The organism is Citrobacter sp. Ce129 (genome assembly GCF_030334545.1).
In the GTDB taxonomy this organism is placed as follows: Bacteria; Pseudomonadota; Gammaproteobacteria; order Enterobacterales; family Enterobacteriaceae; genus Citrobacter; species Citrobacter europaeus.
The window spans coordinates 112,219-227,561 of the sequence record NZ_JAOWDS010000073.1 but is presented as its reverse complement, the minus strand read 5'-3'; the positions used below and the strand labels follow the sequence as shown (position 1 = coordinate 227,561).

Sequence of the window (115,343 nt, the reverse complement as noted above, 5' to 3'; positions counted from 1 at the left end):
CCCAACCAACGCATTAATCCAGGTCGCCAGTTTACGGTGCTGTTTTTTGACGCCTTCAGCAAACCAGTTACTGATGCGTTCGCCTTCCTGCTGATAATGATTGACCGGCCAGGACTGTTGCCCGGTTTTATCTTTTATCCAGCCCTGGTTAAGCGGTGCGGTATAAATTGGATGCTCGGCAGAAAAAACTAACATGCCGCCTGGTGTTAATGACTGGTAAATCGTTACCAATAATCGTTCTATATCGCGCAAATAGTGCAGGGCAAGCGAGCTATAAACCAGATCAAAGGAATTTGGCGACAGGGTAAGCATTTCGAGATCTTCACGCTGATAAACGATGCCACTACCCTGAGTCATACTGTGCGCCTGGGTTAACATCTTTTGTGAAATATCCAGTCCCACTACGCTGGCAGCCTGATTATCGCGCGCGTAGCGACAAAACCAGCCATATCCACAGCCCAAATCGAGAATGTTTTTTCCCTGCAGAGAGGGGAGCATAGCTTGTATTGTCGGCCATTCTGGCGCGCCATCGAGTCCTTTCACCGAACGATCCAGCGTGGCGTATCCTGCAAAGAACTCAGGGTCGTCATAGATATTCTGTGACATAACGTCTCCATCTATTAATTATTAAAATTATTTAATCTATATTATTTGTCTGATGTATATTTTTCCGATTATATAATTTTATTGCCAAAGATGTATTGCCACGCGTAACTAAAAAAGCAGGAACGACTAGTCGTAATCTCTGCACATCTTTTCTTACCTGTATATCTCCATGAATCGTAATTCCGTTTTAGTCCCGGCGGCATTGTTGCCGCTTTTTATTCTGATGTCAGGCTGCGCGCCTATGCATGATGACCGCCAGTCTCTGTCGCAGCAGGCTCCTGCTGCGAATGTCGATACCACATTGCCCGCAGCGTTAAAAAATGGCTGGCCAGACAGCCAGTGGTGGAAGGCATACCATGACCCCCAGCTTAATGCGTTGATTGACAACACGTTGCGAAATTCTCCTGATATGCAGGTAGCGGAACAGCGCATTCAACTGGCGGAGGCACAGGCAAAGGCGGTGGAGGCGCAGGATGGCCCGGAGATCGACTTCTCCGCGGACGTTGAGCGTCAGAGAATGTCAGCCGAAGGGCTGATGGGACCGTTTGCCATTACCGATCCGGCCGCCGGGACGACAGGGCCGTGGTACACCAACGGCACCTTTGGTTTAACCGCAGGCTGGAATCTGGATCTGTGGGGTAAGAATCGGGCTGAAGTGACGGCGCGTATAGGGGCCGTTAAGGCGCGTGAAGCCGAACGTGAGCAAACCCGACAGTTGCTGGCGAGCGGTGTGTCTCGACTATACTGGGAATGGCAAACGCAGGCCGCGCTGAAAACCGTGCTGACGCAAATCGAAACTGAGCAGCAAAACGTGATTACCGTCGATCGTCAGCTGTATCAAAACGGTCTTACTTCTTCAGTGGAAGGCGTTGAAACCGACATCGATTCCAGCAAGACAGAGCAGCAGTTAAACGACGTCAGCGGTAAAATGAAGGTCATCGAGGCGCGACTGAGCGCGCTGACTAATGCCCAGTCCACTGCCCTGAAGCTCCATACGACCAAACTGCCTGCGGTCGAAAGTCAGCTCCCGTCCCAGTTAGGTTACTCGCTACTGGCCCGCCGACCGGATTTACAGGCGGCGCACTGGTACATCGAATCATCGCTGAGCAGCATTGATGCGGCGAAAGCGGCGTTTTATCCCGATGTGAATCTGATAGCGTTTTTACAACAGGATGCGTTACATCTGAGCGACCTGTTCCGCCATTCCGCACAGCAAATGGGTGTCACAGCCGGACTCACGCTGCCTGTCTTCGACAGCGGCAGACTAAATGCGAATCTCGACATAACCAAAGCCCAAAGCAACCTGACGGTGGCGAATTACAATAAAGCCGTGGTAGATGCAGTGAATGACGTGGCGCGAGCAGCTTCGCAGGTGGAAACACTGGCGCAGAAAAATCAGCATCAGCAGCAGATTGAGCATGATGCCCAGCGCGTCGTGGGTCTGGCGCAGGCGCGCTTTAATGCCGGTATTATTGCTGGCTCCCGGGTCAGCGAGGCAAAGATCCCGGCTTTACGCGAGCAGTGCAACGGTCTGCTTTTACAAGGCCAGTGGCTGGATGCCTCAATCCAGTTGACCAGCGCGCTGGGTGGTGGTTATCACGCGTCCTGACTGTTCGGCCCGCGGTGTTAAGCTGTCGGGCCATTTTCATTGCGCTTACGTGCGCTTCGCCGTTTCATCCACCAGCGGACGCCCGCGACTATCCCGATAACCAGCACCAGCCAGATGCCATGCTTGATATGCTGGTCAAGGCTGTGCAGCCACGGCGCAATCACTTCGCCACCGACATAGCCGAGAGTGGTAAATAGCGATGCCCAGACAAATGCGCCAAGAATATTCAACGGTAAAAAAATCTTCGGCGGCAGGTGACTGGCGCCAATCAGCAAAGGACCAATAACGCGAAAGCCATACATAAAGCGCGTACCGACCACAAACAGGTAAGGACGTCGCTGGATCATCTTTTGTGCATAATCAATTTTTGCCTGATGGCGCGAGAAACGCTGCAAAATTTTGCCGCCAAAACGGCGTCCGAGTAAATAGAGCAACTGATCGCCAATCATCCCACCCAGTGCGACCGAGAGTACCACCAGCGGAAATTTCAGAACGCCCTGATGTGCCGCCACACCGCCTAACAGGGTAATGGTTTCGCCTTCCGCCAGGCTGCCGATGATTAACGCAGCATAGCCGTATTGCGCAACATAATGATTTATATCCATACGATTGTATGACCTCCACTACTAATAGCATACACCCTATGAATATTTGATGCCGGAAAAGCACAACCTGGCGCTTCGGTATTTTTCCTGTGTACATAAAATAATCAAAAGCTGAATTATACTTGAAGTGTTGAGGTCCGGAGCTGACAAGAAGGGGGCGGTATGAACCATGTCTGGGGGCTGTTTTCCCATCCCGATCGTGAAATGCACGTGATCAACAGCGAAAACGAAAGTGTTTCGCATCACTATACCCACCATGTACTGCTGATGGCGGCAATCCCGGTTATTTGCGCGTTTATCGGCACCACGCAAATCGGCTGGAATTTTGGCGATGGCAATATCCTGAAATTATCCCTGTTAACCGGATTGGCGATGGCGATTCTGTTTTACGGGGTGATGCTGGCAGGCGTCGCCGTCATGGGCCGGGTTATCTGGTGGATGGCGCGAAATTACCCGCAGCGTCCGTCGCTGGCGCATTGTATGGTGTTTGCCGGATATGTCGCGACGCCGCTGTTTTTAAGCGGGCTCGTCGCACTTTATCCGCTGGTCTGGCTGTGCGCATTGGTGGGGACCATCGCGCTGTTTTACACCGGCTATTTACTTTACCTCGGTATACCGACTTTCCTGAATATCACTCGTGAGGAAGGGTTAAGTTTTTCCAGTTCGACGCTGGCGATCGGTGTGCTGGTACTGGAAGTTTTGCTGGCTATTACGGTAATCCTGTGGGGTTACGGCTATCGGTTATTCTGACGGATAAACCTGTCTGCGCTGCGTTGTTGACGTAAAAGTCAGCAACGCAGCATTTCGAGACGATTCTCCTGTGGCGGCAAACCTGCCGGATCGCTATGATGCCTGAGCTAGCTTGAGATAATACTTAGTCTCAGGCGGTGTGCGTTGTGACGTGCGTGAACCATTATCAGAAATCTCATCATGCTGAAATTCCGAGTTTCATTATTAAGCCTTGCCCTGGTGCTGGCCGTTCCTTTTGCACCCCAAGCCGTGGCTAAAACGGCAACTACCGCAGCGGCTTCTCAACCTGAGATAGCATCCGGTAGCGCGATGATTGTTGATCTGAATACCAACAAAGTTATCTATTCGAACCATCCGGACCTTGTGCGTCCGATTGCGTCGATTACCAAATTAATGACGGCGATGGTGGTGCTTGATGCGCGACTGCCGCTGAATGAAAAGCTGAAAGTTGATATTAGCCAGACGCCGGAAATGAAAGGCATTTACTCTCGCGTTCGACTTAACAGCGAAATTAGCCGTAAAGACATGCTGTTGCTGGCGCTGATGTCATCAGAAAACCGCGCGGCGGCGAGCCTGGCGCATCATTACCCGGGCGGATATAACGCGTTTATCAAAGCCATGAATGCCAAAGCGAAATCGCTCGGTATGACTCAGACACGCTTTGTGGAACCCACCGGCTTATCGATTCATAACGTTTCGACGGCCCGGGACTTAACCAAACTGCTGATTGCCAGCAAACAGTATCCGCTGATTGGCCAGCTAAGTACGACGCGCGAAGATATGGCGACGTTTGCCAATCCGGCGTATACGCTGCCGTTTCGTAACACCAACCATTTGGTATACCGCGATAACTGGAATATTCAGTTAACGAAAACCGGGTTTACCAATGCGGCGGGTCACTGTCTGGTGATGCGCACGGTGATTAATAACAAACCGGTGGCGCTGGTGGTGATGGATGCATTTGGTAAATATACCCACTTTGCCGATGCCAGCCGTTTACGTACCTGGATTGAAACGGGCAAGGTGATGCCGGTTCCGGCGGCGGCGCTGAGCTATAAAAAGCAAAAAGCCGCGCAGATGGCGGCGGCAGGTTCGGCGACGGGCGAGCAAACCGCACAGAACGATTAAACAAGACGTCTTATCCGGCCTGCACAAAACTAATGTGGCTGTAGGCCGGGCAAGCGAAGCGCCCCCGGCAACATGCCCGGTGGCGCTTATCTTTTTTTTGCTTTACGACTCTTTCCAGAACTTCTGCTTACTCGTTTTCCCAATACCCGGATTCATACTGTTGGTGGGATCGTTCTCACGGTAAAAACGGGTCAAGGTTTCCGGCGCCTGATACAGATGCCCGACGTTGTGCTCTGCCGGATACTGCGCCCCACGCTCGCGCAGGAGTTCCAGCATTTGCTCTTTCAGCGCATGCGCGTCCACGCCTTTTTTCACAATGTAATCCTGATGGAAGACGTAGCACATAAAGTGACCGTAATAGAGTTTGTGCACCAGTTGGCTGTCGATCTCTGGAGGCAGATGCTCGTACCATTCGGTATCGTTACGGCGTAGCGCGATATCCAGCGCCAGAATATCTTCCACTTCATCGGCATGCACGGCCTGATAACGTATAGCCGCGCCAGCCGCCGCAAAGCGGTGTAAAAACGCCTTGCTGCCTTCTTCCGCGGTACAGGCAAAGAAATCGCCTTCAGCGGTTTTGAAATATTCGCTAAGCCAGTTTTGCGCTTCAGCCACGCCGCCGCCGGCCATTTTTAACAGCAGGTGATGTTCGTACTTATCGCGCCAGCTTTTCATGCGCGCCGGTAAGTGGCTGGGGAACAAATGACCAAATTTCTGCATTGCGCGATCGGTGAAGTGCGGACGGAAAATTTTCACTTTTTCCAGCATCGCATCGGTGCGACCTTTCAGGGTGAAGAAGAACGGCATTTTGTCGGTGCCGAGCTTGTCGATCATCAGAAACGTATCTTTGCCGTATTGCTCAGCAATGTCGTAAATATCGCGGTGCATGTATTCACCGGCGACCGGCAGATGCTCAAATTTTGCCAGAATATGCCGGCGGATCTCTGTCAATACCTCTGGCTGGTTGGTGCCGATATAAAAGACCTGCTGGTTTTTTTCGGCTTCGAAGGTGTCCAGGCGCACGGCGAAAACCGCGAGCTTGCCGGCACAACCGGATGATTCAAACAATCTATCCGGGTCGGCGTTATAGCGTGCAGGCGTGTTCGCCTCGATATCTCTGACGCGGGTAACGTAGTCGTGATCGTGCGCATGACGCCCGTCATGGCGGACATCGTCATCTTTAATCCGCTCGTCATCAAGTTTGCTCAGGATCTGCTCCGGGGTCTGGCCCAGCTCGATACCCAGGTGGTTAACCAGCTGTAATTTGCCCTGTTCGTCAATACGCGCAAACAGCGACATCTCCGTGTATGCCGGACCGCGCTGTACCAGTGAGCCGCCGGAGTTGTTGCAAATGCCGCCGATAACCGAAGCGCCGATGCAAGACGAACCGATCACTGAATGCGGCTCACGGCCAAACGGTTTGAGCGCTTTTTCCAGCGAATAAAGCGTGGTTCCAGGGTAAGCCAAAACCTGTTCGCCTTTGCCAATGACGTGCAGCTTATCAAGACGCAGAGTGCTGATAATGACAATCTCGCGGTCATAATCATTACCGCTCGGCGTAGAACCTTCGGTCAGACCGGTGTTTGCGGCCTGCATCAGGATGATTTTATCTGCGGCGACGCAGGCGCTCAAAACGCGCCACAGTTCTAAAAGCGAGCCCGGGAACACGACGGCAAGCGCATCGCCCTGACCGGAGCGGAAGCCCTTGCGATAGCGGGCGGTTTTAGCAGGGTCTGTGAGCAGGTGTGAATGACCCACCAGACGGGTCAGTTCATTCAGAAAAGCTTTATTATCTGTTGTAATGGAAGACATTCTCCACTCCTTGTGGTGGGACTCAATATCAGGAACAAGCATAGCGCTTTGTATGACAATACGCTTTCTCATTCATAATGTCTCTGGTTCGTCTTCTACTGATTCGCGCTGGTTTTGAAAATTAGGAGAATAACCTTAGCTTTCTTTATCGCTCCCGTTTAGTCTTACGGCAAACTGCGGTTTTTGTTATATTTTCGCTGCCTCGTCGGGAAAAAATAAAGAGAGAATCAACATGAAATGGCTATGTTCTGTAGGTGTCGCGGTGAGTCTGGCGTTGCAACCCGCGTTGGCGGACACTCTGTTTGGTAACCATCCGCTGACGCCAGAAGCGCGGGATGCCTTCGTTACCGATTTACTCAAGCAGATGACCGTGGATGAGAAAATTGGGCAACTCCGTTTGATAAGCGTCGGGCCTGATAATCCGAAAGAAGCCATCCGCGAGATGATCAAAGACGGGCAGGTTGGGGCTATTTTTAACACCGTCACACGCCAGGATATTCGCAAAATGCAGGATCAGGTGATGGAACTCAGCCGCCTGAAAATCCCTCTCTTTTTTGCCTACGACGTATTACACGGTCAGCGTACCGTGTTCCCAATTAGCCTCGGTCTGGCGTCCTCCTTTAATCTCGATGCGGTCAGAACCGTTGGTCGGGTTTCTGCGTATGAAGCCGCCGATGATGGTCTGAATATGACCTGGGCGCCGATGGTCGACGTCTCGCGCGATCCGCGCTGGGGGCGTGCCTCAGAAGGATTTGGTGAAGATACGTATTTGACCGCCACAATGGGCAAAACCATGGTGGAAGCGATGCAGGGGAAAAGCCCGGCCGACAGGTATTCGGTGATGACCAGCGTTAAGCACTTCGCCGCCTATGGCGCGGTTGAGGGCGGCAAGGAATATAACACCGTCGATATGAGCCCGCAGCGTCTGTTCAACGACTACATGCCGCCGTACAAAGCCGGACTGGATGCTGGTAGCGGTGCGGTGATGGTAGGGCTTAATTCGCTGAACGGCACGCCAGCAACCTCGGATGCCTGGCTGTTAAAAGACGTGCTGCGCGATGAGTGGGGCTTTAAGGGCATCACCGTTTCCGATCACGGCGCGATTAAGGAACTGATTAAGCACGGCACCGCCTCCGATCCTGAAGATGCAGTGCGCGTGGCGATCAAGTCCGGCATCAACATGAGCATGAGCGATGAGTATTACAGCAAATACCTGCCGGGGTTGATTAAGTCAGGCAAAGTCACGATGGCGGAACTGGATGACGCCGCGCGCCACGTGCTGAACGTGAAATATGATATGGGCCTGTTTAACGATCCGTACAGCCATCTGGGGGCCAAAGAATCTGACCCGCAGGACACCAATGCTGAAAGCCGATTGCATCGCAAAGAAGCGCGTGAAGTGGCGCGTGAAAGTCTGGTACTGCTGAAGAACCGTCTGGAAACATTGCCGCTGAAAAAATCCGCCACCGTGGCGGTTGTCGGTCCGCTGGCTGACAGCAAGCGTGATGTCATGGGCAGTTGGTCTGCTGCCGGTGTGGCCGATCAGTCGGTAACGGTGCTGACGGGGATTAAAAACGCCATCGGTGAGCAGGGTAAAGTGGTGTACGCGAAAGGGGCGAACATCACCAACGACAAAGGCATTGTTGATTTCCTCAATCTGTATGAAGAGGCGGTGAAGGTTGACCCGCGTTCGCCGCAGGCGATGATCGATGAGGCCGTTAACGCCGCGAAGCAGTCTGACGTCGTGGTCGCGGTCGTCGGTGAGGCGCAGGGAATGGCGCATGAAGCTTCCAGCCGCACCGATATCACTATTCCACAGAGTCAGCGTGACCTGATTGCCGCGCTGAAAGCCACGGGTAAACCGTTGGTTCTGGTGCTGATGAATGGACGTCCGCTGGCGCTGGTGAAGGAAGACCAACAGGCCGATGCGATCCTTGAAACCTGGTTTGCCGGGACGGAAGGCGGTAACGCCATCGCCGATGTGCTGTTTGGCGATTACAACCCGTCAGGTAAGCTGCCGATGTCTTTCCCGCGCTCCGTTGGACAGATCCCGGTCTATTACAGCCATCTCAATACCGGCCGCCCATATAATGCCGATAAGCCGAATAAGTACACGTCGCGCTACTTTGATGAAGCGAATGGTCCGTTGTATCCCTTTGGCTATGGCCTGAGCTATACCACGTTCACGGTTTCTGATGTGAAACTCTCTTCCCCAACGATGAAGCGTGACGGGACAGTGACGGCCAGCGTGCAGGTGACCAACACCGGCAAGCGCGAAGGTGCGACGGTTATTCAGATGTATTTGCAGGATGTGACCGCGTCAATGAGTCGTCCGGTAAAACAGCTGAAAGGTTTTGAGAAAGTAAATCTTAAGCCGGGCGAAACCCAGACCGTAAGCTTCCCGATTGACGTTGAAGCGCTGAAGTTTTGGAACCAGCGCATGCAATACGATGCGGAACCGGGCAAGTTCAACGTCTTTATCGGCGATGATTCTGCCAGAGTGAAGCAGGGCGAATTTGAGCTGCTGTAATTGATGAATAAAGCCACGCATCATGCCTGATGGCGTTACGCTTACCAGGCTGACTAAATAGAATCATCCGGCAAATTCACTTTGGGTTTGCCGGATTTTTTTATTTTATTATCGCCTTACCGCTAATAACTCTCAGTGTTACTACCCAATTGCCAGGTTAAGGCTTGATTTTTCGACTATGCTTTTTCCTCAAGTCTCTGAAAAGGGCCGCAAAAGGATGAGGAGTACAGCATGATAATCTCAAAAGTATGGGTGGGCTCACTGGCGCTTTTAGCCGCGATAAGCTTACCCTTACAGGCCGCGTCACCCGTCACGGTCGGTTCAAAAATAGATACCGAAGGGGCGCTGCTAGGCAACATTATTTTGCAGGTGCTCGAAAGTCACGGCGTGAAAACCGTCAATAAAGTACAACTGGGTACCACTCCGGTAGTGCGTGGAGCCATCACCTCCGGTGAGCTGGATATTTATCCGGAATATACCGGCAATGGGGCATTCTTTTTTAAAGATGAGAATGATCCTGCGTGGAAGAATGCGCAGGCCGGTTTCGACAAAGTGAAAAAGCTGGACGCAGAGCAAAATAAGCTGGTCTGGCTAACGCCTGCGCCCGCCAACAATACCTGGACCATTGCTATACGCCAGGATATCGCACAAAAGAACAAGCTAGAGTCGCTTGCTGATTTAGGTCGTTACCTGAAAGACGGGGGAACGTTCAAGCTTGCCGCCTCTGCGGAATTCATCGAACGCGCTGACGCGTTGCCTGCGTTTGAAAAAGCCTATGATTTCAAACTGAAGCAAAATCAGTTGTTGTCACTGGCGGGGGGTGATACCGCGGTGACAATTAAAGCGGCGGCGCAGCAGACTTCTGGAGTCAATGCGGCGATGGCCTACGGCACCGACGGTCCGGTTGCGGCGCTCGGTCTGCAAACATTAAGCGATCCAAAAGGCGTCCAGCCCATTTATGCCCCTGCGCCCGTTGTGCGTGAATCGGTGCTGAAGGACTACCCGCAAATGGGAGAATGGCTACAACCGGTATTTGCCAGCCTGGATGAAAAAACGCTGCAACAACTGAATGCCAGTATTGCCGTGGAGGGGCTGGATGCGAAAAAAGTCGCAGCAGACTACCTGAAGCAAAAAGGATGGGTGAAGTAACGGAGTTTGCAGCGGGTGGGTGTTTTGTCGAAAATTTCAGTAAATCGGGTGTTGCTGCTGCTGGTGCTTCTTACCTTCGCGGCGGCAGCGCTTCCTTTCATTAGCTATGCTCCCAATCGCCTGGTTTCCGGCGAAGGTCGTCAACTCTGGGATATCCGGCCCGACATGGCGTGGGGATTGGCGGTGGCTTGCTTGCTGCTGTTTCTTCTGTGCTTTGTACCGGGAAAGTCCGGCAATATATTGACGCTTGTTATTAGCCAGCTGTTGGTGATTGCGGCGCTGGTAACCGCAGGAGCAACGGCAACGTATCTGGCCCAGACCGGTAGCCCGCTGGCCAGAACCAGCCTGGGCAGTGGGTTCTGGTTGGGACTGGGGCTGATGCTGCTGGCCGCCAGTGACGCCATTCGTCGCATCACCGAACAGGCGTCATGGCGATGGCTGTTGCATGCGCAAATGTTTATTTTGCCGCTGGTGCTTTTGTTCTCCGGCACGTTTAGCGATCTTTCTCTGCTTAAAGAATATGCCAACCGTCAGGATGTCTTTAATGACGCACTGGCGCAACATCTGACAATTCTGTTCGCTACCGTGGTGCCCGCGATGCTCATTGGCGTGCCGCTGGGCGTCTGGTGTGCTTTTTCTGTCGCTCGCCAGGGGCCGGTATTCGCGGCACTGAATATCATCCAGACCATTCCCTCCGTCGCGCTGTTTGGCCTGTTAATTGCGCCCCTCGCCGGGCTGGTGAAGCACTTTCCGGTGTTGGGTTCGCTTGGCGTCGCCGGAACCGGTCTGACGCCTGCGCTTATTGCGTTGGTACTGTATGCGCTCTTACCGCTGGTTCGCGGCGTAGTGGCTGGATTGAATCAGGTTCCACGCGATGTGCTGGAAAGCGCCCGGGCGATGGGGATGAGCGCGCGGCAGCGGTTTATCTCGGTGCAGTTTCCACTGGCGTTGCCGGTCTTCTTGCGCAGCTTGCGGGTGGTCATGATCCAGACAGTGGGGATGGCGGTGATTGCCGCGCTGATTGGCGCAGGGGGATTTGGCGCGCTGGTCTTTCAGGGACTGCTCAGTAGCGCCGTTGATTTAGTTCTGCTGGGCGTGATCCCGGTAGTTGTGCTGGCAGTGTTGATCGATGCGCTGTTTGATTTAGGTCTCGCGCTGCTAAAGGTATCGAATAATGATTGAATTTCGCCATGTCAGTAAAACCTATGGTCAGCACAGGGCCGTCGATGACCTTAATCTGCAGTTAGGGGAGGGCAGCTTTTCGGTATTAATTGGTACGTCGGGTTCGGGGAAGTCCACCACGCTGAAGATGATCAACCGTCTGGTGGAGCATGACAGCGGGCAGATCCGATTTGCCGGGGAGGAGATCCGCAGCCTACCGGTGCTGGAGTTACGACGACGTATGGGGTACGCGATTCAGTCGATTGGTTTGTTTCCACACTGGACCGTTGCGCAGAACATCGCCACCGTACCACAGCTGCAAAAGTGGTCGCGCTCACGTATTGATGACCGAACAGATGAACTGATGGCGCTGCTGGGTCTTGAGGCGAGTTTGCGTCACCGTTATCCGCATCAGCTTTCCGGCGGACAGCAGCAGCGGGTCGGGGTTGCGCGTGCGTTGGCGGCAGACCCGCAGGTGCTATTGATGGATGAGCCTTTTGGCGCGTTGGATCCGGTCACCCGCGGTGCGCTGCAACTGGAGATGACGCGCATTCACCGTCTGCTGGGGCGTACCATTGTGCTGGTGACACATGATATCGATGAGGCGCTGAGGCTGGCGGAGCATCTGGTTCTGATGGATGCAGGAAAGGTTGTGCAGCAAGGTGCGCCGATGTCGATGCTGACTGCGCCAGCGAATGATTTCGTGCAAACCTTTTTTGGCCGTAGTGAACTGGGCGTAAGGCTGTTGTCACTGCGCACGGTAGGTGATTTTATCCGTCGCGGCGAACGCTCAGATGGTGAACCGCTAGTGGATGAGATGACGCTTCGTGATGCGTTGTCGGTGTTTGTGGCGCGCGGTTGCGAGGTTTTACCGGTTGTGACGCCGCAGGGGTTGCCTTGCGGGACGCTTCATTTTCGCGATCTGCTTTCGGAGATGCCGACCCGTGAAACGTCTTGCTGATCCGCTGCTTTGGCTGGTTGTCCTGTTCCTGATCCTGTTGGTCGGGTTACCGCACAGTCAGGCCCTGTTTAGTTCGCTGTTCCCCGAGTTGCCGCGACCGGTGTATCAGCAGGAAAGTTTTACGACGCTGGCGTTAAGCCACTTTGCGCTGGTGGGGATTTCAAGTCTTATCGCCGTCATCATCGGCACGGGGGCGGGAGTTGTGGTAACCCGGTCCTGGGGCGTGGAATTCAGGCCGATGGTGGAAACGATTGCCGCCGTGGGGCAGACTTTTCCTCCGGTCGCCGTGCTGGCAATCGCCGTACCGGTGATGGGGTTTGGGCTTGAACCCGCGATTATCGCGCTGATCCTGTATGGCGTGTTACCGATCCTGCAGGCAACACTGGCGGGACTCGGCGGCATTTCTCCCAGCGTGATGGAGGTAGCCAGCGGAATGGGAATGAGTCAGAGCCAGCGGCTGCGCAAAGTGGAGTTGCCGCTGGCGGCACCGGTCATCCTGGCGGGGATTCGCACGTCGGTGATTATTAATATCGGCACCGCAACAATCGCCTCAACCGTCGGGGCGAACACGCTGGGCACGCCGATTATTATCGGGCTTAGCGGGTTCAATACCGCTTATGTGATTCAGGGCGCGCTGCTGGTCGCGCTGGCGGCAGTGATAGTTGATCGCGGGTTTGAGCGATTAGCGAGCCGCCTTACCCGGCACGTAAAATGAATGTGTAGCCTGCCAGCATGACGCCGCCGATACCGCCGATAGCCATTAGCAGAAAGAGGGTGATAACACCGATTTTAGCTGCGCTCATTATGCACTCCTTATGTGAATTCAAGGATTGTACACGTTTGTTAATAGAATATTAAGAGCCTGGATCAGTAGGCGTTATTGGCGCAGACAGTTTGAACACGGACAGCGCGGAAGAACCGGAGCGTACACGTACTACGTGAGGATTATTCGCTACGCTCACCCTCCGGGCCGCCCTAAAGGGCGTTCAAAACTCTCTGAGTGTTGTCTGAGCACTGCCCAGGTTCGAAATGGCAAGCAAAATAGCCCTAATGGGCCAGGCTCTAAATACCGAGTGGATAAATATCGTGACCCAACGCGCGCCATTCGTTCAACTGTTGCTGCTGTGCGGGCGTTTGGCTCTCGCCGCACCAGACGAGTAAGGTTCGACCTTCAAACAACTCAGGTCGCAATTGGTTCAGCGAGTGGGCGAGGACGTCAACGCGCCATCCCTGCTGGCTGGCTACCCAACCCTCCAGCCATAAACGGGTGGTATCGTGAATGTTCCAGCCGACAACCAGGGCGTCTTTACCCTGTTTCTTGCGCGCCGAAGCCAGACAAATTGCGATGTAGTTGATGAGGACGCCGTCGAGGATCCCCAGTAACGCCTGCAGGATCGGCTGTTGGCATTGCAGGCGTCGGCGTAACGGAATGAACAAATGGGTATTGAGCGTTTGTGCGGGATAATCCTGACCGCGCTCCTTGATCCACAGTCTGAGGCTATGCAAATTATTACTTTGCAAATAGCTCAACAGCGTCTCTTGTTGTTCGCGCCAGCCGTTATGGACATCAATGTTCTCATTGCTGAGCAGCATTTTTACCTTACTGACCTGAACGCCGTTGTTTATCCAGCGTTTTATCTCACGGATCCTGTCGATATCCGCGTCGTTAAACAGGCGATGCCCGCCGTCTGTCCGCTGCGGTTTGAGTAATCCGTAACGCCTCTGCCACGCGCGTAAAGTGACAGGGTTGATATCACAAAGCAAAGCCACTTCACCTATTGTGTAAAGCGCCATCGTCGTCTCACTTATGCTCGCGAGGTCCCAGTTTTACTTTAGACGCTCTTTTGCGAACCAGGTAGTTTTGTCTGTTTTTTGTTCAACGAATGGGCGAATTTGTAGTCATGCTCGCGCTTTCGAGTGATCGTTCTCACAAATTCCTTTTTTTTTGCAACACTTCAAAGAAAGTTACGCGCAGCCCATGTATGTTACGCGCTTTTAAGTGATATGTGGTTGGCGGGTATGTACGAGTTTAATCTGGTGTTGCTGCTGCTTCAGCAGATGTGTGTGTTTCTCGTTATCGCGTGGCTCATGAGCAAAACGCGTTTGTTTATCCCGCTGATGCAGGTCACGATCCGGCTCCCGCATAAGCTGCTTTGCTACGTCACCTTTTCCATTTTCTGCATTTTGGGCACCTATTTCGGGCTGCACATTGATGATTCTATTGCCAACACCCGTGCTATTGGCGCGGTGATGGGCGGGCTGCTTGGCGGCCCGGTGGTTGGCGGTTTAGTCGGCCTGACCGGCGGCTTACATCGTTATTCCATGGGCGGAATGACGGCGCTCAGTTGCATGATTTCAACCATTGTGGAAGGTTTACTCGGCGGGCTGGTGCACAGTGTACTCACCCGTCGCGGTCGCACCGATAAAGTCTTTAGCCCACTGACCGCGGGGGCTATTACCTTTGTTGCCGAACTGGTGCAGATGCTGATCATCTTGTTAATTGCTCGTCCGTTCGATGACGCGTTTCGACTGGTCAGCAATATCGCCGCGCCGATGATGGTGACTAATACCGTGGGCGCGGCCCTGTTTATGCGTATTTTGCTCGATAAACGGGCGATGTTTGAAAAATATACCTCCGCTTTTTCCGCCACAGCGCTCAAAGTTGCTGCTTCCACGGAAGGTATATTGCGCCAGGGATTCAACGAAGTTAACAGCATGAAGGTTGCCCAGGTGCTGTATGAGGAGCTGGATATCGGTGCCGTGGCGATTACCGATCGCGAGAAGCTGCTGGCATTTACCGGTATTGGCGACGACCATCATCTGCCCGGTAAACCGATTTCCTCCTCGTACACCCAACGGGCGATAGAAACCGGCGAGGTGGTGTATGCCGATGGGAATGAAGTCCCTTACCGCTGCTCTTTGCATCCGCAATGTAAATTAGGCTCAACGTTGGTCATCCCTTTGCGGGGCGAAAACCAGCGGGTGATGGGGACTATCAAGCTGTATGAAGCCAAAAACCGTCTCTTTAGCTCGATCAACCGCACGCTGGGGGAAGGGATCGCCCAACTGCTTTCGGCGCAGATTCTGGCCGGGCAGTATGAGCGGCAAAAAGCGATGCTGACGCAGTCGGAAATCAAACTCCTGCATGCACAGGTGAATCCCCATTTTCTGTTTAATGCGCTCAACACCATTAAAGCCGTAATCCGACGCGATAGCGAGCAGGCCAGTCAACTGGTGCAGTATTTGTCGACGTTCTTTCGCAAAAACTTAAAGCGCCCGTCGGAGATTGTGACGCTGGCCGATGAAATTGAGCATGTTAACGCCTATCTGCAAATTGAAAAGGCGCGCTTTCAGTCGCGCCTGCAGGTGACCTTAACGGTGCCAGATGCGCTTGCTCATCAGCAATTACCCGCTTTCACCTTACAACCGATCGTGGAGAATGCCATCAAGCATGGTACCTCTCAGCTACTGGATACCGGGGAAGTGTCGATTACCGCCCGCCGCGAAGGGCTGTATCTGATGCTGGATATTGAAGACAACGCCGGGTTGTATCAGCCAACGTCTGAGGCCAGCGGATTGGGTATGAATCTGGTCGATAAACGACTGCGCGAGCGGTTTGGCGACGATTTTGGCATCAGCGTAGCGTGTGAACCTGACCGTTTTACCCGAATCACTTTACGACTTCCTCTGGAGGAACTGGCATGATCAAAGTGCTGCTTGTCGATGACGAACCGTTAGCGCGGGAGAATCTGCGGATCCTGTTGCAGGAGCAAAGCGACATCGAGATTGTCGGGGAATGCTCGAATGCGGTGGAAGCCATCGGCGCGGTACATAAGCTGCGTCCGGATGTCCTGTTTCTTGATATTCAGATGCCGCGTATCAGCGGCCTGGAAATGGTCGGCATGCTTGATCCCGAGCATCGCCCGTACATTGTTTTCCTTACGGCCTTTGATGAGTATGCGGTGAAGGCCTTTGAAGAACACGCGTTTGATTATCTGCTCAAACCGATTGAAGAAGCGCGGCTGGAAAAAACGCTGATCCGTTTACGCCAGGAGCGCACCAAGCAGGATGTATCACTACTGCCCGAGAATCAGCAGGCGCTGAAGTTTATTCCGTGCAGCGGTCATAGCCGAATTTATCTGCTGCAAATGGATGATGTGGCGTTTATCAGCAGCCGTATGAGCGGCGTGTATGTGACCAGTAGTGATGGTAAAGAGGGGTTCACCGAACTGACGCTCAGAACGCTGGAAAGTCGTACTCCTCTGCTGCGCTGTCACCGGCAATATCTGGTGAATATGGCGCAATTGCAGGAGATCCGTCTGGAAGATAACGGTCAGGCGGAGCTGATTTTGCGTAACGGCCTGACCGTTCCAGTAAGCCGCCGTTATCTTAAAAGTCTAAAAGAGGCGATTGGACTGTAAAACTGGTACACTGCGCGCCATTGCATCACCGACAGTTGAAGGCTCTATGCTAAGTAACGATATTCTTCGTAGCCTGCGCTACACCCTGAAAGCGAACAATAACGACATGGTGCGTATTCTTGCGCTTGCTGACATGGAATCCACCTCCGCAGGTTTCGATACCTGGATGACAAAAGAAGATGAAGACGGGTTTGTGCGCTGCCCGGATATCATTCTCTCCGGTTTTTTAAACGGACTGATTTATCATCTGCGTGGTAAAGATGATTCTGCGCCGGAACTGGCGCTTGAGCGTCGTGTTAACAACAATACGGTACTGAAAAAGCTGCGTATCGCCTTTTCGCTGAAAACCGATGATATTCTGGCCATTATGACCGGGCAGAAGTTTCGTGTGTCGATGCCGGAAATCACCGCCATGATGCGCGCGCCGGACCATAAGAATTATCGCGAATGCGGCGATCAGTTTCTACGTTATTTCCTGCGAGGTTTGACCTTCCACGTGCATAACGCGAAGTCTTAAAGCGTAAAGCGGGCGACCACGATGAATATCGGGTCGCCGGTGGTTTACTTCACTTCTTTAAAACCCGCCGATTCCATTACCGTTTGCATTTGCTTCATGCTGATGTTTTTATCGGCATTCTCAGAAAGCTTCATCCCGGAAATTGCCTGCAATGCTTTTATATCAACTTTTTCCATATCGATAGTGACATTTTCCTGCGCGTAGGTATCTGTATAGCTGAGCTTTTCTTCTATACCCGCGATATTTTGATATTTAGCGCTTAACGCGTCGAATACTTTCGCGGCTTCTTCTTTATTGCTGGCGCCGATCGATGCATAGCTGATTTTACTTTCGGAGGTCTGTTTCAGAACCTTATCGCCTTTATAGGTGTAAGAGACGGTAATATCCGAACCGTTAAGGTTGGCATTAAATGTTTTTGTCTCTTCTTTATCACCACATCCCGTCAGAGAACAAACGACAACCGACGCTGCGACAAGTGAAACTAATTTTTGAAACGCTTTCATGTAAAACTCCATTTCATGAATGTTGGATGCTAAATAATAGCGCCAATGAATTTGATGGGTCCGAACGGCCTTAATAGCAGAGCAGTATAGAATAAATCTAATCGCGTTGGCTGAGCAGTCCGAAAATGGAGTGAGGCAGTGTGTTTAAGATTAGGGATAAAATCATTCAGCAAAAAAAGCGCTGCAGTTGCAGCGCTTGAGATGTCTGATTTACTTCACCTGTTGGCCAGGTTTTGCGCCTTCGTCCGGGCTTAACAGGAAGATATCTTTCCCGCCAGGACCTGCCGCCATTACCATCCCTTCAGAAATGCCGAAGCGCATCTTACGAGGAGCCAGGTTAGCAACCATAATGGTCTGGCGTCCAATCAGGGTTTGTGGATCCGGATAAGCAGAACGAATGCCGGAGAAGACGTTACGCTTCTCGCCGCCGAGATCCAGCGTCAGACGCAGCAGTTTGTCGGAACCTTCCACGAATTCAGCGTTTTCAATTAGCGCCACGCGCAGGTCAACTTTGGCGAAATCGTCAAAGGTGATGGTTTCCTGAATTGGATCATCCGCCAGCGGGCCGATTACCGGTGCGGCAGCGGCTTTCACTTCTTCTTTCGATGCTTCCACCAGCGCTTCAACTTGTTTCATGTCAATGCGATTGTAGAGCGCCTTGAAGGTGTTGACCTTGTGACCGAGCAGCGGCTGCTCAATGGCATCCCAGCTCAGTTCGCAGTTCAGGAACGCTTCTACACGTTCAGCAAGCGTTGGCAGAACCGGCTTCAGGTAAGTCATCAGCACACGGAACAGGTTGATACCCATGGAACAGATCGCCTGCAGGTCGACATCGCGGCCTTCCTGTTTAGCCACGACCCACGGAGCCTGTTCGTCAACGTAGCGGTTTGCCACGTCGGCCAGCGCCATGATTTCACGGATAGCTTTGCCGAATTCACGACTTTCCCACGCTTCGCCAATCACCGTTGCGGCGTCGGTGAAGGTTTTATACAACGCCGGATCGGCCAGCTCAGCCGCCAGAACGCCGTCAAAACGCTTAGCGATAAAGCCCGCGTTACGTGAAGCCAGGTTGACCACTTTGTTAACGATATCGGCGTTTACGCGCTGGACAAAGTCTTCCAGGTTCAGGTCGATGTCATCAATGCGTGAAGAAAGCTTCGCGGTGTAGTAGTAGCGCAGACTGTCGGCATCAAAGTGCTTCAGCCAGGTGCTGGCCTTAATAAAGGTGCCGCGAGATTTGGACATCTTCGCGCCGTTCACCGTCACATAACCGTGTACGAACAGATTGGTCGGCTTACGGAAATTGCTGCCTTCCAGCATGGCAGGCCAGAACAGACTGTGGAAATAGACGATGTCTTTGCCAATGAAGTGATAAAGTTCGGCGTCGGAATCTTTCTTCCAATACTCTTCAAAACTGGTGGTGTCACCACGCTTATCGCACAGGTTTTTGAATGAACCCATGTAGCCAATAGGCGCATCCAGCCAGACGTAGAAGTACTTGCCTGGCGCATCCGGGATTTCAAAACCGAAGTACGGGGCATCGCGGGAAATATCCCACTGCTGCAGGCCGGACTCGAACCATTCCTGCATTTTGTTGGCAACCTGCTCCTGTAACGCGCCGCTGCGCGTCCAGGCCTGCAGCATCTCGCTGAAGGACGGCAGGTCAAAGAAGAAGTGTTCGGAGTCGCGCATTACCGGCGTCGCGCCAGAAACGACGGATTTCGGCTCGATAAGTTCGGTCGGGCTGTAGGTTGCGCCACAGACTTCACAGTTATCGCCGTATTGATCCGGTGATTTACATTTCGGGCAGGTGCCTTTAACAAAACGGTCCGGCAGGAACATGCCTTTTTCCGGATCGTAAAGCTGGGAGATTGTACGGTTCTTAATAAAACCGTTCTCCTTCAGGCGCGTGTAAATCAGCTCAGACAGCTCACGGTTTTCTTCGCTGTGCGTAGAGTGGTAGTTGTCATAGCTGATGTCAAAACCTGCAAAATCAGTCTGATGCTCCTGACTCATTTCACCGATCATCTGCTCTGGCGTGATCCCAAGCTGCTGCGCTTTCAGCATGATTGGCGTGCCGTGTGCGTCGTCCGCGCAGATGAAGTTAACCTGGTGGCCGCGCATTCGCTGGTAACGGACCCAGACATCAGCCTGGATGTGCTCCAGCATATGGCCGAGGTGGATTGAGCCGTTGGCGTACGGCAGTGCGCACGTTACCAGAATTTTCTTCGCGACTTGAGTCATAGTGGGCAATTACTTCTTTTGTAGTGAAAAGGGCTTTGATAGTACCAAAATGGTAATTACTGCGCCAAGCGATAAGGGCATTTATCCGTAAATGAATAATTGTTGCGGTTGGAGTAAACTACCTGGTGACTATTGTATATTCAGAACAACAAAAAGGAGTCGGGATGAACGCACAATCCCAGGCCAAATCACCAGAGACCCTGCGCGCCATGGTCGCCGGGACGCTGGCGAATTTTCAGCATTCAACCCTGAAGCATAATCTGACGACGCTTAAAGCGTTGCACCACGTCGCCTGGATGGATGACACGTTGCACGTTGAGCTGGTCATGCCGTTTGTCTGGCATACCGCGTTTGAGGAATTAAAAGAGCAATGTAGCGCCGATCTGCTGCGTATTACCGGTGCGAAAGCGATCGACTGGAAGCTGTCGCATAACATTGCGACGCTGAAACGCGTGAAAAACCAGCCAGGCATTAATGGTGTAAAAAACATTATCGCCGTCAGTTCGGGTAAAGGCGGCGTGGGCAAATCTTCTACCGCCGTGAACCTGGCTTTGGCGCTGGCTGCGGAAGGCGCGAAGGTAGGGATTCTGGACGCCGATATTTATGGGCCGTCTATCCCAACGATGCTCGGCGCGGAAAACCAGCGGCCAACCTCGCCAGACGGTACCCACATGGCGCCGATCATGTCTCACGGTCTGGCGACAAACTCTATTGGTTATCTGGTCACTGACGATAACGCAATGGTGTGGCGTGGTCCGATGGCCAGCAAAGCACTGCTGCAGATGCTGCAGGAAACCCTATGGCCGGATCTTGATTACCTGGTACTGGATATGCCGCCGGGCACCGGTGACATCCAGTTGACGCTGGCGCAGAACATTCCGGTCACGGGGGCTGTTGTGGTGACCACTCCGCAGGACATTGCGCTTATCGATGCGAAAAAAGGCATCGTGATGTTCGAAAAAGTCGAAGTGCCGGTGCTGGGTATTGTTGAGAATATGAGCATGCATATTTGCAGCAACTGCGGTCATCATGAGCCAATCTTTGGCACCGGAGGCGCGCAGAAGCTGGCTGAGCAGTATCACACCCAACTGCTGGGACAGATGCCGCTGCATATCTCTCTGCGTGAAGACCTCGATCGTGGTACCCCGACGGTTATCAGTCGTCCTGACAGTGAATTTACCGCCATTTACCGTGACCTGGCTGGGCGTGTAGCTGCCCAGCTTTACTGGCAGGGTGAAGTTATTCCGGGCGAGATTGCCTTTCGCGCCGTGTAATTAACCGCGTGACAGATATTCACCGCATCATAATGAATTGATGCGGTGAATGCATGGGGTGAATAAACTTCGTTATATTGTTTATCCTGCCTGTATAATCCATGTCTTTTTCTGAATAAATCGCTTCAATGCATCATTTGAATTGATCAAATTCATCCTATTAATCTACAATCTCAATTAGTTCTGGTGAGAGAGTTAACCATTACTCACAGCCAGACGGTTTGCACGCTGTTTCCGCCCAATACAGGAATAATGAATGCTATGAAAATTAGTTTATTCTTGGGAGTTATTACTCTGATGTATGGAATGAGCGCTTCTGTTTTTGCCGCAGAGACTGCCACCGTGAATATAAGTGGTCGAGTAACCGAGCCTACCTGCAGCACTGATGTTGTCAATAACGAAGTGCAGCAACGCTGTGGCAATGCCGTTTCCTTTTCAAACGTCAGAGAGGGGGTCTCCAAACCAACAAAAGGTGCGGTAACGGAAATTGTTACCGTCCCCGGCGACGCTACACGGCAGATTGTGCTGACTCGTTATGATTAAAAAGTCTTTTATTAGCCATGTATTTTTGTGGTGAATAATGCATGGTTAATTATTTCCTCAAAGAATTTCACTCCGGCAGTTAATCTCCTAAATTTATTAATTTATAAACAATAAAGAACTTTATTTATTTGTTGCAATTATATTGCTCTTTGCAACTTGTTTTAAATCAATAAAACAACGTGTTTACATTGCCGTAACGTTTCTAGTGTGCGAATTTAATTTCAAGAGTTAAACCCTCTTAATAAATAGAATTCAATTCATTAAGGAAGATACTATGAAACGTTCAGTTATTTCTGCTGTTGTGCTGTCTGCTGTATTTATGAGCGCTGGGGCTTTTGCTGCTGATACCGATCAGGGTGAACTGATTATTACTGGTAAGGTGGTTGGAACAACCTGTAAATTTACGGGTGACACCACGGCGACCATTGGTATGAACCAAATTGGTGCTGACAGATTAAATACCTTAAGTGCGGGTGGTGTTTATGACGGATACTCAAATAAGACTACCGTGCCATTGACTGTTGAATGTACGGGGGATAAAGCACCGAAAATTACTTTCTCCAGTTCTCAATTTGACAGCACTAATAAATATATTACACGAAATACTGCCGCAAATAATGGTGCTGGCTTCTCCGTTTACTATGGTGATGACTTTACTAAACAGGTTAACCCAGATACAGGTATTGAGTTAACCAAAACCGCAGACAATAAATATACGCTGAACTTTAGTGCACGCTACGCGAAAATTGGTACTGCCGCTGTTTCCGCTGGTGACGTTGCCTCTTCGCTGACGATGACTGTTGTTACTGATTAAGATTGCTATCCTGTTTATCGGCGGCTCTGGTCGCCGATTATTTCCGTAGTAAGGATAATTATAATGAAAAAAATAATAGCATTATTATTAGCTGGCACAGTATTGCCTGCATGGGGTGGGGTATACATATACGGCACGCGTGTCATTTATCCGGCACAGAAAAAAGAAATTACCGTACAGTTAATGAATGAAGGTAGCCGTAGCTCCCTGGTTCAGTCCTGGATAGATGACGGAGATACCAGCCTGCCACCAGAAAAAATCCAGGTGCCATTCGTGATGAATCCTCCCGTGGCTAAGGTCAGCGGAGGTTCTGGTCAACAACTCAAAATCAAGCAACTGGCAAATACGCTGCCAAAAGATCGTGAAAGCCTTTTTTTTCTTAATGTGTTGGATATTCCTCCTAATTCTGCGGAATCAGCAGGGAAGAATATGATTAATTTTGCTATGCAGAATCGCATCAAATTTATATATCGTCCTCAGGGCATTGCCGGTGTAGATGAAAAAAGCTTTTCTCGCTTAAGCGTCAGATATGTCAGTGGTGGCATTAATATCAAAAACAATTCTGCCAACTGGATAACGATACCTGAGCTCGTAGGTAATTCAAAAATAAACAGCGAGACAGTATTGCTTGCTCCGTGGTCAGATAAAAAGGTTGTCACTGCTGCTGTCGTTAATCATTACAAGGTTACTCTTATTGACGATCACGGAAACTACTTAAGTGAAAAAATAAAAACGGAAAGATAGTCAAGGACTGATTATGTCAAAGATAAACTCCATTACACTGGCAATCTTGTCAGTGTTAGCCACTTCATCCGCATGGGCTGAAGAAGACACGTTTGATACAAATTTTATGATCGGCGGTTTGAACGGCGAGAAAATCTCTCGCTATCAAATTGATGGTGATAAGCCAATGCCCGGCATATATGAAATGGATGTTTATCTTAATAACCAGTGGCGTGGCCGGTACGAAATTAATATCAACGCTGATCCTGATGCGACATGTCTGTCCTGGGCACAATTGCAGCAAATTGGTATTCGCACAGAGAATATTAAAACGGATAAAAAAGAGGAGTGCGTGCCGCTACGTGAAGCAGTTCAGGGCGGCAGTGTTGGTTATGACATCGGGCAATTTATTTTGAATCTAAGCGTTCCGCAGGCGTATGTGCTGGAATATGAACCAGGATATATGCCGGCTGAAACCTGGGATCGCGGAGTTAACGCTTTTTATACCTCTTATTACGCCAGCCAGTATTACAGTAATTATAAACACGGTGGTGATGATAAAAGCAGCTATGTGAACCTGAATAGCGGGTTGAACCTGTCAGGGTGGCAGTTGCACTCAAATGCCAACTATACCAAAGGCAACGAGGGCAGCGGCAACTGGAAAAGTAATACGCTATATATGGAGCGAGGTATCCCACAAATACTTGGCACGCTACGTACCGGAGATATGTATACCGGCGCGGATATCTTTGATGCGGTACGTTTTCGTGGTGTGCGTATCTGGCGCGATATGCAAATGTTACCGAACTCAAAACAGAATTTTACCCCAGTAGTCCGCGGGATTGCCCAGAGCAACGCGCTGGTAACCATCGAACAAAACGGCTTTGTTATTTACCAGAAAGAAGTTCCACCTGGCCCATTTGCTATTGATGATCTCCAGCTCGCTGGCGGTGGTGCGGATTTAGATGTGAGCGTGAAAGAAGCGGATGGTTCGGTATCTCGTTATCTGGTGCCTTATTCATCTGTACCAAATATGCTGCAGTCGGGCGTATCGAAATATGATTTTGCTGCTGGGCGCAGTCATATAGAGGGGGCTGGCAATCAGTATGATTTCCTGCAAGGTAGCTATCAATATGGTCTGAACAATCTGCTTACGGTCTATGGCGGCACTATGCTGTCACAAAACTATACCTCATTTGTGCTCGGGACCGGTTGGAATACACCCATTGGCGCAGTATCGGTAGACGCCACGCGATCGCATAGTGAGCAGAACAATGGTGATGTTTTTGATGGTCAGAGTTATCAGGTTGCGTGGAATAAGTATGTCGCTCAGACCGGCACGCAGTTTGCGCTGGCAGCTTTTCGTTACTCCTCGCGAAATTATCGTACCTTTAATGACTACGTATGGGCGAATAACAAAAATCACTATGACCGCGATGAAAATGATGTTTATGACGTTGCGGACTACTATCAGAACGATTTTGGTCGTAAGAACAGCTTTTCGCTAAATATCAATCAAGCGTTACCCGAGAACTGGGGATCCCTGGCCGTCAGCGGCCTGTGGCGCGACTATTGGCAGCGCAGTGGAACCGGCAAAGATTATCAGCTGAGCTACTCGAACGCCTGGCAGCGAGTCAGTTACACCTTGTCTGTTAGCCAGACCTATGATGAGGACAACCACGAGGATAAACGTTTTAACCTGTATATCTCCATCCCATTCTCGTGGGGGGATGGGATTTCCTCGCCGCGACGCGATTTGTTCGTATCCAACTCGACGACGTTTGATAATGACGGCTTTCAGTCGAGTAACACCAGTCTCAGCGGTGTTGCCGGAAACCGCGATCAGTTTAGTTTAGGGGCAAATCTGAGCCATCAACGTCAGGAGAGTGAGACAACGGCAGGTGGTAACCTGGTCTGGCGCGCGCCGATGGCGACCTTTGGCAGCAGTTATAGTCAATCGAATAAATATCAGCAGGCCAGCGGCAATATTCAGGGTGGGTTAGTCGTGTGGTCAGATGGTGTCGCGTTAGCTCCTCGGCTTTCAGATACATTCGCCATAGTTAAAGCGCCTGGGTTACAGGGCGCGGCCGTGCAGGGACATCGTTATCTAACAACTAACAGCAAAGGTTACGCGGTTTACGACAGTCTGACGCCGTATCGTGAAAATATGCTGATGCTGGATCTTTCCGACAGTAATAGCGATGTGGCGTTGCTGGGCAATCGAAAAGGCACAGTACCTTATCGCGGCGCGGTCGTGATGACGGAGTTTGAAACCGATCGGCGTAAACCCTGGTATTTCATTGCCGCGCGTTCGGACGGCTCTCCGTTATCGTTTGGTTATGAAGTGGAAGATGAACTTGGTAATAATGTTGGCCTGGTGGGGCAGGGTAGCCGGTTATTTATTCGTACCAATGATATTCCCGCTTCGGTACGCGTTGCAGTTAATAAACAACAGGGGCAGTTCTGTACGATTACCTTCGATAAGGCGATTGATGAGAATAAAGTCTATACTTGCCGCTAAGGATGCAAGATATGAAAGGATACGTATTTTTGATGTTTCTGCTGCTGTCATCCTTTGGCGCCGATGCCGGATGTACATTTCAGACAAAAAATGGTGCATTAACGACGATTAATCTGGATATGACATCTGGAACAGCAACGAACAAAATCAATCTCAGCTCCGGTAGCGATATAGTGTGTACTGCCAATAGTGACAGCTTATATTATACAACACCTCTCAAGGATTACATTGTTGCAATTCAGGGTAGCGGTGGCAAAAAGGTTTTAATAAATATCAATCTAACCAGCGGTGATTTTCCAGTTAGCATAGGGAAGAAAACGGTTAGTGCCAGCGAAGTGTTGAATACCAAGATTTTCACTATTACAGCAAGTTATGTAAATTCAGGAACGGCTAAGCAAACGGTTTCCGGTGATGCATTTAGCCTGAGCGATCCGGCGGTAAGCATAACCTCTGATAACTCGTGTACTTCAAACTGGCTTGCTTATCTTTATTGTTGGATTACCGGGCGTTTATCGAGTAATTCTGCATTTACGCAGAATATTAACTTTACTGTTACGCATAAACCGACGACCTGCCAGTTCTCCTTACCGCGATACGAAATTAAAATGCCAGATACCACATTAAATGAAATGAACACGGCAAATAATACTAAATCAGGCTCCACAAATCTGATACTGAATTGTGAAAGTATATATAACGTTACCACCAACCCCGTGAATTTTAAGGTGGCTCGCGGTGACTGGGATGAAAGCGGGAAAATACTAAAAAATACGCTAACGAATGGCGCAAAAGGAGTGGGGTTCCAGATATATAACGGCACCGCGACGACTCCCCTAAAACTGGGGGATACTCTGATGAACAGAATAGCTAAACTGGATACAATCAACAATCAGTACACTTTCCCTATTACTGCGAAATATGTTCGTGTGACAGGAGAATCGTTACGGCCTGGTGAGGTTCAAAGTAAAGTCATATTTGCGGTATCTTATGACTAATTAGTGCGGTGCGATGTTTCTAAAAAATGTACCTTCGTGATGAAGGTACGTTTTTTTTATCGGTGATAAAAAATCTCGCCGTCGTAGGCTTTAATGATCTTAGCATCGGCATCATTGACCAGCACGTACGCGCCACCCATGTAGGTCCAGTGGGTGCCTGCGGTCGGTGCAGGCAGGTTGCGCAGATTCCACTGTTTAATGGTGTATTCTTCGGTGAGATACAGTGGTGGAACCTTGTCACCGGGTTTGAAATGGGTGAAGTCAGCAATAAAGCTGCTCAGCTCATACTTATCGATACCTGTGGGCGCAGCTGTTGCAGCCGGCGCGGCCCAGACGACACTGCTTGCAAGCAGGAGTGCACCCAGCAACATTTTATTCTTCATACCCATCCTCTCTACCTCTTCGGGTCATCAAAATCAGTCATGTATCATTCCTGGCTTACAGGGCATCTGACAAGGACTTTTTTGTTATCACACCAGTAATTTCGTAAAAAGTGTAAATGAATGTACAGCATTGCGACAATTTCAAGCGGCATTTTAGCGATGAAGTATCACGTTTTTGCATATCAACTCAGAGTGGAGCTGTTAAACGACATACAGGAGTTGCTCCGGTCTCTGTGACCCGGAACAGCTGTCTTCAAGAAGACCCATAACTGGAATAGCGTTAAAAATTGATGCTTGTTTAATCAATTTATTTACTTTACTGTAAAGTAAATAAATTCATGGGATTTTGCTATGATTAACTTGGGAAAATTATTATTTTTCATTATGTTAATGGCTTTTTCATGTCATCTTAACGCCTCTCTGCATGAGGGGGTATCTGTGGAACCAAAGACTGTTGAACACTGTCTGGTCACGCGGGACCGTGAGCTGGCTTGCTCTCAGTGCACTGATTTGAATTATCAGCATATGCAGCTACGACTCAGCTATTTACGTTTTTTACTACTACAAAATAGTTTCACTATCCAAACCTATGACTATCTCTGGCGTGAACATCAACGAACAATGTCTTGCCTTGAAATCAGCAGATACATTGTCGCAAAAGCAATCAATATTCTGCTATGCCCAGCAACGGTCACATTGCCCATACCTCAACCTGTTTTTAATTTGTGGCAAACATCGCATATGGCTTTTATTCAGCGTGCCAGGCCTCCGCACGTGTTTTCACTGCGCGACCCCATTGACTAAACGGAGGAAAACACGATGCTGGCTCACTTCTTTATTTTCCGTCCTGTATTCGCCGCGGTCATTGCTATTTGCATCGTTTCTGCCGGTATCCTGGCTCTTTTCACATTGCCTGTTGAGCAGTATCCGGATATTGCGCCTCCGGGGGTGAACGTTACGGCAAACTACCCAGGCGCTTCTGCGCAAAACGTTGAGGACAGCGTAACGCAGCTACTTGAACAGCAAATCAAAGGAATTGATGGTCTGCTTTATTTTTCTTCAACCAGCAGTTCAGCTGGTCAGTCTCGTATTAGTCTTAGCTTTGAACAAGGTATTAATCCCGATATAGCGCAGGTCCAGGTACAAAATGCTGTAAATCAGGCTATGACACGGCTACCGCAGGAGGTGCAACAACAGGGGCTTTCTGTGACTAAATCACAGGGAGATAGCCTGATGGTTATCGCCTTATATGACCAGAACGATCGTTTAACCAGTGTCGATATTAGCGACTTCCTTATCAATACGTTGCAGGAGCCCTTAAGTAGAATAAAGGGGGTGGGAGAAACAACTGTTTTTGGTGCGCAATATGCCATGCGGATTTGGCTCAACCCACATCAACTCAATAATTATGGTTTGATGCCATCAGATGTACAAACGGCTATCGAAGCACAAAACTCGCAAGTGACCAGCGGAGAGATTGGCTCTCTTCCTTCTCTCAATGATCAGTATCTGAATGCGACGGTGACCGCCCAGTCCCGCCTGGAAACATCAACGCAATTTGAAAGTATCATTCTTCGGACAAATAATGATGGTTCAGCTGTATATTTGCGAGATGTTGCTCGAATCGAACTTGGGGCTGAAAACTATCAGAATCTGACCACGCTTAATGGTCATCCTGCTGCTGGAATATCTATTCAACTCGCATCCGGAGCTAATGCACTGGAAACTGCTGAAAAGATTCGCGTTGAAGTTAACAGATTAAAAGATCGATTTCCGCAAGGCATTGTTGTTGCTTATCCTCGTGACAGTACACCGTTTGTGACGGTGTCCATCGGAAATGTTGTGCAGACGCTGATTGAAGCGATCGTTTTTGTTGTGGCGGTAATGTATCTATTTTTACAAAACTGGAGAGCCACATTAATCCCCTCATTGACGGTGCCCGTCGTATTGTTGGGCACATTCGGCATCCTCAGTCTGCTGGGTTATAGCATCAATACCTTAACACTCTTTGCCATGGTGCTTGCCATTGGGCTACTTGTCGACGACGCGATTGTCGTAGTTGAGAATGTCGAACGAGTGATGGAAGAAGAACATCTCGATCCGCTGCAGGCTACGCTCCACTCCATGCGGGAAATAACCGGTGCATTAATAGGTATCGCGCTGGTCTTATCCGCCGTTTTTATTCCAATTGCGTTTTTTGGTGGTTCAGTCGGCATTATTTACCGCCAGTTCACAGTGACCATTGTTTCTGCTATGTCGCTTTCCGTGCTGGTTGCACTGACTTTAACCCCTACGTTGTGCGCTCATTTGCTTAAAAGACGAAATGAGAAGAAAGGTAAATTCTTCACTCATTTCAACAGGTATGTCGAAAAAAGTCAGCATCGCTACATTAATATGCTTGCGCAAATATCAGCGCGTCCTGTGAGAATCATTATTCTCGCTTTTCTGATGTCGATGTTCATGGTTTGGCAATATCAAAAACTCGCGACCAGTTTTCTTCCGGAGGAGGACCAGGGGGCAATATCAATCCAGTTCACTCTTCCTCCAGGGGCGCCAATGTCAATGACTCAGAAGGTTGGAGATGAAATCACACGCTATTTTATGACACAGGAGAGTGCCAATCTTAACGCTATATTTACGGTCGCTGGCCGAAATAACGCAGGTAGCGGGCAAAATGTGGGAATGTCCGTTGCTGAGTTAAAGCACTGGGACGAGCGTCAGGGTGAAACGAACAGCGCTCAGGCTATTATCGCAAGGGCTAATCAATATTTTAATCAAACGTCTCAGAACGCAGCTATCAGCATTGTATCTCCACCCACAGTTCGTGGGCTGGGACAATCCAGTGGGTTCGAATTATGGCTTCAGGATATTTCAGACCGCGGTTATCACAGTCTTAATCAGGCGCAAACAATGTTACTTACGGCCGCCAGAGAAAACCAAAATCTGAACGCTGTGCGAGTGAACAGCCTTGCCGCAAAGGCGTTGCTGCAGGTAGATATTGACAGACAAAAAGCACAAGCTCACGGCCTTGAACAGGCGGATATCAACGAAACTCTTTCTGCTGCATGGGGAGGGATTTATGTTAATGACTTTATTGACCGTGGCCGAGTAAAACGGGTTTATATACAAGGTGATGCGCCATGGCGTTCAATACCTGAAAACTTATCCGCCTGGTTTGTACGTAACAGTAGCGATGATATGACCTCATTCGCCAGTTTTGCCTCCTTCCGCTGGACTACTGGTCCACAAATGCTTCAGCGATTCAATGGATTACCTGCTGTGCAATTTCAAGGAGATGCAGCTCCCGGCATAAGTTCTGGGGCAGCAATGGCTGAAATGGCCAGGCTGATAGCGCCAATCGAAGGATTTGATCTGCAGTGGAGCGGGATATCATGGCAGGAACAGGCTTCCTCGGCACAGACTCTGTGGGTATATCTTGCCTCCGTTGCGTTCGTATTTTTGTGTCTGGCTGCTTTATATGAAAGCTGGTCTGTGCCTATTGCTGTGCTTCTGATTATCCCACTTGGGGTTCTCGGCGCAGTGAGTGCAGCCTTAATCGCCGGGTTCGAAAATGATGTCTACTTCCAGGTAGGTATACTAACAACGATGGGGCTGTCAGCAAAAAATGCAATTCTCATTATTGAATTCGCTCTGGCGCAAATCCGCAGGGGTAAACCGTTGATTCAGGCCGCTTTTGAAGGCGCAAGATTACGCTTACGTCCTGTCATCATGACGTCTCTGGCATTTGTTGTTGGAGTTATCCCTCTGGTACTCTCTACGGGCGCAGGGGCCTCCAGCCAGAAAGAGATTGGAACTTCGGTAATCGGCGGTATGCTCACAGGCACGTTACTGACGCTGCTCTTTGTCCCACTGTTTTTTATTCTCATTCAGCAGGGAATCTCGAGACTAAAAAAAGGCAAACGTAAGGAATGCAATAATGGTTAATCAACGTGGGCGGCCAATGAAGTCCCGCCCTCGCATTTTACAAACGGCATGTGAGCTGTTTCTCAAGCATGGCATTGACGTGTCCCTTGATACTATCGCCAGTGAAGCAGGGACAACGCGGCCGACCCTTTACAGCCATTTTCCGGGGGGAAAGGATGCTCTCCTGCTGGCGACGTTTGAATTTCTGAATGACAAAATGCAGCCGCCTTTACGCCAGTTACTCCAGGAGCAACTGGATTTTCCCGATCTCCTGAGAGGTTTTGCCCGGGTTGTACAGAATCATTTCTATACCCCTGAGAATATCCATTTCCAGCGATTATTGATTCAAGTGCTGGTTCAAAAGCCCGATTTACACGTTATGCTGGAACAAAGAAACTCTGGACGCGTTTTGCAGGCGCTGACAGAAATTCTGGAACAGAAAAATAATGAAGGAATAGTCACGTTAGATAATCCGGAATTACAGGCTACTGCTTTCCTCGGGGCCATTATGGGATATCTGCTTCCTGGAGCAATAATCTCGCAAAAAGCAGTTGATCCCCATAAACTTGAGAAACTGGCTGAATGTTCAATTGCAACCTTTCTGTCTGCCTGGGAATTTAAGAGCGGATGATCGTGGTGTCTCAGCATTGAGACGCGCTACGAAATGCCTGAGTGGATGACGACGCCTGCGGCAATGAGCGCCCCTTCCAGAATAAACCGCTGCTGTTCACCTCCCTCGCTGGCTGGTAAAGTATGCGGTGTGGATACATTCCGCCATTCAGTAAATGGATAGCAGGGGCTTAAGTATGTAAGTTTCCCTTACTGTCCTTTTAATATTATTGAGTTTTATGTAACAACGACTCGGGGTGCCCTTCCTTGTGAAGGCTGAGAAATACCCGTACCACCTGATCTGGATAATGCCAGCGTAGGGAAGTCTGACACTGCTCGTGTCCCTTCTTCGCGCGGGCAGGAGCTGAACCATGCAGCCTGACCTGCACAGCCGCGCACTCGCGGCTCACACCTTGCACCAATTTAGAACGCTTTCACCACTCACACACTGTATGACCAACGAGGTCGTGCAAAGCTTTACGGCCAATACGCTACTGGCGCTGGGCGCATCCCCTGCGATGGTAATCGAGCCTGAGGAAGCCAGCCAGTTTGCGGCTATCGCCAGTGCGTTGCTGGTGAATGTCGGCACTTTAACTCAGACGCGGGCTACGGCGATGCGTGCCGCCGTTGAGCGGGCACATCTCGTTAAAACCCCGTGGACGCTCGATCCCGTTGCCGTGGGCGCGCTAGAGTTTCGCCGTCGCTTCTGTCTGGATTTACTGGTACTACAGCCTGCCGCTATCCGTGGCAACGCCTCGGAAATACTTGCTATGGCGGGTATGAACAGCGGGGGCCGCGGCGTCGACACGACAGATACGCCAGCCGCTGCGCTTTCCGCTGCGCAGGCGTTGGCTCGTCAGGTTGGGACCATTGTCGTGGTTACCGGCGAAGTGGACTACGTGACCGATGGTCAGCGTACCGTCTGCGTGAACGGCGGTGATCCGTTGATGACCCGCGTGGTGGGCACCGGATGCGCGCTGTCGGCGGTCGTTGCGGCCAGTTGCGCCCTGTACGGTGACCGGCTTGATAACATCGCCTCCGCCTGTAGCTGGATGAAACAGGCCGGGCAAATAGCCACACAACAATCAACCGGACCGGGCAGTTTTGTCCCGGCTTTTCTCGATGCCCTCTATAACCTGAACGCACAGGAGCAAGCATGAAACGGATTAACGCATTAACGATCGCCGGAACCGATCCAAGCGGCGGTGCGGGTATTCAGGCCGATTTAAAAACCTTCTCGGCGCTGGGCGCTTACGGCTGTTCGGTTATCACGGCGTTGGTGGCGCAAAATACGCGCGGGGTGCAGTCGGTTTATCGCATAGAACCTGATTTTGTTGCCGCACAACTGGACTCGGTGTTGAGTGATGTGCGTATCGACACCACCAAAATCGGTATGCTGGCGGAGACGGATATTGTTGAAGCGGTTGCCGAACGTTTGCGTCGCCATCGGGTGCAAAATGTCGTACTGGATACGGTGATGCTGGCGAAAAGCGGCGATCCGTTGCTGTCGCCCTCGGCGGTAGAAACACTGCGTACCCATTTGCTGCCGCAGGTTTCGATTATCACCCCTAATTTACCCGAAGCTGCGGCACTGCTCGGGGCTCCCCATGCGCAGACTGAGCAGGAGATGCTAGAGCAGGGAAGGGCACTGCGGGCGCTGGGCTGCGAGGCGGTATTGATGAAAGGCGGTCATCTGGAGGATGCGCAAAGCCCCGACTGGCTCTTTACCCGTGAAGGAGAGCAGCGTTTTACCGCGCCAAGGGTGATGACCAAAAATACCCATGGCACCGGCTGTACGCTATCCGCGGCGCTGGCGGCGCTGCGTCCGCGCCATGACAACTGGGCACAGACAGTGCAGGAAGCTAAGCTGTGGCTTTCTGCGGCGTTGGCGCAGGCCGACACCCTGGAGGTTGGTGAGGGAATTGGTCCGGTACATCATTTCCACGCGTGGTGGTAATGGGTATACTGGCTGCAGAGAAGGCTGCAGGAAAAAGATAAATGGAACAAGCGCATACCCAGCTTATCGCGCAACTGAATGAACGCATTGCAGCGGCAGATAACACGCCGCTGTATATGAAATTTGCGCAAACGGTGAAAAACGCTGTGCGTAGCGGGATTCTGGAGCATGGAAATATCCTGCCCGGCGAGCGCGATCTCAGCCAGTTAACCGGCGTTTCGCGAATTACGGTACGCAAGGCGATGCAGGCCCTGGAAGAAGAAGGCGTAGTGACGCGCGCCCGTGGTTACGGGACGCAGATCAACAACATCTTCGAGTATTCGCTAAAAGAAGCGCGTGGTTTTTCACAGCAGGTGGTTTTGCGCGGTAAAAAGCCAGATACGCTGTGGGTCAACAAGCGTATTGTGCCTTGCCCGGAAGAGGTGGCTCAGCAGTTGGCTGTTGCCGCGGGGAGTGACGTCTTCCTGCTCAAGCGCATTCGCTATGTAGATGAAGACGCGGTTTCTATTGAAGAGTCATGGGTTCCTGCCCATCTTATCCATGACGTGGATGCCATCGGCGTTTCACTGTATGACTATTTTCGCAGCCAGCATATTTTCCCGCAGCGCACGCGCTCCCGCGTCAGCGCCCGAATGCCTGATGCGGAGTTCCAGGCGCACATTCAAATGGACAGCAAAGTGCCGGTACTGGTGATCAAGCAAGTAGCGCTTGACCAGCAGCAACGGCCCATTGAATACAGCATCAGCTATTGTCGAAGCGATCTATACGTCTTTGTGTGCGAGGAGTAACGCCTCGCGAGAAGGGGCGCAATCGCCGCCGCGATGCCCTACCACCCAGGACGCAACTGCGTTACCCAGCAGTACGGCATCAGGCAGGGTCCAGCCAGACGCCAGTCCGGCCAGCATGCCGCCCGCGTGGCTGTCGCCTGCGCCGATAGTATCAACGACCGCTGTCGCAAATGCCGGTACGCAACCGGATGTCTGAGCGCTGAAATACCACGCGCCCTCTTTATCGTGGCGTACCACTACCGGCGCGGCGAAACGTTGTACCCATTCTGCGCCAAAACCCTCTACATCATGGCTCAATGCAAACCGCTCGGCGGCAATTTCCGCTTCCTGACGATTAAGTGATACCAGCGGACGGCAGGCCATAATTCTTGCCAGTAAGGGCTCGGGAATGTCGCCGATGCGTGGCCCAAAATCAATAAACGGCGTCACCTCCTCCAGACCTTCCAGCCACTGCACCAGCAGTTCGCCACACTCAGAGGCTAACTGATAGCCCGAGAGATACACCAGACTATGGCGTGGGATATCCAGCTGTGCCAGCCAGTCAGCGTTCCACTGATTTTCAACGCCGCTAAAGGACATAAAGGTACGTTCGCCATCCGGCTCGACCAGAGCCAGACACCAGCCGTTATCGCCCGCGGCATTGTCGATCAGGCTGTGCAATCCCTCTTTTGCCATCCGGTTGCGGATAATGTCGGCCCACACCCCTTGACCCAGCGGTAAAGCATTACTGGCGTCGATACCTAAACGTTTGAGCGCCACGGCAATATTGAGCGCGCAGCCGCCAACGTTCACCCCCTGCTGTTTGAGTTCAATGTCACATCCGCGCCAGGGAAGGGCATATGCATCGGCAATGACATCAATTACCGCCGCACCCACCACCGTAACGGGCCGCTGTGTACGCAACTGCGGGAGGAGGTGTTGCAGATGCGTGGCGATCATAGCGCCTCCCGCTGCTCGCGCAGTCGCATCAATCCACTGGCGTAACGGATAAAGTCGAGCTGATTTACCGCATCCAGCTCATGTTTCAATGTCGGGTTAATCGCGCTTACGCCATGGATAGCGCCACAAATGGCGGTTGCCATCGCCCCGATGGTGTCGGTATCACCCCCGAGGTTTGCGCACAGAATAGCGCAGCGGTTAGGATCGGTCTGCGCCAGTTCAACCATGGCAATGGCGCAAGGCACGGATTCAATGGTACTGGTTCCGGCGCCCACAACCTGATACAACTGCTCGCAGGCAGACTCAATGCCGGTAGCGTTACGGACGATTTTCAGTGCCAGCTCAAGTCGTGCAGAGAGTGATGCGCTAAAGGTCGTGATCCTTTTTTGCTGCGCATGTTGGGCAATGGCAGGTAGCGCATCGACAATCTCTGACCACTTGCCTCCGTCGATAGCGCGTGATACCGCCCACGCGACCACAACAGCCCCAGCGATAGCCAGATCCGATTTATGCGTCGGGCTGGAGGCCAATGCCACATCATCGATAAAAGCATCGACATCGCGGGCGGGTAGCAGGCATCCCAGTGGCGAAACGCGCATTGCCGCTCCGTTGGTCACGCCGTTGTTTTCCAGTTCGGCGACAGGTTTGCCGTCGCGAATGGCTTTTAGCGCGATTTTTGAAGTTGGGCCGAGCACGTTTTTATTAAAGGCGTCAAAACGTTCGGCCCAGGCCAGAATATTGCGGCCAATAACGTCTGGCACAATCTCTCCGTCGCACTCGAGCAGGGCATCTGCCAGACACAGCGCCATTGACGTGTCATCAGTGAACTCCGCCTGGTTAAAATAGCAGGCGGCATTATTCTCCGCAGGGCCGGGCAAAAAACGGTCGATCCAACCGAAATGAGCTTTTACCCGGGTTCGTGGCCACAGTTCCGACGGCATACCCATCGCATCCCCTAACGCCTGCCCATAAAGAGCACCGAGAATACGTTCTGCTTTCATTTCACTTCCCCTTGTTTCAACGCTACATCGCGATCGTCCACCTTAATGGCGGTGATTTCTTTATCTGATTCGCGAAAGAAAATCATAAACATCACGGCAATGACGGCGATCATGACCGCGCCAAATCCCCACATGCCAGCCCAGTTGAAGGTAAGACCATTAACCGGTTCCTGATAAGCAAACATTTTTTCCATCATGACGCCGCCCAGACGGTAACCGAGCAGGCTGCCGAATCCCTGACAGCAGAGGGTGATAAGCCCTTGCGCAGCGGTGCGCATATGTACCGGTGCTTTTTTATCGACATAAATGTAGGCCGTGACGTAGTAGAAGTCGTAACTAACGCCGTGCAGCAGAATGCCGAGAAACAGCAGAGCATAAGTGAAATATTCCTCCGCGCCGCCGTAAACGAAAAATCCGTAGCGGATAGCCGCAGTAATAAGACCAAGCAGCAATACCTTTTTAATGCCAAAGCGTTTGGTGAAAAACGGTAGCGCCAGCATAAAGAAGATTTCAGAGAACTGGCCCAGCGTCATCCAGCCGGTGGCGTTTTTCATTCCGACTTCTGTCAGGTAGCCGTTGGCGAAGATGTAATAGAACGCCAGCGGCATTGCGAACAGGAAAGAGCAAAAGAAAAAGACGAGGAAGTTCTTATCACGCAGCAGGATCAGCGCATCCAGACCCAGCATGACTTTAAAATCCATCTTGCCGGTACTTTTTGGCGGCGTATCCGGTAAGAAGAACGCAAAGACGCCCAACAGCGCGGAGCTTCCGGCAGTGATAAGCAGGGGGATATTGGTGGGTGAAATATCGCTATAGCCAAGCATTTGCGGTAAGAAACCGCAGGCCAAACCAGAAGCAATCCAGCCGATGGTCCCCATCACACGGATGCGTGGGAAATCACGTTCAACGTCCGGTACGTTGGCAAAAGCGATGCTGTTGGTCAGCGCAATCGTCGGCATATAGGTTAACGAATAGGCCAGTAACAGCGGGAAGAATCCACTGAAGGTGGTTTGCTGGGCGGCGAAATACATCAAAATAGCGCCAGCGAACATCAATACCGCCAGCACTTTCTGCGCGGAGAAAAAGCGGTCAGTGATTGAGCCGACCAGGATGGGCGACAGGATCGCGGCAATCGCGGTACAGGCGTAAGACCAGCCGATCTCCCCGGCGCTAAAGCCGCTTTTACTCAGCCACAGCCACAGCGGTACAAACCAGGCGCCCCAGATAAACCACTCTACAAACATCATGAACGACAGCTTAACTGTAGTTTTCATCTTTAAATCCTTCATGACAGGTAAGGTACGCCATGATAGTACCATTTGATAATACCTTTAAAGTACCTTTAAGGTCTAAATTTGACCGCCTTAACATTATTTCTTCCTGAATCGAGCCAGCAGAAGTTGCTGAAAAGTGCGCTAAAGATGGAAAAAAAACGCAGTCGGTACCAGGCTTATTGCTGCCCGCAACAAAACGGGCCAGGACAATCCACATTCCGTTTTCAAAGCGGAACTTACGGGAGCATAGCTATGACTGATATTGCGCAGTTGCTTGGCAAAGACGCCGACAACCTTTTACAGCATCGTTGTATGACCATTCCTTCTGATCAACTTTACCTGCCTGGACATGATTACGTCGACCGCGTGATGGTGGATAACAACCGTCCGCCAGCCGTGCTGCGTAATATGCAGACGCTGTATAACACGGGCCGACTGGCCGGGACAGGTTATCTGTCTATTCTACCGGTGGACCAGGGCGTGGAGCACTCCGCTGGAGCATCGTTTGCGGCTAACCCGCTGTACTTTGATCCGAAGAATATTGTGGAGCTGGCTATCGAAGCAGGGTGTAACTGCGTGGCATCGACCTATGGCGTGCTGGCTTCTGTTTCCCGTCGCTACGCGCACCGCATTCCGTTCCTGGTAAAAATTAACCACAACGAAACGCTGAGCTATCCCAATACGTTTGACCAGACGCTGTATGCCAGCGTAGAGCAGGCGTTCAATATGGGTGCGGTTGCGGTGGGGGCAACCATCTATTTCGGTTCAGAGGAGTCTCGCCGCCAGATTGAAGAGATTTCTGCCGCATTCGAGCGTGCTCATGAGCTGGGTATGGTCACGGTGCTGTGGGCGTATCTGCGTAACCCGGCGTTTAAAAAAGATGGCGTGGATTACCATGTTTCTGCCGATCTTACCGGGCAGGCTAACCATCTGGCGGCCACTATCGGGGCGGATATCGTGAAGCAAAAAATGGCGGAAAATAACGGCGGGTATAAAGCGGTCAATTTTGGCTACACCGACGATCGCGTCTATAGCAAGCTGACCAGCGACAACCCGATTGACCTGGTGCGGTATCAACTGGCGAACTGCTATATGGGACGCGCCGGGTTAATTAACTCTGGCGGTGCGGCTGGCGGCGAAACCGATCTGAGCGATGCGGTACGTACTGCGGTGATTAACAAACGTGCGGGCGGTATGGGGCTGATTCTTGGGCGCAAGGCATTCAAGAAAACCATGACCGACGGCGTTAAGCTGATTAACGCCGTGCAGGATGTTTATCTGGATAGCAAAGTCACCATCGCCTGATTTCAGGCGACTGCCATCGTGTTAGCGCAACAGCGGACAACCCGGCGGCAGTCGGCAACGTAACGCCGCGGGCAGGATTTCAATATGAAACTCTTGTCCGCTGAGCGGTTCGCCATCGAGATTAAAGGTAATTTCATGCGGGGCGCGGATATCAAACCACGATGATGCGCCCTCTATAATGTTAGGGTTGTCTTCGGATTGCGTTAACGCCGAAAGCAGCCCTGGCAACAGCTCTTCGCCGGTAAAAATACGCAGTTGCAGCAGACCATCGTTGATAAGCGCTGTCGGGCATAGCTGTTGCCCCCCACCGGCCTGGCGACCATTACCGATACCAATTACCAGCGCTTTACCCTGCCAGTGAAAGTCTTCCCCTCGAATATCGCAGATGTCGGGTTTGAGCGTATCCATGCGCATTAATCCGTGAATAAAGTACGATACGCCACCCAGCGCAGCCTTGAGTTTTTCTGGTGTCTCGGTCGTGATGCGTGTGCCGAAGCCACCGGTTGCCATGTTGATAAAACAGGTTTTATCATTGACCTGCACCATATCGATCGCCGTCGCATTTGCGGCGATAGCCAGCTTTAACGCCTTATCAAGGTCCTCGGGTATACCAACGCTGGTGGCAAAGTCATTCGCCGTTCCCAACGGTAAAATACCCAGCGCCGGAATATTGCCGCCCTGCGACTGGATAAGCGCCGTCGAGACTTCGTTTATTGTGCCGTCGCCGCCACCGGCAATCACCGTTTCAACGCCCAACTGACGAGCTTCATCAACGTATCGTTGGGCGTCGCCTTTTTCCCAGGTAACGCGAACATGAATTTCCACGCCCTCATCACGCAGATTCGCAATGGCGTCACGCAGGGGAAGGTTATCAGCACTTTTTCCATTGAGGATCAGTAAACTGGCAGGGAATGCTATCATCCTTTTGCCTCACTTTTTTTCGTTTTAACAAGTGTACGCCAGGAATGCGTTTCTGGCGTAAGAACTGACTGAAAGCGCAGGCGAAGAGATAAAAAAAGCCGCAGAGCGCGGCTTTTCAGACTGGGCAGACGTTACTGTGGGAACCACTGATCGCTGATTTTCTGGTACGTGCCGTCAGCTTTGATTGCCGCCAGCGCGCTGTTCAGTTTTTCCAGCAGGGCTTTGTTATCCGGGCGAACCGCGATGCCAAGGCCAGTACCGAAGTATTGTGGGTCGGTCACTTTATCAGTGGCTACGCCTAGCTGCGGGTTGGTTTTAAGCCACTCGTTAACCACAGCGGTATCGCCAAATACGCCATCAATACGACCATTTTTCAGGTCGATAATCGCATTCTGATAGCTGTCGTAGGCCACGGTTTTCACTTCAGGATGTTTGTCCTGCAAGTATTTCTGGTGCGTGGTGCCGTTTTCCATGCCGATGCGTTTTCCTTTCAGGTCGGCAAAGGTTTTATAGGTGTCTTTTTTCGCAATCACCAGCGCGGAGTTTGCATAGTACGGCTGAGTAAATGCCACCTGCTTGCTACGCTCAGGCGTGATATCCATTCCGGAAATTACCGCATCATACTTCTTAAATTTCAGCGCGGGGATCAGGCTGTCGAAAGCGTGATTGGTGAAAGTACAGTCAGCCTGCATTTGTTTGCACAGCGCCGTTGCCAGATCGATGTCAAATCCGACGATTTTATTGTTTGCGTCGAGCGACTCAAATGGCGGGTAAGTGGCTGATACACCGAAACTAATTTTATCAGCGGCTGAGGCGCCAGCGGCGAAAGTAGCAAGTAATGCAGCCAGTACTAACTTTTTCATGGTGGAACTCCCGTCTGTCAATCTTATGATTATTTACCGTATCTGCGGCGTGGATTAACAATGCCATTTAATGAATTTATATGCAATAAAAATGATTAAGTATTTTTTTGATATAAAAAAAGACGGACAATTTAGGTTCTTGTCCGTCTTTATTATTTTGCTTTATGCATATTTGCCGGATGGCGGTGCTAGCACCTTATCCGGCCTACAAAAGGTGCATGAACCGTAGGCCTGATAAGCGTAGCGCCATCAGGCATATGTTTAATTCCGCTGTTCAAACGCCAGCGCTTTACGTTCGATTAAGCGCATCATCAGCGTCAGCAAACCGTTGACGATCAGATAAATCACACCCGCCGCGCCGAAAACCATGACGTCATAAGTGCGACCGTACAGCAGTTGGCTATAGCCCATGACTTCCATCAGCGTGATGGTGTATGCCAGCGAAGTACTTTTAAACACCAGCACCACTTCGTTGGAATACGAGGAGAGGGCGCGTTTAAAGGCGTACGGCAACAGAATCGCCAGCGTATCCTTCTTGCTCATCCCCAACGCTCCGCAGGACTGCCATTGGCCTTCCGGGATTGCACGAATAGCGCCGTAGAACAGCTGAGTGGTATAGGCCGCACTGTTTAACGACAGCGCAATTAAAGCGCACAGCCACGGTTCTGACAGCAGATGCCACAGCACCGGATACTCTTGCAACGTCGGAAATTGTCCTGGCCCGTAGTAGATCAGGAAGATTTGCACCAGCAGCGGTGTACCGGTAAACAGCGTGATATAAGCGCGAACCAGCCAAACCAGAACCGGTGTTTTCAGCGTCAGGATGACGGTGAAAATCAATGCCAGCACCAGAGCAACCACGATGGAGGCGACCGTCAGCGTCAGGCTGGTATGCAGCCCTTTCAACAATTCAGGTAAATACTCAAGCATCAGCCTGGTCTCCGCTCAAAACGTGTCGCGCGCAGGTCAATGCGTTTGAGAATGTACTGGCTCACCAGCGTAATCACCAGGTAAATAGCCGCCGCCACAATGTACCAGGTAAACGGCTCCTGGGTACGGGTGGCGATGCTCTTGGTTTGCAGCATCAGATCGTTCACGCTGATAAGGCTGACCAGCGCAGTATCTTTCAGCAATACCAGCCACTGGTTACCCAGTCCCGGTAGTGCATGACGCCACATCTGCGGCATCACCAGACGGAAGAAGATCGCAGCTTTAGACAAACCTAATGCCTGACCTGACTCCCATTGTCCGAGTGGCACGGCCTTCAGGGCGCCACGCAACGTTTGCGACGCGTAAGCGGCATACAGCAATGACAGCGCAATCACACCGCACAGGAACGGACTGACGTCGAAGTTTTCGATCTGCATCTGAACCGGGATTTGTACAAACCCGAGATTGATCGTAAAGCCATCGGCCAGCGTCAGCAGCAGCTGCGAGGAGCCAAAATAGATAAACAGAACCACCAGAATTTCCGGCAGACCGCGCAGGATGGTGACCAGAGCCGAGCCAGCCCATGCCACTGGACGCCATTTAACTGACTCCCAGACGGCAAACAACATGGCAAGCGCGAGGCCAATGATCAGCGCACAAACGGCAAGGCCGACGGTCATCCCGGCGGCGCTTGCTAAAGGAAAAAATTCATTCATCAAATATTACTTCTGGAACCATTTGTTGTAGATGGTCTCGTAAGTCCCATCTTTCTTCACTTTTTCCAGCGCAGCGTTAAATTTCTGCTGCAGTTCGGTATTGCCCTGGCGCACAGCAATGCCCAGACCGGTACCGAAGTAATCTTTATCCGTCACTTTGTCGCCAACCGCGGCGAGCTTAGGATTATCTTTCAGCCACTCGGTCACCACAGCGGTATCGCCAAATACGCCGTCAATACGACCGTTTTGCAGATCGAGTTTGGCATTCTGGTAGCTGTCATACGGCACGGTAGTCACTTCCGGATGTTTATCCATGATGAATTTCTGGTGTGTAGTCCCGTTTTGTACGCCGACTTTTTTGCCTTTCAGCTGATCAATGCTGGTGTATTTACCCTGTTGGCCAACAAACAGCGCAGAGTTGTCGTAATACGGGGTGGTGAACAGCACCTGTTTTTCACGCTCTGGGGTGATGTCCATACCGGCCATTACCGCGTCAAAACGACGGAACTTCAGGCTCGGAATCAGGCTGTCGAAGGCCTGATTGGTGAAGGTACAGGTAGCGTCAATCTCTTTACACAGCGCATTCGCCAGATCAACGTCAAACCCGACGATCTTGTTATTAGCATCGATTGATTCAAACGGAGGATAAGACGCTTCGGTGGCGAAACGAATGGTTTGGGCTGCGGTAGCGGAAAGGCTAAAACCTGCGATTAGCGCGGCAATCAGAACTTTTTTCATTGTATTGTCCCGAATCTTAGTGAGAAAGATAGTTTTTAAACGCTTCGGTTTGCGGGTTGGCAAAGCAGCTCGCATCCCCAAACTCGACGATATGACCGTTTTCCATATACACCACACGGCTGGCCGTTTTACGGGCAACTTCCACTTCGTGAGTGACGATCACCTGAGTAATGTTGGTTTCCGCCAGTTCACGAATGATGCTGACGATTTGGGCGGTAATTTCCGGGTCAAGCGCGGCGGTCGGTTCATCAAACAGCAGCACCTGTGGCTCCATCATCAACGCGCGGGCAATGGCCACACGCTGTTGCTGGCCGCCTGAGAGATGCAGCGGATAGCGATCGCTGTATGGCTTCAGGCGCAGACGTTCCAGCAGTTTCTCGGCGCGCGCCATCGCTTGCTCTTTTGTCAGACCCAGTACGCGGCAGGGCGCTTCAATCAGATTCTGCACAACCGTGAGATGTGGCCAGAGGTTGTATTGTTGGAAGACCATGCCCACGTTTTGACGCAGATCCCGAATGGCTTTATCTGACGGGGTCTTAGTGAAGTCGAAACGGTTACCCGCAATAGAGAGCGTGCCCGAGCGCGGCATCTCAAGCAGGTTGAGTACGCGCAGCAGCGAGCTTTTCCCGGCGCCACTTGGGCCAAGTAACACCAGTGTTTCACCCTGAGGGCAATCCAGCGTGATATCGAACAGCGCCTGATGTGCGCCGTAGAAGCAGTTAATGCCGTTTAATTGAATACTCATTGACACTCGATACTGGCAGTCTGATAGCTATTGAAGCCGCAGATACTACCTTTGACAGAATAGTTATGCAATATTTATGCGTTAAAAGTTAAATGCAAACCGCATTCTTATCTAAACATAGCACAAAATAGCGGGGCCACCAGTGGGCAAGAATAATTGTCGGCATTCTATGCAGAATGCCAGACAATTTATGGGGATTATGATTTAAGCAGGTGAATGGGGCGGTTAGCGGTTTTCGACAGACTGGCGCAGCGTCCCGGCTGGCGCGTGTACGCTGCCGCCCAGATAGCGGACATCGTCAACGACCCAGCACTGGCCTTCACGGATCATCAGCACTTCATCACGCCAGCTTTGGTCACCTTGTTTCAGCTCTACACGCAGTGGAATGTTGCGTGCATCACTATTCGGAATAGTCGATGCGCTGGCGACGCTGGCGCTGTCCGGTAATGTGGCGCGACTGGAGAACGGATCGCTGTTAAACAGTTCGCGATGCGCGTTATCACGGCTGGCATCGTTCAGCAGCTTAGCCAGGTCGTCGCTGATGTATGGGCGAAGGGCGGTAATGTCATTGTTTCGATGCTGAATACGGTAATCATAGAATTGTTGAGCCACGCTGTCTGGCCCGCCTTCTACGCATGAACCGCTACGCGTGCCGTTATCTTTATAGACCGGTGTCACGGTAGTACAGGCGCTGAGAAGTAGTGCACAGGGAACCAGCAGTGAGAGTTTCGAGTAGCGCATAATGATTTCCTTATTAGCTTTCTACTATTAGTGTTCTACGTTGAACAATTCTGTCTCATTAAAGACTATGAGTCTTTTTAACTCATTGTTTTTTAGTGATTTATATTAGTTATCACTCCATCTAAAGCATGTTGGTGGAGATCACAACCAACTTCGGCTTCAGTATATCAATCTATGACAGGGCATTGTCGGTCATTCGTGCTCCTTATATTGTATAGACCATTTGAGCATTTGCAGGTTCCATTTACAGCGCTTTACGGCTGGGTAAACAAAAGCCATGCAGCATTAATGTCTTTAAAGGGTTCCAGATGGCTAAAATAAGAGTTGATTAATCTCAGTGCCCGTGCGTTAATGATCAGGTCGGTTTGAATAACAGACGATATACAAAGTAGTTTACTCAAGCAGTTCTCATTCTCAGGTGTTATCCATTTATCCCCTCTTTGAGTCTCTTCATTAAGCACTACGAAGTTTCTGTCATAAAAACCATGCTTGCCGAAAGGCTCAAATTAAGGAATAAAATTTATGTCTACTAAAATGACTGGTTTAGTTAAATGGTTCAATCCTGAAAAAGGGTTTGGCTTCATCACGCCTGCAGATGGCAGCAAAGATGTTTTTGTCCATTTTTCAGCGATTCAAAGTAATGATTTCAAAACGCTGAATGAAAATCAGAACGTCGAATTCGGTGTGGAGCAGGGGCCTAAAGGTCCATCCGCAATTAATGTTGTGGCGCTTTGAGGTAACTATTATTACTAATCATATTCACTTTCGCTGTCCATGTTGCCATGGTTCCCAATACAGAACATCAACCTTTGATGTTACTGAAGGAAATCCATTCGGGGCAAAATGTATTTTTTGTAAATCAAAAATGATTACATTTGATAACGTAGCAATGTACATTCAGTCCGGCCAGGCGCCATTAGATTTCAGAAAATAATAACTTCAGGCCCCCAAACATCAGGGGGCTTTTTTATTTCTGGCGGCTGCCAGTCAAATAAAAATAAAAACGCACCACCTGAAACCGCTACACATCAACAAGGATAGCAGTTTTATTTGGCGGGTTTTCCTTTGAGTGTCATAGTGTATTGGTTCGATAATGCTTTTGAGATCGTGCTCTTAGCGCAAAAAGGAGATTAATCATGCAGTTTTCGACAACCCCTACGCTGGAAGGACAGAGCATCGTGGAATACTGCGGTGTTGTTACTGGCGAAGCCATTTTAGGCGCGAATATCTTCCGCGATTTTTTCGCCGGCATTCGCGATATTGTCGGCGGTCGCTCCGGCGCGTATGAAAAAGAGCTGCGTAAAGCGCGTGAAATTGCTTTTCAGGAGCTTGGTGAACAGGCGAAAGCACTCGGTGCTGATGCGGTAGTCGGTATCGATATCGATTACGAAACGGTGGGCAAGGACGGTAGCATGCTGATGGTGAGCGTCAGCGGCACCGCGGTGAAAACTCGTCGATGAAACGTCTGTTGTATTTGCTGACATTAACGCTACTGCTGGTGGGGTGTACTGGCGAAAAAGGAATAGTCGACAAAGACGGGTATCAGTTAGATACCCGCCGTCAGGCGCAGGCTGCTTACCCGCGCATTAAAGTGCTGGTTATCCATTACACGGCGGATGATTTCGACGCTTCTCTGGCTACGCTGACCGATAAAAACGTCAGTTCACACTATCTGATCCCGGCAGTGCCGCCGCTCTACCACGGCAAGCCGCGTATCTGGCAACTGGTCCCGGAAAAAGATCTGGCCTGGCATGCAGGGATTAGCTTCTGGCGCGGCGCTACGCGTATCAACGATACTTCGATCGGCATTGAGCTGGAAAACCGCGGCTGGCAAAAATCAGCGGGCAGCAAGTATTTTGCGCCGTTTGAGCCCGCGCAAATTCAGGCGTTAATCCCATTGGCGAAAGATATTATCGCCCGCTACGACATAAAACCGCAGAACGTGGTGGCCCATGCGGACGTCGCTCCGCAGCGCAAGGACGATCCCGGCCCGCTATTTCCGTGGAAAGCACTGGCCGCTCAGGGCATCGGCGCGTGGCCCGATGCCCAGCGCGTGGCATTTTATCTTGCCGGACGAGCGCCCCATACGCCGGTAGAAACCGCATCATTACTCGATCTGCTGTCGCGCTATGGTTATGAAGTAAAACCTGATATGACGCCGCGTGAACAGCAGCGGGTGATTATGGCGTTTCAGATGCACTTCCGCCCGACGTTGTGGAACGGCGTGGCGGATGCAGAAACTCAGGCAATTGCCGAAGCGTTACTGGAGAAATACGGGCAGGGTTAACGCGGCAGCTTACCGTGGTCACGCAGCCAGGCCGCGGTACGCTCAATTCCTGCATCCAGCGTCACAACGGGCTGATAACCCAACTCTTCCTGAGCGCGGGTAGTATCCAGCGTAAAATCGAAATTCAGCTTCGAGACGCCGTAATGCGTAAGCTTTGGCTCTTTCGCCGATTTATTGCCTAAACGCTCCATGCTGCGGGCAATCATATCCAGCATCGGGTAGGGCACGGAGCGGATACGGCAATCAATATTCAGCTCGTCGATAAGTTTCTGCACAATGCTGCGCAGGGTGCGATGCTCGCCGTTGGTAATGTTGTACGCGCGTCCCGACGGCAGCTTATCGCAGGCTTGTTGACTGGCCAGCCACATCGCGTGCACTGCATTCTCGTAGTAGGTCATATCCACCAGCGCGCTTCCGCCGTGCGGCAGCAGGATGCTGCCGTAGTGATACATCATATGGGCCAGGCGTGGAATAAAGACTTTATCGTGAGGTCCGAACAGACTTTGTGGGCGCAATACCGTGAAGCGGGTCTGCGGGTTAGCCTGCGCGAGCAGCGCAATTACCTCTTCGCCTGCCGCTTTGCTGCGGGCGAATTCATTGGCGAAGCGATGTGGACGGAAATCTTCTTTGATATCGCGATGGTGGTGATAATCAAAATAGAGCGATGGAGAGGAGATATGAATGAAGTTACGTACGCCCCAGGCCACGGCCCACTCGCCCAGACGTCGGGTCGCTCGAACGTTGGCCAGATCGAAGGCTTCCTGAGTTCCCCACGGTGAGGTAAAACTGGAGCAGTGCCACAGCGTGTCGATGCCGGCAAGCATCACTTTTGCCTGTGAAGACACCAGCTCGGTCAAATCGGCATGTACAAACTCTGCGCCCATTTTCTCCAGCAGCTTGCCCATCGCTTCATTGCGACCGGTAGCTCTGACGCTGACGCCTTTGCTGCATAGAAACTCAACCGCGTTTCGGCCCAAGCCGCTGGTGGCTCCGGTAACCAGTACCTTCATATCAATCCACTGTGTTTAAAAAACATCGTGCGCATTCTTCCGTGAAATACGCCTGTATGCAATGGGAAACATGAAAGAATACAGGCTCTTTTTATCATTAGTCTGTGATTTGTTCTGCAAGTTTAGCAATACGCTTCGCCATCCCTCTGAAAATGAACAGATGAGCTGGGATCATCAACAGCCAGTAGAAGAGTCCTGGCATGCCGTGCGGATGCCACCAGGCACGTACATCAATGCGTCGGTGATCGCCTTTATCTTCCAGGGTGAAACTCAGGCGACCCAAACCAGGCGCTTTCATCCCAAACAGCAGCGTCAACTGTTTTTCTGGTTCAACGATGATAACTTTCCAGCTATCGACGGTATCGCCAACCTGCAACAGAGAGTGTTCTGGTCGACCTTTAGCCAGCTTATGGCCGACTAGCAGGTCTAACGCCGCCCGCGTCTTCCACAAAATATTGCCAAAAAAATAGCCTTCTTTGCCGCCGAGTCGATTCACAACCTGCCATAGCGCTTTTTTGCTGGCGGAGGTTTCAACACTAAAGCCTGCCTGTTTGGCAAAATAGCCATATTCAGGGCGCCAGCGGGCAAACGCCTGCGCGTCGTAACCCCAGTCGCTGGAATTGACCAGCTTCTCCTCTTCTTTCAACGTGCTGCGTACCGCGTCATCAAAGGCAATCAACTTTTGCGGGATCAGCGCGCGTAATTCGGTGTCATCGGCCAGCAGATCGTGTTTTAAACCCTGGATAAGCGCTTTGGCCGTGGTCGGCGGCACTGACGTAATGACGTTTAAAAACCAGACCGAAATCCAGCGGGTAGGAAAGGGGATGGGGATGAGCAGGCGATGCTTACCGCTGACCGCCATAAAATGCTCGAACTGTTCCTGATAGCTCAACACCTGCGGCCCGGCAGCTTCGAGTATGCGGTGATGGCTTGTGGGATGGTCCAACAGCGCCACCAGATAGTACATCAAATTTTCCAGCGCGATGGGCGTGGTACGCGAACGTACCCAGCGCGGAGGGGTGAGAACCGGCAGGTTATAGACCATGTCGCGCATCACTTCAAAGGCGGCGGAACCTGCCCCTACGATAATGCCAGCGCGCAATTCCGTCATTGGCACGCCTGACTCTCTCAGGGTGTCAGCGGTTATTTGCCGCGCACGCAAATGATCGGACTGTTCATGCCGGGGAGCCTGTAATGAGCTCAGGAAAATAAGCTGTTTAACTGGCGTATTACGCAGCGCATCGCGTACGTTCATCGCCACATGGCGTTCGTGGGCGATAAAATCACCGCCTTCACCCATACCATGAACCAGATAGTAAACCGTATCAACACCCGTCAACAGCGGGGTGAGGTTATCTGGCCAATTCAAATCGACCTTATGGCAACTGACGTTGGCCAGTTGCTGCTTTTCCAGACGTTCAATGCGGCGTGCCGCAGCCAGCACCTGATGCCCTTGCTGGCTGAGCGCCTGAACCAGATGCTGACCAATGTAGCCACTGGCGCCAAGAACCAAAATCCGTTGCGGCACGCCCATCTCCTTAGCGGGTTAAAAAAGCGCGCCAGTGGGCGACGACTTCAGCAAGTTGTTCACGCGATACGTCCAGATGCATCACCAGGCGCACAATCGGGGAGGCGTTAATCAGCACGCCTTGCGCTTTCATGTATTCACCCAGCGCGGCAGCGTGCTCTTCACCAACGCGAACAAACAACATGTTGGTGTCGTGGCGCATGACGTCTGCCCCTGCTTCGCGCAGTTGTTCTGCCATCCAGGCGGCGTTGTCATGGTCTTCCTGCAAACGCGCCACGTTATTTTTCAGCGCATACAGTCCCGCCGCCGCCAGAATACCGGCCTGGCGCATTCCGCCACCGGTCATTTTGCGCCAGCGAATGGCGCGCTTGATGTAGTCCTGGCTGCCGACCAGCAGCGAACCTACCGGCGTTCCCAGACCTTTGGAAAGACAAATGGTGAACGAGTCGCAGTATTGCGTGATGTCTTTAAGCTCACAGCCATAGGCGACGATGGCGTTAAAAATACGCGCGCCGTCGACGTGTAGGGCAAGATTGCGCTCACGGGTGAATTCCCAGGCGCCTTTCAGATACTCGCGCGGAAGCACTTTGCCGTTGTGGGTGTTTTCCAGACTGAGCAGACGGGTGCGGGCAAAATGGATATCGTCAGCTTTGATTTTCGCTGCCACTTTGTCTAACGGCAGGGAACCATCCGGGGCGGCGTCGATGGGTTGCGGTTGAATGCTGCCAAGCACCGCTGCGCCGCCCGCTTCATAGAGATAGTTATGTGCGCCCTGACCGGCAATATACTCTTCGCCGCGCTGGCAATGACTGAGCAGCGCAACCAGGTTTGCCTGAGTGCCGGTGGGTAGGAAAATAGCGGCTTCTTTGCCAGAGAGCTCTGCAGCGTATTGCTGGAGAGCGTTAACGGTAGGGTCATCACCGTACACGTCGTCCCCGACCGGGGCTGCCATCATCTCTTCCAGCATGGCGCGACTTGGCCGGGTGACGGTATCACTGCGTAAATCAATCATGGTGTCTCCTTATTACACTTCATCCTTCAAGCTGCCTCTGCGTTGGCCGCACCCTTAAACCCCAGTCACATAGTTTACCTAAGCTCCTGGGGATTTTCGGGCTAGCCGCCTTGATGCATCATGAATGATTTTGTGTGTGATTTAATAAGGATGTTTTACCTGAGCCAGTTAGTTTTCGCCAGTTCCATCACTTCATCACCGCGTCCACTGATGATTGCGCGCAACATATACAGGCTAAAACCTTTCGCTTGTTCGAGTTTGATCTGTGGCGGGATGGCTAACTCTTCTTTCGCCACAACCACATCGACCAGCACCGGGCCGTCAATCGACATTGCCCTTTGCAGCGCTTCATCAACCTCTGAGGATTTCTCCACACGAATGCCCGTAATACCGCAGGCTTCGGCAATCCGCGCGAAGTTGGTATCGTGCAGCTCCGTGCCGTCGGTCAGATAACCGCCAGCCTTCATCTCCATCGCCACAAATCCCAGTACGCTGTTGTTAAAGACGATAATCTTCACCGGCAGCTTCATCTGGACCACCGACAGAAAGTCGCCCATCAGCATACTAAATCCGCCGTCCCCGCACATTGCGACAACCTGGCGTCCCGGTTCGGTCGCTTGGGCGCCGAGTGCCTGCGGCATGGCATTGGCCATCGAACCATGATTAAACGAACCGAGCAGGCGACGTTTGCCGTTCATTTTCAGATAGCGTGCCGCCCACACCGTTGGCGTGCCAACGTCGCAAGTGAAGATGGCGTCGTCTGCGGCAAAGTGGCTGATTTGCTGTGCCAGATACTGCGGGTGAATGGCTTTATCGCTGGGTTTAGCTAAATCATCCAGCCCTTTGCGCGCTTCACGGTAGTGCTCCAGCGCTTTGTCCAAAAACTTCCGCTCGGTTTTTTCTTCCACCAGCGGCAGCAGGGCGCGGAGGGTGGATTTAATATCGCCCACCAGCGCCATATCAACTTTACTGTGCGCGCCAATACTCGCCGGATTGATATCAATCTGAATAATTTTGGCGTCGGTTGGATAGAACGGGCGATAGGGAAACTGGGTGCCGAGCAGGATCAGCGTGTCGGCATTCATCATGGTATGGAAGCCGGATGAAAAGCCAATTAGCCCGGTCATGCCCACGTCGTACGGGTTATCGTACTCAACATGCTCTTTACCCCGCAGGGCGTGCACAATCGGCGCTTTGATTTTAGCCGCAAACTCAACCAGCTCTTTATGCGCACCGGCGCAGCCGCTGCCGCACATCAGAGCGATATTGCTGGAGTAGCGCAGCAGTTGCGCCAGTTTTCTGAGCTCTTCTTCTTCCGGAGTGACCACCGGCAGCGGCGCATGGTACCAGTGCGTGGTGGCGCTCTCAGGGGCCGGCTTCAGCGCGACATCGCCAGGTAATACCACCACAGAGACACCGCGGTTGAGCACCGCTTTACGCATGGCAATTGCCAGCACCTGTGGGATCTGTTCAGGGCTGGAAACCAGCTCGCAATAATGGCTACATTCGCGGAACAACTCTTGCGGGTGGGTCTCCTGGAAATAACCGCTGCCTATCTCGCTGGATGGAATATGTGCGGCAATGGCCAGCACCGGGACGTGGTTGCGGTGGCAATCAAACAGGCCATTAATCAGGTGCAGGTTGCCTGGCCCACACGAGCCTGCACAGACGGCCAATTCACCCGTTAACTGCGCTTCAGCACCTGCGGCGAAGGCAGCAACCTCTTCATGACGGGTTGGCATCCAGTCAATCGTTCCCATACGATTCAGACTATCACTTAGGCCATTGAGTGAGTCACCCGTTACACCCCAAATGCGTTTTACGCCAGCTTGTTCGAGTGTTTTAGCAATAAAAGCGGCAACCGTTTGTTTCATGGTTTTCCTTCTCCTTTAATGTGATACCGGTTACAAGTTTAGATGAAGATAATAGTTATGCTTCTCATTCCCCCTTATTTCCGGCAGGTTTCATTTGACCTGTACTAAGCGTAGTTTGTTATTGGACATGGCGAAACAAGGAATAAATTCAGATGGTTATAAAACTATTAAATAGCGTTAACCGGGTACTGACTCATGAAGATTTTGGCAAGTTTTTGTTACGCCTTGCCGTGGGGGGGCTGATGCTTTTTCATGGGTTGCATAAACTGTTCGCGGGTATTGATGGCATCAGCGGCATGCTGATAGCGAAAGGTTTCCCGGGCTTTCTTGCGTATGGCGTCCTGCTGGGAGAAGTTGTAGCGCCGTGTCTGATTATCCTTGGGATCCTGACGCGTCCTGCAGCGTTGGGGCTGGCGTTTACGATGGTTGTGGCATGGCTGATGGTTGGGATGGGCGAAACCTGGTTACTGGATAAAACCGGTGCCTGGGCGATTGAAAGTCTGGTGTATTTCTTCATCGGCGCGCTGGCCGTAGCGTTTTTGGGGGCGGGGCGATTCTCCCTTGCCGGAAATTCAGCCTGGCGATAGTTTGCCATCCGAGAATCAATACAGAGGCGGGAACGCGTAGCCTTGCTCCGCCTCGTCGTTCATTGTGTAGCTAATCTATGTCGTCTCTGTTCCAGAGTTTGTGCCGACGTCTCAGCGCTCGCTGCGTCAATGCTTTGGCCATCGCGGCGCCTATTTCAGCGCTGACCACCAGTCCCTGAATGAACGGACGATCGTGCATCAACCACGGCAGCCCGCCAAAAGCGATGCGATTGCGGGCATACTCCGGCGCTTGCAGTGTGTAATCCTCGCCAATGTCCGGGATCTCATCGCCACAAGCCAGCAGTTGATCGCGTAGCGTTGGGAACGGGATATCTTTGCTCTGCAATGCCCGTTGTCCTCGGGCGTCAATAAACACATCAAATTCGTGGCGCTGGCCATGGTGGTAAATCACCGTCATTCCCTGTTCATTCATACGCTCATAATCTGAGCCGAGCGCGAGGATCTCTATCAGCCCGGCGTCGTGCAGCGCCAGCAGTCGGCGGACAGACTCAGACGGGATAGCCGCATAGTTATCAATAAATACGCGCGCCAGTCCGCGCCTGAAACGTTTTTCGTCGCAGTTATCAAGATGAGGGACTATCTCCTCGATAACCTCGTGCAGGCGCAGCAAGGTATATCGCCAGGCGACGGTATGTTGTTCCTGCTTGTTGCGTTCAACCTCCACCAGATTACGTCTCGCCCAGTCAAAAGGGTCATGCCTGATCCTGTCGGCAAAATAGACTTCGGGGAATGTGTCGGCGTTAAGCGTCGCAAGTGTTATCTGTTGGCACCACCCTGGCGCCACATCTTGCAGTTGTCGAGCAATAAGGCGGAAGATGCGGTCCAGTAATCCATTTTGGCCCCGGGCAATGGCGTCTTCAATCGCTTCTGGTGTCGCGATATTCAGCGGTTCATAGGGAAGAGGGCAGTAAAAATCAGCTTCAGGCAGCACTCCGCTGCGCGACATCAGGGTCAGTTTCAGATTTTGGCTGTCGGGTTTACGTGTGAACCGCAGTGAATGGTCGGTATTGGTCGTAAAGGTGCCATGCTGACAGACCACGGCCATCGCTGCGTCGATAGCGCTTAGCGATGTGCCCAGAATCCCCACCCTACAAGCGCTAATCTCGGCGTCCATCAGACCGGTCCACGGACTGGGGAAAAACTTGCGTGCCTGAGCATCCGTTTCGGGCCACAGATGACCGGTAGCGATAGCGGCGAAATCCACCTCAACGGGTTCGGACGCGCGGTTGATCCACAGGGAGACCCCATTCGACGTTGCTTGCAGGTCGGTGACCTGGCTTGATTCATATATGCGAATCGTAAAACCGGCTCTTTGTGCGTTATCGACGATGGCTAAAAAACGATCGCGATAATAGTCGCCGAGGATCACGCGGGGCAAAAATTGCCGCTCATGCAAAGAGGTGCGTTCAATTCGAAACTGCGCCAGGTAGTCATCACTTTGATTTTGTAGCCACGTCAGATAGCTGATATAAATCGGTGGGATCTCGATGCTGGCTATATTTGCCAACATGTGTTCTGCGTTGTTGTCGCTGTTATAAGGCATGCCGACGCCCGCTTCCTCAGCTTGCTCATAAAGCTGTATCTCCAGCGGTTCACCACGCTCAACCAGGGCATAAAACGTATAAATACCGGTGGGACCGACGCCGACAATGGCCACTTTTTTCATGGGGATCCTTGTAGAAAGTTCGACGTGGTAGTCGGGGATATTGCTTACGTTGTGCAGGGTAAGTGTGGTTGATAATTGGCGGGAGGAAGGTGCTATTTTGCCCTTGGGGATGGAAAAATCAGAATTTTGCAGCGCCTGACAGGATAAAAAAAGGCCACCCGGTATAGCCAGGTAGCCTTTTGTACATCTGGTGTCAGCCGATTACGCCAGCACTAAGTCACTCTGCGGATGGCAGGAGCACGCCAGCACATAACCTTCAGCGATTTCTGCGTCGGTCAGCGTCATGGTGCTGCTTACCGTGTAGTTACCGTCAACCACTTTGGTTTTGCAGCAGCCGCAAACGCCTGCACGGCAAGCGGCAACAACCGGTACTTTATTGCTTTCCAGCGCTTCCAGCAGCGTACTGCCCACCGGCGCATAAAACTCTTTCGCCGGCTGCAGTTTAGTGAACTTCAGACCGCTGGTGGCGGCTTCAGCCACCGGGGTAAAGAACTGCTCTTTAAAGAAGCGCGTCACGCCCAGCGCTTTGACTTCTTTCTCGACCAGATCCATGTACGGCGCCGGGCCACAGGTCATCACGGTGCGCGAGGTGAGGTCCGGAACGCTTTGCAGCAGTTCGGTAGTCAGTCGGCCGGAAACAAAACCTTCAGTGGCATTGTTTTCAGCAACTAATGTCACCGGATACTCGCGCCATTCGTCGGCAAAAATAACATCTTGCGGAGAACGTACGTTGAAGATCACCTGCACATCAGCCTGTGGGCGGTATTTTGCCAACCAGCGGCGCATTGACATGATTGGCGTAACGCCGCAGCCGGCGGCCAGCATCAGGAACTTGTCTTCCGCTTTATCTTCACAGGTGAATTCACCCATTGCATCAGACAGCCAGATATAGTCGCCGCGCTTCACGTCGCGGGTCAGCCACTGTGAGCCTGCGCCATCGTCAATCCGGCGGATGGTCAGCGTGATGTATTCGCTAACGCCCGGCGTTGAAGAGATGGTGTAAGCACGCAGCGTGTCCGCTGAATTACGTACGCTGACCAGTGCATACTGCCCGGCGCGGTATGGATAATAGTCGTGGCACAGCAACGAAATTGTCCATACATCCGGCGTTTCCTGATGGATGTGATGAACCTGCATCCGCCATGGGCACTGATGAGTTGGCATTGTCATTCTTTACTCCTTACGCGCTCAGCAATTGCTTCATGTCTTCTTCAACGGTGGTCACGGAACGCAGACCGAACTTCTCGTTGAGCACGGCCAGCAGGTCCGGTGTGAAGAAGCCTGGCGCGGTCGGGCCAGTAACGATATTTTTCACGCCCAGAGACAGCAGGGTCAGCAGGATAACAATCGCTTTCTGTTCGAACCAGGAGAGCACCAGAGACAACGGCAGATCGTTCACGCCACAGCCCAGTTTCTCAGCCAGGGTTACCGCCAGGATGATGGCAGAGTAAGCATCGTTACACTGACCGGCATCCACCAGACGCGGCAGACCTTCGATATCGCCGAACTCCAGTTTGTTGAAACGGTATTTACCGCACGCCAGGGTCAGGATCAGGCAGTCGTCCGGTACGCTGGTCGCGAAATCGGTGAAGTAGTTACGTTCGCCACGTGCGCCGTCACAACCGCCCACCAGGAAGATGTGACGCAGTTTTTCACGGCTGACCAGGTCGATCAGGGTATCCGCGGCGCCCAGCAGGGTTTGACGACCAAAACCTACGGTTATCAGGTGCGGAATTTCGCTATACGGGAAGCCCGCCATTTGCTGTGCCTGAGCAATTACCGGACCGAAGTTGTCGCCTTCGAGATGGCTCACGCCCGGCCAGCCGACGATGCTACGGGTCCAGATACGGTCGTCGTACGCGCCAACGGTTGGGTCGATGATGCAGTTAGAGGTCATCACGATTGGACCTGGGAAGCGGGCGAATTCAACCTGCTGATTCTGCCAGCCGCTGCCGTAGTTACCGATCAGGTGTTTGAATTTACGCAGTTCTGGGTAACCGTGTGCCGGCAGCATTTCACCGTGGGTATAGACGTTAACGCCGGTACCTTCGGTTTGCTCCAGCAGGTTGTACAGATCTTTCAGGTCGTGACCGGAGATCAGAATGCACTTACCTTCGGTGGCTTTGACGTTGACCTGAGTCGGAGTCGGGTGACCGTATTTGGTGGTTTCACCGGCGTCCAGAATGCTCATCACTTTGAAGTTCATCTGGCCGATTTCCATTGAGCACTCCAGCAGAGCGTTCATATCGGAAGGCCAGGTACCCAGCCACGCCATGATTTTGTGGTACTGAGCATAGATGTCGTTGTCGTACTGGCCGAGAACGTGCGCGTGCTCCATGTAAGCTGCCGCACCTTTCAGGCCGTAAAGGCACAGCAGACGCAGGCCGAGAATATTCTCGCCGATGGCTGCTTTGTCTTTGTTCGGGGTAAATTCAGCGGCCTGACGTTGCAGGTCGCCCAGATCGTCGCTGACCAGTTGCAGATCGGCCATCGGGTTGGCGACCGCTGCGTTCGCGTCGATGTTCAGGCATTGCGCTTTCAGGGCGTCGCGCATGGCGATAGCTTCACGGGCATAGCCAACAATACGTGGGGAATCGAAGTTTACGTTGGTCAGCGTGGAGAAGAATGCACGCGGCGCAAAGTTATCAACCTCGTGGTCGATAATGCCGTATTCACGTGCTTTAACAGCCCATGCAGACAGACCTTGTAGGGAAGCAATCAGCAGATCCTGCAAATCGGAGGTTTCAGCCGTTTTACCGCACATACCCTGCGCGTAAGAGCAGCCGTTTCCTGCCGGAGTACGGATGGTTTGTTCACATTGCACACAAAACATGGTCACACCTTTTTAAAGTTATATTTAATATACATGTTTAAGGTTATGCCTGTGCGCGAAGGGATAAAAGGGATTTCTGCTACAACTTGCAGGGAGATTGATTTAGCGCAATTTTGGCGGTAGCTGACTACCGCCAGGGAGGTATTTGTTCGGGTTTCAGGCGGAGAAAAACGCCATCAGCAGAGGCACTAACAGACTCAGAATAAAACCGTGAACGATGGCTGCCGGGACCATTTCCAGGCCGCCGCTGCGTTGTAGTACGGGCAGGGTGAAATCCATTGATGTCGCGCCACATAGCCCCAACGCGGTAGAGCGGCTACGGCCAACCAGTCCTGGAATCAACATAATGGCGATCAGCTCGCGCGCCAGGTCGTTGAAGAAGGCTGCACTCCCAATTACCGGGCCGAACGATTCGGTCAACAAAATACCTGACAGGGAATACCAGCCAAAACCTGACGCCATCGCCAGCGCGGTTTTCAGCGGCAGGCCGAGAATCAACGCATTGATAACCCCCGCCAGCATCGAACTGGCGACCACCACCACCGCCACAATCATCCCCCGGCGATTCAGCACAATTTGCTTTAAGGTCATACCGCTGTTGCGCAGTTGGATCCCCACCAGGAACAGTAAAAAGATTAACGTATATTCGCTGGCTTCGGTGGCGTGCTGCAGAATGGGAAGACCGGTGAGGCCGAGCAGAAAACCGACGACGACGACGCCGCAAAGCTGAAGTGACTCAAGCGCCATTGCAATTCGTGAGGGGAGCTTTTCTTGCTTGTGATTATGTCGCCAGGGCAGCGTACGCTCCAGCCAGAACAGCGCCGCGATATTACACAGCAAAATGACCGTCACGCTGACTGCAGAATAATGAAGAATGGCCAGCAGGTTACTGGCGAGATTATCCAGAAACGCCAGACTGATACCCATAAAAAAGAGAATAAGGTAGACGATCCAGCTCAACAGGCGATTGATGAGTTTTAATGCAGCCCTGTGCCGAAGCGGAATAAGGTAGCCCACAATAAGGGGAACCAGAATGATTAACAGCCCTGAAAACATGAAAACCCGATCCTTGCTGAGATGTAAGACGAAATGCGCCAGCACACACTACTCAATGCAAAGAGGGGAGTAAAGTTGCAAATAAAAGGAAATATAGAGAGGAAAAAAAAGACCTGACTTTCGCCAGGCCTTTTTGTTAGCGATTAATCGCGTTTTTCGAGCAGGGTGCGGTAAATAAGACCGCCGAGAACCCCACCGATAATCGGCATAACCCAGAAGAACCACAATTGTTGTAACGCCCAGCCACCCTGGAAGATGGCTACTGCGGTACTACGCGCCGGGTTTACCGACGTGTTGGTAACCGGAATACTGATCAAGTGGATCAGGGTTAACGCCAGACCAATCGCAATGGGGGCAAAACCTGCCGGAGCATGTTTATCAGTTGCGCCATGGATTACTAATAAGAAACCAGCGGTCAGAATAATTTCAATTACTACGGCAGAAAGCATGGAATAGCCGCCTGGTGAATGTTCACCAAAGCCGTTCGAGGCAAAACCGCTGGCGGAGGCATCAAAACCTGCTTTACCGCTGGCAATAAGATACAGCGCCGCTGCTGCAACAATACCGCCCACAACCTGAGCAATAACATAACCAATAACGTCTTTTGCCGGGAAGCGACCGCCAGCCCATAAACCGAAGGTTACCGCTGGGTTAAAGTGCCCACCGGAAATATGACCTACGGCGAATGCCATGGTCAGTACGGTCAGACCAAACGCCAGGGCCACACCGGCAAATCCAATACCCAACTCCGGGAATGCTGCGGCCAGTATTGCGCTACCGCACCCGCCAAAGACGAGCCAAAACGTACCGAAGAATTCGGCTGCTAATTTCCTGAACATAACCACCTCAATTAAAAGTTCCGGGTTCGTGTTCCTTGCCCGGTAATTCATCGCTAAAAAGGGACGATGATGAAAGAGCGGGTATTTTAGATAAAAAAATCATCCCTTCGCCAGTTAAATTGATGAAAAAATTTGATTTAAGGCAATATGTTGTTATTCCTTTATGAATATTGGATGAATGAAGCATAGTTCAATTAGAAAAAGGTGATGATTGAGTTCTGAAATAATATTCCGAGGAAAACATAAGAAGAATATTCTTATATTATTCAATTTCTGCGACTAACCTCCTGATGATATCGGGTGTCCTGCGCGCCCGCTTGCCGTTATACTCCTGATAACTTGAAGGAAAAAGTTAGCATTTCCGGAGGCTATATGATTCTCGAACGCGTTGAGATTGTTGGATTTCGTGGTATTAACCGTCTGTCGTTGATGCTGGAGCAGAGCAACGTGCTGATTGGGGAGAACGCGTGGGGGAAGTCCAGTCTGCTGGATGCCTTAACCCTTCTGCTGTCACCGGAAACTGATTTGTACCACTTTGACCGCGAAGATTTTTGGTTCCCGCCGGGTGATATACAAGGGCGGGAACATCACCTGCATATCATCCTGACCTTTCGTGAGTCTCAACCGGGTCGCCACCGCGTACGCAGATATCGTCCTCTGGAAAACTGCTGGACGCAGTGCCAGGATGGCTATCACCGCATTTTCTATCGGCTGGAAGGTGAATGTGCGGATGATGGTAGCGTTCTGACGTTACGCAGTTTTCTTGATGGCGAGGGCCACCCGCTCACTCTTGACGACATTAACGATATGGCGCGGCATCTCGTGCGTTTGATGCCGGTCCTGCGCCTGCGCGACGCGCGTTTCATGCGACGTATCCGTAACGGTACGGTGCCGGATTCGGCGGATGTCGAAGTGACCGCCCGGCAACTGGATTTTCTGGCGCGCGAATTGGCCACCCGACCGCAAAACCTGACAGATGGGCAGATACGTCAGGGGCTATCGGCTATGGTCCAGCTGTTAGAACACTATTTTTCTGAGCAGGGTTCCGGCCAGTCCCGCTATCGTCTGATGCGTCGGCGTTCTAATAACGAACAACGTAGCTGGCGCTATCTGGATATTATCAACCGGATGATTGATAAACCCGGCGGACGCACGCACCGGGTGATCCTGCTGGGCCTGTTTTCAACGTTGTTACAGGCCAAAGGTACGCTGAGACTGGATAAAGACGCCCGGCCTTTGCTGCTGGTCGAAGATCCGGAAACGCGTTTACATCCTATTATGCTCTCCGTTGCCTGGCACCTGCTGAATTTACTGCCTCTGCAGCGGGTAGCGACTACCAACTCTGGTGAACTGCTGTCCCTCACGCCCGTGGAACACGTTGTCCGCCTGGTGCGTGAATCCTCCCGGGTTGCTGCCTGGCGGCTTGGACCGGGTGGGATCAGCGCAGAAGATGGTCGGCGCATTGCCTTCCATATTCGTTTCAATCGTGCTTCGTCGTTGTTTGCTCGCTGCTGGCTACTGGTGGAAGGCGAAACGGAAACCTGGGTCATTAACGAACTGGCCCGACAGTGCGGCCACCATTTTGACGCGGAAGGTATCAAGGTGATTGAATTTGCCCAGTCTGGACTTAAGCCGCTGGTTAAGTTTGCCCGCCGGATGGGAATCGAGTGGCATGTGCTGGTCGATGGAGATGAAGCCGGGAAAAAGTATGCCGCTACGGTGCGGAGTTTATTGAATAACGACAGGGAAGAAGAGCGCGATCATTTAACCATGCTCCCCGCGCTGGATATGGAACACTTTATGTATCGCCAGGGATTCGCTGACGTTTTTCACCGGGTGGCGCAAATCCCCGAAAACGTGCCCATGAATATGCGCAAAATTATCTCAAAAGCGATTCACCGGTCGTCAAAACCAGATTTAGCCATTGAGGTGGCGATGGAAGCCGGGCGGCGCGGCGTTGACGCGGTGCCAACGTTGCTGCGAAAAATGTTTTCCCGCGTGCTGTGGTTGGCACGCGGCAGAGCGGATTAGTGGCGAAACATCGACGACAGCTGCGAGTGGATGCTGTCCAGTAGCTGATAGCGACGGCGGTATTCCGCGCGTTTTTTGCTGGCAATGTCCGCTTCGCTTTTTCGCGCCATTGTGCGTGGAATATGATAGTAACCGTGGCTGTCGCACTCACCGCCAACCGACTCCCAAAATGTGTTGTAGTCGGAAAGGATTACCTTGTTTTTGTCGTGGTAACGAGGGCTGCGAAAAATATGCTGTTCATTGCTGACAGCAAGAATTTGTTCGACATTCAATTGTTCTGCAAAACAGCAAATGGCTTCCATCACAATACGTTTTGGGAAAATCCCATGGCATGACTTGGTCGCTTTTTGAATTTCTTCATGTGGCAGTAATCGGCTGCCTCCCTGTAACCCGCCAATAAACAACGTACTGCTTCCTTGATAATTGCATAGCGTAAACGTCATTTCCGCTAAAGTCTCGCCAGCGCAATTACGTACCAAAATGGTGCTTTCACCTTCTTTATCCAGTGAGATAAATGAGGCCATTATTACGTTAAATATTTCGCTGTTTTTGCCTTCAATTTGTGCCAGTTGTAATCCATCTGCACTTAAATAATCCTTAAACTCAGTGGTTGAAAAAGAGCTGCGGATAGCATGGTAATGATAACGCACAGCATCCAGTTTCGTCTTCCGGTCAAGGTTTTGCGCAAGATAGGCGCGATGCAAACGAACCGGCAATCGAGGCTGGCGTGCAAGTACGCTATCCAGGTCAGGCCATTGTGCCAGCTCAGACATCCATTCACGCGTTAATCTCGGCATAAGCGCTGAGCGCAACAAAAACTTACGACGAAAGCTTCGCTGATGCCAAAATTTTCCGGGGCGCCAATGTCCGGTCATCAGGCTACAAAAGAGACTAAAACTTGTGACTGGTTTTGAAGAATGAAAAGTGCTGTCAGTTAGCTGGCTCATAATAACAATCCGATGGATACTCTGGCACTAATTTCAGCACAGCGGATCTTAACCATTCATCAATAACTCTGTTATTCTTGCATTTTTCAACGGCTATTTATTTAACGTTGATGTTTAACACTTCACTCTGGTGGACGTATTGGGGGAAATTGGGACATTTATGAAGCTCAAGGGAAAAATCAAAAAACGCTATATTCTTTTCGCCATCATCATTATTGTGGCGATAATTGCACTTTGGCGAACGCTTAATGCGCCTTTACCTCAGTATCAAACCTTAATTGTTCGTCCGGGCGATCTGCAGCAAAGCGTACTGGCAACCGGGAAACTGGATGCGCTGCGTAAAGTTGACGTCGGGGCGCAGGTCAGTGGGCAGTTAAAAACGCTGTCTGTCGCGATTGGCGACAAAGTAAAAAAAGATCAACTGCTCGGCGTTATCGATCCTGAACAGGCGCAAAACCAGATCAAAGAGGTCGAAGCGACGCTGATGGAATTACGCGCCCAGCGGTTACAGGCTGAAGCCGAGTGGAAACTGGCGCGGGTGACGCTTTCCCGTCAGCAACAGTTGGCGAAAACCCAGGCGGTCTCACAGCAGGATCTCGACACCGCGGCTACCGAGATGGCGGTAAAACAGGCGCAAATCGGCACAATTGACGCACAAATTAAGCGTAATCAGGCCTCTCTTGATACGGCAAAAACTAACCTTGATTACACCCGCATCGTCGCGCCAATGGCAGGTGAAGTCACGCAAATTACTACCCTGCAGGGGCAAACCGTTATTGCCGCCCAGCAGGCACCTAACATTCTGACGCTGGCCGATATGAGCACCATGCTGGTGAAAGCGCAGGTTTCCGAGGCGGATGTGATTCATCTGCATCCTGGGCAAAAGGCCTGGTTTACCGTTCTCGGCGATCCGCAGACGCGTTACGAAGGTAAGCTCAAAGATGTTCTTCCGACGCCAGAAAAAGTGAATGACGCTATTTTCTACTATGCTCGCTTCGAAGTTCCCAACCCGAAAGGGATCCTGCGCCTGGATATGACCGCGCAGGTCCATATTCAGCTTACGGATGTTAAAAATGTCTTGACGATCCCGCTGTCGGCATTGGGCGATCCTATCGGCAACAATCGTTATAACGTCAGGCTGCTGCGCAACGGCGAAACCCGCGAACGTGAAGTGATTATCGGCGCGCGTAATGACACCGATGTGGAGATCGTGAAAGGGCTTGAAGAGGGGGATGAAGTCATCACCGGTGAGGGCAACGCTGGAGCTGCAAAATGACGGCATTGCTTGAACTGAGCAATATCCGCCGCAGCTATCCGTCAGGCGAAGGCCAGGTTGAGGTGTTGAAGGACGTATCCTTGAGCATTCAGGCCGGGGAAATGGTGGCGATTGTCGGGGCGTCTGGCTCGGGTAAATCGACGCTGATGAACATTCTCGGCTGTCTGGATAAACCCACCAGCGGTACGTATCGGGTTGCCGGGCGTGATGTCTCCACGCTGGATAGCGATGCGCTAGCGCAACTGCGTCGTGAGCATTTCGGTTTTATCTTCCAGCGTTATCATTTGCTGTCGCATTTAACCGCCGCGCAAAATGTTGAGGTACCCGCGGTCTACGCTGGCACCGAACGCAAACAGCGCCTGGCTCGTGCGCAGGAACTCCTTCAGCGGCTGGGGCTGGGTGACAGAGTTGACTATCAGCCTTCTCAACTTTCCGGTGGTCAGCAGCAGCGGGTCAGTATTGCGCGTGCGCTGATGAACGGAGGGCAGGTGATCCTTGCTGACGAACCCACCGGTGCGCTGGACAGCCATTCCGGCGAAGAGGTGATGGCGATTTTGCATCAGTTGCGCGATCGCGGGCATACGGTGATTATCGTCACTCACGATAGCCAGGTCGCCGCGCAGGCTGAACGCGTCATTGAAATTCGTGACGGCGAGATTGTGCGCAATCCTCCGTCACACAAGCCCTCTGGCGGGCGCGACATCGTGGAGCCGACGGTGAAAGCGGCGTCCGGCTGGGGGCAGTTTGTCAGTGGTTTTCGTGAAGCCCTCACTATGGCCTGGCTGGCAATGGCCGCGAATAAAATGCGAACGCTGCTGACCATGCTTGGGATCATCATCGGTATTGCTTCGGTGGTGTCGATCGTGGTGGTTGGCGATGCGGCTAAACAGCTGGTGCTGGCGGATATTCGCGCTATCGGCACTAATACCATCGATATCTACCCTGGCAAAGATTTCGGCGACGACGACCCGCAATATCAACAGGCGTTGAAGTATGACGATTTAACGGCGCTACAGAAGCAGCCATGGGTAAGTTCGGTGACGCCTGCGGTGTCGAAGAACCTGCGGCTACGCTATGGCAATATCGATGTGGCAGCCAGTGCTAACGGCGTGAGCGGCGACTATTTCAACGTCTATGGCATGACGTTTAGCGAAGGGACCACTTTTAACGCTGAACAACTGGCGGGCCGCGCTCAGGTGGTGGTGCTCGACAGCAATACCCGGCGTCAGTTGTTCCCCAATAAAGCGAAAGTCGTTGGCGAAGTCGTGCTGGTGGGGAATATGCCTGCCACGGTTATCGGCGTTGCAGAAGAGAAACAGTCGATGTTTGGCAGTAGCAAGATCCTGCGGGTCTGGCTGCCTTACAGCACCATGTCCGGGCGAATTATGGGGCAGTCGTGGCTGAACTCGATAACCGTGCGGGTGAAGGACGGTTTTGATAGTGCCCAGGCCGAGCAGCAGCTCACCCGATTGTTGACGTTGCGCCACGGTAAGAAAGATTTCTTCACGTGGAACATGGACGGCGTCTTGAAAACTGCCGAAAAGACCACACGTACATTACAACTCTTCCTGACGCTGGTGGCGGTGATTTCGCTGGTGGTCGGTGGGATTGGCGTGATGAATATTATGCTGGTTTCGGTAACCGAGCGAACGCGCGAGATTGGCATTCGTATGGCGGTTGGCGCTCGCGCCAGTGACGTGCTGCAGCAGTTCTTAATTGAAGCGGTGCTGGTATGTCTGGTGGGCGGTGCGTTAGGTATTAGCCTGTCGATGTTGATCGCCTTTACGCTTCAGCTATTCCTGCCTGGCTGGGAAATTGGTTTCTCACCCGTGGCCTTGTTGACGGCGTTTCTGTGCTCAACCGCGACCGGGATTTTGTTTGGCTGGCTACCAGCACGAAATGCGGCACGGCTGGATCCGGTAGATGCCCTGGCGCGGGAATAATGCCACTGAGATAAAAATGCCAGCCGCAAGGGCTGGCATTTTGACTGCGGGATGTACACAATGAGACAGAAGAGTTATGCGACAGCTTCTGCTTCAATGACAGGCACGATGACACTGGCATGATTGCCTTTTGGCCCCTGGTGGACATCAAACTGGACAGACTGTCCGGCTTTTAGCGTTCTGTAACCATCCATCTGAATGGTGGAGTAATGGGCGAAAATATCTTCGCCGCCGCCTTCGGGGCAGATGAAACCAAACCCTTTGGCGTTGTTGAACCACTTAACAGTACCCGTTTCCATACTTCGACATCCTTCGTAAATCTTATATAAGTAAGATGGAATGAACCGGTGGCGGAGTGGGGGCTGTTCAAAACCTCGCCAACTCTCGAAACTACAATTTAGAGAAATCAGGCGAGGCGTCAAGCGCCAGGCAGACGGAATAGGGTAAAAATGCATCAAAATTTGAAGCAGTTAACGCTATTGTCGGTTATGTGACAGATGTCGCGGATGGCACTAATAGATGATAGTTATCTAATACTTGAGGTAGATTGATTGTGCGCATAGGCTGCTTGTCAGCGGCAAGATTTTCTGCCGGAAACCGTAACTGAAGATGACGACAGACAATGGGTAAGACGAACGACTGGCTGGATTTCGATCTGCTGGCGGAAGATAAATTGCGCGACGCGCTAAAACCGCCATCTATGTATAAAGTGATATTAGTCAATGATGATTACACTCCGATGGAGTTTGTTATTGACGTGTTACAAAAATTCTTTTCTTATGATGTAGAACGTGCAACGCAACTGATGCTTGCAGTTCACTATCAAGGTAAAGCGATCTGCGGCGTATTCACTGCCGAAGTAGCTGAAACCAAAGTGGCGATGGTGAACAAGTATGCGAGGGAGAACGAGCATCCGTTGCTGTGTACGCTAGAAAAAGCCTGAATGCAGGCATAAATATTGGGGGAGGTGCCTATGCTCAATCAAGAACTGGAACTCAGTTTAAACATGGCTTTCGCCAGAGCGCGCGAGCACCGACATGAGTTTATGACCGTCGAGCACTTGTTACTGGCGTTGCTCAGTAACCCATCGGCCCGCGAAGCGCTGGAAGCGTGTTCTGTGGATCTGGTGGCGCTGCGTCAGGAACTCGAAGCCTTCATTGAACAAACCACACCCGTATTGCCTGCCAGTGAAGAAGAGCGCGACACGCAGCCAACGTTGAGTTTTCAGCGAGTGTTGCAACGTGCGGTCTTCCATGTTCAGTCCTCCGGGCGCAATGAAGTTACCGGCGCGAATGTGCTGGTCGCTATCTTCAGCGAGCAGGAATCTCAGGCGGCTTATCTGCTGCGTAAGCATGAAGTGAGTCGCCTTGATGTGGTGAATTTTATTTCTCATGGTACGCGCAAAGACGAACCAAGTCAGTCTTCTGACTCTGGTAATCAGCCGAATAACGAAGAGCAAGCTGGCGGGGAGGACCGTATGGAGAACTTCACGACTAACCTTAACCAGCTTGCCCGTGTGGGCGGAATTGATCCGCTCATTGGCCGGGACAAAGAGCTGGAGCGCGCCATTCAGGTACTGTGCCGTCGCAGAAAAAACAACCCGCTGCTGGTGGGAGAGTCTGGCGTCGGTAAAACCGCGATTGCTGAAGGCCTCGCCTGGCGTATCGTCCAGGGCGATGTGCCTGAAATTATGGCTGATTGTACCCTTTATTCTCTGGATATCGGCTCGCTGCTAGCGGGTACCAAATATCGCGGCGATTTTGAAAAACGCTTCAAGGCGCTGCTGAAACAGCTGGAACAGGATACTAACAGCATTCTGTTCATCGATGAGATCCATACCATTATCGGTGCGGGTGCGGCATCGGGCGGCCAGGTGGATGCGGCTAACCTGATCAAGCCGTTGCTCTCCAGCGGTAAGATCCGTGTGATAGGGTCTACTACTTATCAGGAGTTCAGCAATATCTTTGAAAAGGACCGTGCGTTAGCGCGCCGTTTCCAGAAAATCGATGTCACTGAGCCATCGGTCGAAGAGACCGTGCAGATAATCAACGGTCTGAAGCCGAAATACGAAGCGCACCATGATGTCCGCTATACCGCCAAAGCGGTGCGTGCAGCGGTCGAACTGGCGGTGAAGTACATTAACGATCGTCACCTGCCGGATAAAGCGATTGACGTGATCGACGAGGCGGGCGCGCGTGCGCGTCTGATGCCGGTCAGCAAGCGCAAGAAAACCGTCAACGTGGCGGATATCGAGTCCGTCGTGGCCCGCATTGCGCGGATCCCGGAGAAGAGCGTTTCGCAAAGCGATCGTGATACGCTGAAAAACCTGGGTAACCGTCTGAAGATGCTGGTATTCGGACAGGATAAAGCCATTGAGGCGCTGACTGAAGCGATCAAAATGAGCCGTGCCGGTCTGGGACACGAGCATAAACCGGTCGGTTCGTTCCTGTTTGCCGGACCAACTGGCGTCGGTAAGACCGAGGTCACGGTACAGCTATCCAAAGCGCTGGGTATTGAACTGCTGCGTTTTGATATGTCCGAATATATGGAACGCCACACCGTTAGCCGCCTGATTGGTGCGCCTCCGGGATATGTTGGTTTCGACCAGGGCGGTTTGCTGACCGATGCAGTCATTAAGCATCCGCATGCGGTACTGCTGTTGGATGAAATCGAAAAAGCGCATCCGGACGTCTTTAACCTGCTGCTGCAGGTAATGGATAACGGCACGCTGACCGACAATAACGGGCGTAAAGCGGATTTCCGCAACGTGGTGCTGGTCATGACCACTAATGCCGGCGTACGTGAAACCGAGCGTAAATCGATTGGGCTTATTCATCAGGACAACAGTACCGATGCAATGGGCGAAATCAAAAAAGTGTTTACGCCGGAATTCCGTAACCGTCTCGACAACATTATCTGGTTCGATCATCTCTCTACAGAGGTGATTCATCAGGTTGTTGATAAGTTTATCGTAGAGCTTCAGGTTCAGCTGGATCAGAAAGGTGTCTCTCTGGAAGTGAGTCAGGAAGCCCGTGACTGGCTGGCAGAGAAAGGCTACGACCGTGCAATGGGCGCACGTCCAATGACGCGTGTGGTCCAGGATAACCTGAAAAAACCATTGGCTAACGAACTGCTGTTTGGTTCGCTTGTGGATGGCGGTCAGGTGACCGTTGCGCTGGATAAAGAGAAAAATGAGCTGACCTATGGTTTCCAGAGTGCGCAAAAGCACAAGCCAGAAGCAGCACATTAATTTCTAATCACCTAATAAGCCGGGCATAATGCCCGGTTTTTTTTCGCCTGAAAGTAGTGAATAGAATAGGGGGACTCGCAGAGTTTAAACGGCAGGCAAAAAATAAGCCTGCGTAAGGGAGATTACGCAGGCTAAGGAGGTGGTTCCTGGTACAGCTAGCATTTATGGGTTATGTTTTTCAGCGGAAGCGATAATACCCTTAATGAACGAAACGGTATGTGATCGATTTCTAAGAATCTTCCGAACGCTGAAAAATAACCGTAATTAACTACTTAGCATGCGGGTTGCGCGTGGACTCACCGGTAAAATTACGCATCAACAATGCATAATTCAGATCGATATCCTCCGGTACAGGCATCCACACGGTGTAACCATCGCCTGGCGCAACTGGCATCGCTTCGCCTTTCGCGTTTTCCATCTGCTCGAGAGTAAAGTTGATGTTGCCCTGTGGAGTCATCAGCTCCAGGCTGTCGCCAACGGTGAATTTGTTTTTCACCAGTACGGCTGCCAGCTCGCCTTTACGCTCGCCAGTGAATTCGCCGACAAACTGCTGACGCTCGGAAACGGAGAAACCATATTCGTAGTTCTGATAGTCGTCATGCGTATGGCGGCGCAGGAATCCTTCGGTGTAACCGCGATGCGCCAGGCCTTCCAGCGTTTCCAGCAATTGCGGGTCGAACGGTTTACCGGCCGCGGCATCATCAATGGCTTTGCGATATACCTGCGCGGTGCGTGCACAGTAATAATATGACTTGGTGCGGCCTTCGATTTTCAGCGAATGCACGCCCATCTGCGTCAGACGTTCAACGTGGGCAATGGCACGCAAATCCTTTGAGTTCATGATGTAAGTGCCATGTTCGTCTTCAAACGCGGTCATGTACTCACCCGGACGCTGGGCTTCTTCAATCATAAAGACTTTGTCTGTCGGTGCGCCAATACCTAACGTTGGCTCAACGTTTTGTACCGGGATAGGCTCGTACTTATGCACGATATTGCCCACCACGTCTTCTTTGCCTTCCTGTACGTTGTATTCCCAGCGGCAGGCATTGGTACAGGTACCCTGGTTTGGGTCACGCTTGTTGATGTAGCCAGAGAGCAGGCAGCGACCGGAGTAGGCCATGCACAGGGCGCCGTGAACGAAGATCTCAAGCTCCATATCCGGCACCTGAGTGCGGATTTCTTCGATTTCTTCCAGTGACAGTTCGCGAGAGAGGATCACTCGGGTCAGCCCCATCTGCTTCCAGAATTTCACTGTCGCCCAGTTTACGGCGTTAGCCTGTACTGAAAGGTGAATGTCCATGTCGGGGAAGTTTTCGCGCACCAGCATGATAAGACCCGGGTCCGACATGATCAGTGCATCCGGTCCCATTTCCACCACCGGTTTCAGGTCACGAATAAAGGTCTTCAGCTTGGCATTGTGTGGGGCAATGTTAACCACCACATAGAATTTTTTACCCAGTTCATGGGCTTCATTAATGCCGAGCTGCAGGTTTTCGTGGTTGAATTCGTTGTTACGTACGCGCAGTGAGTAACGCGGTTGGCCCGCATACACAGCGTCTGCGCCATAGGCGAAAGCGTAACGCATGTTTTTCAGCGTTCCCGCCGGGGAAAGGAGTTCCGGTTTAAACATAATTTTCTCGTTCTGATGACAGGTCAGACTCGCCTCACTCAATGAGGCGGTTAGGGGAGTGCCCCCATATTAAGGGCGGGCATTGTAGCGCTGCGCGAAGATGCCGTAAACCTTGTAGGCTCAATCAACCCGTAGATAGTGTCCGTCGGCGCTGACATTCATACCGAAACCGCAGTTTTGCGGGTCGTCGGTTCTGGCGTCGATACCCTCAGGCGTGACCGTAAGTGAGATATCGCAGTGGATATAGTCGCCCTCTCTGAGCGCGATCACGCCTTTATCGTTTTTCAGCGTGACCAGTTCTGAGAATTCACCCATGTTTGGGCCATAATAAAGAGCCATCATGCCAAAGTAATAACCCTGAAAATCAACCTGATAGTCTGATTTATGCTCTGTAGGTTTAATGACCAGCGTTTCCCAGGATGCCAGACCGGCGTAGTTCCAGTATTCACCGGCAGGAGAATCGTTCTTTGGCAGTGCGGCCAGCTTATCTTTGATAAGACCCAGGTTGTAGACCGACTTCGTATCATTGGGATTGATCATCAGCCAGGCCTGCGCCTTACGCCATTGTCCTTCGCGCATCCAGGTCAGGGCCACGTTGTTGTAAGCCGTCGCTACGGTTTTATCATCAAGGCGGCAGCCTTCGCTCCAGGTGACCTGCTTTTCAAAAGCTTCACGCGCTTTTGCGTAGTTCTTAGCTTTGTAGAACTGTTCGCCCTGGCTGGCGTAGGTCGGGACTTTGGCACAGTCAGCTTTGATTTGCTGCTCGGTGATTTCAGCGTGGGTAAAACCTGAGGCCAGTAAAAACAGTAACGGTCCGCAGCGTAAGTCCATTTTCATGTATGCATCCTTTAAAGACATTAAGCAATTCGGCAGGCGTCCGCCTCCCAGCGATATCCTACGCCATAGACCGCGCGGATAAACGACTGCTCCGCATCCAGCGACTCCAGTTTGCGTCGCAGGTTCTTAATATGGCTGTCGATGGTGCGGTCGGTGACGACGCGGTAATCGTCATAGAGATGATTGAGCAACTGTTCACGAGAGAACACTTTTCCCGGTTCATGCGACAGCGTTTTGAGTAAGCGAAATTCAGCCGGCGTTAAGTCGAGCATTTTCCCCCGCCACGATGCCTGAAAGCGACCTTCATCGACAATCAGCGGGCTGTCGGCATCCATTTGTTGCAGTTCGCGCTGCGGTTTACAACGCCGCAGAATTGTTTTCACGCGAGCCACAACTTCGCGCGGGCTGTAGGGTTTACAAATATAATCATCCGCACCAATCTCCAGTCCCAGCAGACGGTCAATTTCTTCTATCTTGGCGGTTACCATCATGATAGGGATTTCAGAGAAACGGCGAATTTCCCGACACAGGGTCAGGCCATCGGTACCGGGCAGCATCAGATCCAACAGGATCAGATCGGGCGGTGTTTGACGCACGTAAGGCAGCACTAAATCGCCATGGCTGATGAGCGTAGGCGCGTAACTTGCCGCCCGCAGATAATCGATAAGCAGTTGTCCCAGCTTGGGCTCGTCTTCCACGATCAGAATACGCGGCGTGTTTTCATCAATGGGTAACTCAGTCATACATCTCTCTGTAAATCACGTTCCAGCGGTAACTCTACTGTAATGCTAACCCCGCCAAAAGGCGAATGGGCGGCACGGATCAGACCATTATGCGCCTGTACGATATTGACGCAAATCGCCAGCCCCAACCCGGAACCTCCGCTGGCGCGGTTACGCGAGCCTTCGGTGCGATAAAATCGCTCAAACAGCTTCTGTAACTGGCTGTCACTTACGCCGGGAGCGGAATCCGCAAAGGTTATTAAAACCATACGCTCGCGTTGTTCGGCGCTGATGTGCAGCCCGCCGCCGCTGTCGGTGTAGCGCAGGCTGTTTTCCAGCAGATTGTTGAACAACTGCATCAGACGATCCCTGTCGCCAAACACCGTCATGCTGTCGGGGAGCGAAAGTTGTATCGTCAGTCCACGGCTGGCGAAGCGTTCACGAAATGCACCGCTTGCCACTTCCAGCAGGGGAATAAGATCCAGCGAGGTTTTCTGGTAAGCCAGCGCGCCTTCGTCAGACATAGAGAGCTGATGAAGATCGTCCACCAGCTTGGTGAGGGTACCGACTTCAGCCTGCAACGAGGCGACGGAGTCAGGGGTAAACTGGCGTACGCCATCCTGAATGGCCTCCAGTTCACCGCGTAACACCGCCAGCGGCGTGCGCAGCTCGTGAGAAATATCGGCCATAAAATCTCGACGCATCTGCTGGTTTTTTTCCAACGTACTGGCGAGCTGGTTGAAGTCCTGCGCCAGTTTGCCCAGCTCATCCGTACTGGTTGGCGCAACGCGAGTGGTGAAATCGCCTGCCGCCAGTTTATGGGTGCCTTCCACCAACCGCTTGACCGGGGCCAGCAGGCTGCGCGCCAGCGTAAACGTTGCCAGTGCCGCCAGGATTGTGGAGAGCGCGACGATGAGCCAACTGGAACGCCTTTGCTGCATGTCGAAATTGATATCCGTATTCCGCGTTAAGCGTTCCACGGGAGAGGCAATCACGGCGCCCACTTCGCTACCGTTGACGCGGATAGGGTGGCGCATACCGTCGCGGGGAACCGGAGCACGCGGACCGACCAGAACGTGGGCATTTTGATCAACAACCCAAAACTGCGTACGCCAGCCGTGCGGCGGCATGCCTGGACCTGGCATATCATCGTCGTTGTCGTGTTCAAAAGAGCGCAGGATCTGAAAAACAAAACGATCGTTATTGCGCAAGAACCGCCAGTTGCCGTGCTGCTCATACTGCTCGCTTAATGCGTCGCTAAGCATTTGCAGCCGCTGTTCGTTACCGTGCTTGATATAGTCAATAAAACCACGTTCGAAGCTTATGCGTACGGCCCAGTGCATGCTGATCAGCAATACGATGCAGGTGGCGAAAATCGCCAGAAACAGTTTGCCGGTGATACCGGGCCGCCAGAACTTCATCAGGTGCTCCTTTTGCGCCGTGAAATCACCGCGTTGGTTTGCGTGTCGTTCGGCACGCGGGCAAAAATAATGGCGGGCAGCGCAATAATGAAGGCGATGCACAGCCAGGTATACATAAAGACGGTATGCGTACTACCGCTATCGATGGCAATATGCTGCTGACCGAACATACCTAGCAGCAGGCCCGCGATGGTCACCCCAATACTCATTGACAGTTGCATGATCATCGACAGCAGGCTATTGCCGCTGCTGGCGAGAGCGTCAGGCAGGTCTTTTAACGTCAGGGTGTTCATGGATGAAAAGCGCGTTGAGTTGACCATTCCCTGTAAAAACAGCACGAAGGGGAGAGCGTAATACCAGCCGAGCAGCGCGGTGGTCATCAGCAGCAAACTGACCAGCGACAGGCCAAGCGTTGTGGCGACCAGTACGCGACGGTAGCCAAAGCGGTTAACGACCTGTACCACAATGCGCTTCATACCCATACTACCCAGCACCATTGGGATCATCATCAGCCCAGCATGAAAAGGTGAAAAACCGAGACCAATCTGTAAAAACACCGGCGTCATAAACGGCAGCATGCCGCTGCCGATGCGTCCGGCAAAACTGCCGAACAGCCCCAGCGAGAAGGTTGGTGTGCGAAACAGATTCAGGCTGAACAGCGCGCGTGGATTTCGATGGGCGTGTTTCAGATACAGCGCAATAGCCAACACCCCGCAGATAACCAGCGCCGCCAGCGTGATACTGGAGAGGCCAGTTCCTTTACTGCCATCGAGCGCCAGCGTCAGTACCGCCATGCCGACCGCCAGCATCGCGAATCCCGAAAGATCGAAGCGTCGGGTTTGCATGGTGTAGTTGGGCATCAACATTAACGTCGCTATAGCGCCGACAATACCAACCGGAATGTTAATCAAAAATATCCAGTGCCAGGAGGCGTACTCAACCAGAATCCCGCCTAATGCCGGCCCCAGCAGAGGACCAATCTGACCGGGCAAAGTGACAAACGTCATCGCCGCCATATATTGCTCACGCGGGACGATTTTCATCACCGTTAGCCTGCCGACCGGCACCATCATCGCACCGCCAACGCCTTGTAAGACGCGCGCCATCACCAGCTCGTTGAGGGTGCTGGACCCGGCACAAAACAGCGAGCCAAGCGTAAACAGGATAATGGCGGTGAAGAAGATATTACGCACGCCAACTTTGTCCGCCAGCCATCCGCTGGCGGGCAGCATCACGGCAACGGTTAAAACATATGACACAATGACCATATGCATGTGTAACGGGCTTTCCCCGAGGCTTGCCGCCATTGAGGGAAGCGCGGTATTAACGATGGTGGTATCCAGCGACTGCATAAAAAAGCCGAATGCCACAATCCAAAGTTGCCAGCGGGTGCTGTCGGGAAGTTCTGTCATAACTCTGCTACCGGTTTGCTGTTTTTACGCGAAAAACGCAGACGCAGACGGTCGAAAAAGAGATAGACCACGGGCGTGGTGTACAGCGTCAGGAGTTGGCTCACAACCAGCCCACCGACAATGGTTATCCCCAAAGGCTGGCGCAGTTCGGAGCCATCCCCTGCGGATAACACCAGCGGCAACGCGCCAAACAACGCCGCCAGCGTGGTCATCATTATTGGGCGAAAGCGCAACAGGCAGGCCTGGAAGATAGCTTCTTCCGGCTGCAGCTTACCGTTTCTCTGCGCTTCCAGCGCAAAATCGACCATCATGATGGCGTTTTTCTTCACAATGCCAATTAATAGCATGATCCCTATCAGGGCGATTAGGCTGAACGGGGCATTGAACAGTTCCAGTGCCAGCAACGCTCCGACGCCAGCCGAAGGTAGCGTGGAGAGAATGGTCAGCGGATGGACATAGCTTTCATACAGCATACCCAGCACGATGTAGACCGTGGCGATGGCGGCAATAATCAGGATCACCTGTGAGTTCATGGTGTCCTGAAATACCTGTGCCGTTCCGGCAAAGCTACCGCGAACCGTGGACGGGACGCCGAGCTGGGTCATGGTTCGGTTGATGGCCTCTGTCGCTTCGGACAGTGAAGACCCTGTCGGCAGGTTAAACGACACGGTTGAGGCGGCGGACAAGCCCTGATGGTTCACCGACAGCGGGGCATTCGCCGGTTGCCATTTTGCAAAGTACGATAACGGGATGGCCTTACCGTCATTGTTGATGACGAACATTTTATCCAGCGCGCTGATGTCCTGGGTGTAACGTCGATCGACTTCCATCACCACTTTGTACTGGTTCATCGGTTGATAGATAGTTGAAATCTGCCGTTGTCCGAAAGCGTTATTCAACAGGCTGTTGGCGGCGGCAACATCGATCCCCAAACGAGACATGGTGTCGCGATCGTAAATCAGATTCATCTCCGCGCCATTGTCCTGCTGATCGGAGTTGACGTCCGCCAGTTGGGGCAGGGCGGCAAGCGCCTTACGGATCTTCGGTTCCCACTCGCGCAGTGCCGCGAGGTCATCTGACAACAGCGTGTATTGATAGCTGGCGTTGGCCTGACGACCGCCGACGCGAATGTCCTGCACCGCCATCAGAAACAGGTTTGCTCCGGGTTCTTTGGCAAGCGCGACACGCAGGCGGTCGATCACCTGCTGAGCGGTTTCATGGCGCTCACCGCGTGGCTTGAGGGTAATAAACATCATCCCGCTGTTAACCCGTGAACCACCGGTAAAGCCGGTGACGTTATTCACCGCCGGGTCGTCGCGGATTATCTTCATAAAATCCTGCAGTTTGCCGCGCATCGCCTGGAAAGAGATGCTCTGGTCGGCCTGGATCCCCCCCATCAATACGCCCGTATCCTGCTCCGGGAAAAAGGTTTTGGGGATGGAAATATAAAGCCAGATATTCAGCGCAATGGTGCCAAGTAACACCACGCCTACCAGTCGCGTATGGCGCAGCACCCATTTAAGCGAAGTGCCGTAACTTTGCTGCAGCGCGACCAGCACACGACCAAAACCCCGTTTCCGGGACTGTTCGCGCGGGGCGCTCGATTTAAGCATCCAGCCGCACATCATTGGCGTTAAGGTCAGCGATACCAGCAGCGAGATACCAATAGCAACCGACAACGTGACGGCAAACTCGCGCAGCAAGCGCCCAGGTAATCCACCCATTAACAGTAGCGGCAGGAACACCGCCACCAGCGACAGGCTCATGGAGAGCACCGTGAATCCCACTTCACGCGTTCCTTGTAACGCCGCCTGGAGCGGCTTCATTCCCGCTTCCAGGTGACGGGAAATATTTTCCAGCACCACGATGGCATCATCAACGACAAATCCTGTGGCAATGGTTAACGCCATCAACGACAGGTTGTTCAGACTGAATCCACACAGATACATGGCGGCAAACGTCCCGATGAGCGAGACCGGAACCGCTACCGCGGGGATCAGGGTCGCGCGCCCGGAGCGCAGGAAAACAAAGACCACCAGGATAACCAGCGCAACGGAGATAATCAGCGTCTGTTCGACTTCCTCCAGTGAGGCGCGAATAGTCGGCGAACGGTCCTGAGCGATTTGCAGATCGATGGCGGCCGGGACCATCGTTTGTAACTCCGGTAATTTGGCGCGAATGCTGTCTACCGTCTGAATAATATTGGCTTCCGGCAGTTTGCGGATCATCAGCAGAATGGCCGGTTTGGCATTGGTCATCCCCGCGTTACGAACGTCCTGCACCGAGTCAGTTACAGACGCAACGTCGCCCAGCCGCACTGCAGCGCCGTTGTTGTAGTGAATGATAATGGGTTGATATTCGGCGGCGGTTTTCAGCTCATCGTTGGTTTGTACCTGCCAGCGATGGGCATCATTCTCGATAGCGCCCTGCGGCTTACGCACGTTGGCGTTGTCAATTGCGCTACGTACGTCGTCCAGCGACACGCCCTGGTTAAACAGCGCTTGCGGATTGAGCCCTACGCGCACGGCAGGCAAAGAGCTGCCTCCAACGTCTACATCGCCCACTCCGTCGATTTGCGCGATGGTCTGCGCTAATTGAGTTGATGCGAAATCGTATAATTCACCCTGCGAGTAAGTGTCCGATGTGAGCGTCAGGATCATGATTGGCGCATCGGAAGGGTTGGCTTTGCGGTACGTTGGTCGGCTTGGCATTCCGCTTGGTAGCAGGCTTTGCGCCGCGTTAATTGCGGCCTGAACATCCCGCGCCGCGCCATTGATGTCGCGGTCGAATTTAAATTCGAGAATAATGCGCGTACTGCCAAGCGAACTGCTCGACGTCATTTCGTTCACGCCCGCGATGCGCCCCAGCGAGCGCTCCAGCGGGGTGGCAACGGATGATGCCATTGTCTCAGGCGACGCCCCCGGTAACGAGGCGCTGACCATGATCACCGGAAAATCCACCTGCGGCAGCGGAGCGACCGGCAGCAGACGAAAGCCCAGTATCCCGCACAGGGTGATCGCTACCGAAATGAGAATGGTCGCCACCGGACGATGAATGAAAAGCGCAAAAAATTTCATTTACGCTTCCTCTTCCTGGCGCGGGAAGCGGCTTTTCACATACAGCGACAAACGGTCAAACAGCAGATAAATCACCGGGGTGGTAAACAGGGTTAATACCTGGCTTACCAGCAGCCCGCCGACCATACCAATTCCTAATGGGCGGCGTAATTCGGCACCTACGCCGGTACTTAACATCAGCGGCAAGGCGCCGAGCAGTGCTGCCAGCGTGGTCATCAGAATTGGGCGAAAACGCAGCAGACACGCCTGGAAGATGGCTTCGCGCGGTGCCATGCCCTGTTCGCGCTCTGCAGCCAGGGCGAAGTCGATCATCATGATGGCGTTTTTCTTGACGATACCAATGAGCAAAATAATGCCGATAATCGCGATGACGTCCAGTTCGCTCCCGGCAATCATTAACGCCAGAAGCGCCCCGACGCCCGCCGTGGGTAGCGTGGAGAGAATGGTAATCGGGTGAATAAAGCTCTCATACAGCACGCCGAGCACGATATACATCGCGACAACCGCAGCCACAATCAACCAGATGGTGTTACCCAGCGCGGCCTGGAAAGCGAGCGTGCTGCCCTGGAACTGGGTGGTAATATTCACGGGCAGGTTAAGCGTTTTTTCGGCATCCAGAATCGCCTGCACCGCATCGCCCAGTGAATGATCGTCCGGCACGTTGAACGAGATGGTGGTGACCGGGAACTGATCGAGATGGTTAATCGACAGTGGGGCGAAACGCTGTTCAATGTTTGCTATCGCGCTGAGCGGTACCACGCCGCCTTCGCTACTGGTCAGGCGGATAGTGTCGAGCGCGGCAAGTCCCGGCGTACTATTAGTGTCATGCTCTAACACCACGCGATACTGGTTTGCCTGGGTGTAAATGGTTGAAATCAGTCGCTGGCCGAAGGCGTTGTACAGAGCGTTATCGACATCCGCCATGCTGATGCCTAAACGGCTGGCGCTGTCGCGATTGACGTTCACATACGCCACCAGGCCTTTATCCTGCCAGTCGCTACTGACATCGGACAGTTGCGGTAGCTGATGTAGTTTTGCTAACAGTTGTGGAACCCAGGTGCTGAGGGCATCCAGTGACGTTGCTTGCAGCGTAAACTGATATTGCGTCCGGCTGACCTGGGTATCAATCGTCAGATCCTGGGTGGGCTGAAGATAAAGGTCGACGCCGGGTACTCTGTCAACCGCGTCCTGTAGCCGCGCGATCACTTTCTGTACGCGATCGTCGCGCTCATCCAGCGGTTTAAGATTGATTTGCAAACGTGCGCTGTTCAGTGCCGGATTCGTACCATCCACGCCAATAAAAGCGGTCAGGCTCTCTACCGCCGGATCCTGAAGGATGACATCTGAAACCTGACGCTGACGCTGGGCCATGCTGGCAAACGAGCTTGACTGCGGTGCCTGCAGCGTGCCCTGGATGATACCGTTATCCTGTATCGGGAAGAATCCTTTTGGAATAAACACCCAGAGCATGACGCTCAGCGCCAGCGTGCCGAGTGCCACGCCCAGCGTCAGCCACGGGTGGTTAAGCACTTTTGCCAGCCAGTGTCCGTACCCGGCAATGATGCGATCGAACATTCGCTCCGAAGCGCGGGAAAAGCGGTTCTGCTTACGTAACGAGGCCTGACTAAGCATACGCGCGCACATCATCGGCGTGAGGGTAAGTGATACGACGGCGGAAATCAGAATCGCCACGGCCAGCGTAACGGCAAACTCACGGAACAACCGGCCCACGATATCCCCCATAAACAACAGCGGGATTAGCACGGCGATCAGTGAAAATGTCAGAGAGATGATGGTAAACCCAATCTCACCTGCACCTTTCAGGGCGGCAGTTAGCGGTTTTTCGCCTTTTTCGATATAGCGTGAAATATTCTCGATGACCACGATAGCGTCATCCACCACAAAGCCTGTCGCGATGGTTAGCGCCATGAGGGTCAGGTTATTGATAGAGAAATCAAGAAACACCATTACCGCGAAGGTACCGATTAACGATAGCGGAACGGCGACGGCGGGAATAATAGTCGCCGGAATATTGCGCAAAAACAGGTAGATAATCATGACTACCAGCGCAATCGCCAGCATCAGCTCGAACTGGGTGTCAGCAACAGACGCACGAATATTGGTCGTACGATCCGAAAGTACGCTGACCTTAACTGATTTGGGCAGGCTGTCGGTGAGCTGCGGCAGCATCTGGCGGATACTGTCTGCCGTGGAGATGATGTTCGCTCCAGGCTGGCGCTGAACATTCATGACTATAGCTTGTTGCTTATTGGCCCATGCGCCCAGCCAGCTGTTTTCTGCACCTTGTTCGACAGTGGCGACATCGCCCAGACGAACCGGCGCACCATTTTTATAGGCAACAATGAGCTGACGATATTCGTCTGCGGACTGCATCTGGTCGTTGGCTGAAAGGGTAACGGCACGCGTTGGGCCATCAAGACTCCCTTTTGCCGAATTGACGTTAGCGCCGGTAATGGCCGTACGGATGGTTTCGCTGGTCAGACCGAGAGCGGCAATAGCCTGTGCGTTAAGCTTCACGCGCACTGCTGGACGTTGTCCACCGGACAGCGTCACCAGACCGACGCCGGAAACCTGGGATATTTTCTGCGCGACGCGGGTCTCGACCATATCTTCCACCTGCGTCATCGGCATGGCGCTGGAGGTGACCGCCAGCGTCATGATCGGTGGATCCGCCGGATTTACCTTGCTGTACACCGGCGGGTTAGGCAGATCGTTCGGTAACAGGTTGGTGGCGGCGTTAATCGCAGCCTGGACTTCCTGTTCAGCAACGTCCAGCGGCAGCGTGAGCTGGAACTGCAGTGTTACTACCGATGCGCCGCCGGAACTTTGCGAGGACATCTGTTTTAAGCCTGACATCTGTCCGAACTGACGCTCAAGCGGCGCGGTGACTGCCGAGGTCATGACGTCCGGGCTGGCGCCGGGATAGAGCGTAATAACCTGGATCGTGGGGTAATCGACTTCGGGTAAGGCGGCGATCGGCAGGAAGCGATAACCGATAACACCGGCAAGCATAATCGCCACCATCAGCAGCGTGGTGGCGACGGGGCGCAGAATAAACAGGCGCGATGGCCCGCCTGTGTTGTCCGGAGGTAACACCTGCATCAGGAGTTGGCTCCTTTTTTGCTGTATCCGCGTGGCGCAGTTTTTTCGCCCGTCGCTAAGGCATCGTGCGCCTCAACGACTTCGACTTTTGCGCCTTCCGTCAGGCGGTCAATGCCGTCGGTTACGACCCGATCGCCTGCGGACAATCCAGCGGAGATCACCACTTTTTGGCTATCCTGAATACCGGGTTTAACCAGATGTTTGCTCACTTTGTTATCGCTGTTCAGTACCCAGACAAAATGGCCCTCATTGCCCATTTGCAGGGCAGCTGTTGGGATCACAACGGCATTTTGTTGTGTGTCGACCAGCATGCGAGCGTTAACGAACTGGTTAGGGAATAAAGCATCATCCTGATTGTTAAAGCGGGCTTTAACTTTAATGGTTCCGGTGGTGGCATCAATCTGATTGTCGAGACTGAGCAGGATGCCTTCGCTCAGCTTTTGCGAATTGGTTCGGTCCCAGGCTTCGACCTTTAACGGCGTTCCCGATTTTTGCGCCTGGATTACGGTAGCAATGTCATTTTCAGGCAAAGTGAATATCAGGTCGATAGGATGCGTTTGCGTAATAACGACGATACCGGTGGTATCGCCGCTGGAAATTTGGTTGCCGATATCGACCAGTTTCAGACCGACACGACCATCAACAGGGGCGGTTATCCGGCTCCAGTCGAGCTGCAACTGAGCGCTGGCGACGCTGGCTTCATCAGCTTTGATTGTCCCTAACGTTTCATTTACCAGTGCCTGCTGGGCATCCAGCTCCTGGCGGGAGACCAGATTGGTTTTTACCAGCTGTTGATAACGGGCAAGATCGCGACGGGCATTCGCCAGCGTGGCTTTATCTTTTGCCAGTTGTCCCTGCGCCTGAGCCAGAGCGACTTTGAACTGGCTGGGATCTATCTCTGCCAGCAGGTCGCCGGCTTTCACCTGCTGTCCTTCCTCGAAGTGCAAGGCGATGAGCTGACCATCTACCCGACTACGTACCGTAGCGGTATTTGCGGCAGTAATGGTACCCAGCCCTGTCAGATAACGCGGAACGGCTTCAACGGCGGCGGTGGCAGCCTGGACGGGAGCTAACGGTCCGGAGCGCATTCCACGCCGCCCTGAACCTGGCGCATTCTGCGCGGGTTTGGTCGCGCCCGGTGCGGTTTCCTGGGAGCCGCTGCGGCTATGCCAGAACCAGATGGCGGCGACGGTGGCCACGACGATCGCGATTGCTATCACCCAGCGGGATTTTTTACTGCCTTTCATTGTTATAAGTTTCTCATCCTGAAACGATTCGCGGAATGATACTAGTTTAGCCAGCGAACAAGGGAGAAAAATGGAGGAATTATGAAACACTGTCGGGATTCGTCTGAATGCTGACGCGGCTTTGCGAGGCGTTACGCAACATTAAGCGCTGAAAACGCTGAAGAAGAAATAGTGCGCTAGAGTGCGTTTAAGGCAAAAAGGAGGAAAGCCAGAGATTTCAGCGGGACGCTGGAACGGGAAAGCCCCTCCCGAGGAAGGGGCCAAAATAAGGAAAGGGTTATGATGAAGCAGGTCATCATACTGGTGATACTCTTAGTCATTAGCTTACCGGCTTACTAAGACACCAGGGGGAGGGGAAACCCTCCCTAACCCTCACTCCTGAAAATAAGCCACAGCAACGGTGATGTCAATACGTACACCTTTCAGCTTGCGAGCGGCTTAGCGGAAAACAACATCAGCCCAGCGGGCCAGTCCGGCGGTAACGGAACCGAAATCATCGCCACCTGCAATCGGGATCCCCGGAAGCTGCTGGGCAAGTGCTTTTTTAATCAGCGGCGAACGCGCGCTGCCGCCGGTCAGGTAAATCACGTCCGGTTTTTCCTGCGCGTTTTCCAGCGCCAACTGAACCTGCTCAAGAATGCGCGCCAGTGGCTGGTTGAGCGCAGCTTCCAGTCCGTACTGACTGATATCGGTTGCCAGCGTGTTGCTGATAAACGGTATCGCCGCCGTAACAATGGCCTGATCGGAAAGCGCGATTTTGCTCTCTTCTGCACTGCGTACCAGGCGATAGCTCAGACGCTCGCGCCAGACTTTAAGCAGCAGAGCGACTTTATCAGCTTCTCTCGCGTCGCGGACAAGATCGTTGAGCAATCGACCGTTGGCGCTGCTGTAGAAATCACTTTGCGCGGGAACATCGTTGATTGCGACCGCGTTCCACCAGGGCAGAATAGGTAAAGCGATACCTTTTTCAGTTTCGCCGCCCATACCAAGCAGTGGCATCAGGTGTTTAAACGCCAGCGCGATATCCAGATCGTTCCCGCCTACGCGGCAGCCACTGTGTCCCAGCAGGCTGTTTTCGCGATCGGCGCGCTGATGCCATTGCGGCCCCATCAGCAGCAGTGAACAGTCGGTCGTACCCCCGCCAATATCCACCACCAGCACGCGTTTCTCATCCTGCAAAGTGGCTTCGTAATCCAGCCCCGCCGCTACCGGCTCGTACTGGAAGACGACATCCTGAAAACCGGCGCGTTTGGCCGCACGTTCAAGAATACCTTGCGCCTGGGCGTTGGCGTCATCGCCACCTAACCCCTGGAAGTTGATGGGACGACCAATAACAGCCTGAGTGATGGCTTCCGGCAACTGGTTTTGCGCCTGGTTGCGTATGTGCAGCATCATCGCGCAGACCAGATCTTCAAACAGCGCAACCTGCTGCGGCTTCAGACCGCTGGCACCCAAAAATGATTTTGGCGATTTAACGAAGTACACCTCTTCCGGGTCTTCAATATACTGACCCAGCGACGCCAGACCGAACTGCACGCTGTTGGCGTTAACGTCAATGTCTTCTTCGCGGTTATAGCGCATTGCGCGGCGAAGCAGCGCCTGCGTTTCATCGTCCGTGGTCGGGACGTCGTGGTGGCGATACAGCCACTCGCTGACCGCTTCGCGCGTTGGTGCGCAAAGCATTGAGGGCAGAAGCGTGCTGTTATTTTCCATTTTGAGCAGGTGAGGCTGCCCGTCACGCATAACGGCCACTGAACAGTTTGCCGTACCGTAGTCAAAACCAATAAACACCGTAAAAATCCCCATGCCAGTGAAGAAGGGGCGTGACTTTAACGAAATGTTGACGCTCCGACAACTGGAATATGAAAGCAAGGCGCATCAGTTGAATACCGTTTATGCTGTAGGTTTGCTTAAAAAGGAAAACCGAATGTTCACGCTGAGCTGGCAACCGCCTTATGACTGGCCCTGGATGCTGGGATTTCTTGCCGCCCGTGCGGTTGAAGGTATCGAAACTGTAGAAGAACTGAGTTATGCCAGAAGCCTGTCCATAGGGAAGCATCATGGTCTGGTGCGCGTCGTACCAGATTTGCACGCCAACGTGCTACACGTGACGTTAAGCTCAGGATTGCAACCGGTAGCCTCCGAGTGCCTGGCAAAAATAACACGCTTGTTCGATCTTGCCTGTTGCCCGCAGCAAATTGTCAGCGCGCTGGGCAACCTCGGTGCGGCGCGTCCGGGACTGCGCCTGCCGGGATGTGTCGATGCGTTTGAGCAAGGGGTACGGGCAATTTTAGGCCAGTTAGTCAGCGTGGCGATGGCAGCGAAACTGACGGCGAAAGTAGCGCACGCTTATGGGGATACGCTGGAAGATGCGCCGGGGTACGTTTGTTTTCCTGTGCCTGAAGCGCTTGCTAACGCAGATCCGCTGGACCTGAAAGCGTTAGGCATGCCGCTCAAACGCGCTGAGGCGTTGATTCACCTTGCTCGCGCAACGCTTGAGGGCACGCTTGCGACAACAGTCCCGGACGATATTGAGCAAGGCGTTAAGCAGCTACAAACCTTTCCCGGGATAGGACGCTGGACCGCCAACTATTTCGCGCTACGTGGTTGGCAGGCGAAAGATGTTTTTCTGCCGGATGATTACCTGATTAAACAGCGTTTTCCCGGCATGACGCCAGCGCAGATCCGACGCTATGCCGAGCGCTGGAAGCCCTGGCGCTCCTATGCGCTTTTGCATATCTGGTATACGGATGGCTGGAATCCGTCAGTTGATGGCGAAATTACTGGTATTCAGTAGCAGATCCAGCGGTTGGGCATCGGCAATAATATCGCCATAAATCATGTCGATACCGATGCCTGAAAGTGCATCCATGATCAGCGGCAGTTGCACCGGGCCAGCGATGGTTTTAATGTCCAGGCGCTGGGCATGGCCCTGGATAATGGACACCCACATTTCATCAATCAGGTCGCCGTGAGCGCTGGCGCTTAGCTCGCTGTCGAGCAACAGGTAATCGACAATGTGATACTTCAGGTTGTCAAAAAGCTCTAAATCACGACCGACCTGGCTTAACACAATTCGACAGCCGAACTGACGTAGCCGATGCAGGGCGGATATCGCCTGCGTTGAATTGGTTTTGATGGCGCTAGCCGGAACGGTCAGATGCAGCAACCGTGGCGGTAACGGACTGTGTTGCAATTGATCCAGTAGCTCATCTATAAGTTCTGAATTGAGCAGCCCGGCGGCTGAAAGGGGCAGGGCAATACTGAGGCCCTTGCTGGCGACAGCCGAAGCAGCATTCTGGAAGAATTCGCTGAATACCCGCCGGTCGAGCGCTTGATTCAACGCGGGATCGACCAGCCCATTACGGAAAGTGTGCTCTTCAATCACTTCGCCTTCTGCGGTCCCTAAGCGTAACGATATCAGCCAGAAGCTAAACGTCTCTGGGATACGCGGTGAAGCCACGCCTCTGGCGATCATCAGCATGGGGTTGTGTGTGATGGTGTGTCTTTGTTCGTCCAGCGACAGTTGGCTACGCGAGGCATGGGCCTGGCTTTGCTGGGGTTCATAGACGCACACTCGTCCACGTCCGCTGTTTTTCGCCGCGTAGCAGGCGATATCCGCCTGAGACATAACGTCGGTCGCGATATGGTTTTTCTCATCAATCAACGTAATCCCCGCGCTGGCGCCAATACGGTGCAAACGGCCTTCCCACATAAAGTGGTAATCGTTAACCGCGCTGATGATACGACCTGAGATAAAGCGGGCGCTTTCGATATTACAATCTGGCAGCAGCAGGCCAAACTCATCGCCGCCAAGGCGCGCCAGCATATCGCTGGATCGCAGCATGCTTAGCATCAGCGAAGAGAGTTCACGCAGCAGGGCATCGCCCGCGGCATGGCCTGCGCTATCATTCACCGCTTTAAAGCGATCCAGATCGATAAAAACCAGCACATGACGCTGGTGTGCGTCGTGTACCGTATGCAGCAACTGCTTGAGATGGTTTTCAAAGCTGACCCGATTTGCCAGCTGCGTCAGGTCGTCATGCGAGGCACTGTAGCTAAGCTGGCGCAGCATTTTACGTGACTCGGTGACATCCTGAATGACCAGCACCGAGCCAATGCTACCGCCATCGAGAGTGCTGAGGGGGGTGATGCTGTACTGAATGTCATAACTGTTGCCGTTGCGACAATGCAACACCACTTCCTGCTCGATGGCCGTACGCGACATGTCTGCACTGTAGATATTTTCCATCAGCGGGCCGTTATCGCCGAAAGTAATTCGCAACACCGTCAGGAGCGGAATGCCGATCGCGCTTTCCTGCTGCCAGCCGCTCATTTTCTCGGCGACCGGGTTCATAAAAGTCACATTCATGTCGACATCAATACAAATAACCGCTTCGCCGATGGAATCCAGCGTAATGTGCAGACGTTCTTTTTCCTGGAACAACGCTTCGTTGAGCTGCTTTACTTCTGTCATATCCATATTGATGCCAAGTAAGCGTTCAACTTCGCCGTCTTTATTCAGCACCCGGTTAGCCAGAGAGCGGATGTGCCGGATGCCATCTTTTACCGCAATACGAAACTCAAGCTTAAAGGGAGCCCGAGCGGCCAGCGAATCGCGAATCACATTTTCGGCGTGTTCGCGATCTTCAGGTACAACGCACTCATACCAGACTTGCCAACTGGGTTTGATATGCGCAGGGACTTCGTAGAGGTCAAACATACGCTTATCCCAGCTGATCACATCAGGCTGCAGTTCCCATTCCCAAATGCCGATCCCCCCGGCTTCATTAGCGAGCGTGATGCGCTCCATCAGCCGTTTGTTGATCCACTCGGTATGCTTCAGATCGTTAATGTCTTCAACCTGCGCAATAAAGTAGAGTGGGGTATCGTCGCTATGACGTACCAGTGACACCGCCAGCAAGGCCCAGACGACCTCGCCCTCGCGGGTGTAATAGCGTTTTTCCATGGAATAGCTGTTGATTTCACCGCGAGTCAGCATCTCCAACTGTTCGAGGTCATTATTCAGATCTTCCGGCCAGGTTAATTGCTGGAAGGTGAGCGAACGCAGCTCATCCTGGCTATAGCCCAGAAACTGGCACAAGGCTTTATTGGCCTGTAGCCATTGCCCCTCGGTACCGACCAGCGCCATGCCAATTGCCGAATACTCCATGGCGTTGCGAAAGCGCGATTCGCTTTCTGAGATGTGCTTGCGTTCGGCCCGAAACGCATACATCACCATGGTCATCATATTGGCTGGTAGCAAAATCATCAAAAACGGCAGCCAGGGGATATCCGTCATCATATTGGGCTTGGGGGTATAGAGCAGCGAAGGGTCGGCGGCAAGCATCAGCGAAACCATCATCACGGTGCTGAGGAAAATTAAAAACGCCTCCATGCGCGGCAGACGCACAGCGCTCCACATCAACAGGACGATTACGCAGGTAAAAGGCCATGGAAGATACATCATGGACAGCCAACTGAACGTTAGGGTTACCAGGAGCGTAATTAACGTCTCGAACAGTAATCGCGGATTGCGGTGGCGCAGCAAATAATGTGGCTTAAACAGTAAACCTAACGGCACCAGCGCTAGCGCGCCGATGGATTCTGAAAGCACCCAAATAAGAAAAGTATTTAACGACGTTTCCCGCGGTAAAAGTAACCACAATAGTAAACCACCCAATAGCGGAGGGACAACGGCGCTGCCGAACGCCAGGCGTGCCCAGTCGTTAAGATTTTTTAAGGGATTGTACCAGGGCAGTAGTTTGCGCAATAACATTGCCCCAACGACAGCCTCAATAATGTTGATGGCTGTGTAGGTAAAGCTAAGCGACTCGCCGGGGAAAAAGAGTAAAGAAGCCCCGATGTTACCAAATGAGCACGCCAGCGCGATTCCTGGCCACATTTTTCCTGCATGACGATAAAAAGCCACCATCATGATCGAGGTCGGAAACCACAGCGGCGCCAGTTGTGCACCGAATCGAGACAGTTCCAGCGAGAACAGCGTAAAGATGAAAGCCACCAGACCTAAACTGGCCAGGCGCAGTAGAGGATGAGGTAAGGTAACTAAAACATGTTGGGATTGTTTACTCATTACCACTCTACCCAAATAGCCGGTGTCGCCCAGTAGAGATGCCGGACGCATCACATTTAATCTGGGATTATGCTAGTACAAATAATTTACAATTTATACGCCAGCTGCTCATAAATTAACACTCTCAAGCTATTAATTACTAAGTCTGATGAATAAATGTAGCGCATGCTTTAAATATGACCGTTTAAATTTGCGACAGGGACAGCATTGGTGCAGGCTGGGCTGGCATCGCGCTGCTGAAATCCCTATAATTGCCGCGTTTGGCGTTTCGGCGCCGCCCTTCCTTACATCCAGGTTAATCAGGTCGCTAAATTTATGACTGATCAGTCCCATCAGTGCGTCATTATCGGCATTGCCGGCGCATCGGCTTCCGGCAAGAGTCTTATTGCCAGTACTCTTTATCGCGAATTGCGTGAACAAGTCGGTGACGAACATATTGGCGTTATTCCCGAAGACAGCTATTACAAAGATCAAAGCCATCTGTCGATGGAAGAACGTGTAAAAACCAACTACGACCATCCGAACGCGATGGATCACAGCCTGCTGTTCCAACATTTGCAAACTCTGAAACGCGGCAGTGCCATTGAGCTGCCTGTGTACAGCTACGTTGAGCATACGCGCACGCAAGACACTATTCACATCGAACCCAAAAAAGTCATCATCCTGGAAGGCATTTTGCTGCTGACGGATGCGCGTTTGCGCGATGAGATGAACTTCTCTATTTTTGTCGATACGCCGCTGGATATTTGCCTGATGCGCCGTATCAAGCGGGATGTGAACGAACGTGGTCGTTCAATGGATTCTGTGATGGCGCAATACCAGAAAACCGTCCGCCCGATGTTCCTGCAATTTATTGAGCCTTCAAAACAATACGCCGACATCATTGTGCCGCGCGGGGGTAAAAACCGCATCGCCATCGATATTCTGAAGGCTAAAATCAGTCAGTTCTTTGAATAAGTTCAGCGAATTGTGTACCGTTCAGTGATAACCTGGTTCACCCTTAACGCACCTGGCATTAAGGGGTTGAAGCACGAAAGGAGAAAGTGCCATGCGTTTATGTGACCGAGATATTGAAGCCTGGTTGGATGAAGGTCGCCTGTCGATCAATCCACGCCCTCCTGTCGAGCGAATCAACGGCGCCACGGTAGATGTGCGCCTTGGCAACAAATTCCGTACGTTCCGCGGTCATACGGCGGCGTATATCGATTTGAGCGGGCCGAAAGATGAAGTCAGCGCCGCGCTGGATCGCGTGATGAGTGATGAAATCGTCCTTAAAGACGGCGAGGCGTTTTTCCTGCACCCGGGCGAACTGGCGCTGGCAGTGACGTTCGAATCCGTGACGCTGCCTTCCGATCTCGTCGGTTGGTTAGATGGACGTTCTTCGCTGGCGCGTCTGGGACTGATGGTACACGTCACCGCACACCGCATCGATCCGGGCTGGTCTGGCTGCATCGTACTGGAGTTTTACAACTCCGGGAAACTACCTCTGGCCTTGCGTCCAGGCATGCCGATTGGCGCATTAAGCTTCGAACCGCTTTCTGGTCCGGCGGCGCGACCTTACAACCGTCGTCAGGATGCAAAGTATCGCGATCAGCAGGGCGCCGTTGCCAGCCGAATCGATAAAGACTGAGTGTTTTCAGTCCATTGGGGATAGCATGAGACGATTTCTGACGACGCTGATGATCTTACTGGTCGTGCTGGTGGCCGGTTTTTCTGCGTTAGTACTGTTGGTGAATCCGAATGATTTCCGCGCGTATATGGTCAAGCAGGTTGCGGCGCGTAGCGGATATCAACTGCAGTTGGATGGTCCTCTGCGTTGGCACGTTTGGCCTCAACTGAGTATCCTCTCGGGGCGCATGGTGTTAACCGCTGAAGGCGCCAGCGAACCCCTGATTCGTGCCGATAATATGCGTCTTGACGTCGCGTTGTGGCCACTATTGAGTCACCAGCTCAGCGTGAAGCAGGTGATGCTCAAAGGCGCGGTGATTCAACTGACCCCGCAAACTGAAGCGGTGCGCGGCGAAGATGCGCCCGTGGCTCCAAAAGACAATACGTTGCCCGACCTGGCTGAAGACAGAGGGTGGTCGTTTGACATTGCGCGCCTGCGCGTTGCCGATAGTGTCCTGGTCTTCCAGCATGAAGACGATGAGCAGGTCACGGTTCGCGATATTCGTCTGGACATGGAACAGGATAACCAGCACCGCGGCACGTTTGATTTCTCCGGGCGCGTGAACCGCGATCAGCGTGACCTTGCTTTATCTTTCAACGGCACCGTCGATGCTTCCGACTATCCGCACAACTTATCCGCGAATATTCAACAGCTAAGCTGGCAACTGCAGGGAGCCGATCTGCCGGCGCAGGGGATCAAGGGTCAGGGACAGCTTCAGGCACAGTGGCTGGAAGAGAAAAAACAGCTCGCGTTTAGCCAGATTCATTTGACCGCTAACGACAGCTCTCTCGCCGGGCAAGTTCACGTGTCATTGTTGGATAAACCAGAATGGATCGTCGACCTCAAGTTTGGCCAGCTCAATCTGGATAATCTGCTCGTACAACGTGAGGCTGCGACGACCACTAACGGTGAGGCTCAGCAAGGTCAGAGTCAGCCAACGCTGGCGCGCCCCGTCATTGCTTCGCAGGTTGATGCCGTTTCGTATCAGGGACTTAAGGGCTTTTCGGCAGACATCGCTTTGCAGGCTGACAAAGTGCTGTGGCGGAAAATGGCGTTTGACAATGTCTCGGCAAAAATTGACAACCAGTTCGGCTTATTGAACGTTGCCCAGTTGCAGGGGAAAAGTGACGGCGGGCTGGTGTCGCTTCCCGGTACGCTGGATGCCAGAAAAGGGCAGCCGCGAGCGGTCTTCCATCCGCGGCTGGATGGCGTAGAAATTGGTACTATCCTGAAAGCTTTCGACTATCCAATCGCCCTCACCGGTAAACTGTCGCTGGCGGGTGATTTCTCTGGCTCAGATATCGATGCTCAGGCGTTTCGTCATAGCTGGCAAGGGCAGGCCCATGTCGAAATGAACGATACGCGAATGGAAGGGATGAACTTCCAGCAGATGATACAACAGGCCGTCGAGCGTAGCGGTGGGGATGTTAAAGCCCAGCAAAACCTGGATAACGTGACTCGCCTCGATCGTTTTGTAACCGATATGACGCTGGATAATGGCGAGGTTACGCTGGATAACATGGCCGGTGAGTCGTCGATGCTGGCGCTGACCGGTAAGGGAACGCTGGATCTGGTGAAGCAGAATTGCGACACGCTGTTTAATATTCGCGTCCTCGGCGGCTGGGATGGCGAAAGTAAGCTGATTAACTTCCTGAAGGCCACTCCGGTTCCTCTCAGAGTCTACGGTCAGTGGCAGGCGCTGAACTACAATCTGCAGGTCGACCAGCTTTTGCGTAAGCATCTGCAGGATGAAGCAAAACGTCGTCTGAATGACTGGGCCGATCGCAACAAAGACTCTCGCAACGGCAAGGATGTTAAAAAGTTGCTGGATAAACTCTGATTCATATTGCCGGATGGCGGCTGATGCCGCCTCCGGCTCTTGAACTACACTTCGTAATCCATCTCTTCTTCATTGTGCAGCGGTATCAGCTGGACTTTTTGCACGCGATGATTTTCCACCTGCAGGGTTTTCAATCGGAAATCGCCAACCTGTACTTCCTCCCCGGTTTTCGGGATGCGCTGCAAGTACTCCATTAACAGCCCGGCAATTGTGTGATATTCACGCTTATCGTCCAACGGGATAGGCACGTACTGCACCAGGTCTTCCAGTGGCATATGTCCGTTAGCGGTCCAGGTACCGTCAGCATTTTTCTGGATATCATGGCGGGCATCAATCTCTTCTACCTCGTTCGGCAGGTTACCTGCGATGGTTTCCATGACGTCGCTGAGTGTGACAATCCCTTCGACGGATCCAAATTCATCGGCCACAAAAGCGAAGTGCGTTCGGGCATTACGGAACTGCTCTAGCGCCGGAAGCAGCGGCAGGGTCTCCGGGAACACCAGAGGCTGACGAATCAAGACGCGTAAATCGAGCGGCTCACCGCGCAGAGACTGCTGCAGCAGGTCGATGACATGCACCACGCCGAGCAACTCTTCCTGCTCATCTTCGCCGGTGACCACCAGACGCGTATGTTGGTTTTTTTCCAGCAAAGCGCGGATTTCTGCTTCGGGCGCATTGAGGTCGATGTGTTCAATATCGTGGCGCGAGGTCATGATGCTGCTGACGGTACGTTGATTAAGGTTCAGCACGCGTTCAATCATCCGCCGTTCCTGAGGGGCAAAAATCTGTCCTTCATGATGATCCGCCAGCATCGCCGCAGTTTCGGCATCCAGTTCGGCGTCTTCTTTTTGCCCGCTCAGCAGCCGCATCACCGCCTCAGCGGTGCGCTGGCGTAAGGTATGGTTGGCAGACAAGAAGCGACGACGGTTAAAGATAGCCAACTGATTCAATGCTTCAATCATCACCGAGAAGCCGATGGCGGCGTACAGGTAACCTTTCGGGATATGGAAACCAAATCCTTCGGCAACCAGGCTGAAACCAATCATCAGCAGGAAGCTCAGACAAAGAATGACAATCGTTGGATGGCTGTTAACAAAGCGCGTCAGCGACTTGCTGGCCAGCACCATCAGGCTGATGGCGATGATTACCGCAGCCATCATCACCGCCAGGTGATCGACCATCCCAACGGCTGTAATGACGGAATCCAGAGAGAAGATGGCGTCCAGCACCACGATTTGCGCGACGACACCCCAGAACTTTGCACCTTTACGTTGGGTGGGGTTATCGCTGTCTTTTCCTTCCAGCCGTTCATTTAGCTCCATAGTGGCTTTAAACAGCAGGAAGAAACCACCGAATAGCATGATCAGATCGCGGGCGCTGAAGCTCAGGTCGCGAATGCTGAACAGCGGCGTAGTCAGCGTCACCAGCCAGGATATTGATGCCAGCAGCAGCAGGCGCATGACCATCGCCAGCAGTAGCCCGGTAATACGCGCCTTATCCCGCTGGGCTGGAGGCAGTTTCTCCGCGAGGATGGCAATAAAAACAAGATTATCAATGCCAAGAACAAGTTCGATCACGATTAACGTGACCAGTCCGGCCCAGATTGACGGATCGGCAATCCATTCCATAGTAAATGCTATACCCATAGTTGTATGACAATTGTCACAATTCGATCATGGGTAAAACTGGCGAAAAATGCAATGGCGAGGAGGGATTTCTCTGTCAGCGATATCCGGTCAAATGCAGGATATGAGCCTTAATGTAACTACAGGAAATAATTTTATTAATCCAAATATATTTAGGAAATATCGCAGGTGGATATTTCTATATCAATATTGTCAACATCAATAAAATCCTAAAAATATACAAATTCAACGCTTAATATTAATCTTAAAAGCGAGTTGTTGGCGGCTTGTTATCTTGCCTGACATTCTCTTAGCTGCAACAATTCCTGCGGTAATAATCAAAAGGCAAATATTTCCTCATCAATCAGAGGCGCTATTTCTGATGCGTTGCCGCTGTAAATGTGATGAAAATAAAGGAGAAGATAAAAATTTAAATTAATCAGTGCATTGGTAGCTATTGAAGCCAGGGGCGGTAGCGTGTCTGGTCGCCTGAAACAAGCCTAAATTATTCTGTCAAGAGACCGCAGATGAATTCATTTTTTTTAGGATTGATGCCAGTTAAATTCCATTTCAATTAACGGCAAGGTAAATGCGTACAGGCGAAGTCGCTATTTAGATTGCATGTGATAATTACTCTGCCAAAGTGATAAATAATCAATGATGAAATCCAAACTTAAATTGATGCCGGTATTGGTATCGGTAATCTTGATAAACGGTTGTACCGTGCTTCCGGGCAGCAATATGTCTACGATGGGCAAAGATGTGATTAAACAGCAGGACGCTGATTTTGATATCGATCGCATGGTGAATGTTTATCCACTCACCCCGCGGCTGGTCGAACAATTACGCCCCCGACCAAATGTTGCACAGCCTAATATGTCTCTCGACCAGGAGATTGCCGGGTATCAGTATCGGGTCGGTCCGGGTGATGTCCTGAATGTGACCGTCTGGGACCACCCTGAACTTACCACCCCCGCCGGGCAGTATCGTAGCTCAAGCGATACCGGCAACTGGGTGCAGCCTGATGGCTCCATGTTTTATCCCTACATCGGCAAAGTCAGCGTAGTAGGAAAGACGTTGGCTGAAATTCGTAGTGATATTACCGGGCGCTTAGCGAAGTACATTGCTGACCCGCAGGTGGACGTTAATATCGCCGCTTTCCGCTCGCAGAAGGCTTATGTCTCCGGGCAGGTAAACAAATCCGGCCAGCAGGCCATTACCAACGTGCCGCTTACCGTTCTCGATGCCATCAACGCCGCTGGCGGTCTTACCGAGGCGGCAGACTGGCGCAACGTTGTACTGACTCATAAAGGGCAAGAGCAACGCATTTCACTGCAAGCGCTGATGCAAAATGGCGACCTGAGCCAGAACCGTCTGCTCTATCCTGGCGACATTCTGTTTGTGCCGCGTAATGACGATTTGAAAGTCTTTGTGATGGGCGAAGTGAAAAAACAGAGCACCCTCAAAATGGACTTCAGCGGCATGACGCTTACCGAAGCGCTGGGCAATGCGGAAGGTATCGATCTGACCACCTCCAACGCCAGCGGTATTTTTGTTATTCGACCACTGAAAGGCGACGGCGGGAACAACGGCAAAATAGCCAATATCTATCAGCTTGATATGTCCGATGCGACATCGCTGGTGATGGCGACCTCATTCCGACTTCAACCCTACGATGTGGTGTATGTCACGACTGCGCCGGTTGCTCGCTGGAACCGTTTGATCAATCAGTTGCTGCCGACTATTAGCGGTGTTCGCTATATGACGGACACGGCCAGCGACCTTCACAACTGGTAATCATCATGTTTAACAAAATATTAGTTGTCTGTGTGGGAAACATTTGCCGCTCCCCGACGGCAGAGCGCTTGTTAAGACAATTTCATCCGGCGTTGACGGTATCTTCTGCCGGCCTCGGGGCGCTGGTGGGCAAAGGTGCGGATCCGAACGCCATCAGCGTGGCGCAGGCGCACAACCTGTCTCTGGAGAATCATTGTGCCCGGCAGATCTCGGGACGAATGTGCCGGGAATATGACCTGATCCTGACCATGGAAAAACGCCATATTGCTGCTCTGTGCGAAATGGTGCCGGAGATGCGCGGCAAAGTGATGCTCTTTGGTCACTGGGACAGCGAGCGTGAAATCCCCGATCCGTATCGTAAAAGCCGGGACGCGTTTGACGCGGTGTACGCATTACTTGAACGGTCTGCCCGCCAATGGGCTCAGGCATTGAACGCAGAGCAGGGAAAATAATGACAGAAAAAGTTAAACAGTCTGCTGCGCCGGTAACGGGCAATGATGAAATCGATATTGGTCGTCTGGTCGCAACGGTGGTGGAAGCCCGCTGGTGGGTACTTGGCATCACCGCGGTATTTGCATTGTGCGCCGCGATCTACACGCTGTTTGCCACACCAATCTACAGTGCGGATGCGCTGGTGCAAATTGAGCAAAATACCGGAAATTCACTGGTGCAGGATATTGGCTCGGCGTTGTCGAACAAACCTCCGGCCTCTGAAGCGGAAATTCAGCTCATCCAGTCACGGCTTGTATTGGGGAAAACGGTAGACGATCTCAATCTGGATATTGCCGTTACCAAAGATACGTTCCCCATTTTTGGCGCGGGCTGGGATCGGTTGATGGGCCGTCAGAACGAAACAGTTAACGTGACCACCTTCACGCTGCCAAAGGCAATGAATGAACAGACTTTCACAATCAGCGTGCTGAATGACAAACGCTATCAACTGGTGAGTGACGGAGGATTTAGCGCCCAGGGGCAGGTAGGGCAGATACTGGAACATGATGGCGTGACGATGCTGGTGGAGGCTATTCATGCCAGCCCTGAGAGCCAATTTACCGTGCGTAAATTCTCCACGCTGGGCATGATAAACACCCTGCAAAATAATCTGATGGTGACGGAAACCGGAAAAGATACCGGCGTATTGAGCCTGACCTTTACCGGCGAAGATCGTGAGCAAATCCGCCAGATCCTTGACAGTATTACCCGCAACTATCTGCAACAAAACGTGGAGCGTAAATCTGAAGAGGCCGCTAAAAGTCTGGCGTTTCTGGCAAAGCAACTCCCCGAGGTGCGTAACCGGCTGGACGTTGCCGAAAACAAGTTAAATGCTTTTCGTCAGGACAAAGACTCCGTGGATTTGCCGCTGGAAGCCAAAGCGGTGCTGGATTCAATGGTGAATATTGACGCGCAGCTTAATGAGCTGACCTTCAAAGAAGCGGAAATTTCCAAGCTGTTTACTAAAGCGCATCCGGCGTACCGCACGTTGCTGGAAAAACGCCAGGCGCTGGAAGATGAGAAAAGCAAGCTGAACGGACGCGTAACGGCAATGCCAAAAACGCAGCAGGAAATTGTCCGTCTGACGCGCGACGTGGAGTCCGGTCAGCAGGTCTATATGCAGTTACTGAACAAGCAACAGGAACTGAAGATCACCGAGGCCAGTACGGTCGGAGATGTGCGCATCGTCGATCCCGCGATTGCCCAGCCTGGCGTGTTGAAACCGAAAACGGCACTCATCATTCTCGGCAGTATCATTCTCGGTTTGATGCTTTCAGTGGTGGGCGTATTGCTGCGGTCGTTGTTTAATCGCGGCATTGAAAGCCCGCAGGTGCTGGAAGAACATGGTATCAGCGTGTATGCCAGTATTCCGCTGTCTGAATGGCAAAAAGCGCGTGATAACGTTCAGACTATCAAAGGTGTGAAACGCTACAAGCAAAGCCAGTTACTGGCGGTGGGAAATCCGACGGATCTCGCGATAGAAGCGGTCCGCAGCCTGCGTACCAGCCTGCACTTTGCCATGATGCAGGCGCGCAATAACGTATTGATGCTGACCGGCGTCAGCCCGTCGATTGGTAAAACATTTGTCTGCGCCAACCTGGCGGCGGTCATCAGCCAGACCAACAAACGCGTGCTGTTGATCGACTGCGATATGCGCAAAGGCTATACCCACGAGCTGCTGGGGACCAATAACGTTAACGGTCTGTCTGAGATCCTCATCGGCAAGGGGGATATCTCATCTGGCGCGAAACCGACATCCATTGCGCATTTCGATCTGATCCCTCGCGGTCAAATCCCTCCCAATCCTTCCGAACTTTTGATGAGCGAGCGCTTCGGCGAACTGATTGCCTGGGCCAGCTCGCACTATGACCTGGTGCTGATTGATACGCCGCCAATACTGGCTGTGACCGATGCGGCTATCGTGGGTCGTCACGTCGGAACCACGCTGATGGTGGCCCGTTATGCGGTCAACACGTTGAAAGAGGTGGAAACCAGCCTGAGTCGCTTCGAGCAAAACGGCATTCAGGTGAAAGGGGTGATCCTCAACTCTATCTTCCGCCGCGCCAGCGGGTATCAGGATTACGGTTACTACGAATACGAATACACGTCGGATTCGAAATAGATAACGAACAGCAACGCATATCGAATGTAGGCCTGATAAGCGTAGCGCCATCAGGCAACTTTATTTGGGAAACGAAAATGACGACAGAAAACCCACTAATTTCAATTTATATGCCAACCTGGAACCGTCAACAGCTGGCTATCCGGGCGATTAAATCGGTATTGCGCCAGGACTATCCTCACTGGGAGATGATCATTGTGGATGATTGCTCTTCCTCGTATGAGCAACTGCAGCAGTTTGTTGAGGAACTCAACGATCCGCGGGTGTCGTATACGCATAATTCCACTAACTCCGGGGCCTGCGCGGTGCGTAATCAGGCCATTATGCAGGCCAGTGGGCAGTATATCACGGGAATTGATGATGATGATGAATGGACGCCGAACCGCCTGAGCGTCTTTCTTAACTACCGCCATCACCTGGTCACGCGGGCGTTTCTGTACGCCAATGACTATGTCTGCGAAGGCGAAGTGTATTCGCAACCGGCCAGCCTGCCGCTATATCCGAAATCTGGTTATTCACGTCGTAAATTTTATAAGCGTAATATCATTGGTAATCAGGTGTTTACCTGGGCGTGGCGGTTTAAAGCATGCCTGTTCGATACCACGCTGAAAGCGGCGCAGGATTACGACATCTTCCTGCGTATGGTAGTGGCGTACGGTAAACCGTGGAAGGTAAAAGAGGCAACGCAGATCCTGCATGTCAATCACGGTGAAATGCGGATCACCTCATCGCCGAAAAAATTCTCCGGCTACTTTCAGTTTTACCGTAAACACAAAGGCAAATTTGACCGGGCCAGCAAGAAATATCAGCTGTTTACTCTCTATCAGATCCGCAACAAACGGATGAACTGGCGCACGTTGCTGACGCTGCTTTCTGTTCGCAACAGCAAGCGTCTGGCCGACGGAATGCGAGGTCGTTAAGTATGCTGGAAGATTTACGCGCTAATAGCTGGAGTCTTCGCCCTTGCTGCATGGTGGTGGCCTATCGGATTGCCCATTTTTGCTCCGTCTGGCGTAAAAAAAATGTCTTGAATAACCTGTGGGCCGCCCCGGTGCTGGTGATGTATCGCCTTATCACCGAATGCCTGTTCGGCTATGAAATCCAGGCTGCTGCATCTATTGGTCGTCGTTTCACCATCCATCATGGCTATGGGGTGGTTATCAATAAACACGTGGTGGCAGGGGATGATTTTACTCTGCGCCACGGCGTCACCATCGGCAATCTGGGTACCAACGATCCGTCCTGTCCGGTTATTGGTAACGGCGTTGAGTTGGGAGCGAATGTCACTCTGCTCGGCAACGTTGTTATTGGCAATAACGTGACGATTGGCGCCGGGAGCGTGGTGGTGGATAGCGTCCCGGACAATGCGCTGGTCGTGGGTGAGAAGGCTCGGGTGAAGGTAATTAAATGAAGATATTACAGTTTAATGTGCGGCTCGCAGAAGGTGGGGCGGCTGGCGTGGCGTTAGATTTACATCTGAGGGCGCTGGAGAAAGGGCTGTCCTCGCGTTTTGTCTATGGCTATGGCAAAGGCGGTAAGAAAAGCGTCAGCCATGCGAATTACCCGCAGGTTTTCAAACTTACGCCACGCCTGACGTCGGCGGTAAACATTGCGCTGTTTCGTTTCGCGAACCGCGATCTGTTTGGCAATCTCGACAAGTTATACCGTGAAGTTACCCGCACCAGCGGCCCGCTGGTCCTGCATTTTCATGTGTTGCACAGCTACTGGTTGAACCTGGAAGAGGTGGTCACCTTTTGCCAAAAAGTGAAGGCGTGTAAACCGGATGTTACCTTCGTCTGGACGCTGCACGATCACTGGAGCGTGACCGGGCGCTGTGCCTTTACCGATGGTTGCGAAAACTGGAAAACGGGCTGCCAGAAATGCCCAACGCTCAGTAACTATCCGCCGGTAAAAATCGATAAAGCCCATCAGCAGTTACCCGGTAAGCGGCAGATGTTTCGTGCCATGCTGGCGCTGGGCTGCCAGTTTATCTCGCCCAGTCAGCATGTGGCCGACGCATTCAACAGCCTGTATGGCGTGGGACGCTGCCGTATTATTAACAACGGCATCGATGTAGCAACTGAATCCATTCTTGCCGATCTTCCCGCTAAGCATGAGGGGAGCGGTAGACCGAAAATCGCCGTGGTGGCTCATGATCTGCGCTATGACGGGAAGACCAGCCAGCAACTGGTGCGAGCGATGGTAGCGCTCGGAGACAAAATTGAGCTGCATACTTTTGGCAAATTTTCGCCATTTGCGGGAGATAACGTCATCAATCACGGGTTTGAAAGCGATAAGCGCACGTTGATGAGTGCGCTAAACGAGATGGATGGCCTGGTGTTCAGCTCCCGAGTTGATAACTACCCGCTGATCCTGTGCGAAGCGCTTTCCATTGGCGTACCGGTTATTGCCACGCACAGTGACGCCGCGCAAGAAGTACTGGCAAAATCGGGAGGCAAAACGTTCAGCGAAGCGGACGTATTGCAACTGGTGCAACTGAAAAAATCAGACATTGCGCAGGCGGTATTTGACACGTCGCTTGCTGCGTTCAGCCAGCGCAGCCGGGTGGCATACAGTGGGCAACAGATGCTGGAGGAATATGTCTCGTTCTATCAGAATCTGTAGCTATCTGGTGCTACCGCTGCTTTATTTGCTGGTCAACGTCAAACTCGCCCAGCTTGGCGAGAGCTTCCCGATAACTATCGTCACCTTCTTACCCGTTCTGCTGTTGCTGTTTGTCGAGCGCATTAATATCAAAAAATTAATGATTGCGTTGGGCATGGGGGGCGGGCTGACGGCGTTTAATTATCTGTTCGGTCAGTCACTGGATGCCAGCAAGTACGTGACGTCCGCGATGCTGTTTGTCTATACCGTGGTGATCATTGGCATGGTGTGGAGTATTCGCTTCAAAACCATTTCACCGCATAACTACACTAAGATCTTGCGGTTTTTCTGGCTGGTGGTGGGACTGGTGGTGGGGTTAGCTGCAGTTGAAATGGCGCAGATAATTCTCAGTGGCGGCAGCAGTTTAATGGAAGTTATTTCGAAATATCTTATTTACAGTAACAGCTATGTTCTGAACTTTATTAAATTTGGTGGGAAACGTACTACTGCGCTCTATTTCGAACCGGCATTTTTCGCTCTGGCGTTAATCTCAATTTGGCTCAGCATCAAACAGTTTGGTATCAAAACGCCTAAGTCCGATGTTATGATTCTGGCAGGGATAATATTATCAGGATCGTTTTCAGGGGTAATGACGTTTATTTTGTTTTATCTTCTGGAGTGGGCGTTCCAGTATCTGAATAAGGATGCGATAAAAAAGAAGCTACCGCTGGCGATAATCTCATTAAGCGTATTTGTAGTTGGAGTGATATTTGCTTTCCCATACATCGCAACACGCCTTGGAGATTTAGGAACTGAAGGTTCGTCATCGTATTATCGGATCGTAGGACCATTAGTGATGGTCGGTTATTCGTTACTTAACGTTGATGGGGTAGTGAGATTCGGCTCACTTTATGAATATGTTGCGTCATTCGGAATTTTTAACGGTGCGGATGTTGGCAAAACGATAGACAATGGCTTGTATCTGCTGATTATTTATTTTTCATGGTTCGCGGTGATATTAGCCCTATGGTACATGGGGAAAGTCATGAAAATGATGATCAATGCGTTTGGTGATGATCAGAATTATCGGGTGCAGCTTTATCTTTTTACGCCACTGTCGCTGTTTTTTACAGGTTCAGTATTTAGTCCGGAATACGCGTTTTTAATTGTGTGTCCGTTTATTTTGCGCAAGGCGCTGAATATCGCGAGGTAAATCACATGCTGCTCAGTATTATCACCGTCGCCTTTCGCAATCTGGAAGGGATCGTCAAAACTCACGCATCACTGGCACATCTGGCGCAGGCGAATGATATCAGTTTTGAGTGGATTGTTGTTGATGGCGGCTCTTCTGATGGTACGTCATCCTTTCTTGAAGGACTTAGCGCAGAGCACCGGTTACGGTTTGTCAGCGAGCCGGATAAGGGCATCTATGATGCGATGAACAAAGGTATCGCTATAGCGCGCGGGCGGTTTGCGCTGTTCCTCAACTCCGGGGATATTCTGCATGCGGATGCGGCTTGTTTTATCCGTCAGCTGAAAACGCAAAGCGATAAAACTATGGTTATTGGTGATGCGTTGTTGGATTTCGGCAATGGCAACAAAATTAAGCGGCGAGCCAAGCCGGGTTGGTATATTTATCACAGCCTGCCCGCCAGCCATCAGGCCATCTTCTTTCCGCTCTCTGGACTGAATGTCTGGCGCTATGATTTGCAATATAAAATATCGTCCGATTACGCATTAGCTGCCCGATTATACAAATCCGGTTATGCTTTTAAAAAACTGAGCGGGCTGGTGTCAGAGTTTTCCATGGGGGGCGTGTCAACGACGAATAATCTGGAATTGTGCCGGGATGCCAAAAAGGTACAGCGCCAGATATTACATATGCCAGGTTTTTGGACCGGATTGTCAGAATATTTACGTCTGCGCACAACCGGTAAAACAAAATCTTTATATGGAAAAACGTAAGGGCAAATTATGCAGGATTTAAGCGGATTTAAAGTGCCTGCTGGTTTTCGTGGTGGTGGCGCCATTAAAGTCCAATTATGGTGGGCAGTGCAAGCAACATTGTTTCGCTGGTCACCGCAGGTCATGTACCGCTGGCGCGCATTTTTATTACGCATGTTTGGCGCGAAAATAGGAAAAAACGTAGTTATTCGACCTTCAGTAAAAATTACTTATCCGTGGAAATTGACCCTGGGAGATTATGCCTGGGTGGGTGATGACGCGGTTTTATATACGTTGGGTGATATTACGATTGGTGCTCACGCGGTTATTTCGCAAAAAAGTTATTTATGCACCGGGAGCCATGATTATGCCAGTCAATATTTTGATATTAACGCCACACCGATTGTGGTTGGTGATAAATGCTGGCTGGCGACAGATGTCTTTGTCGCGCCTGGCGTGACCATTGGCGATGGCACCGTCGTCGGAGCACGAAGCAGCGTTTTTAAATCGCTGCCAGCAAATGTCGTTTGTCGGGGAAATCCCGCAGTAGTCACGCGCAAACGCGTCGAAAAAGTTACTCCCTGAGGGGATCATTTAAGAGGTAATAACATGTCAAAAGTCGCTCTCATTACTGGCGTAACCGGGCAGGATGGTTCTTACCTGGCAGAATTTCTGCTGGAAAAAGGGTATGAAGTACACGGCATTAAGCGCCGCGCTTCATCATTTAACACCGAACGTGTGGACCACATTTACCAGGATCCGCATTCGGGTAATCCCAAATTTCATCTGCACTATGGCGATTTGACGGACTCCTCCAACCTGACCCGTATTCTACAAGAGGTCCAACCGGATGAGGTCTATAACCTGGGCGCCATGAGTCATGTCGCGGTGTCGTTTGATTCACCGGAATATACCGCCGATGTCGATGCGATCGGCACCTTACGTTTGCTGGAAGCCATCCGCTTCCTCGGTCTGGAAAAGAAAACGCGTTTTTATCAGGCTTCCACCTCTGAACTGTACGGCCTGGTACAGGAAATTCCGCAGAAAGAGACTACGCCGTTCTACCCGCGCTCGCCGTATGCCGTTGCTAAGCTGTATGCGTATTGGATAACCGTCAACTACCGTGAATCTTACGGTATGTATGCCTGTAACGGCATTCTGTTTAACCACGAATCTCCGCGCCGCGGCGAAACCTTTGTTACTCGCAAAATTACCCGAGCGATCGCCAACATCGCTCAGGGGCTCGAGTCTTGCCTGTATCTGGGCAACATGGATTCACTGCGCGACTGGGGCCATGCCAAAGATTACGTCAGGATGCAGTGGATGATGCTGCAGCAGGATAAACCGGAAGATTTCGTAATTGCCACCGGCGTGCAGTATTCCGTGCGCCAGTTTGTGGAAATGGCGGCCGCTCAGTTGGGAATTAAATTGCGTTTTGAAGGTGAGGGCGTGAATGAAAAAGGCATCGTAGTTTCTGTGACCGGTCACGATGCGCCGGGTGTGAAACCTGGGGATGTCATGATTGCCGTCGACCCGCGTTATTTCCGTCCGGCTGAAGTGGAAACGCTGCTGGGCGATCCGGCTAAAGCACATGAAAAACTGGGCTGGAAGCCGGAAATTACGCTGCGCCAGATGATCTCGGAAATGGTTGCCAACGATCTTGATGCGGCGAAGAAGCATTCCCTGCTGAAGTCGCACGGTTACGAGGTCGCTATCGCGCTGGAGTACTGAGGATGAAGACACAACGTATTTTTGTGGCGGGCCATCGCGGTATGGTGGGGGCCGCCATCGTCAGACAACTGTCTCAGCGAAATAATATAGAGCTGGTGCTGCGTACCCGCGAGCAACTTAACCTGCTGGACGCCAGCGCAGTGCAGGCGTTCTTTGCCACTGAACGCATTGACCAGGTTTATCTGGCGGCGGCAAAAGTGGGCGGGATTGTGGCGAATAATACTTATCCTGCTGATTTTATTTATGAAAATATGATGATTGAGAGCAACATTATTCATGCTGCGCATTTGCATAACGTGAATAAACTGTTGTTCCTCGGGTCATCCTGTATTTATCCAAAGCAAGCCACCCAGCCAATCGCTGAGAGTGAATTGTTGCAGGGGCAACTTGAGCCGACCAATGAGCCGTATGCGATTGCCAAAATTGCCGGTATCAAGCTGTGCGAATCATATAACCGGCAGTATGGCCGGGATTATCGCTCAGTAATGCCGACCAATCTGTACGGACCGCATGACAACTTCCATCCGAGTAATTCGCATGTGATCCCGGCGCTGCTGCGCCGCTTTCATGAAGCTCGCGAGCAAAATACGTCGGATGTGGTGGTGTGGGGTAGCGGTACGCCGATGCGCGAATTTCTGCATGTCGACGACATGGCGGCGGCCAGTATTCATGTGATGGAGCTGGCTCAGGAAGTCTGGCAGGAATATACCCAACCAATGCTGTCGCATATCAACGTGGGTACTGGCGTTGATTGCACCATCCGTGAACTGGCCCAGACCATCGCGCAGGTCGTGGGTTACAAGGGGCGAGTGGTGTTCGACGCCAGCAAACCGGACGGCACGCCGCGCAAATTGCTCGACGTCACGCGGTTGCATCAGTTGGGTTGGTATCACGAGATATCCCTGGAAGCGGGGCTTGCCAGTACATATCAGTGGTTCCTTGAAAACCAGCAGCACTACCGGGGGTAAGTATGTTTTTACGTCATGAGGATTTTGCCACCGTTGTCCGTTCAACCCCGCTGATTTCCATCGATTTAATCGTGGAAAACGCCGACGGCGAATTTCTGCTCGGTAAGCGTCTCAATCGTCCGGCGCAGGGGTACTGGTTCGTGCCCGGCGGTCGGGTGCAAAAAGATGAATCGCTGCGCGTGGCCTTTGAGCGGCTTACTGAAGCTGAGCTGGGGTTACGTTTACCGCTGTCCGCTGCGGAGTTTTACGGTGTCTGGCAGCATTTCTATGACGACAACTTTTCCGGGGAGGATTTCTCAACGCATTACATCGTGCTGGGATTTCGTCTGCGGGTGTCGGAAAACGACCTGCACCTGCCTGACGTTCAACATGATGCGTACCGCTGGCTGGCAGATACACAGATTCTGGCCAGTGACCACGTGCACGACAACAGCCGGGCTTACTTCTGTGAAACGGCCCAGACCGGAGTACCCGGTCTATGAAGATCCTCGTGTATGGCATCAACTATTCACCGGAGTTGACCGGTATCGGCAAATACACCGGTGAAATGGTGCAGTGGATGGCGCAACAGGGGCATGACGTTCGGGTGATCACCGCGCCGCCTTATTATCCGCAGTGGAAGGTCAACGGTCGCTATTCGTCCTGGCGTTACCGTCGTGAAGAGGGTGACGCCATTGTCTGGCGTTGTCCGCTGTATGTGCCTGAGCAACCCTCTACGCTCAAACGGCTGCTGCATTTGGGCAGTTTTGCCCTGAGCAGTTTTTTCCCGCTGCTGGCGCAACGTCGCTGGAAGCCGGACCGCATTATCGGCGTGGTGCCGACGCTGTTTTGTACGCCGGGCATGCGTCTGCTGGCAAAACTTTGTGGCGCGCGCACGTTGTTGCACGTTCAGGATTACGAAGTCGATGCCATGTTGGGACTTGGCATGGCGGGCACAGGCAAGCGTGGCGTGGTGGCAAAACTGGCCAGCGCCTTTGAGCGCAGTGGGCTGTTGAATATGGATCATATTTCGACCATCTCCCGGACCATGATGCACAAAGCCATGGAAAAAGGCGTTGCGCCGCACAAAGTTATTTTCTTTCCAAACTGGTCGGAAGTGGCACGTTTTCGTGGCGTGAACGATACCGATGCCCTGGCGTTGCGTCAGCAACTGGGCTTGCCTGTCTCCCAAAAGATCGTTCTTTACTCGGGCAATATCGGTGAAAAGCAGGGGCTGGAGAGCGTGGTTGACGCAGCTGTCCTGTTGAGCGAACAGCCCTGGCTGTTTGTGATTGTCGGGCAGGGCGGTGGTAAAGCGCGGCTGGAGAGTATGGTCAGTGAACGCGGCCTGAACAATGTGATGTTCTTTCCACTGCAATCTTATGACGCGCTGCCGGCATTGCTCAAGATGGCGGATTGTCATCTGGTGGTACAAAAGCGCGGTGCGGCGGATGCCGTACTGCCCTCCAAACTGACCAATATCCTCGCCGTTGGCGGTAACGCGGTCATTACCGCCGAGCCTGAAACCGAGTTGGGTCAGCTTTGTGACACTTATCCTGGCATTGCGGTGTGTGTGGAGCCGGAGTCGGTTAACGCGTTGGCCTGTGGTATTCAACGGGCGCTGATGATGCCAAAAGTGAACACGATGGCACGTGATTATGCCGAACGCACGCTGGATAAAGAAAACGTGCTGAGTCAATTTATTGCTGATATTCGGGGTACATGATGAGTCAAAGCAAACTCTTTCCGGTAGTGATGGCCGGTGGCTCGGGTAGCCGTTTATGGCCATTGTCCCGCGTGCTGTATCCAAAGCAGTTCCTGTGCCTGAAAGGCGATCTCACCATGCTGCAGACAACGATCTGCCGTCTGAACGGCGTGGAGTGCGAAAGTCCGGTGGTTATCTGTAATGAACAACACCGTTTCATTGTAGCGGAACAGCTACGGCAACTGCACAAACTGACTGAGAACATTATTCTCGAACCTGCCGGGCGTAACACGGCACCGGCGATAGCGCTGGCCGCGCTGGCGGCAAAACGTCAAAGTCCGGGTGAAGATCCGCTGCTGCTGGTACTGGCAGCCGATCACATGATTGCTGACGAAGAGGCATTTCGCGAGGCGGTTCGTAATGCGATGCCCTATGCCAGTGCGGGTAAGCTGGTGACGTTTGGTATCGTGCCAGACCAGCCGGAGACCGGCTACGGCTATATCCGTCGTGGCGAGGTTTCACCGACGAATACCGACGCCGTGGCTTTTGAAGTGGCGCAGTTTGTTGAAAAGCCCAATCTGGAAACCGCGCAGGCTTACGTGGCGAGCGGCGACTACTACTGGAACAGCGGCATGTTTTTATTCCGCGCCGGGCGTTATCTGGAAGAACTGAAAAAATATCGTCCCGATATTCTTGAGGCCTGCGAAAACGCCATGAGTACGGTTGACCCCGATCTCGATTTTATCCGCGTTGATGAACAGGCGTTTCTCGCCTGCCCGGAAGAGTCTGTGGACTATGCGGTTATGGAACGTACGGCCGATGCGGTGGTGATGCCAATGAACGCAGGCTGGAGCGATGTTGGCTCCTGGTCATCATTGTGGGAAATCAGCGCCCATACCGCTGAAGGTAATGTGCATCACGGCGACGTCATTAGCCATAAAACGGAGAATAGCTATGTGTATGCCGAATCTGGCCTGGTGACGACCGTCGGGGTGAAAGATCTGGTGGTGGTGCAGACCAAAGACGCAGTGCTGATAGCCGATCGCAACGCGGTGCAGGACGTTAAAAAAGTGGTAGAGCAAATTAAAGCTGACGGACGTCATGAGCACCATATTCACCGTGAAGTTTATCGCCCATGGGGCAAGTACGATTCTATTGATGCCGGAGACCGTTATCAGGTGAAGCGAATTACCGTCAAACCCGGTGAGGGATTGTCCGTGCAGATGCATCATCACCGGGCTGAACACTGGGTTGTGGTGGCTGGCACCGCAAAGGTGACGATTAATGATGATATCAAGCTGCTCGCTGAAAACGAGTCTGTCTATATTCCGCTGGGCGCGACCCATTGTCTGGAGAACCCCGGGAAAATCCCACTCGATCTGATTGAGGTGCGCTCCGGATCTTATCTCGATGAGGATGATGTCGTGCGGTTTGCGGACAGATACGGGCGCGCTTAACACAACATCCTCGTTGCCGGATAGCGGCGTGTACGCCTTATCCGGCCTACAAACGAACGGTTAGTCATTTTTTGAAAAATATCTCCAGTCAGGAGAGGGCTAACTGTTGCCTGAAGAAGGGTAAATCATGACGAAATTAACCTGTTTCAAAGCCTATGACATTCGCGGCAGGCTGGGCGAAGAACTAAATGAAGAGATTGCGTGGCGTATTGGCCGCGCTTACGGCGAGTTCCTGAAGCCAAAAACGATTGTTCTGGGTGGCGACGTGCGCCTGACCAGCGAGACGCTAAAGCTGGCGCTGGCAAAAGGGCTGCAGGATGCGGGGGTGGATGTGCTGGATATTGGTATGTCGGGCACCGAAGAGATTTACTTCGCCACCTTTCATCTGGGCATTGACGGCGGTATTGAAGTGACCGCCAGCCATAATCCAATGAATTACAACGGCATGAAGCTGGTGCGGGAAGGGGCGCGCCCCATCAGCGGTGATACCGGTCTGCGCGACGTGCAGCGCCTGGCGGAAGTCAACGACTTCCCGCCGGTCGATGAGGCAAAACGTGGCCGCTACCAGCGTATTACTACCCGCGATGCCTACATCGACCACCTGTTAGGGTACATCAATCCCGGCAACCTGAAACCGATGAAGCTGGTGCTCAATTCCGGCAACGGCACGGCAGGTCCGGTGATTGACGCCATTGAAGCCCGTTTTAAGGCGCTGGGCGCACCGGTCGAATTTATCAAAATCCACAATACGCCGGATGGCAACTTCCCCAACGGTATTCCCAATCCTCTGCTGCCGGAATGTCGGGCTGACACGCGCAATGCGGTGATTAAACACGGCGCAGATATGGGGATTGCCTTCGATGGGGATTTTGATCGTTGCTTCCTGTTCGATGAAAAAGGTCAGTTTATTGAGGGTTACTACATTGTCGGCCTGCTGGCGGAAGCGTTTCTGGAGAAGAATCCGGGGGCGAAAATTATCCACGACCCGCGCCTGTCCTGGAATACCGTGGATGTGGTGACGGCGGCAGGCGGTAAACCGGTGATGTCAAAAACCGGGCACGCGTTTATCAAAGAGCGCATGCGTCATGAAGATGCCATTTATGGCGGTGAAATGAGTGCGCATCACTATTTCCGCGACTTTGCTTACTGCGACAGCGGCATGATCCCGTGGCTGCTGGTGGCGGAGTTGCTGTGTCTGAAAGGACAGTCGCTGGGCGAACTGGTCCGCGACCGGATGGTGGCCTATCCGGCGAGTGGAGAAATAAACAGTACGCTGGCAGAGCCGGCGGCAGCGATTGCGCGCGTGGAGCAGCATTTTTCCCGTGAGGCGTTGACGGTGGACAGAACGGACGGTATCAGCATGTCGTTTGTCGACTGGCGCTTCAATTTACGCTCTTCCAATACTGAACCGGTGGTGCGTCTGAACGTGGAATCGCGCGGAGATATTCCGTTGATGGAAGCGCGAACGCGCACTCTTCTGGCGTTACTGAATCAGTAATGCCGGTGCTTCCTTTGCCCGATTACGGGCAAAGGGTGACTAACAGGAACCACGATGACACATCTAAAAAAGCGCGAACGCGCCAAAACCAATGCGTCGTTAATTTCGATGGTGCAACGCTTTTCAGATATCACCATCATGTTTGGCGGATTGTGGGTAGTCTGCGAATTAAGCGGTTTGCCTTTCCTGTATATGCACCTGCTGGTGGCGCTGATCACGCTGGTTGTTTTTCAGATGCTCGGGGGCATAACAGATTTTTATCGCTCCTGGCGCGGCGTCAAAATTTCAACTGAGCTGGTGCTGTTGTTGCAAAACTGGACGCTGAGTCTGATTTTTTGCGCAGGTCTGATCGCCTTTAATAACGATTTCGATAACCGTCTCGCCGTCTGGTTGGCGTGGTATCTGTTATCTAGCGTTGGCCTGGTGTTGAGTCGTTCGTTTATTCGCTACGGCGCGGGGTGGCTGCGTAATCGCGGTTACAACACTCGCCGGGTGGCGGTGGCTGGCAACATGCCCGCCGGACAACTGCTGCTGGACAGTTTTCGCCATGAACCGTGGCTGGGATTTGAAGTAGCGGGTGTCTATCACGACCCCATCCCTGGAAAAAACTCTCGCGACTGGGCCGGTAATCTGCAGCAACTGGTGGATGACGCCAAATCCTCGCGTATTCATAACGTTTATATCGCCATGTCGATGAGCGATGGCGCCAGCGTAAAAAAACTGGTGCGCGATCTGGCCGACACCACCTGTTCGGTACTCCTCATTCCCGATGTCTTTACCTTCAATATCCTGCATTCACGGATTGAAGAGATGAACGGCGTTCCGGTGGTGCCGCTGTATGACACGCCGCTCTCGGGGATTAATCGCCTGTTAAAGCGTGCGGAAGATATCGTGCTGGCTTCACTGATCCTGCTGCTTATTTCCCCGGTGCTATGTGGCATAGCGCTGCTGGTAAAACTGACCTCCAAAGGACCGGTGATTTTCCGCCAGACTCGCTATGGCATGGACGGAAAACCAATCAAAGTCTGGAAGTTTCGCTCAATGAAAGTGATGGAAAACGACGCTGTGGTGACGCAGGCGACGCAAAACGATCCGCGCGTAACTCCTTTGGGAAATTTCCTGCGCCGGACGTCGCTCGATGAACTGCCGCAGTTTATTAACGTGCTGACCGGGGGAATGTCTATCGTCGGGCCACGTCCGCATGCGGTGGCGCATAACGAGCAGTACCGCCAGTTGATTGAGGGGTACATGTTACGCCATAAGGTGAAACCGGGGATTACCGGCTGGGCGCAAATCAACGGCTGGCGTGGTGAAACCGATACGCTGGAAAAAATGGAAAAACGTGTGGAGTTTGACCTCGAATACATTCGCGAGTGGAGCGTGTGGTTCGATATCAAAATTGTTTTTCTGACAGTATTCAAAGGCTTTGTTAACAAAGCGGCGTACTAACATGAGCTTACGAGAAAAAACGCTTAACGGCGCTAAGTGGTCGGCGATTGCCACGGTGATCATTATTGGACTCGGACTTATTCAGATGACCGTCCTGGCGCGGATTATTGATAACCACCAGTTCGGGTTGTTAACCGTGTCGCTGGTGATCATTGCGCTGGCCGATACGTTGTCTGACTTTGGTATCGCCAACTCAATTATTCAGCGTAAAGAAATTGGCTATCTTGAACTGACCACGCTGTACTGGCTCAACGTTGGACTGGGTATCGCGGTATGCGTGGCGATGTTTCTGTTGAGCGAGACGATTGCCCGTGTGCTCAATAACCCTGAACTTGCGCCGCTCATCAAAACCTTATCGCTGGCGTTTGTGGTGATACCGCACGGGCAGCAGTTTCGTGCGTTGATGCAAAAAGAGCTGGCCTTTAACAAAATCGGCATGATCGAAACCAGTTCGGTGCTGGCTGGTTTTACCTTTACCGTGGTCAGCGCCCATTTCTGGCCGCTCGCGCTGACCGCCATTCTTGGGTATCTGGTAAACAGTACGCTACGTACGCTGCTGTTCGGCTATTTTGGTCGTCGGATTTACCGCCCGGGGCTGCATTTTTCGCTGGCATCCGTTTCGTCGAATCTGCGTTTTGGCGCATGGCTGACGGCAGATAGCATCATCAATTACATCAATACCAATCTTTCCACGCTGGTTTTAGCCAGAACGTTGGGAGCTGGTGTGGCGGGGGGATTCAATCTGGCCTGGAACGTGGCGGTTGTCCCCCCGATCAAACTGAACCCGATTATTACCCGTGTCCTGTTTCCGGCTTTCGCCAAAATCCAGGACGACAGTGAAAAGCTAAAGGTGAATTTTTACAAACTGCTATCGGTGGTCGGGATTATCAACTTCCCGGCGCTACTGGGATTGATGGTGGTGTCGAACAACGTAGTGCCTTTGGTGTTTGGCGAGAAGTGGAACGGCATTATTCCCGTCTTGCAACTGCTGTGCATCGTGGGTCTGCTGCGCTCGGTGGGGAATCCAATAGGATCGCTTTTGATGGCGAAAGCGCGGGTTGATATCAGTTTCAAGTTTAATGTGTTCAAAACCTTTCTGTTTATTCCAGCCATTTTTATCGGTGGTCATCTTGCCGGGGCGATTGGCGTGACGCTGGGCTTTTTGCTGGTTCAGGTGATTAACACGATCCTCAGCTATTTCGTGATGATTAAGCCTGTTCTTGGCCCCAGCTACCGCCAGTACATGCTCAGTCTTTGGTTGCCGTTGTATCTCTCTTTACCCACCCTTGTGGTGAGCTATGCGCTGGGCTTAACGCTGCGCAGCCACCTGCCATTAGGCGCGTTGCTGGGGATGCAGATTGTGGCAGGTGCGCTGGTATTTGCGGTGATGATTGTGCTGTCGCGCCATCCGCTGGTGGTGGAAATAAAACGCCAGCTTTGTCGCAGTGAAAAAATGAAAACCTTGCTTCGTGCAGGATGAATTGTGCTTGTTGCATGCCGGAGGGCGAGAGCCGCCCTCCGGCAATGATTAGAAGAGGTCAGAATGAAATTACTAATTTTAGGCAACCATACCTGTGGGAACCGTGGGGATAGCGCGATTCTGCGCGGTTTGCTGGATGCCATTACCGCCTTGCGTCCCGAGACTGAAGTGGATGTGATGAGCCGTTACCCGGTGAGCTCCTCATGGTTGCTGAACCGCCCGGTGATGGGCGATCCGCTGTATTCGCAGATGAAGCAGCACAATAACGCAGCGGGCGTCATGGGGCGCGTGAAGAAAGTGCTGCGTCGTCGCTATCAGCACCAGGTACTGCTCTCGCGCGTCACTGATTCCGGTAATCTGCGCAATATCGCTATCGCCCAGGGATTTACCGATTTTGTTCGTCTGCTGTCGCGCTACGACGCCATTATCCAGGTCGGTGGATCGTTTTTTGTCGATCTGTATGGCGTACCGCAGTTTGAACATGCCCTGTGTTCGTTTATGGCAAAAAAACCGCTGTACATGATTGGCCACAGCGTGGGGCCATTCCAGGATGAGCAGTTTAACCAACTGGCGAACTACGTATTTGGACACTGTAATGCGCTGATTTTGCGTGAGTCCGTCAGTCTGGAACTGATGAAGCGCAGTGCAATAAACACGGATAAAGTCGAAACCGGGGTGGATACCGCCTGGCTGGTAGATAACCATCATGAGGATTATGAACCCGGTTATGCCGTCCAGCATTGGTTAAAAATGGCGGCTAAACAGAAGACGGTTGCCATAACGTTGCGTGAGTTGGCTCCTTTTGATAAACGCCTGGGGACAACGCAGCAGGCCTATGAGCAAGCCTTTGCCGGGGTGGTGAACCGCATCCTCGATGAAGGTTACCAGGTGATTGCACTGTCAACCTGCACCGGTATTGATAGTTACAACAAAGATGATCGCATGGTGGCGTTAAACCTGCGCCAGTATGTTAACGACCCGGCTCGGTATCACGTGGTGATGGATGAACTCAACGATCTGGAAATGGGGAAAATTTTGGCTGCCTGCGATCTGACGGTGGGGACTCGCTTGCACTCTGCCATCATCTCAATGAATTTTATGACGCCAGCCATCGCCATTAACTACGAGCATAAATCGGCAGGGATTATGCAACAGTTGGGGTTACCAGAGATGGCCGTCGATATTCGCCATCTGCTCGATGGTAGTCTGGAAGGGAAGGTCGCCGATGCTCTCGGACAGCTACCTGAGTTGCGCATACGTCTCGGCGACGCGGTTACGCGTGAGCGCGAACGCGGGGTGAGCATGGTGCAGTCGGTTTTATCGCGTATTGAGGGGGAAAAATGAAGATTGGCTTTTTCCTGCTTAAATTTCCGCTCTCCTCTGAGACCTTTATCCTCAATCAGATTACCGCATTTATCGATATGGGCTACGACGTGGAGATTGTCGCGTTGCAGAAGGGCGATCTTGAAAATACCCATGCTTCATTTAATACCTACCGTCTGGGTGAAAAAACGCGCTGGTTACTGAATGAACCACAGAGCAAGCTGGCGAAGCTGAAGTATAGAGCGGCGGCGACGCTGCACGGGATTATCCGCGCAGCCACCTGGAAAGCGCTTAATGTGGCACGCTATGGCGATGAGGCGCGCAATCTGATTTTAGCGGCCATTTGTGGTGGGAATCCACGGGCGTTTGAGGCGGATGTCTTTATCGCTCATTTTGGACCTGCAGGCGTAACGGCCGCCAAACTGCGTGAGCTTGGGGTGATCCGCGGAAAAATCGCCACGGTATTTCATGGCGTTGATGTTTCGCATCGGGATGTGCTTGCTCACTATACCCCTGAATATCAGCAGCTGTTTCAACGTGGAGATTTGATGTTACCCATCAGTAATCTCTGGGCTGGACGTTTAAAAAACATGGGGTGCCCGCCGCAAAAAATCGCGGTTTCCCGTATGGGTATCGACATGACACGTTTTACGCCTCGTCAACTGAAAGCCCCAGCCGCACCGCTGGAGATTATCTCTGTCGCCCGGTTAACCGAGAAAAAAGGACTGCATGTCGCCATCGAAGCCTGTCGGCAGTTGAAAGAGCAGGGCGTCTTATTTCGCTACCGCATTCTTGGCATTGGTCCCTGGGAGCGTCGTTTGCGTACGCTTATCGAGCAATATCAGCTTGATGATGTGATTGAGATGCCCGGCTTTAAACCCAGTCATCAGGTAAAGGAGATGCTTGAGCAGGCGGATGTATTTTTGCTGCCGTCGATCACCGGAAGGGATGGCGATATGGAGGGTATCCCAGTGGCGCTGATGGAGGCGATGGCAGTGGGGATCCCGGTCATTTCTACCGTCCACAGTGGGATCCCGGAGCTTGTCGAGTCGGGTAAATCTGGCTGGCTGGCACCGGAAAATGACGCGCAGGCTCTGGCAGAGAGATTAGCGGCATTTAGCCTACTCGATAGTGAGCAGGTGCAACCGATTGTGCAGTGCGCGCGCGAAAAAATTGAAAAAGAATTTAATCAATTAGCGATCAATAAACAGTTAGCCAGTCTGCTACAAACGATGTA

At 52.2% G+C, this 115,343-nt stretch carries 97 protein-coding genes and 1 riboswitch (2 of these 98 only partly in view); of the genes, 57 read left to right on the top strand and 40 right to left on the bottom strand.

The features are described from left to right. On the bottom strand, positions 1-606 hold the 5' portion of the coding sequence (locus OGV77_RS20735) for a class I SAM-dependent methyltransferase (protein ID WP_087051326.1). 129 nt of this gene lie to the left of the window's left edge; the window shows 606 of its 735 coding nt (coding positions 1-606); it begins with the start codon at positions 604-606; its stop codon lies off the left edge, out of view. A 169-nt stretch (positions 607-775) separates the two neighbouring features. Here OGV77_RS20735 and mdtQ point away from each other — a divergent pair, with 169 nt between their 5' ends. Then, positions 776-2,215: a multidrug resistance outer membrane protein MdtQ gene (mdtQ, locus tag OGV77_RS20730; RefSeq protein ID WP_043016942.1), complete on the top strand. Its 1,440-nt coding sequence runs from the start codon at positions 776-778 to the stop codon at positions 2,213-2,215. 17 nt (positions 2,216-2,232) lie between these two features. On the opposite strand, the gene OGV77_RS20725 is transcribed toward mdtQ, so the two are convergent. After that, complete coding sequence (locus OGV77_RS20725; protein WP_043016941.1) at positions 2,233-2,820, bottom strand: DedA family protein; 588 nt, start codon at positions 2,818-2,820, stop codon at positions 2,233-2,235. Positions 2,821-2,982: 162 nt separating this feature from the next. On the opposite strand from OGV77_RS20725, the gene OGV77_RS20720 reads away from it, so the two are divergent. Together OGV77_RS20720 and pbpG are read left to right on the top strand one after the other, a co-directional pair. Beyond that, the gene (locus OGV77_RS20720; protein ID WP_043016940.1) at positions 2,983-3,570 is read left to right on the top strand and encodes a Yip1 family protein; all 588 of its coding nucleotides are present in this window, start codon (positions 2,983-2,985) and stop codon (positions 3,568-3,570) included. A 180-nt stretch (positions 3,571-3,750) separates the two neighbouring features. Continuing rightward, on the top strand, positions 3,751-4,698 hold the full coding sequence (gene pbpG, locus OGV77_RS20715; protein WP_047410000.1) for a D-alanyl-D-alanine endopeptidase: 948 nt from the start codon (positions 3,751-3,753) through the stop codon (positions 4,696-4,698). 102 nt (positions 4,699-4,800) lie between these two features. On the opposite strand, the gene dld is transcribed toward pbpG, so the two are convergent. Beyond that, positions 4,801-6,510, bottom strand: coding sequence for a D-lactate dehydrogenase (gene dld / locus OGV77_RS20710; RefSeq protein WP_075145919.1), 1,710 nt, complete (start codon positions 6,508-6,510; stop codon positions 4,801-4,803). A gap of 232 nt (positions 6,511-6,742) precedes the next feature. On the opposite strand from dld, the gene bglX reads away from it, so the two are divergent. The 5 genes from bglX to OGV77_RS20685 all read left to right on the top strand — a co-directional run bounded on the left by bglX (position 6,743) and on the right by OGV77_RS20685 (position 13,026). Continuing rightward, positions 6,743-9,040, top strand: coding sequence for a beta-glucosidase BglX (gene bglX, locus OGV77_RS20705; RefSeq protein ID WP_087051327.1), 2,298 nt, complete (start codon positions 6,743-6,745; stop codon positions 9,038-9,040). Positions 9,041-9,271: 231 nt separating this feature from the next. Beyond that, entirely contained in the window at positions 9,272-10,189 is a 918-nt protein-coding gene (gene osmF / locus OGV77_RS20700; RefSeq protein ID WP_075145921.1) for a glycine betaine ABC transporter substrate-binding protein OsmF, read from the top strand. Positions 10,190-10,204: 15 nt separating this feature from the next. Beyond that, entirely contained in the window at positions 10,205-11,371 is a 1,167-nt protein-coding gene (locus OGV77_RS20695) for an ABC transporter permease (RefSeq protein ID WP_087051328.1), read from the top strand. Next, on the top strand, positions 11,364-12,311 hold the full coding sequence (locus OGV77_RS20690) for an ABC transporter ATP-binding protein (RefSeq protein WP_043016935.1): 948 nt from the start codon (positions 11,364-11,366) through the stop codon (positions 12,309-12,311). The genes OGV77_RS20695 and OGV77_RS20690 overlap by 8 nt, the downstream gene beginning before the upstream one ends. Beyond that, positions 12,295-13,026 carry an ABC transporter permease gene (locus OGV77_RS20685; RefSeq protein ID WP_043016934.1) on the top strand — a complete coding sequence of 244 codons (732 nt, stop codon included), beginning with the start codon at positions 12,295-12,297 and terminating at the stop codon, positions 13,024-13,026. The genes OGV77_RS20690 and OGV77_RS20685 overlap by 17 nt, the downstream gene beginning before the upstream one ends. On the opposite strand, the gene OGV77_RS20680 is transcribed toward OGV77_RS20685, so the two are convergent. Together OGV77_RS20680 and mlrA are read right to left on the bottom strand one after the other, a co-directional pair. After that, positions 13,007-13,114 carry a protein YohO gene (locus OGV77_RS20680; RefSeq protein WP_003027354.1) on the bottom strand — a complete coding sequence of 36 codons (108 nt, stop codon included), beginning with the start codon at positions 13,112-13,114 and terminating at the stop codon, positions 13,007-13,009. The two genes, OGV77_RS20685 and OGV77_RS20680, sit on opposite strands and share 20 nt — an antisense overlap. Before the next feature lie 259 nt (positions 13,115-13,373). After that, positions 13,374-14,105, bottom strand: coding sequence for an HTH-type transcriptional regulator MlrA (gene mlrA / locus OGV77_RS20675; protein WP_043016933.1), 732 nt, complete (start codon positions 14,103-14,105; stop codon positions 13,374-13,376). Positions 14,106-14,330: 225 nt separating this feature from the next. Between mlrA and OGV77_RS20670 the strand changes: the two genes are divergently transcribed. From OGV77_RS20670 to OGV77_RS20660, 3 genes are read left to right on the top strand one after another with little or no spacing between them, the layout of a single operon-like run. Continuing rightward, complete coding sequence (locus tag OGV77_RS20670) at positions 14,331-16,016, top strand: sensor histidine kinase (RefSeq protein ID WP_043016932.1); 1,686 nt, start codon at positions 14,331-14,333, stop codon at positions 16,014-16,016. Beyond that, positions 16,013-16,732 (top strand): two-component system response regulator BtsR, encoded by a 720-nt coding sequence (btsR, locus tag OGV77_RS20665; RefSeq protein WP_087051329.1) that lies wholly within the window; start codon positions 16,013-16,015, stop codon positions 16,730-16,732. The genes OGV77_RS20670 and btsR overlap by 4 nt, the downstream gene beginning before the upstream one ends. A 46-nt stretch (positions 16,733-16,778) precedes the next feature. Next, positions 16,779-17,249: a YehS family protein gene (locus tag OGV77_RS20660; protein WP_043017948.1), complete on the top strand. Its 471-nt coding sequence runs from the start codon at positions 16,779-16,781 to the stop codon at positions 17,247-17,249. A 44-nt stretch (positions 17,250-17,293) separates the two neighbouring features. Here OGV77_RS20660 and OGV77_RS20655 read toward each other — a convergent pair whose 3' ends face one another. Both OGV77_RS20655 and metG read right to left on the bottom strand, forming a co-directional pair. Next, positions 17,294-17,752 carry a YehR family lipoprotein gene (locus OGV77_RS20655; RefSeq protein WP_043016931.1) on the bottom strand — a complete coding sequence of 153 codons (459 nt, stop codon included), beginning with the start codon at positions 17,750-17,752 and terminating at the stop codon, positions 17,294-17,296. 210 nt (positions 17,753-17,962) lie between these two features. Further along, positions 17,963-19,996: a methionine--tRNA ligase gene (gene metG, locus OGV77_RS20650; RefSeq protein ID WP_087051330.1), complete on the bottom strand. Its 2,034-nt coding sequence runs from the start codon at positions 19,994-19,996 to the stop codon at positions 17,963-17,965. Between the two features lie 164 nt (positions 19,997-20,160). On the opposite strand from metG, the gene apbC reads away from it, so the two are divergent. The 6 genes from apbC (at position 20,161) to OGV77_RS20620 (ending at position 26,866) form a co-directional block, all read left to right on the top strand. Beyond that, entirely contained in the window at positions 20,161-21,270 is a 1,110-nt protein-coding gene (gene apbC, locus OGV77_RS20645) for an iron-sulfur cluster carrier protein ApbC (protein ID WP_075145925.1), read from the top strand. A gap of 261 nt (positions 21,271-21,531) precedes the next feature. Then, positions 21,532-21,813: a DUF2574 family protein gene (locus tag OGV77_RS20640; protein WP_075146373.1), complete on the top strand. Its 282-nt coding sequence runs from the start codon at positions 21,532-21,534 to the stop codon at positions 21,811-21,813. Between the two features lie 274 nt (positions 21,814-22,087). Then, positions 22,088-22,627: a fimbrial protein YehD gene (gene yehD / locus OGV77_RS20635; RefSeq protein WP_043016928.1), complete on the top strand. Its 540-nt coding sequence runs from the start codon at positions 22,088-22,090 to the stop codon at positions 22,625-22,627. Between the two features lie 63 nt (positions 22,628-22,690). Continuing rightward, positions 22,691-23,371 carry a fimbrial assembly chaperone gene (locus OGV77_RS20630; protein ID WP_087051331.1) on the top strand — a complete coding sequence of 227 codons (681 nt, stop codon included), beginning with the start codon at positions 22,691-22,693 and terminating at the stop codon, positions 23,369-23,371. 13 nt (positions 23,372-23,384) lie between these two features. Beyond that, the gene (locus OGV77_RS20625; RefSeq protein ID WP_286502969.1) at positions 23,385-25,871 is read left to right on the top strand and encodes a fimbrial biogenesis outer membrane usher protein; all 2,487 of its coding nucleotides are present in this window, start codon (positions 23,385-23,387) and stop codon (positions 25,869-25,871) included. Positions 25,872-25,882: 11 nt separating this feature from the next. Further along, complete coding sequence (locus OGV77_RS20620) at positions 25,883-26,866, top strand: fimbrial protein (RefSeq protein ID WP_087051333.1); 984 nt, start codon at positions 25,883-25,885, stop codon at positions 26,864-26,866. Positions 26,867-26,922: 56 nt separating this feature from the next. Here OGV77_RS20620 and OGV77_RS20615 read toward each other — a convergent pair whose 3' ends face one another. Further along, entirely contained in the window at positions 26,923-27,255 is a 333-nt protein-coding gene (locus OGV77_RS20615) for an RcnB family protein (protein WP_003834436.1), read from the bottom strand. A gap of 813 nt (positions 27,256-28,068) precedes the next feature. On the opposite strand from OGV77_RS20615, the gene OGV77_RS20610 reads away from it, so the two are divergent. The 5 genes from OGV77_RS20610 to OGV77_RS20590 all read left to right on the top strand — a co-directional run bounded on the left by OGV77_RS20610 (position 28,069) and on the right by OGV77_RS20590 (position 34,527). Beyond that, entirely contained in the window at positions 28,069-31,194 is a 3,126-nt protein-coding gene (locus OGV77_RS20610) for an efflux RND transporter permease subunit (RefSeq protein ID WP_087051334.1), read from the top strand. After that, on the top strand, positions 31,187-31,804 hold the full coding sequence (locus OGV77_RS20605; RefSeq protein WP_047410037.1) for a TetR/AcrR family transcriptional regulator: 618 nt from the start codon (positions 31,187-31,189) through the stop codon (positions 31,802-31,804). The genes OGV77_RS20610 and OGV77_RS20605 overlap by 8 nt, the downstream gene beginning before the upstream one ends. A gap of 221 nt (positions 31,805-32,025) precedes the next feature. Next, a riboswitch (TPP riboswitch) is annotated at positions 32,026-32,122 on the top strand. Positions 32,123-32,153: 31 nt separating this feature from the next. Beyond that, positions 32,154-32,942, top strand: a complete 789-nt coding sequence (gene thiM / locus OGV77_RS20600) for a hydroxyethylthiazole kinase (RefSeq protein ID WP_087051335.1) — start codon at positions 32,154-32,156, stop codon at positions 32,940-32,942. Next, positions 32,939-33,739: a bifunctional hydroxymethylpyrimidine kinase/phosphomethylpyrimidine kinase gene (thiD, locus tag OGV77_RS20595; RefSeq protein ID WP_043016921.1), complete on the top strand. Its 801-nt coding sequence runs from the start codon at positions 32,939-32,941 to the stop codon at positions 33,737-33,739. Before thiM ends, thiD begins: the two co-directional genes overlap by 4 nt. Positions 33,740-33,780: 41 nt before the next feature. After that, the gene (locus OGV77_RS20590; RefSeq protein WP_043016920.1) at positions 33,781-34,527 is read left to right on the top strand and encodes a GntR family transcriptional regulator; all 747 of its coding nucleotides are present in this window, start codon (positions 33,781-33,783) and stop codon (positions 34,525-34,527) included. Here the strand turns inward: OGV77_RS20590 and OGV77_RS20585 are convergent. Genes OGV77_RS20585 through OGV77_RS20575 form a run of 3 tightly spaced genes read right to left on the bottom strand, consistent with a single transcriptional unit; the run spans position 34,501 to position 37,741 of the window. Further along, positions 34,501-35,466: a PfkB family carbohydrate kinase gene (locus OGV77_RS20585; RefSeq protein ID WP_087051336.1), complete on the bottom strand. Its 966-nt coding sequence runs from the start codon at positions 35,464-35,466 to the stop codon at positions 34,501-34,503. The two genes, OGV77_RS20590 and OGV77_RS20585, sit on opposite strands and share 27 nt — an antisense overlap. Next, positions 35,463-36,467 (bottom strand): ADP-ribosylglycohydrolase family protein, encoded by a 1,005-nt coding sequence (locus tag OGV77_RS20580; RefSeq protein WP_087051337.1) that lies wholly within the window; start codon positions 36,465-36,467, stop codon positions 35,463-35,465. Before OGV77_RS20580 ends, OGV77_RS20585 begins: the two co-directional genes overlap by 4 nt. Beyond that, positions 36,464-37,741, bottom strand: coding sequence for a nucleoside permease (locus tag OGV77_RS20575; protein WP_043016917.1), 1,278 nt, complete (start codon positions 37,739-37,741; stop codon positions 36,464-36,466). Before OGV77_RS20575 ends, OGV77_RS20580 begins: the two co-directional genes overlap by 4 nt. A gap of 252 nt (positions 37,742-37,993) precedes the next feature. Here OGV77_RS20575 and fbaB point away from each other — a divergent pair, with 252 nt between their 5' ends. Beyond that, complete coding sequence (gene fbaB / locus OGV77_RS20570) at positions 37,994-39,046, top strand: class I fructose-bisphosphate aldolase (protein ID WP_087051339.1); 1,053 nt, start codon at positions 37,994-37,996, stop codon at positions 39,044-39,046. A 21-nt stretch (positions 39,047-39,067) separates the two neighbouring features. Here fbaB and yegS read toward each other — a convergent pair whose 3' ends face one another. From yegS to OGV77_RS20535, 7 genes are all read right to left on the bottom strand, one after another. After that, the gene (gene yegS, locus OGV77_RS20565; protein ID WP_080624937.1) at positions 39,068-39,967 is read right to left on the bottom strand and encodes a lipid kinase YegS; all 900 of its coding nucleotides are present in this window, start codon (positions 39,965-39,967) and stop codon (positions 39,068-39,070) included. Positions 39,968-40,098: 131 nt separating this feature from the next. Beyond that, entirely contained in the window at positions 40,099-40,830 is a 732-nt protein-coding gene (artJ, locus tag OGV77_RS20560) for an arginine ABC transporter substrate-binding protein ArtJ (protein WP_043016914.1), read from the bottom strand. A gap of 261 nt (positions 40,831-41,091) precedes the next feature. Further along, entirely contained in the window at positions 41,092-41,760 is a 669-nt protein-coding gene (gene artM, locus OGV77_RS20555; RefSeq protein ID WP_075145931.1) for an arginine ABC transporter permease ArtM, read from the bottom strand. Next, positions 41,760-42,476, bottom strand: coding sequence for an arginine ABC transporter permease ArtQ (gene artQ / locus OGV77_RS20550; protein ID WP_043016913.1), 717 nt, complete (start codon positions 42,474-42,476; stop codon positions 41,760-41,762). The genes artM and artQ overlap by 1 nt, the downstream gene beginning before the upstream one ends. A 6-nt stretch (positions 42,477-42,482) precedes the next feature. Beyond that, complete coding sequence (artI, locus tag OGV77_RS20545; protein ID WP_003027298.1) at positions 42,483-43,214, bottom strand: arginine ABC transporter substrate-binding protein ArtI; 732 nt, start codon at positions 43,212-43,214, stop codon at positions 42,483-42,485. A gap of 16 nt (positions 43,215-43,230) precedes the next feature. Then, entirely contained in the window at positions 43,231-43,959 is a 729-nt protein-coding gene (gene artP, locus OGV77_RS20540; protein WP_003027295.1) for an arginine ABC transporter ATP-binding protein ArtP, read from the bottom strand. Between the two features lie 225 nt (positions 43,960-44,184). Then, the gene (locus OGV77_RS20535; protein ID WP_047410047.1) at positions 44,185-44,700 is read right to left on the bottom strand and encodes a lipoprotein; all 516 of its coding nucleotides are present in this window, start codon (positions 44,698-44,700) and stop codon (positions 44,185-44,187) included. Between the two features lie 522 nt (positions 44,701-45,222). On the opposite strand from OGV77_RS20535, the gene cspE reads away from it, so the two are divergent. The 4 genes from cspE (at position 45,223) to OGV77_RS20515 (ending at position 46,987) form a co-directional block, all read left to right on the top strand. Then, positions 45,223-45,435 (top strand): transcription antiterminator/RNA stability regulator CspE, encoded by a 213-nt coding sequence (gene cspE, locus OGV77_RS20530; RefSeq protein ID WP_087051340.1) that lies wholly within the window; start codon positions 45,223-45,225, stop codon positions 45,433-45,435. A gap of 10 nt (positions 45,436-45,445) precedes the next feature. Continuing rightward, positions 45,446-45,634: a cold shock small protein YmcF gene (gene ymcF, locus OGV77_RS20525; RefSeq protein WP_071692589.1), complete on the top strand. Its 189-nt coding sequence runs from the start codon at positions 45,446-45,448 to the stop codon at positions 45,632-45,634. Between the two features lie 202 nt (positions 45,635-45,836). Further along, a complete protein-coding gene (locus OGV77_RS20520; RefSeq protein ID WP_001160725.1) occupies positions 45,837-46,160 on the top strand; it encodes a heavy metal-binding domain-containing protein in 324 nt (107 codons plus the stop codon). Continuing rightward, positions 46,157-46,987, top strand: a complete 831-nt coding sequence (locus OGV77_RS20515; RefSeq protein ID WP_080624939.1) for an N-acetylmuramoyl-L-alanine amidase — start codon at positions 46,157-46,159, stop codon at positions 46,985-46,987. The genes OGV77_RS20520 and OGV77_RS20515 overlap by 4 nt, the downstream gene beginning before the upstream one ends. Here OGV77_RS20515 and OGV77_RS20510 read toward each other — a convergent pair. From OGV77_RS20510 to poxB, 4 genes are all read right to left on the bottom strand, one after another. Next, complete coding sequence (locus OGV77_RS20510; protein WP_075145934.1) at positions 46,984-47,997, bottom strand: 3-beta-hydroxysteroid dehydrogenase; 1,014 nt, start codon at positions 47,995-47,997, stop codon at positions 46,984-46,986. The two genes, OGV77_RS20515 and OGV77_RS20510, sit on opposite strands and share 4 nt — an antisense overlap. Positions 47,998-48,094: 97 nt before the next feature. Beyond that, positions 48,095-49,525, bottom strand: coding sequence for an SDR family oxidoreductase (locus OGV77_RS20505; RefSeq protein WP_043017946.1), 1,431 nt, complete (start codon positions 49,523-49,525; stop codon positions 48,095-48,097). A 10-nt stretch (positions 49,526-49,535) separates the two neighbouring features. Then, entirely contained in the window at positions 49,536-50,537 is a 1,002-nt protein-coding gene (ltaE, locus tag OGV77_RS20500; protein ID WP_286502968.1) for a low-specificity L-threonine aldolase, read from the bottom strand. Positions 50,538-50,692: 155 nt separating this feature from the next. Then, positions 50,693-52,411 carry a ubiquinone-dependent pyruvate dehydrogenase gene (gene poxB / locus OGV77_RS20495; protein ID WP_043016907.1) on the bottom strand — a complete coding sequence of 573 codons (1,719 nt, stop codon included), beginning with the start codon at positions 52,409-52,411 and terminating at the stop codon, positions 50,693-50,695. 152 nt (positions 52,412-52,563) lie between these two features. Between poxB and OGV77_RS20490 the strand changes: the two genes are divergently transcribed. Further along, entirely contained in the window at positions 52,564-52,998 is a 435-nt protein-coding gene (locus OGV77_RS20490) for a DoxX family protein (protein WP_087051342.1), read from the top strand. Between the two features lie 70 nt (positions 52,999-53,068). On the opposite strand, the gene OGV77_RS20485 is transcribed toward OGV77_RS20490, so the two are convergent. The 5 genes from OGV77_RS20485 to aqpZ form a co-directional block, all read right to left on the bottom strand. Then, positions 53,069-54,685, bottom strand: a complete 1,617-nt coding sequence (locus tag OGV77_RS20485) for an FAD-NAD(P)-binding protein (protein ID WP_087051343.1) — start codon at positions 54,683-54,685, stop codon at positions 53,069-53,071. A gap of 201 nt (positions 54,686-54,886) precedes the next feature. Further along, a complete protein-coding gene (hcr, locus tag OGV77_RS20480; RefSeq protein WP_075145937.1) occupies positions 54,887-55,855 on the bottom strand; it encodes an NADH oxidoreductase in 969 nt (322 codons plus the stop codon). A 10-nt stretch (positions 55,856-55,865) separates the two neighbouring features. After that, positions 55,866-57,518, bottom strand: coding sequence for a hydroxylamine reductase (gene hcp / locus OGV77_RS20475; RefSeq protein ID WP_047410063.1), 1,653 nt, complete (start codon positions 57,516-57,518; stop codon positions 55,866-55,868). A 156-nt stretch (positions 57,519-57,674) separates the two neighbouring features. After that, the gene (locus tag OGV77_RS20470) at positions 57,675-58,574 is read right to left on the bottom strand and encodes a LysO family transporter (protein WP_075145938.1); all 900 of its coding nucleotides are present in this window, start codon (positions 58,572-58,574) and stop codon (positions 57,675-57,677) included. A gap of 143 nt (positions 58,575-58,717) precedes the next feature. After that, complete coding sequence (aqpZ, locus tag OGV77_RS20465) at positions 58,718-59,413, bottom strand: aquaporin Z (protein ID WP_043016901.1); 696 nt, start codon at positions 59,411-59,413, stop codon at positions 58,718-58,720. Between the two features lie 372 nt (positions 59,414-59,785). Here aqpZ and OGV77_RS20460 point away from each other — a divergent pair, with 372 nt between their 5' ends. Further along, positions 59,786-61,444, top strand: coding sequence for an ATP-dependent endonuclease (locus tag OGV77_RS20460; protein WP_043016900.1), 1,659 nt, complete (start codon positions 59,786-59,788; stop codon positions 61,442-61,444). Here OGV77_RS20460 and OGV77_RS20455 read toward each other — a convergent pair. Further along, on the bottom strand, positions 61,441-62,391 hold the full coding sequence (locus OGV77_RS20455; protein ID WP_075145940.1) for a VirK/YbjX family protein: 951 nt from the start codon (positions 62,389-62,391) through the stop codon (positions 61,441-61,443). The two genes, OGV77_RS20460 and OGV77_RS20455, sit on opposite strands and share 4 nt — an antisense overlap. A 160-nt stretch (positions 62,392-62,551) precedes the next feature. On the opposite strand from OGV77_RS20455, the gene macA reads away from it, so the two are divergent. Then, on the top strand, positions 62,552-63,667 hold the full coding sequence (macA, locus tag OGV77_RS20450) for a macrolide transporter subunit MacA (protein WP_080624943.1): 1,116 nt from the start codon (positions 62,552-62,554) through the stop codon (positions 63,665-63,667). Continuing rightward, complete coding sequence (gene macB, locus OGV77_RS20445; protein ID WP_043016897.1) at positions 63,664-65,610, top strand: macrolide ABC transporter ATP-binding protein/permease MacB; 1,947 nt, start codon at positions 63,664-63,666, stop codon at positions 65,608-65,610. Before macA ends, macB begins: the two co-directional genes overlap by 4 nt. Before the next feature lie 74 nt (positions 65,611-65,684). On the opposite strand, the gene cspD is transcribed toward macB, so the two are convergent. Further along, positions 65,685-65,909 carry a cold shock-like protein CspD gene (cspD, locus tag OGV77_RS20440; RefSeq protein WP_003036813.1) on the bottom strand — a complete coding sequence of 75 codons (225 nt, stop codon included), beginning with the start codon at positions 65,907-65,909 and terminating at the stop codon, positions 65,685-65,687. A 323-nt stretch (positions 65,910-66,232) separates the two neighbouring features. Here cspD and clpS point away from each other — a divergent pair, with 323 nt between their 5' ends. Together clpS and clpA are read left to right on the top strand one after the other, a co-directional pair. Further along, positions 66,233-66,553, top strand: a complete 321-nt coding sequence (gene clpS / locus OGV77_RS20435; protein WP_003036810.1) for an ATP-dependent Clp protease adapter ClpS — start codon at positions 66,233-66,235, stop codon at positions 66,551-66,553. 30 nt (positions 66,554-66,583) lie between these two features. Next, positions 66,584-68,860, top strand: a complete 2,277-nt coding sequence (gene clpA, locus OGV77_RS20430; protein ID WP_003036804.1) for an ATP-dependent Clp protease ATP-binding subunit ClpA — start codon at positions 66,584-66,586, stop codon at positions 68,858-68,860. A 268-nt stretch (positions 68,861-69,128) separates the two neighbouring features. Here clpA and trhP read toward each other — a convergent pair whose 3' ends face one another. The 8 genes from trhP to OGV77_RS20390 form a co-directional block, all read right to left on the bottom strand. After that, positions 69,129-70,490 carry a prephenate-dependent tRNA uridine(34) hydroxylase TrhP gene (trhP, locus tag OGV77_RS20425; protein WP_043016896.1) on the bottom strand — a complete coding sequence of 454 codons (1,362 nt, stop codon included), beginning with the start codon at positions 70,488-70,490 and terminating at the stop codon, positions 69,129-69,131. Between the two features lie 120 nt (positions 70,491-70,610). Next, complete coding sequence (locus tag OGV77_RS20420) at positions 70,611-71,321, bottom strand: tetratricopeptide repeat protein (protein ID WP_087051445.1); 711 nt, start codon at positions 71,319-71,321, stop codon at positions 70,611-70,613. 26 nt (positions 71,322-71,347) lie between these two features. Beyond that, complete coding sequence (baeR, locus tag OGV77_RS20415; RefSeq protein ID WP_043016895.1) at positions 71,348-72,070, bottom strand: envelope stress response regulator BaeR; 723 nt, start codon at positions 72,068-72,070, stop codon at positions 71,348-71,350. Then, on the bottom strand, positions 72,067-73,470 hold the full coding sequence (gene baeS / locus OGV77_RS20410) for an envelope stress sensor histidine kinase BaeS (protein WP_087051344.1): 1,404 nt from the start codon (positions 73,468-73,470) through the stop codon (positions 72,067-72,069). The genes baeR and baeS overlap by 4 nt, the downstream gene beginning before the upstream one ends. Further along, positions 73,470-74,882 carry an MFS transporter gene (locus OGV77_RS20405; protein ID WP_087051345.1) on the bottom strand — a complete coding sequence of 471 codons (1,413 nt, stop codon included), beginning with the start codon at positions 74,880-74,882 and terminating at the stop codon, positions 73,470-73,472. Before OGV77_RS20405 ends, baeS begins: the two co-directional genes overlap by 1 nt. After that, the gene (gene mdtC / locus OGV77_RS20400; protein WP_080624947.1) at positions 74,879-77,959 is read right to left on the bottom strand and encodes a multidrug efflux RND transporter permease subunit MdtC; all 3,081 of its coding nucleotides are present in this window, start codon (positions 77,957-77,959) and stop codon (positions 74,879-74,881) included. The genes OGV77_RS20405 and mdtC overlap by 4 nt, the downstream gene beginning before the upstream one ends. Next, a complete protein-coding gene (locus OGV77_RS20395) occupies positions 77,960-81,082 on the bottom strand; it encodes an MdtB/MuxB family multidrug efflux RND transporter permease subunit (protein WP_087051346.1) in 3,123 nt (1,040 codons plus the stop codon). Further along, on the bottom strand, positions 81,082-82,329 hold the full coding sequence (locus OGV77_RS20390) for an MdtA/MuxA family multidrug efflux RND transporter periplasmic adaptor subunit (RefSeq protein WP_087051347.1): 1,248 nt from the start codon (positions 82,327-82,329) through the stop codon (positions 81,082-81,084). Before OGV77_RS20390 ends, OGV77_RS20395 begins: the two co-directional genes overlap by 1 nt. A 279-nt stretch (positions 82,330-82,608) precedes the next feature. Between OGV77_RS20390 and OGV77_RS20385 the strand changes: the two genes are divergently transcribed. After that, positions 82,609-82,668, top strand: coding sequence for a type I toxin-antitoxin system Ibs family toxin (locus tag OGV77_RS20385; RefSeq protein WP_109017525.1), 60 nt, complete (start codon positions 82,609-82,611; stop codon positions 82,666-82,668). A 99-nt stretch (positions 82,669-82,767) separates the two neighbouring features. Here the strand turns inward: OGV77_RS20385 and yegD are convergent, their stop codons facing one another. Next, positions 82,768-84,120, bottom strand: a complete 1,353-nt coding sequence (gene yegD / locus OGV77_RS20380; protein WP_043016889.1) for a molecular chaperone — start codon at positions 84,118-84,120, stop codon at positions 82,768-82,770. A 136-nt stretch (positions 84,121-84,256) separates the two neighbouring features. On the opposite strand from yegD, the gene alkA reads away from it, so the two are divergent. Then, positions 84,257-85,126 carry a DNA-3-methyladenine glycosylase 2 gene (alkA, locus tag OGV77_RS20375; RefSeq protein WP_087051446.1) on the top strand — a complete coding sequence of 290 codons (870 nt, stop codon included), beginning with the start codon at positions 84,257-84,259 and terminating at the stop codon, positions 85,124-85,126. Here alkA and OGV77_RS20370 read toward each other — a convergent pair. Beyond that, entirely contained in the window at positions 85,094-88,423 is a 3,330-nt protein-coding gene (locus OGV77_RS20370; protein ID WP_043017943.1) for a diguanylate cyclase, read from the bottom strand. The genes alkA and OGV77_RS20370 overlap by 33 nt on opposite strands. 315 nt (positions 88,424-88,738) lie before the next feature. Between OGV77_RS20370 and udk the strand changes: the two genes are divergently transcribed. From udk to asmA, 3 genes are all read left to right on the top strand, one after another. After that, positions 88,739-89,380: a uridine kinase gene (udk, locus tag OGV77_RS20365; protein WP_003036776.1), complete on the top strand. Its 642-nt coding sequence runs from the start codon at positions 88,739-88,741 to the stop codon at positions 89,378-89,380. Positions 89,381-89,471: 91 nt separating this feature from the next. Beyond that, positions 89,472-90,053, top strand: a complete 582-nt coding sequence (dcd, locus tag OGV77_RS20360; RefSeq protein ID WP_003036774.1) for a dCTP deaminase — start codon at positions 89,472-89,474, stop codon at positions 90,051-90,053. A gap of 25 nt (positions 90,054-90,078) precedes the next feature. Continuing rightward, the gene (gene asmA, locus OGV77_RS20355; protein ID WP_043016887.1) at positions 90,079-91,932 is read left to right on the top strand and encodes an outer membrane assembly protein AsmA; all 1,854 of its coding nucleotides are present in this window, start codon (positions 90,079-90,081) and stop codon (positions 91,930-91,932) included. A 44-nt stretch (positions 91,933-91,976) separates the two neighbouring features. On the opposite strand, the gene OGV77_RS20350 is transcribed toward asmA, so the two are convergent. Further along, a complete protein-coding gene (locus OGV77_RS20350; protein ID WP_043016886.1) occupies positions 91,977-93,560 on the bottom strand; it encodes a TerC family protein in 1,584 nt (527 codons plus the stop codon). 654 nt (positions 93,561-94,214) lie between these two features. Here OGV77_RS20350 and OGV77_RS20345 point away from each other — a divergent pair. The 19 genes from OGV77_RS20345 to wcaL form a co-directional block, all read left to right on the top strand. Then, positions 94,215-95,354, top strand: a complete 1,140-nt coding sequence (locus OGV77_RS20345; RefSeq protein ID WP_043016885.1) for a polysaccharide export protein — start codon at positions 94,215-94,217, stop codon at positions 95,352-95,354. A gap of 5 nt (positions 95,355-95,359) precedes the next feature. Then, positions 95,360-95,806: a low molecular weight protein-tyrosine-phosphatase Wzb gene (wzb, locus tag OGV77_RS20340; RefSeq protein WP_043016884.1), complete on the top strand. Its 447-nt coding sequence runs from the start codon at positions 95,360-95,362 to the stop codon at positions 95,804-95,806. Next, positions 95,806-97,968, top strand: a complete 2,163-nt coding sequence (gene wzc / locus OGV77_RS20335) for a tyrosine-protein kinase Wzc (protein ID WP_043016883.1) — start codon at positions 95,806-95,808, stop codon at positions 97,966-97,968. The genes wzb and wzc overlap by 1 nt, the downstream gene beginning before the upstream one ends. 77 nt (positions 97,969-98,045) lie before the next feature. Beyond that, a complete protein-coding gene (gene wcaA / locus OGV77_RS20330; RefSeq protein ID WP_047410098.1) occupies positions 98,046-98,888 on the top strand; it encodes a colanic acid biosynthesis glycosyltransferase WcaA in 843 nt (280 codons plus the stop codon). A gap of 2 nt (positions 98,889-98,890) precedes the next feature. Continuing rightward, positions 98,891-99,379, top strand: a complete 489-nt coding sequence (gene wcaB, locus OGV77_RS20325; RefSeq protein ID WP_047410100.1) for a colanic acid biosynthesis acetyltransferase WcaB — start codon at positions 98,891-98,893, stop codon at positions 99,377-99,379. Continuing rightward, complete coding sequence (gene wcaC, locus OGV77_RS20320; RefSeq protein ID WP_087051349.1) at positions 99,376-100,593, top strand: colanic acid biosynthesis glycosyltransferase WcaC; 1,218 nt, start codon at positions 99,376-99,378, stop codon at positions 100,591-100,593. Before wcaB ends, wcaC begins: the two co-directional genes overlap by 4 nt. Further along, positions 100,568-101,785: a colanic acid polymerase WcaD gene (wcaD, locus tag OGV77_RS20315; RefSeq protein WP_286502967.1), complete on the top strand. Its 1,218-nt coding sequence runs from the start codon at positions 100,568-100,570 to the stop codon at positions 101,783-101,785. Before wcaC ends, wcaD begins: the two co-directional genes overlap by 26 nt. A 5-nt stretch (positions 101,786-101,790) precedes the next feature. Next, positions 101,791-102,537 (top strand): colanic acid biosynthesis glycosyltransferase WcaE, encoded by a 747-nt coding sequence (gene wcaE, locus OGV77_RS20310; RefSeq protein WP_080624952.1) that lies wholly within the window; start codon positions 101,791-101,793, stop codon positions 102,535-102,537. 9 nt (positions 102,538-102,546) lie between these two features. Beyond that, positions 102,547-103,101, top strand: a complete 555-nt coding sequence (gene wcaF / locus OGV77_RS20305) for a colanic acid biosynthesis acetyltransferase WcaF (RefSeq protein ID WP_043016877.1) — start codon at positions 102,547-102,549, stop codon at positions 103,099-103,101. 24 nt (positions 103,102-103,125) lie between these two features. Further along, the gene (gene gmd, locus OGV77_RS20300; RefSeq protein WP_047410111.1) at positions 103,126-104,247 is read left to right on the top strand and encodes a GDP-mannose 4,6-dehydratase; all 1,122 of its coding nucleotides are present in this window, start codon (positions 103,126-103,128) and stop codon (positions 104,245-104,247) included. A 2-nt stretch (positions 104,248-104,249) separates the two neighbouring features. Then, positions 104,250-105,215, top strand: a complete 966-nt coding sequence (gene fcl, locus OGV77_RS20295; RefSeq protein WP_080624954.1) for a GDP-L-fucose synthase — start codon at positions 104,250-104,252, stop codon at positions 105,213-105,215. Between the two features lie 2 nt (positions 105,216-105,217). Next, positions 105,218-105,697, top strand: a complete 480-nt coding sequence (locus tag OGV77_RS20290) for a GDP-mannose mannosyl hydrolase (RefSeq protein WP_080624955.1) — start codon at positions 105,218-105,220, stop codon at positions 105,695-105,697. Further along, positions 105,694-106,920 carry a colanic acid biosynthesis fucosyltransferase WcaI gene (gene wcaI / locus OGV77_RS20285; protein WP_087051350.1) on the top strand — a complete coding sequence of 409 codons (1,227 nt, stop codon included), beginning with the start codon at positions 105,694-105,696 and terminating at the stop codon, positions 106,918-106,920. Before OGV77_RS20290 ends, wcaI begins: the two co-directional genes overlap by 4 nt. Then, on the top strand, positions 106,920-108,356 hold the full coding sequence (gene cpsB, locus OGV77_RS20280; RefSeq protein ID WP_075145955.1) for a mannose-1-phosphate guanyltransferase: 1,437 nt from the start codon (positions 106,920-106,922) through the stop codon (positions 108,354-108,356). The genes wcaI and cpsB overlap by 1 nt, the downstream gene beginning before the upstream one ends. A 127-nt stretch (positions 108,357-108,483) precedes the next feature. Next, positions 108,484-109,854: a colanic acid biosynthesis phosphomannomutase CpsG gene (gene cpsG / locus OGV77_RS20275; protein ID WP_047410126.1), complete on the top strand. Its 1,371-nt coding sequence runs from the start codon at positions 108,484-108,486 to the stop codon at positions 109,852-109,854. 54 nt (positions 109,855-109,908) lie between these two features. Then, the gene (gene wcaJ / locus OGV77_RS20270; RefSeq protein ID WP_087051351.1) at positions 109,909-111,303 is read left to right on the top strand and encodes an undecaprenyl-phosphate glucose phosphotransferase; all 1,395 of its coding nucleotides are present in this window, start codon (positions 109,909-109,911) and stop codon (positions 111,301-111,303) included. A gap of 1 nt (position 111,304) precedes the next feature. Further along, positions 111,305-112,783, top strand: coding sequence for a colanic acid undecaprenyl disphosphate flippase WzxC (wzxC, locus tag OGV77_RS20265; RefSeq protein WP_087051352.1), 1,479 nt, complete (start codon positions 111,305-111,307; stop codon positions 112,781-112,783). Positions 112,784-112,846: 63 nt separating this feature from the next. Beyond that, positions 112,847-114,127, top strand: coding sequence for a colanic acid biosynthesis pyruvyl transferase WcaK (gene wcaK / locus OGV77_RS20260; RefSeq protein WP_043016868.1), 1,281 nt, complete (start codon positions 112,847-112,849; stop codon positions 114,125-114,127). Continuing rightward, a protein-coding gene (gene wcaL / locus OGV77_RS20255; RefSeq protein ID WP_087051353.1) for a colanic acid biosynthesis glycosyltransferase WcaL crosses the window boundary here: on the top strand, positions 114,124-115,343 show its 5' portion. It continues 1 nt past the right edge of the window; the window shows 1,220 of its 1,221 coding nt (coding positions 1-1,220); its start codon is at positions 114,124-114,126; the stop codon is cut by the window's right edge — 2 of its three bases fall inside, at positions 115,342-115,343. The genes wcaK and wcaL overlap by 4 nt, the downstream gene beginning before the upstream one ends.

What these genes read in the sequence shown, in the direction of transcription:
- mdtQ (WP_043016942.1), top strand. Translation starts at nt 776, where the DNA reads ATGAATCGTAATTCCGTTTTAGTCCCGGCGGCATTGTTGCCGCTTTTT.
- OGV77_RS20725 (WP_043016941.1), bottom strand. Translation starts at nt 2,820, where the DNA reads ATGGATATAAATCATTATGTTGCGCAATACGGCTATGCTGCGTTAATC.
- OGV77_RS20720 (WP_043016940.1), top strand. Translation starts at nt 2,983, where the DNA reads ATGAACCATGTCTGGGGGCTGTTTTCCCATCCCGATCGTGAAATGCAC.
- pbpG (WP_047410000.1), top strand. Translation starts at nt 3,751, where the DNA reads ATGCTGAAATTCCGAGTTTCATTATTAAGCCTTGCCCTGGTGCTGGCC.
- dld (WP_075145919.1), bottom strand. Translation starts at nt 6,510, where the DNA reads ATGTCTTCCATTACAACAGATAATAAAGCTTTTCTGAATGAACTGACC.
- bglX (WP_087051327.1), top strand. Translation starts at nt 6,743, where the DNA reads ATGAAATGGCTATGTTCTGTAGGTGTCGCGGTGAGTCTGGCGTTGCAA.
- osmF (WP_075145921.1), top strand. Translation starts at nt 9,272, where the DNA reads ATGATAATCTCAAAAGTATGGGTGGGCTCACTGGCGCTTTTAGCCGCG.
- OGV77_RS20690 (WP_043016935.1), top strand. Translation starts at nt 11,364, where the DNA reads ATGATTGAATTTCGCCATGTCAGTAAAACCTATGGTCAGCACAGGGCC.
- OGV77_RS20680 (WP_003027354.1), bottom strand. Translation starts at nt 13,114, where the DNA reads ATGAGCGCAGCTAAAATCGGTGTTATCACCCTCTTTCTGCTAATGGCT.
- mlrA (WP_043016933.1), bottom strand. Translation starts at nt 14,105, where the DNA reads ATGGCGCTTTACACAATAGGTGAAGTGGCTTTGCTTTGTGATATCAAC.
- OGV77_RS20670 (WP_043016932.1), top strand. Translation starts at nt 14,331, where the DNA reads ATGTACGAGTTTAATCTGGTGTTGCTGCTGCTTCAGCAGATGTGTGTG.
- btsR (WP_087051329.1), top strand. Translation starts at nt 16,013, where the DNA reads ATGATCAAAGTGCTGCTTGTCGATGACGAACCGTTAGCGCGGGAGAAT.
- OGV77_RS20660 (WP_043017948.1), top strand. Translation starts at nt 16,779, where the DNA reads ATGCTAAGTAACGATATTCTTCGTAGCCTGCGCTACACCCTGAAAGCG.
- OGV77_RS20655 (WP_043016931.1), bottom strand. Translation starts at nt 17,752, where the DNA reads ATGAAAGCGTTTCAAAAATTAGTTTCACTTGTCGCAGCGTCGGTTGTC.
- metG (WP_087051330.1), bottom strand. Translation starts at nt 19,996, where the DNA reads ATGACTCAAGTCGCGAAGAAAATTCTGGTAACGTGCGCACTGCCGTAC.
- apbC (WP_075145925.1), top strand. Translation starts at nt 20,161, where the DNA reads ATGAACGCACAATCCCAGGCCAAATCACCAGAGACCCTGCGCGCCATG.
- OGV77_RS20640 (WP_075146373.1), top strand. Translation starts at nt 21,532, where the DNA reads ATGAAAATTAGTTTATTCTTGGGAGTTATTACTCTGATGTATGGAATG.
- yehD (WP_043016928.1), top strand. Translation starts at nt 22,088, where the DNA reads ATGAAACGTTCAGTTATTTCTGCTGTTGTGCTGTCTGCTGTATTTATG.
- OGV77_RS20630 (WP_087051331.1), top strand. Translation starts at nt 22,691, where the DNA reads ATGAAAAAAATAATAGCATTATTATTAGCTGGCACAGTATTGCCTGCA.
- OGV77_RS20625 (WP_286502969.1), top strand. Translation starts at nt 23,385, where the DNA reads ATGTCAAAGATAAACTCCATTACACTGGCAATCTTGTCAGTGTTAGCC.
- OGV77_RS20620 (WP_087051333.1), top strand. Translation starts at nt 25,883, where the DNA reads ATGAAAGGATACGTATTTTTGATGTTTCTGCTGCTGTCATCCTTTGGC.
- OGV77_RS20615 (WP_003834436.1), bottom strand. Translation starts at nt 27,255, where the DNA reads ATGGGTATGAAGAATAAAATGTTGCTGGGTGCACTCCTGCTTGCAAGC.
- OGV77_RS20610 (WP_087051334.1), top strand. Translation starts at nt 28,069, where the DNA reads ATGCTGGCTCACTTCTTTATTTTCCGTCCTGTATTCGCCGCGGTCATT.
- OGV77_RS20605 (WP_047410037.1), top strand. Translation starts at nt 31,187, where the DNA reads ATGGTTAATCAACGTGGGCGGCCAATGAAGTCCCGCCCTCGCATTTTA.
- thiM (WP_087051335.1), top strand. Translation starts at nt 32,154, where the DNA reads ATGCAGCCTGACCTGCACAGCCGCGCACTCGCGGCTCACACCTTGCAC.
- thiD (WP_043016921.1), top strand. Translation starts at nt 32,939, where the DNA reads ATGAAACGGATTAACGCATTAACGATCGCCGGAACCGATCCAAGCGGC.
- OGV77_RS20590 (WP_043016920.1), top strand. Translation starts at nt 33,781, where the DNA reads ATGGAACAAGCGCATACCCAGCTTATCGCGCAACTGAATGAACGCATT.
- OGV77_RS20585 (WP_087051336.1), bottom strand. Translation starts at nt 35,466, where the DNA reads ATGATCGCCACGCATCTGCAACACCTCCTCCCGCAGTTGCGTACACAG.
- OGV77_RS20580 (WP_087051337.1), bottom strand. Translation starts at nt 36,467, where the DNA reads ATGAAAGCAGAACGTATTCTCGGTGCTCTTTATGGGCAGGCGTTAGGG.
- OGV77_RS20575 (WP_043016917.1), bottom strand. Translation starts at nt 37,741, where the DNA reads ATGAAAACTACAGTTAAGCTGTCGTTCATGATGTTTGTAGAGTGGTTT.
- fbaB (WP_087051339.1), top strand. Translation starts at nt 37,994, where the DNA reads ATGACTGATATTGCGCAGTTGCTTGGCAAAGACGCCGACAACCTTTTA.
- yegS (WP_080624937.1), bottom strand. Translation starts at nt 39,967, where the DNA reads ATGATAGCATTCCCTGCCAGTTTACTGATCCTCAATGGAAAAAGTGCT.
- artJ (WP_043016914.1), bottom strand. Translation starts at nt 40,830, where the DNA reads ATGAAAAAGTTAGTACTGGCTGCATTACTTGCTACTTTCGCCGCTGGC.
- artM (WP_075145931.1), bottom strand. Translation starts at nt 41,760, where the DNA reads ATGCTTGAGTATTTACCTGAATTGTTGAAAGGGCTGCATACCAGCCTG.
- artQ (WP_043016913.1), bottom strand. Translation starts at nt 42,476, where the DNA reads ATGAATGAATTTTTTCCTTTAGCAAGCGCCGCCGGGATGACCGTCGGC.
- artI (WP_003027298.1), bottom strand. Translation starts at nt 43,214, where the DNA reads ATGAAAAAAGTTCTGATTGCCGCGCTAATCGCAGGTTTTAGCCTTTCC.
- artP (WP_003027295.1), bottom strand. Translation starts at nt 43,959, where the DNA reads ATGAGTATTCAATTAAACGGCATTAACTGCTTCTACGGCGCACATCAG.
- OGV77_RS20535 (WP_047410047.1), bottom strand. Translation starts at nt 44,700, where the DNA reads ATGCGCTACTCGAAACTCTCACTGCTGGTTCCCTGTGCACTACTTCTC.
- cspE (WP_087051340.1), top strand. Translation starts at nt 45,223, where the DNA reads ATGTCTACTAAAATGACTGGTTTAGTTAAATGGTTCAATCCTGAAAAA.
- OGV77_RS20520 (WP_001160725.1), top strand. Translation starts at nt 45,837, where the DNA reads ATGCAGTTTTCGACAACCCCTACGCTGGAAGGACAGAGCATCGTGGAA.
- OGV77_RS20515 (WP_080624939.1), top strand. Translation starts at nt 46,157, where the DNA reads ATGAAACGTCTGTTGTATTTGCTGACATTAACGCTACTGCTGGTGGGG.
- OGV77_RS20510 (WP_075145934.1), bottom strand. Translation starts at nt 47,997, where the DNA reads ATGAAGGTACTGGTTACCGGAGCCACCAGCGGCTTGGGCCGAAACGCG.
- ltaE (WP_286502968.1), bottom strand. Translation starts at nt 50,537, where the DNA reads ATGATTGATTTACGCAGTGATACCGTCACCCGGCCAAGTCGCGCCATG.
- poxB (WP_043016907.1), bottom strand. Translation starts at nt 52,411, where the DNA reads ATGAAACAAACGGTTGCCGCTTTTATTGCTAAAACACTCGAACAAGCT.
- OGV77_RS20490 (WP_087051342.1), top strand. Translation starts at nt 52,564, where the DNA reads ATGGTTATAAAACTATTAAATAGCGTTAACCGGGTACTGACTCATGAA.
- OGV77_RS20485 (WP_087051343.1), bottom strand. Translation starts at nt 54,685, where the DNA reads ATGAAAAAAGTGGCCATTGTCGGCGTCGGTCCCACCGGTATTTATACG.
- hcr (WP_075145937.1), bottom strand. Translation starts at nt 55,855, where the DNA reads ATGACAATGCCAACTCATCAGTGCCCATGGCGGATGCAGGTTCATCAC.
- hcp (WP_047410063.1), bottom strand. Translation starts at nt 57,518, where the DNA reads ATGTTTTGTGTGCAATGTGAACAAACCATCCGTACTCCGGCAGGAAAC.
- OGV77_RS20470 (WP_075145938.1), bottom strand. Translation starts at nt 58,574, where the DNA reads ATGTTTTCAGGGCTGTTAATCATTCTGGTTCCCCTTATTGTGGGCTAC.
- aqpZ (WP_043016901.1), bottom strand. Translation starts at nt 59,413, where the DNA reads ATGTTCAGGAAATTAGCAGCCGAATTCTTCGGTACGTTTTGGCTCGTC.
- OGV77_RS20460 (WP_043016900.1), top strand. Translation starts at nt 59,786, where the DNA reads ATGATTCTCGAACGCGTTGAGATTGTTGGATTTCGTGGTATTAACCGT.
- OGV77_RS20455 (WP_075145940.1), bottom strand. Translation starts at nt 62,391, where the DNA reads ATGAGCCAGCTAACTGACAGCACTTTTCATTCTTCAAAACCAGTCACA.
- macA (WP_080624943.1), top strand. Translation starts at nt 62,552, where the DNA reads ATGAAGCTCAAGGGAAAAATCAAAAAACGCTATATTCTTTTCGCCATC.
- macB (WP_043016897.1), top strand. Translation starts at nt 63,664, where the DNA reads ATGACGGCATTGCTTGAACTGAGCAATATCCGCCGCAGCTATCCGTCA.
- cspD (WP_003036813.1), bottom strand. Translation starts at nt 65,909, where the DNA reads ATGGAAACGGGTACTGTTAAGTGGTTCAACAACGCCAAAGGGTTTGGT.
- clpS (WP_003036810.1), top strand. Translation starts at nt 66,233, where the DNA reads ATGGGTAAGACGAACGACTGGCTGGATTTCGATCTGCTGGCGGAAGAT.
- clpA (WP_003036804.1), top strand. Translation starts at nt 66,584, where the DNA reads ATGCTCAATCAAGAACTGGAACTCAGTTTAAACATGGCTTTCGCCAGA.
- trhP (WP_043016896.1), bottom strand. Translation starts at nt 70,490, where the DNA reads ATGTTTAAACCGGAACTCCTTTCCCCGGCGGGAACGCTGAAAAACATG.
- OGV77_RS20420 (WP_087051445.1), bottom strand. Translation starts at nt 71,321, where the DNA reads ATGGACTTACGCTGCGGACCGTTACTGTTTTTACTGGCCTCAGGTTTT.
- baeR (WP_043016895.1), bottom strand. Translation starts at nt 72,070, where the DNA reads ATGACTGAGTTACCCATTGATGAAAACACGCCGCGTATTCTGATCGTG.
- baeS (WP_087051344.1), bottom strand. Translation starts at nt 73,470, where the DNA reads ATGAAGTTCTGGCGGCCCGGTATCACCGGCAAACTGTTTCTGGCGATT.
- OGV77_RS20405 (WP_087051345.1), bottom strand. Translation starts at nt 74,882, where the DNA reads ATGACAGAACTTCCCGACAGCACCCGCTGGCAACTTTGGATTGTGGCA.
- mdtC (WP_080624947.1), bottom strand. Translation starts at nt 77,959, where the DNA reads ATGAAATTTTTTGCGCTTTTCATTCATCGTCCGGTGGCGACCATTCTC.
- OGV77_RS20395 (WP_087051346.1), bottom strand. Translation starts at nt 81,082, where the DNA reads ATGCAGGTGTTACCTCCGGACAACACAGGCGGGCCATCGCGCCTGTTT.
- OGV77_RS20390 (WP_087051347.1), bottom strand. Translation starts at nt 82,329, where the DNA reads ATGAAAGGCAGTAAAAAATCCCGCTGGGTGATAGCAATCGCGATCGTC.
- alkA (WP_087051446.1), top strand. Translation starts at nt 84,257, where the DNA reads ATGTTCACGCTGAGCTGGCAACCGCCTTATGACTGGCCCTGGATGCTG.
- OGV77_RS20370 (WP_043017943.1), bottom strand. Translation starts at nt 88,423, where the DNA reads ATGAGTAAACAATCCCAACATGTTTTAGTTACCTTACCTCATCCTCTA.
- udk (WP_003036776.1), top strand. Translation starts at nt 88,739, where the DNA reads ATGACTGATCAGTCCCATCAGTGCGTCATTATCGGCATTGCCGGCGCA.
- dcd (WP_003036774.1), top strand. Translation starts at nt 89,472, where the DNA reads ATGCGTTTATGTGACCGAGATATTGAAGCCTGGTTGGATGAAGGTCGC.
- asmA (WP_043016887.1), top strand. Translation starts at nt 90,079, where the DNA reads ATGAGACGATTTCTGACGACGCTGATGATCTTACTGGTCGTGCTGGTG.
- OGV77_RS20350 (WP_043016886.1), bottom strand. Translation starts at nt 93,560, where the DNA reads ATGGAATGGATTGCCGATCCGTCAATCTGGGCCGGACTGGTCACGTTA.
- OGV77_RS20345 (WP_043016885.1), top strand. Translation starts at nt 94,215, where the DNA reads ATGATGAAATCCAAACTTAAATTGATGCCGGTATTGGTATCGGTAATC.
- wzb (WP_043016884.1), top strand. Translation starts at nt 95,360, where the DNA reads ATGTTTAACAAAATATTAGTTGTCTGTGTGGGAAACATTTGCCGCTCC.
- wzc (WP_043016883.1), top strand. Translation starts at nt 95,806, where the DNA reads ATGACAGAAAAAGTTAAACAGTCTGCTGCGCCGGTAACGGGCAATGAT.
- wcaA (WP_047410098.1), top strand. Translation starts at nt 98,046, where the DNA reads ATGACGACAGAAAACCCACTAATTTCAATTTATATGCCAACCTGGAAC.
- wcaB (WP_047410100.1), top strand. Translation starts at nt 98,891, where the DNA reads ATGCTGGAAGATTTACGCGCTAATAGCTGGAGTCTTCGCCCTTGCTGC.
- wcaC (WP_087051349.1), top strand. Translation starts at nt 99,376, where the DNA reads ATGAAGATATTACAGTTTAATGTGCGGCTCGCAGAAGGTGGGGCGGCT.
- wcaD (WP_286502967.1), top strand. Translation starts at nt 100,568, where the DNA reads ATGTCTCGTTCTATCAGAATCTGTAGCTATCTGGTGCTACCGCTGCTT.
- wcaE (WP_080624952.1), top strand. Translation starts at nt 101,791, where the DNA reads ATGCTGCTCAGTATTATCACCGTCGCCTTTCGCAATCTGGAAGGGATC.
- wcaF (WP_043016877.1), top strand. Translation starts at nt 102,547, where the DNA reads ATGCAGGATTTAAGCGGATTTAAAGTGCCTGCTGGTTTTCGTGGTGGT.
- gmd (WP_047410111.1), top strand. Translation starts at nt 103,126, where the DNA reads ATGTCAAAAGTCGCTCTCATTACTGGCGTAACCGGGCAGGATGGTTCT.
- fcl (WP_080624954.1), top strand. Translation starts at nt 104,250, where the DNA reads ATGAAGACACAACGTATTTTTGTGGCGGGCCATCGCGGTATGGTGGGG.
- OGV77_RS20290 (WP_080624955.1), top strand. Translation starts at nt 105,218, where the DNA reads ATGTTTTTACGTCATGAGGATTTTGCCACCGTTGTCCGTTCAACCCCG.
- wcaI (WP_087051350.1), top strand. Translation starts at nt 105,694, where the DNA reads ATGAAGATCCTCGTGTATGGCATCAACTATTCACCGGAGTTGACCGGT.
- cpsB (WP_075145955.1), top strand. Translation starts at nt 106,920, where the DNA reads ATGAGTCAAAGCAAACTCTTTCCGGTAGTGATGGCCGGTGGCTCGGGT.
- cpsG (WP_047410126.1), top strand. Translation starts at nt 108,484, where the DNA reads ATGACGAAATTAACCTGTTTCAAAGCCTATGACATTCGCGGCAGGCTG.
- wcaJ (WP_087051351.1), top strand. Translation starts at nt 109,909, where the DNA reads ATGACACATCTAAAAAAGCGCGAACGCGCCAAAACCAATGCGTCGTTA.
- wzxC (WP_087051352.1), top strand. Translation starts at nt 111,305, where the DNA reads ATGAGCTTACGAGAAAAAACGCTTAACGGCGCTAAGTGGTCGGCGATT.
- wcaK (WP_043016868.1), top strand. Translation starts at nt 112,847, where the DNA reads ATGAAATTACTAATTTTAGGCAACCATACCTGTGGGAACCGTGGGGAT.